101 protein-coding genes and 4 pseudogenes (2 of these 105 cut by a window edge) are annotated in these 114,769 nt (G+C 62.6%); 66 read left to right on the top strand and 39 right to left on the bottom strand.

Going from position 1 to position 114,769, the window contains the following annotated elements:
- The 9 genes from ACZ1JY_RS19100 to ACZ1JY_RS19060 all read left to right on the top strand — a co-directional run.
- Positions 1 to 119, top strand: the end of a protein-coding gene (locus ACZ1JY_RS19100) for a hypothetical protein (protein WP_168904972.1). The gene continues 454 nt to the left of window position 1, outside the view; only the last 119 of its 573 coding nucleotides appear in the window; the start codon falls outside the window, past its left edge; it ends in the stop codon at positions 117 to 119.
- Complete coding sequence (gene cobO / locus ACZ1JY_RS19095) at positions 116 to 715, top strand: cob(I)yrinic acid a,c-diamide adenosyltransferase (protein WP_465131169.1); 600 nt, start codon at positions 116 to 118, stop codon at positions 713 to 715. Before ACZ1JY_RS19100 ends, cobO begins: the two co-directional genes overlap by 4 nt.
- Entirely contained in the window at positions 712 to 2,022 is a 1,311-nt protein-coding gene (locus ACZ1JY_RS19090) for a cobyrinate a,c-diamide synthase (protein WP_465131168.1), read from the top strand. The genes cobO and ACZ1JY_RS19090 overlap by 4 nt, the downstream gene beginning before the upstream one ends.
- Before the next feature lie 186 nt (positions 2,023 to 2,208).
- Positions 2,209 to 3,099 carry a LysR family transcriptional regulator gene (locus ACZ1JY_RS19085; RefSeq protein WP_465131167.1) on the top strand — a complete coding sequence of 297 codons (891 nt, stop codon included), beginning with the start codon at positions 2,209 to 2,211 and terminating at the stop codon, positions 3,097 to 3,099.
- A gap of 92 nt (positions 3,100 to 3,191) precedes the next feature.
- Complete coding sequence (locus tag ACZ1JY_RS19080) at positions 3,192 to 4,505, top strand: citrate:proton symporter (protein WP_168904976.1); 1,314 nt, start codon at positions 3,192 to 3,194, stop codon at positions 4,503 to 4,505.
- On the top strand, positions 4,502 to 5,845 hold the full coding sequence (locus ACZ1JY_RS19075; protein ID WP_465131166.1) for an acyclic terpene utilization AtuA family protein: 1,344 nt from the start codon (positions 4,502 to 4,504) through the stop codon (positions 5,843 to 5,845). Before ACZ1JY_RS19080 ends, ACZ1JY_RS19075 begins: the two co-directional genes overlap by 4 nt.
- A 1-nt stretch (position 5,846) precedes the next feature.
- Positions 5,847 to 6,155 (top strand): AtuA-related protein, encoded by a 309-nt coding sequence (locus ACZ1JY_RS19070; protein ID WP_118075734.1) that lies wholly within the window; start codon positions 5,847 to 5,849, stop codon positions 6,153 to 6,155.
- A 2-nt stretch (positions 6,156 to 6,157) separates the two neighbouring features.
- Positions 6,158 to 8,140 (top strand): alpha/beta hydrolase domain-containing protein, encoded by a 1,983-nt coding sequence (locus ACZ1JY_RS19065; protein ID WP_465131165.1) that lies wholly within the window; start codon positions 6,158 to 6,160, stop codon positions 8,138 to 8,140.
- A 194-nt stretch (positions 8,141 to 8,334) separates the two neighbouring features.
- On the top strand, positions 8,335 to 11,154 hold the full coding sequence (locus ACZ1JY_RS19060; protein WP_465131164.1) for a TonB-dependent receptor plug domain-containing protein: 2,820 nt from the start codon (positions 8,335 to 8,337) through the stop codon (positions 11,152 to 11,154).
- 281 nt (positions 11,155 to 11,435) lie between these two features.
- Here the strand turns inward: ACZ1JY_RS19060 and ACZ1JY_RS19055 are convergent, their stop codons facing one another.
- Genes ACZ1JY_RS19055 through ACZ1JY_RS19040 form a run of 4 tightly spaced genes read right to left on the bottom strand, consistent with a single transcriptional unit; the run spans position 11,436 to position 16,222 of the window.
- Complete coding sequence (locus tag ACZ1JY_RS19055) at positions 11,436 to 13,817, bottom strand: xanthine dehydrogenase family protein molybdopterin-binding subunit (RefSeq protein WP_465131163.1); 2,382 nt, start codon at positions 13,815 to 13,817, stop codon at positions 11,436 to 11,438.
- A complete protein-coding gene (locus tag ACZ1JY_RS19050; protein ID WP_465131162.1) occupies positions 13,814 to 14,332 on the bottom strand; it encodes a (2Fe-2S)-binding protein in 519 nt (172 codons plus the stop codon). Before ACZ1JY_RS19050 ends, ACZ1JY_RS19055 begins: the two co-directional genes overlap by 4 nt.
- A 42-nt stretch (positions 14,333 to 14,374) precedes the next feature.
- Positions 14,375 to 15,370: an aldo/keto reductase gene (locus ACZ1JY_RS19045; protein ID WP_465131161.1), complete on the bottom strand. Its 996-nt coding sequence runs from the start codon at positions 15,368 to 15,370 to the stop codon at positions 14,375 to 14,377.
- Between the two features lie 24 nt (positions 15,371 to 15,394).
- Positions 15,395 to 16,222, bottom strand: a complete 828-nt coding sequence (locus ACZ1JY_RS19040; protein WP_465131160.1) for an SDR family oxidoreductase — start codon at positions 16,220 to 16,222, stop codon at positions 15,395 to 15,397.
- Positions 16,223 to 16,364: 142 nt separating this feature from the next.
- On the opposite strand from ACZ1JY_RS19040, the gene ACZ1JY_RS19035 reads away from it, so the two are divergent.
- On the top strand, positions 16,365 to 17,306 hold the full coding sequence (locus ACZ1JY_RS19035; RefSeq protein WP_465131159.1) for a LysR family transcriptional regulator: 942 nt from the start codon (positions 16,365 to 16,367) through the stop codon (positions 17,304 to 17,306).
- Between the two features lie 466 nt (positions 17,307 to 17,772).
- Here ACZ1JY_RS19035 and ACZ1JY_RS19030 read toward each other — a convergent pair.
- The 7 genes and pseudogenes from ACZ1JY_RS19030 to ACZ1JY_RS19000 form a co-directional block, all read right to left on the bottom strand.
- Positions 17,773 to 18,291: pseudogene (locus ACZ1JY_RS19030) on the bottom strand (IS110 family RNA-guided transposase); the annotation flags it as partial.
- A 128-nt stretch (positions 18,292 to 18,419) separates the two neighbouring features.
- Positions 18,420 to 19,074 (bottom strand): annotated as a pseudogene (locus ACZ1JY_RS19025) (transposase); the annotation flags it as partial.
- A gap of 425 nt (positions 19,075 to 19,499) precedes the next feature.
- Positions 19,500 to 20,789 carry a hypothetical protein gene (locus ACZ1JY_RS19020; RefSeq protein ID WP_465131158.1) on the bottom strand — a complete coding sequence of 430 codons (1,290 nt, stop codon included), beginning with the start codon at positions 20,787 to 20,789 and terminating at the stop codon, positions 19,500 to 19,502.
- 328 nt (positions 20,790 to 21,117) lie between these two features.
- Positions 21,118 to 22,146, bottom strand: coding sequence for a TniB family NTP-binding protein (locus ACZ1JY_RS19015; protein ID WP_118074952.1), 1,029 nt, complete (start codon positions 22,144 to 22,146; stop codon positions 21,118 to 21,120).
- A gap of 5 nt (positions 22,147 to 22,151) precedes the next feature.
- Entirely contained in the window at positions 22,152 to 24,365 is a 2,214-nt protein-coding gene (locus ACZ1JY_RS19010) for a hypothetical protein (RefSeq protein WP_465131157.1), read from the bottom strand.
- Complete coding sequence (locus tag ACZ1JY_RS19005; RefSeq protein ID WP_465131156.1) at positions 24,365 to 25,306, bottom strand: hypothetical protein; 942 nt, start codon at positions 25,304 to 25,306, stop codon at positions 24,365 to 24,367. The genes ACZ1JY_RS19010 and ACZ1JY_RS19005 overlap by 1 nt, the downstream gene beginning before the upstream one ends.
- 16 nt (positions 25,307 to 25,322) lie before the next feature.
- A complete protein-coding gene (locus tag ACZ1JY_RS19000) occupies positions 25,323 to 25,754 on the bottom strand; it encodes a hypothetical protein (protein ID WP_465131155.1) in 432 nt (143 codons plus the stop codon).
- Between the two features lie 133 nt (positions 25,755 to 25,887).
- Between ACZ1JY_RS19000 and ACZ1JY_RS18995 the strand changes: the two genes are divergently transcribed.
- Positions 25,888 to 27,114, top strand: a complete 1,227-nt coding sequence (locus ACZ1JY_RS18995) for a hypothetical protein (RefSeq protein ID WP_465131154.1) — start codon at positions 25,888 to 25,890, stop codon at positions 27,112 to 27,114.
- Positions 27,115 to 27,180: 66 nt separating this feature from the next.
- On the opposite strand, the gene ACZ1JY_RS18990 is transcribed toward ACZ1JY_RS18995, so the two are convergent.
- The gene (locus tag ACZ1JY_RS18990; protein WP_465131153.1) at positions 27,181 to 28,233 is read right to left on the bottom strand and encodes a hypothetical protein; all 1,053 of its coding nucleotides are present in this window, start codon (positions 28,231 to 28,233) and stop codon (positions 27,181 to 27,183) included.
- A 468-nt stretch (positions 28,234 to 28,701) separates the two neighbouring features.
- Between ACZ1JY_RS18990 and ACZ1JY_RS18985 the strand changes: the two genes are divergently transcribed.
- Together ACZ1JY_RS18985 and ACZ1JY_RS18980 are read left to right on the top strand one after the other, a co-directional pair.
- Positions 28,702 to 29,277, top strand: coding sequence for a hypothetical protein (locus tag ACZ1JY_RS18985; RefSeq protein ID WP_240946917.1), 576 nt, complete (start codon positions 28,702 to 28,704; stop codon positions 29,275 to 29,277).
- Positions 29,278 to 29,315: 38 nt separating this feature from the next.
- On the top strand, positions 29,316 to 31,085 hold the full coding sequence (locus ACZ1JY_RS18980; protein WP_118074945.1) for an SLC13 family permease: 1,770 nt from the start codon (positions 29,316 to 29,318) through the stop codon (positions 31,083 to 31,085).
- Positions 31,086 to 31,144: 59 nt separating this feature from the next.
- Here the strand turns inward: ACZ1JY_RS18980 and ACZ1JY_RS18975 are convergent, their stop codons facing one another.
- Entirely contained in the window at positions 31,145 to 31,396 is a 252-nt protein-coding gene (locus tag ACZ1JY_RS18975; protein ID WP_118074944.1) for a hypothetical protein, read from the bottom strand.
- 429 nt (positions 31,397 to 31,825) lie between these two features.
- Here ACZ1JY_RS18975 and ACZ1JY_RS18970 point away from each other — a divergent pair, with 429 nt between their 5' ends.
- The 10 genes from ACZ1JY_RS18970 to cobA all read left to right on the top strand — a co-directional run bounded on the left by ACZ1JY_RS18970 (position 31,826) and on the right by cobA (position 45,634).
- Complete coding sequence (locus tag ACZ1JY_RS18970; protein ID WP_465131152.1) at positions 31,826 to 32,404, top strand: ANTAR domain-containing response regulator; 579 nt, start codon at positions 31,826 to 31,828, stop codon at positions 32,402 to 32,404.
- Positions 32,404 to 33,624, top strand: coding sequence for an ABC transporter substrate-binding protein (locus tag ACZ1JY_RS18965; RefSeq protein WP_465131151.1), 1,221 nt, complete (start codon positions 32,404 to 32,406; stop codon positions 33,622 to 33,624). The genes ACZ1JY_RS18970 and ACZ1JY_RS18965 overlap by 1 nt, the downstream gene beginning before the upstream one ends.
- Before the next feature lie 218 nt (positions 33,625 to 33,842).
- Entirely contained in the window at positions 33,843 to 35,249 is a 1,407-nt protein-coding gene (locus ACZ1JY_RS18960) for a CmpA/NrtA family ABC transporter substrate-binding protein (protein ID WP_465131150.1), read from the top strand.
- A gap of 70 nt (positions 35,250 to 35,319) precedes the next feature.
- Positions 35,320 to 36,288, top strand: coding sequence for an ABC transporter permease (locus tag ACZ1JY_RS18955; protein WP_465131572.1), 969 nt, complete (start codon positions 35,320 to 35,322; stop codon positions 36,286 to 36,288).
- A 12-nt stretch (positions 36,289 to 36,300) separates the two neighbouring features.
- Positions 36,301 to 37,980 (top strand): ABC transporter ATP-binding protein, encoded by a 1,680-nt coding sequence (locus tag ACZ1JY_RS18950; RefSeq protein ID WP_465131149.1) that lies wholly within the window; start codon positions 36,301 to 36,303, stop codon positions 37,978 to 37,980.
- A gap of 61 nt (positions 37,981 to 38,041) precedes the next feature.
- Positions 38,042 to 39,301 carry an alginate export family protein gene (locus ACZ1JY_RS18945; RefSeq protein WP_465131148.1) on the top strand — a complete coding sequence of 420 codons (1,260 nt, stop codon included), beginning with the start codon at positions 38,042 to 38,044 and terminating at the stop codon, positions 39,299 to 39,301.
- Positions 39,302 to 39,535: 234 nt separating this feature from the next.
- Complete coding sequence (nirB, locus tag ACZ1JY_RS18940; RefSeq protein ID WP_465131571.1) at positions 39,536 to 42,016, top strand: nitrite reductase large subunit NirB; 2,481 nt, start codon at positions 39,536 to 39,538, stop codon at positions 42,014 to 42,016.
- Entirely contained in the window at positions 42,013 to 42,354 is a 342-nt protein-coding gene (gene nirD / locus ACZ1JY_RS18935; RefSeq protein WP_465131147.1) for a nitrite reductase small subunit NirD, read from the top strand. Before nirB ends, nirD begins: the two co-directional genes overlap by 4 nt.
- The gene (locus ACZ1JY_RS18930) at positions 42,351 to 44,861 is read left to right on the top strand and encodes a nitrate reductase (protein WP_465131146.1); all 2,511 of its coding nucleotides are present in this window, start codon (positions 42,351 to 42,353) and stop codon (positions 44,859 to 44,861) included. The genes nirD and ACZ1JY_RS18930 overlap by 4 nt, the downstream gene beginning before the upstream one ends.
- Complete coding sequence (gene cobA, locus ACZ1JY_RS18925) at positions 44,858 to 45,634, top strand: uroporphyrinogen-III C-methyltransferase (protein WP_465131145.1); 777 nt, start codon at positions 44,858 to 44,860, stop codon at positions 45,632 to 45,634. The genes ACZ1JY_RS18930 and cobA overlap by 4 nt, the downstream gene beginning before the upstream one ends.
- Here the strand turns inward: cobA and ACZ1JY_RS18920 are convergent, their stop codons facing one another.
- Positions 45,635 to 46,819 carry an acyl-CoA dehydrogenase gene (locus tag ACZ1JY_RS18920; RefSeq protein WP_465131144.1) on the bottom strand — a complete coding sequence of 395 codons (1,185 nt, stop codon included), beginning with the start codon at positions 46,817 to 46,819 and terminating at the stop codon, positions 45,635 to 45,637.
- A 154-nt stretch (positions 46,820 to 46,973) separates the two neighbouring features.
- Between ACZ1JY_RS18920 and ACZ1JY_RS18915 the strand changes: the two genes are divergently transcribed.
- The 3 genes from ACZ1JY_RS18915 to ACZ1JY_RS18905 all read left to right on the top strand — a co-directional run bounded on the left by ACZ1JY_RS18915 (position 46,974) and on the right by ACZ1JY_RS18905 (position 50,409).
- Entirely contained in the window at positions 46,974 to 48,158 is a 1,185-nt protein-coding gene (locus ACZ1JY_RS18915; protein WP_465131143.1) for an aminotransferase, read from the top strand.
- A gap of 194 nt (positions 48,159 to 48,352) precedes the next feature.
- Positions 48,353 to 49,336: a Rieske 2Fe-2S domain-containing protein gene (locus ACZ1JY_RS18910; protein WP_465131142.1), complete on the top strand. Its 984-nt coding sequence runs from the start codon at positions 48,353 to 48,355 to the stop codon at positions 49,334 to 49,336.
- Positions 49,333 to 50,409, top strand: coding sequence for an amidohydrolase family protein (locus ACZ1JY_RS18905; RefSeq protein WP_465131141.1), 1,077 nt, complete (start codon positions 49,333 to 49,335; stop codon positions 50,407 to 50,409). The genes ACZ1JY_RS18910 and ACZ1JY_RS18905 overlap by 4 nt, the downstream gene beginning before the upstream one ends.
- Here the strand turns inward: ACZ1JY_RS18905 and ACZ1JY_RS18900 are convergent.
- Entirely contained in the window at positions 50,394 to 51,302 is a 909-nt protein-coding gene (locus ACZ1JY_RS18900; RefSeq protein ID WP_118074935.1) for a LysR family transcriptional regulator, read from the bottom strand. The two genes, ACZ1JY_RS18905 and ACZ1JY_RS18900, sit on opposite strands and share 16 nt — an antisense overlap.
- 109 nt (positions 51,303 to 51,411) lie before the next feature.
- Here ACZ1JY_RS18900 and ACZ1JY_RS18895 point away from each other — a divergent pair, with 109 nt between their 5' ends.
- Together ACZ1JY_RS18895 and ACZ1JY_RS18890 are read left to right on the top strand one after the other, a co-directional pair.
- A complete protein-coding gene (locus tag ACZ1JY_RS18895; protein ID WP_168905611.1) occupies positions 51,412 to 52,350 on the top strand; it encodes a VOC family protein in 939 nt (312 codons plus the stop codon).
- Between the two features lie 43 nt (positions 52,351 to 52,393).
- The gene (locus ACZ1JY_RS18890) at positions 52,394 to 53,473 is read left to right on the top strand and encodes a fumarylacetoacetate hydrolase family protein (RefSeq protein ID WP_465131140.1); all 1,080 of its coding nucleotides are present in this window, start codon (positions 52,394 to 52,396) and stop codon (positions 53,471 to 53,473) included.
- Between the two features lie 480 nt (positions 53,474 to 53,953).
- Here ACZ1JY_RS18890 and ACZ1JY_RS18885 read toward each other — a convergent pair whose 3' ends face one another.
- The 13 genes from ACZ1JY_RS18885 to ACZ1JY_RS18825 all read right to left on the bottom strand — a co-directional run bounded on the left by ACZ1JY_RS18885 (position 53,954) and on the right by ACZ1JY_RS18825 (position 67,531).
- The gene (locus tag ACZ1JY_RS18885) at positions 53,954 to 56,398 is read right to left on the bottom strand and encodes a TonB-dependent receptor (RefSeq protein WP_465131139.1); all 2,445 of its coding nucleotides are present in this window, start codon (positions 56,396 to 56,398) and stop codon (positions 53,954 to 53,956) included.
- Positions 56,399 to 56,522: 124 nt separating this feature from the next.
- On the bottom strand, positions 56,523 to 57,119 hold the full coding sequence (locus ACZ1JY_RS18880; RefSeq protein WP_465131138.1) for a cytochrome b: 597 nt from the start codon (positions 57,117 to 57,119) through the stop codon (positions 56,523 to 56,525).
- Positions 57,116 to 58,195, bottom strand: coding sequence for a fumarylacetoacetate hydrolase family protein (locus ACZ1JY_RS18875; protein WP_465131137.1), 1,080 nt, complete (start codon positions 58,193 to 58,195; stop codon positions 57,116 to 57,118). Before ACZ1JY_RS18875 ends, ACZ1JY_RS18880 begins: the two co-directional genes overlap by 4 nt.
- 220 nt (positions 58,196 to 58,415) lie before the next feature.
- Positions 58,416 to 59,621 (bottom strand): 3-oxoadipyl-CoA thiolase, encoded by a 1,206-nt coding sequence (pcaF, locus tag ACZ1JY_RS18870; RefSeq protein WP_465131136.1) that lies wholly within the window; start codon positions 59,619 to 59,621, stop codon positions 58,416 to 58,418.
- Positions 59,618 to 60,256: a 3-oxoacid CoA-transferase subunit B gene (locus tag ACZ1JY_RS18865; protein WP_465131135.1), complete on the bottom strand. Its 639-nt coding sequence runs from the start codon at positions 60,254 to 60,256 to the stop codon at positions 59,618 to 59,620. The genes pcaF and ACZ1JY_RS18865 overlap by 4 nt, the downstream gene beginning before the upstream one ends.
- The gene (locus ACZ1JY_RS18860) at positions 60,253 to 60,969 is read right to left on the bottom strand and encodes a CoA transferase subunit A (RefSeq protein WP_465131134.1); all 717 of its coding nucleotides are present in this window, start codon (positions 60,967 to 60,969) and stop codon (positions 60,253 to 60,255) included. Before ACZ1JY_RS18860 ends, ACZ1JY_RS18865 begins: the two co-directional genes overlap by 4 nt.
- Positions 60,970 to 61,184: 215 nt before the next feature.
- On the bottom strand, positions 61,185 to 61,838 hold the full coding sequence (locus ACZ1JY_RS18855) for an aspartate/glutamate racemase family protein (RefSeq protein WP_465131133.1): 654 nt from the start codon (positions 61,836 to 61,838) through the stop codon (positions 61,185 to 61,187).
- A gap of 10 nt (positions 61,839 to 61,848) precedes the next feature.
- On the bottom strand, positions 61,849 to 62,964 hold the full coding sequence (locus tag ACZ1JY_RS18850; RefSeq protein WP_465131132.1) for an FAD-dependent oxidoreductase: 1,116 nt from the start codon (positions 62,962 to 62,964) through the stop codon (positions 61,849 to 61,851).
- Positions 62,964 to 63,782 (bottom strand): alpha/beta fold hydrolase, encoded by an 819-nt coding sequence (locus ACZ1JY_RS18845; RefSeq protein ID WP_465131131.1) that lies wholly within the window; start codon positions 63,780 to 63,782, stop codon positions 62,964 to 62,966. Before ACZ1JY_RS18845 ends, ACZ1JY_RS18850 begins: the two co-directional genes overlap by 1 nt.
- On the bottom strand, positions 63,779 to 64,597 hold the full coding sequence (locus ACZ1JY_RS18840; protein ID WP_465131130.1) for a DODA-type extradiol aromatic ring-opening family dioxygenase: 819 nt from the start codon (positions 64,595 to 64,597) through the stop codon (positions 63,779 to 63,781). The genes ACZ1JY_RS18845 and ACZ1JY_RS18840 overlap by 4 nt, the downstream gene beginning before the upstream one ends.
- Entirely contained in the window at positions 64,590 to 64,898 is a 309-nt protein-coding gene (locus ACZ1JY_RS18835; RefSeq protein ID WP_465131129.1) for a hypothetical protein, read from the bottom strand. The genes ACZ1JY_RS18840 and ACZ1JY_RS18835 overlap by 8 nt, the downstream gene beginning before the upstream one ends.
- Entirely contained in the window at positions 64,895 to 66,049 is a 1,155-nt protein-coding gene (locus tag ACZ1JY_RS18830) for an alpha/beta hydrolase family protein (RefSeq protein ID WP_465131128.1), read from the bottom strand. The genes ACZ1JY_RS18835 and ACZ1JY_RS18830 overlap by 4 nt, the downstream gene beginning before the upstream one ends.
- 63 nt (positions 66,050 to 66,112) lie before the next feature.
- A complete protein-coding gene (locus tag ACZ1JY_RS18825; RefSeq protein WP_465131127.1) occupies positions 66,113 to 67,531 on the bottom strand; it encodes an amidohydrolase family protein in 1,419 nt (472 codons plus the stop codon).
- Positions 67,532 to 67,741: 210 nt separating this feature from the next.
- Here ACZ1JY_RS18825 and ACZ1JY_RS18820 point away from each other — a divergent pair, with 210 nt between their 5' ends.
- The 10 genes from ACZ1JY_RS18820 to ACZ1JY_RS18775 all read left to right on the top strand — a co-directional run bounded on the left by ACZ1JY_RS18820 (position 67,742) and on the right by ACZ1JY_RS18775 (position 76,774).
- Entirely contained in the window at positions 67,742 to 68,380 is a 639-nt protein-coding gene (locus ACZ1JY_RS18820; RefSeq protein ID WP_465131126.1) for a TetR/AcrR family transcriptional regulator, read from the top strand.
- Between the two features lie 234 nt (positions 68,381 to 68,614).
- Positions 68,615 to 69,166, top strand: coding sequence for a cupin domain-containing protein (locus ACZ1JY_RS18815; RefSeq protein WP_465131125.1), 552 nt, complete (start codon positions 68,615 to 68,617; stop codon positions 69,164 to 69,166).
- Between the two features lie 50 nt (positions 69,167 to 69,216).
- Positions 69,217 to 70,269, top strand: coding sequence for a Rieske 2Fe-2S domain-containing protein (locus ACZ1JY_RS18810; protein WP_465131124.1), 1,053 nt, complete (start codon positions 69,217 to 69,219; stop codon positions 70,267 to 70,269).
- Positions 70,270 to 70,421: 152 nt separating this feature from the next.
- A complete protein-coding gene (locus tag ACZ1JY_RS18805; RefSeq protein ID WP_465131123.1) occupies positions 70,422 to 71,324 on the top strand; it encodes a helix-turn-helix domain-containing protein in 903 nt (300 codons plus the stop codon).
- A gap of 133 nt (positions 71,325 to 71,457) precedes the next feature.
- Positions 71,458 to 71,970, top strand: a complete 513-nt coding sequence (locus ACZ1JY_RS18800) for a cupin domain-containing protein (protein WP_465131122.1) — start codon at positions 71,458 to 71,460, stop codon at positions 71,968 to 71,970.
- A 22-nt stretch (positions 71,971 to 71,992) separates the two neighbouring features.
- On the top strand, positions 71,993 to 73,015 hold the full coding sequence (locus ACZ1JY_RS18795; RefSeq protein WP_465131121.1) for a hydroxyquinol 1,2-dioxygenase: 1,023 nt from the start codon (positions 71,993 to 71,995) through the stop codon (positions 73,013 to 73,015).
- Positions 73,016 to 73,038: 23 nt separating this feature from the next.
- Complete coding sequence (locus tag ACZ1JY_RS18790; RefSeq protein WP_465131570.1) at positions 73,039 to 74,493, top strand: aldehyde dehydrogenase family protein; 1,455 nt, start codon at positions 73,039 to 73,041, stop codon at positions 74,491 to 74,493.
- Complete coding sequence (locus ACZ1JY_RS18785; protein ID WP_465131569.1) at positions 74,493 to 75,557, top strand: maleylacetate reductase; 1,065 nt, start codon at positions 74,493 to 74,495, stop codon at positions 75,555 to 75,557. The genes ACZ1JY_RS18790 and ACZ1JY_RS18785 overlap by 1 nt, the downstream gene beginning before the upstream one ends.
- A 2-nt stretch (positions 75,558 to 75,559) precedes the next feature.
- A complete protein-coding gene (locus ACZ1JY_RS18780) occupies positions 75,560 to 76,390 on the top strand; it encodes a dioxygenase family protein (RefSeq protein ID WP_465131120.1) in 831 nt (276 codons plus the stop codon).
- A gap of 3 nt (positions 76,391 to 76,393) precedes the next feature.
- The gene (locus ACZ1JY_RS18775; RefSeq protein ID WP_465131119.1) at positions 76,394 to 76,774 is read left to right on the top strand and encodes a Rieske (2Fe-2S) protein; all 381 of its coding nucleotides are present in this window, start codon (positions 76,394 to 76,396) and stop codon (positions 76,772 to 76,774) included.
- A 26-nt stretch (positions 76,775 to 76,800) separates the two neighbouring features.
- Here the strand turns inward: ACZ1JY_RS18775 and ACZ1JY_RS18770 are convergent, their stop codons facing one another.
- Positions 76,801 to 77,640, bottom strand: coding sequence for an EthD domain-containing protein (locus ACZ1JY_RS18770; RefSeq protein WP_465131118.1), 840 nt, complete (start codon positions 77,638 to 77,640; stop codon positions 76,801 to 76,803).
- A 121-nt stretch (positions 77,641 to 77,761) separates the two neighbouring features.
- Here ACZ1JY_RS18770 and ACZ1JY_RS18765 point away from each other — a divergent pair.
- From ACZ1JY_RS18765 to ACZ1JY_RS18720, 10 genes and pseudogenes are all read left to right on the top strand, one after another.
- Positions 77,762 to 78,789, top strand: a pseudogene (locus ACZ1JY_RS18765) (Rieske 2Fe-2S domain-containing protein).
- 59 nt (positions 78,790 to 78,848) lie between these two features.
- A complete protein-coding gene (locus tag ACZ1JY_RS18760) occupies positions 78,849 to 79,004 on the top strand; it encodes a hypothetical protein (RefSeq protein ID WP_465131117.1) in 156 nt (51 codons plus the stop codon).
- A 71-nt stretch (positions 79,005 to 79,075) separates the two neighbouring features.
- On the top strand, positions 79,076 to 80,077 hold the full coding sequence (locus ACZ1JY_RS18755; protein WP_465131116.1) for a VOC family protein: 1,002 nt from the start codon (positions 79,076 to 79,078) through the stop codon (positions 80,075 to 80,077).
- A 24-nt stretch (positions 80,078 to 80,101) separates the two neighbouring features.
- Entirely contained in the window at positions 80,102 to 81,223 is a 1,122-nt protein-coding gene (locus ACZ1JY_RS18750) for an FAD-dependent monooxygenase (protein ID WP_465131115.1), read from the top strand.
- 30 nt (positions 81,224 to 81,253) lie between these two features.
- Positions 81,254 to 82,171 (top strand): NAD-dependent epimerase/dehydratase family protein, encoded by a 918-nt coding sequence (locus ACZ1JY_RS18745; RefSeq protein WP_465131114.1) that lies wholly within the window; start codon positions 81,254 to 81,256, stop codon positions 82,169 to 82,171.
- Positions 82,172 to 82,211: 40 nt separating this feature from the next.
- Complete coding sequence (locus tag ACZ1JY_RS18740) at positions 82,212 to 83,180, top strand: LysR family transcriptional regulator (protein ID WP_465131113.1); 969 nt, start codon at positions 82,212 to 82,214, stop codon at positions 83,178 to 83,180.
- Between the two features lie 167 nt (positions 83,181 to 83,347).
- Positions 83,348 to 84,343, top strand: coding sequence for an ornithine cyclodeaminase family protein (locus ACZ1JY_RS18735; protein ID WP_465131112.1), 996 nt, complete (start codon positions 83,348 to 83,350; stop codon positions 84,341 to 84,343).
- A 4-nt stretch (positions 84,344 to 84,347) separates the two neighbouring features.
- Entirely contained in the window at positions 84,348 to 85,358 is a 1,011-nt protein-coding gene (locus ACZ1JY_RS18730) for a dihydrodipicolinate synthase family protein (RefSeq protein ID WP_465131111.1), read from the top strand.
- 11 nt (positions 85,359 to 85,369) lie between these two features.
- A complete protein-coding gene (locus ACZ1JY_RS18725) occupies positions 85,370 to 86,839 on the top strand; it encodes an NAD-dependent succinate-semialdehyde dehydrogenase (protein ID WP_465131110.1) in 1,470 nt (489 codons plus the stop codon).
- 74 nt (positions 86,840 to 86,913) lie between these two features.
- A complete protein-coding gene (locus tag ACZ1JY_RS18720) occupies positions 86,914 to 87,570 on the top strand; it encodes a FadR/GntR family transcriptional regulator (RefSeq protein ID WP_465131109.1) in 657 nt (218 codons plus the stop codon).
- Positions 87,571 to 87,912: 342 nt separating this feature from the next.
- Here ACZ1JY_RS18720 and ACZ1JY_RS18715 read toward each other — a convergent pair whose 3' ends face one another.
- The 5 genes from ACZ1JY_RS18715 to hisD all read right to left on the bottom strand — a co-directional run bounded on the left by ACZ1JY_RS18715 (position 87,913) and on the right by hisD (position 93,588).
- Positions 87,913 to 89,052, bottom strand: a complete 1,140-nt coding sequence (locus tag ACZ1JY_RS18715) for an FAD-dependent monooxygenase (RefSeq protein WP_465131108.1) — start codon at positions 89,050 to 89,052, stop codon at positions 87,913 to 87,915.
- 61 nt (positions 89,053 to 89,113) lie between these two features.
- Complete coding sequence (locus ACZ1JY_RS18710; protein WP_465131107.1) at positions 89,114 to 90,277, bottom strand: alpha/beta hydrolase; 1,164 nt, start codon at positions 90,275 to 90,277, stop codon at positions 89,114 to 89,116.
- Positions 90,278 to 90,291: 14 nt separating this feature from the next.
- Positions 90,292 to 91,494: a cytochrome P450 gene (locus ACZ1JY_RS18705; RefSeq protein ID WP_465131106.1), complete on the bottom strand. Its 1,203-nt coding sequence runs from the start codon at positions 91,492 to 91,494 to the stop codon at positions 90,292 to 90,294.
- A gap of 7 nt (positions 91,495 to 91,501) precedes the next feature.
- Positions 91,502 to 92,257, bottom strand: a complete 756-nt coding sequence (locus ACZ1JY_RS18700; RefSeq protein ID WP_465131105.1) for an SDR family NAD(P)-dependent oxidoreductase — start codon at positions 92,255 to 92,257, stop codon at positions 91,502 to 91,504.
- Positions 92,257 to 93,588 (bottom strand): histidinol dehydrogenase, encoded by a 1,332-nt coding sequence (hisD, locus tag ACZ1JY_RS18695; RefSeq protein ID WP_465131104.1) that lies wholly within the window; start codon positions 93,586 to 93,588, stop codon positions 92,257 to 92,259. The genes ACZ1JY_RS18700 and hisD overlap by 1 nt, the downstream gene beginning before the upstream one ends.
- A gap of 162 nt (positions 93,589 to 93,750) precedes the next feature.
- On the opposite strand from hisD, the gene ACZ1JY_RS18690 reads away from it, so the two are divergent.
- The 6 genes from ACZ1JY_RS18690 to ACZ1JY_RS18665 all read left to right on the top strand — a co-directional run bounded on the left by ACZ1JY_RS18690 (position 93,751) and on the right by ACZ1JY_RS18665 (position 99,949).
- On the top strand, positions 93,751 to 94,449 hold the full coding sequence (locus tag ACZ1JY_RS18690) for an EthD domain-containing protein (RefSeq protein WP_465131103.1): 699 nt from the start codon (positions 93,751 to 93,753) through the stop codon (positions 94,447 to 94,449).
- 20 nt (positions 94,450 to 94,469) lie between these two features.
- Positions 94,470 to 94,979 (top strand): cupin domain-containing protein, encoded by a 510-nt coding sequence (locus ACZ1JY_RS18685; protein WP_465131102.1) that lies wholly within the window; start codon positions 94,470 to 94,472, stop codon positions 94,977 to 94,979.
- A complete protein-coding gene (locus tag ACZ1JY_RS18680) occupies positions 94,976 to 95,734 on the top strand; it encodes an SDR family NAD(P)-dependent oxidoreductase (RefSeq protein WP_465131101.1) in 759 nt (252 codons plus the stop codon). Before ACZ1JY_RS18685 ends, ACZ1JY_RS18680 begins: the two co-directional genes overlap by 4 nt.
- Positions 95,735 to 96,135: 401 nt before the next feature.
- A complete protein-coding gene (locus tag ACZ1JY_RS18675) occupies positions 96,136 to 97,350 on the top strand; it encodes a tyrosine-type recombinase/integrase (RefSeq protein ID WP_010890944.1) in 1,215 nt (404 codons plus the stop codon).
- Positions 97,341 to 99,473, top strand: coding sequence for a tyrosine-type recombinase/integrase (locus ACZ1JY_RS18670; protein WP_010890943.1), 2,133 nt, complete (start codon positions 97,341 to 97,343; stop codon positions 99,471 to 99,473). Before ACZ1JY_RS18675 ends, ACZ1JY_RS18670 begins: the two co-directional genes overlap by 10 nt.
- Positions 99,470 to 99,949, top strand: coding sequence for a hypothetical protein (locus ACZ1JY_RS18665; RefSeq protein WP_011445585.1), 480 nt, complete (start codon positions 99,470 to 99,472; stop codon positions 99,947 to 99,949). Before ACZ1JY_RS18670 ends, ACZ1JY_RS18665 begins: the two co-directional genes overlap by 4 nt.
- A 251-nt stretch (positions 99,950 to 100,200) precedes the next feature.
- On the opposite strand, the pseudogene ACZ1JY_RS18660 reads toward ACZ1JY_RS18665, so the two are convergent.
- The 5 genes and pseudogenes from ACZ1JY_RS18660 to ACZ1JY_RS18640 all read right to left on the bottom strand — a co-directional run.
- Positions 100,201 to 100,425, bottom strand: a pseudogene (locus ACZ1JY_RS18660) (IS3 family transposase); the annotation flags it as partial.
- A 70-nt stretch (positions 100,426 to 100,495) separates the two neighbouring features.
- The gene (locus ACZ1JY_RS18655; protein ID WP_465131100.1) at positions 100,496 to 100,672 is read right to left on the bottom strand and encodes a hypothetical protein; all 177 of its coding nucleotides are present in this window, start codon (positions 100,670 to 100,672) and stop codon (positions 100,496 to 100,498) included.
- An 80-nt stretch (positions 100,673 to 100,752) separates the two neighbouring features.
- Positions 100,753 to 101,742 carry a 3-keto-disaccharide hydrolase gene (locus ACZ1JY_RS18650; protein WP_465131099.1) on the bottom strand — a complete coding sequence of 330 codons (990 nt, stop codon included), beginning with the start codon at positions 101,740 to 101,742 and terminating at the stop codon, positions 100,753 to 100,755.
- Between the two features lie 28 nt (positions 101,743 to 101,770).
- Positions 101,771 to 102,946 (bottom strand): Gfo/Idh/MocA family protein, encoded by a 1,176-nt coding sequence (locus ACZ1JY_RS18645; RefSeq protein WP_465131098.1) that lies wholly within the window; start codon positions 102,944 to 102,946, stop codon positions 101,771 to 101,773.
- Between the two features lie 89 nt (positions 102,947 to 103,035).
- Positions 103,036 to 103,917, bottom strand: a complete 882-nt coding sequence (locus tag ACZ1JY_RS18640; protein ID WP_465131097.1) for an aldose epimerase family protein — start codon at positions 103,915 to 103,917, stop codon at positions 103,036 to 103,038.
- A 179-nt stretch (positions 103,918 to 104,096) separates the two neighbouring features.
- Here ACZ1JY_RS18640 and ACZ1JY_RS18635 point away from each other — a divergent pair, with 179 nt between their 5' ends.
- The 12 genes from ACZ1JY_RS18635 to ACZ1JY_RS18580 form a co-directional block, all read left to right on the top strand.
- Positions 104,097 to 104,699: a TetR/AcrR family transcriptional regulator gene (locus tag ACZ1JY_RS18635; protein WP_465131096.1), complete on the top strand. Its 603-nt coding sequence runs from the start codon at positions 104,097 to 104,099 to the stop codon at positions 104,697 to 104,699.
- Between the two features lie 170 nt (positions 104,700 to 104,869).
- Positions 104,870 to 107,125 carry a TonB-dependent receptor gene (locus ACZ1JY_RS18630; RefSeq protein ID WP_465131095.1) on the top strand — a complete coding sequence of 752 codons (2,256 nt, stop codon included), beginning with the start codon at positions 104,870 to 104,872 and terminating at the stop codon, positions 107,123 to 107,125.
- Positions 107,126 to 107,193: 68 nt separating this feature from the next.
- Complete coding sequence (locus ACZ1JY_RS18625) at positions 107,194 to 108,102, top strand: sugar phosphate isomerase/epimerase family protein (protein ID WP_465131094.1); 909 nt, start codon at positions 107,194 to 107,196, stop codon at positions 108,100 to 108,102.
- A 34-nt stretch (positions 108,103 to 108,136) separates the two neighbouring features.
- Positions 108,137 to 108,541: a C-glycoside deglycosidase beta subunit domain-containing protein gene (locus ACZ1JY_RS18620; protein ID WP_118075510.1), complete on the top strand. Its 405-nt coding sequence runs from the start codon at positions 108,137 to 108,139 to the stop codon at positions 108,539 to 108,541.
- A 36-nt stretch (positions 108,542 to 108,577) separates the two neighbouring features.
- A complete protein-coding gene (locus tag ACZ1JY_RS18615; RefSeq protein ID WP_465131093.1) occupies positions 108,578 to 109,402 on the top strand; it encodes a phytanoyl-CoA dioxygenase family protein in 825 nt (274 codons plus the stop codon).
- Between the two features lie 161 nt (positions 109,403 to 109,563).
- Positions 109,564 to 110,559: an SPFH domain-containing protein gene (locus ACZ1JY_RS18610; protein ID WP_465131092.1), complete on the top strand. Its 996-nt coding sequence runs from the start codon at positions 109,564 to 109,566 to the stop codon at positions 110,557 to 110,559.
- A gap of 32 nt (positions 110,560 to 110,591) precedes the next feature.
- Positions 110,592 to 111,251, top strand: a complete 660-nt coding sequence (locus tag ACZ1JY_RS18605; protein WP_465131091.1) for a DUF4178 domain-containing protein — start codon at positions 110,592 to 110,594, stop codon at positions 111,249 to 111,251.
- Complete coding sequence (locus tag ACZ1JY_RS18600) at positions 111,248 to 112,510, top strand: DUF4178 domain-containing protein (protein ID WP_465131090.1); 1,263 nt, start codon at positions 111,248 to 111,250, stop codon at positions 112,508 to 112,510. The genes ACZ1JY_RS18605 and ACZ1JY_RS18600 overlap by 4 nt, the downstream gene beginning before the upstream one ends.
- A complete protein-coding gene (locus tag ACZ1JY_RS18595) occupies positions 112,507 to 112,653 on the top strand; it encodes a hypothetical protein (protein ID WP_168905075.1) in 147 nt (48 codons plus the stop codon). Before ACZ1JY_RS18600 ends, ACZ1JY_RS18595 begins: the two co-directional genes overlap by 4 nt.
- A 26-nt stretch (positions 112,654 to 112,679) precedes the next feature.
- The gene (locus ACZ1JY_RS18590; RefSeq protein WP_118075499.1) at positions 112,680 to 112,889 is read left to right on the top strand and encodes a DUF350 domain-containing protein; all 210 of its coding nucleotides are present in this window, start codon (positions 112,680 to 112,682) and stop codon (positions 112,887 to 112,889) included.
- Positions 112,882 to 114,432, top strand: a complete 1,551-nt coding sequence (locus ACZ1JY_RS18585) for a polyamine aminopropyltransferase (protein ID WP_465131089.1) — start codon at positions 112,882 to 112,884, stop codon at positions 114,430 to 114,432. The genes ACZ1JY_RS18590 and ACZ1JY_RS18585 overlap by 8 nt, the downstream gene beginning before the upstream one ends.
- Positions 114,422 to 114,769, top strand: the beginning of a protein-coding gene (locus ACZ1JY_RS18580; protein WP_465131088.1) for an FAD-dependent oxidoreductase. It continues 1,269 nt past the right edge of the window; the window shows 348 of its 1,617 coding nt (coding positions 1-348); the start codon lies at positions 114,422 to 114,424; its stop codon lies beyond the right edge, outside the window. Before ACZ1JY_RS18585 ends, ACZ1JY_RS18580 begins: the two co-directional genes overlap by 11 nt.

Below are 114,769 nucleotides of genomic sequence, written 5' to 3'. Positions count from 1 at the left end.
TCGCTCGCTATTTCCCACCGACCCTTGCGGCCACTCTGCTGTGGACCGCAACTGCAGCAGGCATCTATGCCTTGCTGGTCGCCGCGCGCCCCTCGCTTGCCTCACGAGCAGAGCAATGAGCGAAACCCCAGAGGCGCACCGCGAGCGCGCCCGCAAGCACAAGGCGGTGGTCGATGCCAAGATCGCCGCCGCCACGCGCGACAAAGGCCTGCTGCTGGTTCTCACCGGCAACGGCAAGGGCAAGTCCTCCAGCGCCTTTGGCATGGTGGCGCGGACGCTCGGCTACGGTCGCAAAGCGGCGGTGTTCCAGTTCATCAAGGGTGCGGACAACGTCGGTGAACGCGCCTTCTTCGCCTCGCACCCCGATGTGATCTGGGAGAAGTGCGGCGAGGGTTTCACTTGGGAAACGCAGGATCGGACACGTGACATTGCCGCTGCGAGGGCGGGCTGGGAAAAGGCCAAAGCTGCGCTGGCCGAACCTGACATCAGCCTCGTCGTGCTCGATGAATTGACCTACCTCATCACCTACCGCTATCTCGCGCTCGATGAGATCATGCCCGCGATCGAGGCGCGACCGGCGATGCAGCACGTGGTCATCACCGGTCGTGCCGCAGACGATGCGCTGATTGCCGCCGCCGACACCGTGAGCGCGATCCGCGATGTGAAGCATGCCTTCCGTGACGGCGTGCGCGCCCAAGAAGGGATCGATCGGTGACGACCGCATCTTGCCGAGCGTTGCTGGTCAGCGCGCCGGCTTCGGGGCAGGGCAAGACGACGGTCACGGCCGCTCTTGCCCGCCGCCACGTGCAGGCAGGGCGGCGGGTCCGCGTGTTCAAATGCGGCCCTGACTTCCTGGATCCGATGATCCTCGAACGCGCCTGCGGTGCACCGGTCTACCAGCTGGATCTCTTCATGGTGGGCGAGGCGCAATGTCGCCGTCTGCTGCATGAGGCTGCCCGCGAAGCAGACCTGATCCTTGTCGAAGGCGTCATGGGCTTGTTTGATGGCGATCCTTCCGCTGCGGACCTGGCCGTACGCTTTGGCCTGCCGGTGCTGGCGGTCATCGACGGTAGCGCCATGGCACAGACCTTCGGAGCGCTGGCGCATGGTCTTGCCACTTATCGCGATGACATCCGCGTGGTTGCAGCGCTGGCCAATCGCGTTGGCAGCGAGCGCCACGCCGCGATGCTGCGCGAAAGCCTACCGCCGGGAATGCGCTGGCTCGGTTCCATGCCCCCAAGCCCGGATGTGGCCTTGCCCGAACGGCACCTTGGTCTGGTACAGGAGGGAGAAGTGGGCGATATCGACTGCCGGATCGATGCAGCCGCAGCTTGCCTTGGTGATGATGCTCTATGGCTGCCTAAACCGGTGGCCTTCGCCACGGAGGTGACAGCGAGCGTGCCACCGCTGCTGGCGGGCTTGCGCATCGTCATAGCCCGCGATGCGGCTTTTGCCTTCATCTATCCCGCCAATGTCGCGTGCCTTGAAGAGATGGGCGCGCAGGTGCTGTTCTTCTCGCCCATGGCCGATCAATCTCTTCCTGAATGTGATGCGCTATGGCTTCCTGGCGGCTATCCCGAACTTCATCTTGCAGAACTGTCGCAAAACCATTCGATGATTGCCGCGATCCGTGCGCATCATCGGGCGGGCAAACCGATTTTGGCGGAATGCGGCGGTATGCTTTACTGCCTTGATGAGCTCGATGACGGTAAAGGTCACAGCGCGCCGATGCTGAAGCTGATGCCTGGTAAGGGTATCATGCAAGGCCGTCTTGCGGCCCTCGGCTTGCAATCCGTCGAGTTGAATGGCGGCATATTGCGAGGCCACACGTTCCACTATTCTCGGCTCGAAACGACGGTCCGGCGCTATTGCGGCGCACAAGGCACGAAGGGCGCTGAGGGGGAAGCAATCTACCACTGTGGCAGCCTCTGGGCCAGTTACGTACACCTCTATTTTCAGTCCGCCATGTCGGCCGCCGCTTCAATCTTCCGGCCTCGCACAGCCGACGCGACCGGGTCGTGAACTGATTAACAGATGGCAGGAGCTGATGAAGCCATCATCAGCCTCGAACGTCCGCTGTGAAAGGCGGTTCACGCACTTAATCTGCAATAGAAAGTTGCAGATTGCCAGTGTGTGCCTGTTGGACTAGCTCGATGTCAGACTGACTAGCTGAGCCAATCGGAGAGGTTCTTGGCCCGCGCCCCGAGCATGACAAGTCTGAGGCTGTTTCTGCAGGTGGCAAGGACTTGCAGCTTCAGCGAGACGGCGCGCGCCGCCAATTTGTCGCAACCAGCGCTAAGCCGCACTATCAAGCTTCTTGAGGAAGATCTCGGCGTTCGACTGTTCGACCGCAATTCACGCAACGTCATGCTGACCACGGCCGGTGCGGCGCTGGTGCCGATTGTCGAGCGACTGACCGCCGACTTTGACCTCGCCTTCCGCGAGCTCGACCAGACGTTCAGTGGCGAGCGCGGCCGGGTGGTGGTGGGGGCGCTGCCATCCATCGCTGCCGATTTCCTGCCGCGGGCGATTGCCCGCTTCCTTGCCGAGCGCAGGCAAGTGGAAGTCATCGTGCGTGAAAACCTCAGCGGGGGATTGCTGCAGAACCTGCAGGACCGTTCGATCGACCTTTCGATTACCATTCCGCCGGGCGGCACTGCGCCGATCCGGTTCGAGCCGATGTTCGAAGACGATTACCTGCTGGTCTGCCGCCCGGAAGATCTCGAACTGATACCCGATCCCGCTCCCTGGCGGGTGTTCGAGCAGTTTCCTTTCATCGCGATGGAACCGCGCAGCAGTGTGCGGATGATGACCGAAAGCGTTTTCGCCGCCGCCGGCATTCGTACCGACGCACGCTTCGAATGCGTGCAACTGGCGACGGTAGGCGGTCTGATTGGCGAAGGACTCGGCATTTCGCTCCTGCCCCGCTCCACTTTGCCGCTGATGGCGATCGGCAAGCAGATTGCGTGGCGAAAGACCGAAGCGCCTGTGGCGTCGCGCACGATCGGCATGTGCACGCTGGCAGACCGGACTCTTGCCCCGGCAGCGGAGGCATTTCGGCAGCTCGTCCTGGCCATGGCGGTCGATACAAAATTCTGATCAATCGATCAGGTAACTCTAATTGTTGGATTGATGCTCTTGCGGCATGAATGGCGCCCAAGGACGTTTCAGCCGCAGGAGAGGGAATTCGGATGCTGGTCGTGGTTGCGGTGGCAACGCTGCTGCTTTTGCTTGCCGCGATTCTTTCGAACCGGGTCTCCCCGCTCGTCGCCCTGATCCTGATCCCGGCGCTGGCCACGCTGCTGCTGGGACAGGCGGTGGAAATGCCCGCTTACATTATCAAGGGCATCGGGCAGATTGCGCCGATTGCCGGAATGTTCGTCTTCGCCATCCTGTTCTTCGGCATCATGACCGACGTCGGGCTGCTGGCTCCTCTGGTGAGCGGCATCCTCAAACTGGTCGGGCGCAAGCCATCGCGCATTACCCTTGGAACGGCTGCGCTGGCACTGCTGATCCACCTCGATGGTTCGGGCGCGGTGTGCTTTCTGGTGACAATCCCTGCGTTGCGTCCGCTCTATGACGAACTGGGCATGGACCGCCGGGTACTGGCTTGCACCGCTTCGATGGCAGCTGGCGTGAACTTCCTGCCGTGGACCGGCCCCACCGCCCGCGCGGCGGCATCGCTCAAGCTTTCTGTCAGCGAGATCTTCACGCCGCTGATCGGCGTGCAACTCGTCGGTCTCGGCTTCGTCTTCGCAGCGTCATGGTATCTTGGCCATCGTGAGGAGAAGCGGCTTGGGCTGGGGCATGAGCAGACCTCGGGAGCCGGTCTGAGCGCTTCGGCTGTGGCAGTTGCGGCAGGGCACGGCAGTGACCCTGGCAGCCTGCGCCCCAGCCTGTTCCCGCTCAACCTTGCTCTCACGCTGGCAGTAGTTGCGCTGATGGTCAGCGGGATTGCCGAACCGGTGGTCGTGTTCATGCTGGGCACGGCGCTCGCGCTGGCGATCAATTACCCCGCACCCGCACAACAGCGCGCCCGGATCGAGGCGCATGCTCCGGCAGCGATGCTGATGGTCGGCGTGCTGCTGGCAGCGGGTGCATTTACCGGCATCTTCAATGGCACCGGCATGATCAAGGCGCTCGCCAGCGCCAGCGTCGGGCTGGTGCCAGATGCCTTCGGGCAGCACATCCCGCTGTTTCTGGCGAGCGTGGCGATGCCGCTGAGCCTCGTGTTCGATCCTGACAGCTTCTACTTCGGCGTCCTGCCGGTGATCGCGGAAGTGGCCGGGCACTATGGCGTCGCGCCGGTCAAGGTTGCGCAGGCGGCCCTGCTCGGACAGATGACCACCGGCTTCCCGGTAAGCCCGCTTACTCCGGCAACCTTCTTGGTGGCGGGCCTGAGCGGCATCGAGCTTGGCGCACACCAACGCTTTTCCATTCCCTGGCTGTTTGGTGCCTCGCTGGTGATGACTGGCTCAGCCGTCCTTTTCGGAGTTCTTGCATGAGTCACCGGCGCATCCGCATCGGGGCAGGAGCCGGGTTTTCGGGCGATCGCATCGAACCTGCGATCGACCTGCTGGAGCATGGCGAGCTGGACTATCTGGCGTTCGAGTGCCTGGCCGAGCGCACCATCGGCCTTGCTCAGGCCGCGCGCCAGATCAATCCCGATGGCGGTTATGACCCGCTGCTCGACGCGCGGCTTCGCGCGGCCCTGCCGGTGGCGCGGCGCAATGGCGTTCGCCTGATCAGCAACATGGGAGCGGCAAACCCCCTTGCCGCCGCCCGCGCGACGACCCGCATCGCCCGCGAACTTGGCCTCACCGGCTATCGCACCGCCGCGGTCTTGGGCGACGACGTGCTCGATCTGATCATGGCCCGCGATTTTCCGCTGATCGATCGCGAAGGAACGAGCCGCGATCTTGGCAGCAGCGTTGTCTCGGCCAATGCCTATCTGGGTGTGGCAGGCATCGTCGAGGCGCTGTCACTCGGGGCGGACTGCGTGCTTACCGGGCGAGTCTGCGATCCGGCGCTGTTCCTCGCCCCTCTGGTCCATGCGTTCGGCTGGTTGCCGGACGATTGGGACCGGTTGGGACAAGGCACGGCCATCGGCCATCTGCTCGAATGCGCCGGCCAGTTGTGCGGCGGCTACTTTGCCGATCCGGGCGTGAAGGACGTGCCAGACCTTGCACGACTGGGCTTTCCCTATGCCGATGTGGCGGCCGATGGCAGCGCCGTGTTCGGCAAGCTGGAAAGCGCAGGTGGCCTGATCAATGCGGCAACTTGCAAGGAGCAGTTGCTCTACGAAATTCTCGATCCCGCCGCCTATCTGCAGGCCGACGTTGTTGCCGACTTTACCGGTATCAGCATTGCCGAACCTGCTCCCGATCAGGTGAAGGTAAGCGGCGCTACCGGGCGGCAGCGGCCCGACACGCTCAAGGTCTCGATCTGCTACGAAGACGGCTTCATCGGCGAGGGGCAGATTTCCTATGCCGGTCCGGGCGCTGCTGAGCGCGGGCAATTGGCGACGGCCATCGTGCGCGAACGGCTGCGCATGAAAGGAATGGACACCTCTCAGGTACAGTTCGATCTGATCGGCATCGATGCGGTTGATCGGCGCGAAGCCTGCCCGGCGCATCACCCGCGCGAGGTGCGGGTGCGCATTGCCGGGCGCAGCGATACCCAGGACGGCGCCGAAGCCATCGGGGCTGAAGTCGAGGCGCTCTACACCAACGGGCCAATGGGGGGCGGCGGCGTCAGCCGCGCGACGCGCAAGGTGCTTGCCGTCGCATCGACGCTGATCGACCGCAACCTTGCAGATCCGCGCGTTGAAATCGAGGTGGCGTAAGATGATCCTTCGCGACATTGCCCACGTGCGCACCGGCGACAAGGGCGACACTTCCCAGATTGCCGTGTTCGCCCATAGGGCAACGGACTACGCGCTGCTGGTGCAGGCGGTGACGGCAGAGCGCATCGCCCGGCACCTCCCGAACCTTGCCTGCAAACGCATCGTGCGCTTCGAACTGCCCGGCCTGCACGCGCTCAACTTCGTGCTCGAAGGCGCGCTGGCTGGTGGCGTTACCCGCTCGCTCGCACTTGATCCGCACGGCAAGACGCTGGGCGCGCAGTTGCTCGATATGTCTGTTGAGGATCTGTGATGATGAACCGCAAGCGCAGCCTTGTCCTCGCCGGACTTTCCAGCCTCGCGCTGATCCAGCCCGCCACCATCGCCGCGAAGGTGGACCGCGTGGTGGTGGAAACAGTCACCCCGGCCGAACCGGTGGCAGGCACACCGGCCTACGAGATCGTATCTGGCAATTTCGCCGGAACGCTCGATCCGCACCTGCCTGGCAATGCCGTGATCACCGACATTGCCCAGGTCCCCCGCAATTCGCAGGGGATGGTGGAGTACAGCGCCACGTTCAAGCTTGCCCGCCCGATCGACAGAGCGAAGGCAAGTGGCGTCCTGTTCTATGACGTGCCGAACCGCGGCAACTTCCTGATCGGGCCGGATCCGGACGGACATGTGCGCCTCGTCAGTGGCTGGCAGGGCGATCTGCCCAAGGATGCGGGGCTGCAGACCGTGACTGTGCCCGTTGCCAGAGGGAAAGGCGGAAGGCCGCTGACCGGGCCCGTGCTTGTGCGCTTTCAGGATGTGCCATCGGGAACGCGCAGCGCGGCCATCACCGGCAGTATTGGCCGTCCCACGGCTCGCCCGCAGCCGGTTTCGCTCGATACGCGCAAGGCGAGACTGTTCTACCAGACCGCGGGGAGCGAGACGCGCCATCCAGTAGCCGCCCGCGACTTTGCCTTTGCCGACTGTTCGACAAAGGCATTTCCCGGCACGCCCGACCCGTCGAGCCTGTGCCTGCGCGGTGGTTTTGACGCGGCGCGGACCTATACGCTGGTCTATACCGGCAAGGATCCGCTGGTGCTGGGCATCGGCTTTGCCGCCACGCGCGATCTGGTTGCGCATCTGCGGCGCAGCCCGGACGATGTCGCCGGTGCAATCCGCTGGACGGTGGCAAGCGGCACCTCGCAATCGGGGAACTTCCTCAAGAGCTTCGTCAATCTCGGCTTCAATGCCGATGAGGCCGGACGCATCGTGTTTGACGGGATCAATCCCAACATCGCGGCCCGGCAGGTTCCACTGAACCTGCGCTTCGGCGTTCCGGGTGGTGCCGCCCGTGCCTTCGAACCGGGTAGCGAAGGCACGCTGTGGTGGTCGCCCTACAACGACCGGGTGCGCGGGCTTGGCACAACCAGCCTGCTCGATCGCTGCGCGCTGTCGAACACCTGTCCCAAGGTCATCGAGACGTTCGGCTCTGCCGAGTTCTGGGGCCTGCGCATGGCACCAGGGCTGATCGGCACCGATGCCGCCGGCGATGTGCCGCTTCCGGCCAACGTGCGCCGCTACTACTTCCCGAGCGTCACCCACGGCGGATCGTGGACGGGCGGGTTCAAACCCGCCGGCGATGGCGCGGTGCCGGGCTGCAAGCTTCCCGGCAATCCCAATCCTTCGCTGGAGAGCCTGCACGCCGCGCAAGCGATGCTGGTTGATTGGGTGCGCAGCGGCACTGCGCCAAAGCCCAGCGCCTACCCCACTCTTGCCGGGGGCGAGCTTGTGCCGGCAACCGCCGAGGCGATGGGATGGCGTGGCGTTCCGGGCACGCCCGATCCGGCACGAATGCTCAACCGCATGCCCGACTACCGCTTTGGCAAGGCCTTCCGCGCGCGCGACGTCAGCGGATCGCTTTCCACGTTGCCGCCGGAACAGCGCGGCACGATCCCGCAACTGGTGCCGCGCGTGAATGACGATGGCAACGAGACGGCGGGCATTCCCTCGGTCCAGTTGCAGGTTCCGCTTGGCACGTACCTGGGCTGGAACGAGACGACGACCGGCTTCGATGCCGGAAGCGGTTGCAGCTTCATCGGCGGGTTCGTGCCCTTTGCGAAGACCCGGGCGGAGCGCCTGAAGGCGGGCGATACGCGAGCCTCGCTCGAAGAGCGCTATGGCAATCGCGATGGTTTTCTCGCCAGCGTCCGCGCCGCCGTTGCGCGGCAGCAGGCCGCAGGCTGGCTCCTGCCAAGAGACGCCGAGCGCCTGCTCCGCCAGGCCGAAGAGAGCGAAGTTCTGCGCTGACAGGTATTGATGCAAATTCCTGATCAATCGATCAGAAACTTATATTTCCTTGCTTGAACAAGCTGAGGCAAGGTCAAAATCGAGGATTGCATGAGGGGATAGCCCGACGCTGGTGCCGCAACGGTGCCTGTCAGGTTGCGAGCGACGCTGCTCGCAGCACCACCCTTCAGGCAAGTTTGAATGGGAGGGTGAAAATGTCCACGTCATCACATGCCGGCTTGCGACTTGCCGGAATTTCCGCGCTAGCGCTGATCGCCGCTTCGGCCGCGCCGGCTTTTGCGCAAAGCGCAGACCAGCCCGCTGCTGGAGAACCTGCCGCCGATGCACCGCAGAAGAGCGAAGAGATCGTCGTCACCGGCACGTACCTCGGCAACATCCGCCAGGAAGATCGCGCCTCCCCCGTGCTCGCCGTCGATGCAAAGGCGCTGCAGCGCACCGGCGTAACCTCGCTCGGCGATCTCACCCGCTTCATCCCGCAGAACGTCGGCAGCGCGGGCGGGATGCAGGATCTGGCCAAGGGTGGTGCAGACACCCGCGATACGCGCTCGGTCAACCTGCGCGGCCTTGGCAGCGGTTCCACGCTGGTCCTGCTCAACAATCGCCGCGTGACCCCGCAGGGCGGCGACGATTTCGTCAACCTCAACAGCCTCACGCCAGACATCGCGATCAACCGCGTCGAGACCGTGCTTGACGGCGCTTCCTCCACCTACGGTGCCGATGCGGTCGCGGGCGTGTTCAACGTCATCACCAACACCAAATTCGAAGGCGCGAAGATCACGGCGCAATACACCGGGATCGACAAATCGCATTCGTGGAACGTGCAGGCGATGGTCGGCATCGGCAACGACACGTTCCATTCGGTCACTTCGGCAAGTTATCGTTTTACCGACAACCTGCAGAACGATGACCGCGAAATCACCAATTTCTTCAACCCATCGGGCGCAGGCTTTCCCGGCCGCTTCACCTTGCTGGGGCGTCCGACCGCGGCTGGTGGCGGCAATCTCGTGATCAACGGCAACGACTATACCGCACTGTTCGACACAAAGGCGGTTGGCGGTCGCCTGACGGTCGTCGATCCAAACTGTGGCAAGGCCGGAACAAACAGCGTCTACGTCCCCGCGACTGGCGCTACTTTCGGTCTTGGCAATTGCGCCTATAATTTCCAGCCGAAGAATCCGATCCGCCCGGAATCGCGCAGCATCAACGTCCACAACGATACGACGATCGAGATTGCGCCCGATCAGACGGTCTTCGCGGAGATCAGCTATTACCATCAGGATTCCAAGCGCTACGGCGTGCCGTCCTATGCCCAGAATGCAGGCAATGCGACGATGCCGGCAAGCAACCCCTACAACCCGTTCGGCGTAGGCGCAGTGTTCTTCGGTCGCGCTATCGGCGAGGAAGGGTTCCCCGGCGGCTACGATTACCGCGTCATGCGCGATACCGTGGACCAGCAGCACTATGTGGTCGGTGCTCGCGGCAAGCTGCTGGCCGACTGGAGGTATACGGCCAACGTGTCCTACTCCGCATCGCACACCATTGCGCGCGACAAGGACACTGACATGAACCTGTTCCAGGCCGCGCTGAATGGTTTCGGCGGCCCGAACTGCAACTACCTGTTCAACGGGGCGGGTGCCGGGGCCGTGGCCGGCAAGGGCAACTGCCTCTACTACGGCCCGCTGCAGTCCGATCTTTCGAAGTTGGACCCATCGCTGATCCACAATCTGCAGACCGACGTCTACTTTGATTACAAGCGCGAGTACTACCTTGCCGAAGCAGTTGTTAACGGCACTCTCGCCACTATCAACGGGCATGACCTCGCCGTTGCCGTCGGCGGCCAGTACCGCCGCGAGAAGTCCTCGTCGCACTATTCGGATCTGCTGCTCAACGGCTTTGCAGGGTTTCTCGGCAAGCGCCTGAACACCAATTTCACCCGCACGGTGAAGAGCGCCTTCGTCGAAGCCAACTACGAAGTGCTCGACGGTCTCAACGTCAACGCTGCAGCGCGCTACGAAGATTACGGCGGCTTCAACACGACAACGCCCAAGGCTGCAGTGAACTGGCGCGTGATTGATCAGCTCAGCTTGCGCGGCTCGATCAGCCGGGCTTTCCAGGCACCAACCATCGCCAACGGCTCGACCGCTTTGATCTCGACCGGCGTCGGTAGCGTGACCGATCCGACCAAGACCCCGGTCGACACCACGTTCCGCACGATCCAGACTTTCGGCAATCCCAACCTCAAGCCGCAGACTGCCGACGTCTTCAACATCGGCGCGACTGTGCTGCCCATGTCACGGGCGCGGCTCTCGCTCGATTACTGGCACTACAAGTATAACAACCAGATCCAGTTGCAGAGCGCGCAGGCCGTGGTGAACGCAAGCCCGAACGGTGCAGCTGTGATCCGCGATTCCAGCGGCAACATCCAGGCCGTGCAGGTGACCTCGTTCAACGCACCGAGCGGCACGGCCACGTCCGGTCTCGACTTTGCAGCCTCGATCGGGTTTGATCTTGGCCCGGTGGCCGTCACATTGCGTGACAACCTTACCTATCTGCTGAAGTACGACATCGACATCGGCTCGACCACGCCGGGCGCCAAGTCCATCGTCTACAACGGGGTCGGGTTCCGCAACCAGTTCGTCCAGTCGCCACTCTCGGCTGCGGCCGCACCACGCTGGCGCAGTGTGGCCGGGCTTGACCTCGAATATGGCCGTCACACGCTATCGGGTACTTGGCGCTATACCTCGGGCGTGGTTGACGATCAGGCAATTGCCCTCAACACCTCGGGAAGCGGTTCGGTCATACCCGCCACAGCCACGACGAAAATTAAGGCGTTCTCGGTGTTCGACCTGCAGTATGGCTTGCGCTTTGGTGTTGACGATCGCTTCGACCTGACCGTCGGCGTGATCAATGTGTTCAATACCGCACCGGGCTTTGCCCGCTTCAACGGCTACCTGCCCTCGATCGCCGATCCATTCGGCCGTCAGGTCTACGCCCGGGTCGGTGCCCGCTTCTAAACTGGTTTCCGAGGGGCAGGCTTTTCCCGCTTGTCCCTCGGGAAATTTCTCAAAATCATGTCTCGCTGGCGATCCGCAGGTGATGAACCAACGACACGAATCGATCACGACAAACTGCTGATCGAATGTCCGGAATGAGAGCGACAACTGCCACGCCTCTGTCTCCATTTGCACCTGCGGCAGCTTCCTAACCCAAAGCACTCAGCCAGCAATGCCGAAAGTAATCCGACGACGTTCGGACTCCTGATCAAAGGCATTGTGCATCGCCATTTCCCGAACAGTTAAGCAGCATGCACCATTGCTACCCGCACATGCTCGGGCTTTAGAGGCATCTGTCGTATCGGCTTCCCGGTTGCGTCCATGACCGCTGCGGCGATGGCGGGCGAGGCGAGAGCGTTGGCACTCTCGGAGCCTTGGCCGTAGGTGCCGACGCTGGAATTGTCGGTGATCACAACCTGCAGTTCCGGCATCTCAGCCATGGTGAGGATGGGGTAGCCAGACCAGTCCGTTGCTGTCACCGCGCCCTTATCGAAGCTCAATTCCTCATGTAGAGCCTGGCTTACACCCATCAGGCACCCAGCCTGGATCTGTCGGCGCAGCTGGAGCGGGTTGATCACGATGCCCACGTCGGCAACGATCGTCATGCGCTCGACCCTGACTTCGCCGCTTGCGGGAATGACCGTCACCTGTGCAGCGCAGGCCCAGTAGCCGTTGTCGCGCAGCATGATTGAAACGCCTTGCCCCCTGACCGGATCGCTGCCCTGGCTTCTGGCCTGCGGTGAGGGCGATGGGCGGTTCTCCCACTTCGCTTCGGTGCGCAACCGCTCAAGGATGGCCACGAAGCGCGGGTCGCTGACATGGTCGAGCCTGAACTGCAGCGGGTCCTTGCCTGCCAGCATCGCCGCTTCACTGATCGCAATCTCGCGCGGGCAATTCTGCTGGAATTGAATGGGGGTGCGCATGGAATGGCTGCGCAAGCCCACCATGCTGCTGGCTCCGGTCTGGCCGGGATGCGCGCCTCCCTTGGCTTGTTCGTGCACTGCAGGCACTGCGCCGTAGACCCAAGTGTCGTTGACGGTCAGGACCGTGCTCTGGAAGCCGTAAGTCGTGTCAGACGAGGGTGCGGGGATAACCGGCATGCCTGCCAGCAACGCGCCGACCAGGCGATCGTCCTGCATCCCTGGCCCTGTGTGCGATGCTTCATAGGCAGAGATCTTTCCGGCATCATCAAGAGCGATGCGGATGTCCGAGATCATCGCCGGCGATTGCGTCGACCACTGCATGTCGTCGGCACGCATCCATTGCACACGCACTGGTCGCCGCAATTCGAGCGAGAGAAGGACCGCCTCGTCCTCGCTTCCGGCGCTTCCGCCGTTGGAGCGGCCATAGTGCCCAGCGCCGGGATAGGTTCGCACCACCACCTTGTCTTCGTCGCAACCCAGCATCAGCGCGATCATCCGCCGCAAATGCTGAGGATTCTGGCTATGCGTGTGAAGCCATACCCAGCCGTCCTCGCGATAGTCGGCGAGGCTGACCATCGGGCTGATCGGGGCATGTTTCTGGTATGGCATCAGATAGCTGGCCCGAAGCTCACGCGTCGTCTTGACCGACGAAGCCTCGCCTCTGTTCGCCCGACCCTCGCGGGCTGGCGTGGGGTCTTCAGCCGCCAGCGTTCGCAGATGCTCGGCCAATCGATCGCTGCCGTGTAGTCCTTCCCACTTTGACCATTCGCAACCGTCGGCGACCGACTGTGCAGCCTGAACCGCCTCCCATTCATCCGGAGATACGACGGCAAGCAGGTTGCCGATCCTTACCAGTCGTGCGCCGGGGAACTGTTTGCCATCCAGCTTGCCCGGCGCAATCAGCGTCGATCCCAGCGTTGCCGGATGGATCGTGCGTGCATGAAGCATTCCAGGCAGTGTCACGTCGCCCACCCATACGGTCTTGCCAGTAACCTTGGGCGCTATCGAAGGGTTGAGCACCGGCTTGCCGATAATGGTGTAGTCCTTCACCGGCTTCAGGGGCGGATCGGCATCCACGCGCAGCCCCATCGGCATGGTCAGGTCACCGGCAAGCGGGATGACCAGATGCAGGTCTTCGCCTGCCAGAAGTTCGCCATAGCTTATGGCTTTCGTTGCGCCGGAGATTACGCCTTCGCGAACCGATAGGTTGGCGCGCGGCACCGCGAGCCGCCTGGCCGCCAACTCAAGCGAAGCCTCACGCATCAATGCTGCGACCTTGCGCAGGTTCTGACCGTAGCGAAGCAGGCCGAAGGTGCCGCCGCCGTCAGGCGTGCGATCGGTGTCGCCAGAGACCACTTCGGCCATGGCCTCCAGCGGGACGCACAGTTCCTCGGCCACGATCTGGCGATAGGCGGTGTAGATCGTGCTTTGCCCAAAGTCACACTTGCCGGTGCGCAGCAGGACGGTGTTGTCGGCGCGGATTTCGATCCAGCCCTGAACAGTGGCTGCTGAGCGCGTCTGCGTGCGGGTCAGAGCGCCTGCCGCCTGTGCCATGGCACCTCGGCCCGTCATGGCGAACATAGCAGCCAGCGCGCCTCCTGCAGCCAGGACGCCCCGCCGGCTCACGCCGGTCAGCCGGGCACCGTGCACGCTCATGTCGTAGACGATGGTGGTTGAGAACTTGCCTGGTGCTTCGGTCATTCCGCTGCTCCTTGCGCCATGAGCTGCGCAGCGCGACGAGCGCCTTCAAGTATCGCGGCATAACTGCCGCAGCGGCACAGGTGCGGTGACGGTCCTGACGTGGTGAGAGCGTCGCGAATGTCCTGATCCGACGGCTTGGGATTGGCCTCAAGCAGTTCGGTGACCTTGATCATCATGCCGAACTGGCAGATCCCGCACTGGGGCACCTGTTCGTCGATCCACGCTTGCTGCACTGGATGAAGCGTGTCTGCGGACAATTTCCCCTTCTGGCTGGCCCAGCGTTGGGGAAGGCCATCGACGGTGGTCACCGGTTTGCCTTCCAGCGCCGAGATAGGGGTCACGCACGCGCGCACCTCCTCGTCGCCCAGCAGAACTGAACAGGCGCCGCACTGGGCAAGTCCGCATCCAAATTTGACCCCCATGACGCCCAGTTCATTGCGCAGGACGTAGAGGAGCGGGGTGTCAGGCGATGCCTTGACCTTTCGCTGCTGACCGTTGACCATGATGGTGTTCATGTCGCCACTGCCTTTCCAATTGCCTGCCAGAATCAGAGCCTGTCAAAGACCAGTCGCTGCCTCACCAGCAGGAGTGTAGCGCGCTCCTTCCACGCTTACGGTCGCCAGGAGCGCTTCAATCTCGACAAGATCCTGAGCCGAGAGGGCGATGTCTGCTGCGCCAAGATTTTCCTCGAGCCGATGCAGCTTGGTAGTGCCAGGGATCGGCACGATGAAGGGCGCTTTGGCCAAGAGCCATGCGAGCGCGATCTGCGCAGGGGTCGCGCCACGGTCAGCCGCGATTGACTTCACAAGGTCTAGCAGCTTGAGGTTGTGGGCGAAGGCTTCTGCCTGAAAGCGCGGCAGGGTGCCGCGGAAGTCACCTTCAGCCACCTGCTCGGCGCTGGCGATACCGCCAGCAAGGAAGCCTTTGCCGAGCGGCGAATAGGGCACAAGGCCGATGCCGAGTTCACGGCAGGCGTCGAGAATACCGTTTGTCTCCACCTGCCGCGTCCACAACGAGTATTCGTTCTGCAGCGCCGCCACGGGCTGCACCGCATGGGCGCGCCGCACTGTGGCTGCGCCCGGCTCCGACATGCCGAAGTGCTTTACCTTGCCCTCGGCGATCAGGTCTCGCACGGTGCCCGCAACATCCTCGATTGGCACCTTGGGATCGACGCGGTGCTGGTAGAACAGATCGATCGCATCGACACGCAACCGCTTGAGCGAGGCATCGCAGACGCGGCGGATCTGTTCGGGGTGGCTGTCCACGCCGCGGATTGCGCCACTTTCAGGATCGATATTGAAGCCGAACTTTGTTGCGATCACGACCTCGTCGCGGAACGGTTCAAGGGCTTCGCCGACCATGTCCTCGTTGGTCCATGCTCCGTAGACTTCGGCAGTGTCGAAGAACGTGACGCCGCGTTCGAAGGCTGCGCGGATCATGGCAATGCCATCAGCGCGTGACAGCTTGCTGCTGTAGCCGAAGTCTATGCCCATGCAGCCATAGCCAAGGGCAGAAACGGACAGTCCGGATTGGCCCAGAGTGCGATTATGCATTGGTCAACTCCTTGAGAAAGAGGTTCAGCCGGGCAGCCGGATCTTGCCCGCAAACATCGCGGCGATGACGCCGCCATCGATCAGCAGGTCGATCCCGGTCACGAAGCCGGCCTCCGGTCCAAGCAGCCATGCGCAGGCGAGCGCGATCTCTTCAGGCGGCGCCATCCGCCTTGCAGGCGACGCATCGACCATCGCCCGGTAGCCATCGCCGATTGAGGAGGCGAGTTCGTGGCGTGCAAGCGGAGTCACGACTATGCCGGGACTGATCGCATTGACCCGCGCGCCCCGGCTGCCCCATGACAAAGCCGCCGCCCGCACCCGTAGCGCGTTGGCCCGCTTGGCCAGGCAATAGGCGACCATCGAATCCGGCACGGATTCACGCCCGAGGAACGGCAAGGCAAGCAGTTCATCAGCGGGCGTGAAGGCCAGCGCCTGTTCCTGATCAGCTGGAAGCTGGGGCAGCATGTGGCCCGCCATGCTCGAAATGATCAAGCCCGCCCCGCCGGGTGCAATCACGCTTTCGAACACCTCGAACACCAGCGCCGAGCCATAAAGATCGACTTCAAGCACCCGCTCGGGTCCAGCCATGTTGGGTGATACACCAGCGGTGTTGACGACCTGAACGACCGTGCCCAAGGCGGCCGCACGCGTAGCCAGCGCTTCGACAGACTGGCGCATGGTGGTGTCTACCGGCTGCGTTTGCAACTGATAGCCGGCATCGGTCAGGCGCTGTGCGGCGGCTTCAAGGACAGCAGCGTTGCAATCTGCCATCAGCAGCCTGCGGCCGAACCCCTGCCTGCGTGCGATTGCCTCGCCGATACCGCCCGCGCCGATGATAACTACAACGTCCATGGGTCACTCTTCCTGCTCGAGACCGGCATTCTTCTGCCCTGCTTGCCGCCAGCAGCATTGCATCTTGAAGAGGAGCATAGACCAAGTGATTATTGCCGATTAGACATGTCTTTTTGCATGAACCTATATCGAAACGAGATAAATGATGCGCGATGAGCTGGGCGATCTGTCGACGTTTCTGATCGTCGCCGAGGAGCGCAGCTTCACCCGTGCGGCGGCGAGACTGGGAACGTCGCAATCGGCAATCAGCAATGCCGTGCGCCGACTGGAAGCTCATCTCGATATCAAGTTGCTTGCGCGCACAACGCGCAGCGTGAGCCCCACCGAAGCCGGGGAGCAATTGCTTTCAACCCTGCGGCCAGCACTCAGTGACATTCGGCAGCAGCTCGCCTCGCTCGCCCAGCTACGCGAGCGCCCCTCCGGCACTGTGCGCATCACCACAAGCCGCCATGCCGCGCAAACAGTCCTGTGGCCTGCGGTCGATGCGGTGCTGGCCCGCTATTCCGAGATCCAGATCGAGCTGTCGATCGATGGTGCTTTGACCAACATCGTGGCTGACAGGTTCGATGCGGGTGTGCGCTTGGGCGAGAGCCTCGAGAAAGACATGATCGCGGTGCGCATAGGCCCTGACTTGCGCATGGCTGTGGTTGGATCACCCGACTACCTTGCAAAGCACGCGCCGCCTCAAACTCCACGTGACCTGATAGCGCACCGCTGCATCAACCTGCGCATGGCGACACGTGGCAATCTCTATGCGTGGGAGTTCGAAAAGTCGGGGCAGACGCTGAACGTGCGCGTGGAGGGGGCAATGATTGTCAACGACAGCGCTCTGGCTATCGAGGCGGCACTGGCTGGTCATGGCCTCGCCTGTGTGATCGAAGATGACGACCTGCGCGCACACCTTGCATCTGGGCGACTGGTGCGCTTGCTTGCAGACTGGTGCCCGCCTTTTGCCGGCCATCACCTGTATTATCCTGATCGGCGCAATCTCTCGCCTGCGTTTCGCGTGCTGCTGGAGGAGTTGCGTGCGAGGGCTCGGCAAGAAGGCTCGCAGCGTCGCGAGCAAACAAGGACGCGTATGTAAAAGATGGGCCAAGTGATGCCACATTCGCCAAGTTTCGCCCTTGGCTATTTTGCTAATGAGAAGCTCAACGGAATGACAGGTGGGCTTGGATCACGTTAATCGAGTGAAGCGTTACAAACGTGAATGAACGACCGCTCTCGACCCCATGCTTCGGCCCGCTGAACGTCGCTTTTCAAGGCGGCACTGGCCGCAACAATTAGCCATTGCACAAAAACGTATGGCCCGCCCCGCTTGCAAGTAGGATTCTGAGAAGCTCTGATCAGTCTGCGTCAACGTATACGGTCTCATGGGCGAACCGCCCATGGCCAAGATGGATATCCGCACGTCTGGTGCCGCAATAAACGGTTCGGCAACGGGGTGCCATTTTTTGGCCGGGCTTTCCAGACGCCGATCGACTGTCAGGCCATTTCCTCGATCTTTCCTGCAAACATCATTGGTCGAGGCGCGGCGCGTGCGGCCGAGCTGGTTATGCCGCGACTGGGTAGCCGCGCTCAAATGTTGCCTCCTTGCGCAGCGCTGCCCATGCGATCCTCGCCAACTTGTTCGCCAGCGCGACGACGATCGCATTGCGGTGGACACCTCGCTCGATCATGCCGGTCAACCAGCGGCCCAGTGAGGTCTCGCTTCGGGCTAGCGATGGCAAGGCTGCCCGGGCACCGTGGATGAGCAGGGTTCGCAAGTAAGTGTTACCCCGCTTGGATATGCCAAGCAGCCGTGGCTTGCCCCCGGTGGTATGTTGACGTGGAACCAGGCCGAGCCATGCACCCAGATCCCGGGCTTTGGCGAAACTGCTGGCATTACCCACCGCGGCGATAAGGGCTGTTGCGTTCAGCACGCCAACGCCGGGGATGGAGGTGAGGCGCCATGCAGCAGCATCATTGCGCGCCCGTTCGACGAACTCCCCGTTCAGACCCTCGATCCTGGCATCGAGTTCTCGCCATTCTGCACGCAGTTCGCCTATCAGCTGGACACCCGCAAAAACCTGGTAGTTCGAGGCGGATTGGTCCGAGGAAGGGTGGTCCTTGTGTGTTTCGGCTTTAGCGCCCCGCCGTTCGTTTGTTTCCGGCTATAATTCGGGCTGTTTGCCCCGGTTCTTCGGGATACCAGGCAGAGTCATCCCATGCTTTCGCGGCGCTCGTGGAAGATCAGCCTGTTGAAGTTATAGGCCAGATTGCAAAGGGTGAGCTTCGCTTCGGCACGGGCCAGGCCGATGGTGCGGATGAACAGTCCGAAGCGGTTCTTCTGATGCGCGAAGACATGCTCGACATGGGCCCGGATCGAAGACTTTGCGGCGTTGGCCCGGGCGATTGCCTTTGGCATGGGCTTGCCCTTGGGTTTGCGCCGGTGAATTCGAGATGTGAGCATCCGATCCGATAGCCACTTCTCGTTGCGCATTGAGCGATAGGCGCTGTCTGCCCAGACCTCGGAGCCGGTGTTATCAATGCTCACGACGTGACGAAGCAGCCTCCCATCGGCGGCCGAGGCAGACGTCACCGCCATCTCCCGGATGAAGCCGAAACGCAGGTCTATGCTGATATGTGACTTTGTAGCCGAAGACCGGCAGGGCAATCATGGGCAACGGTGTGCCATCATCGCGGTGGCGCACCTTGACGCCGATCTTGATTGTCCAGCGTGCATCGGTGTCTTTCTGCGCCGCCTTGTTCGGCTCGTTCGGCCAGATTTCCTCTGCGCTCTTGCCCGACTTGATCGCCTCGCGTTCGCCCTCGGTATTTCGTTGCTTGGGCGCTGGCACCAGCGAGGCATCTAAGTTACCAAATCGTGGCCACAACGCGACAGGCGGCCGGTCGAGCGATGGTTTGGTTGGTATTGTTGTGTGGGGATCTCCCGATCCAACATGCGCCCATCTACCGTTGACATGAGTACAGGACATCAAAGGAGCTTTGCCGGACCAGGAGGGTCCTCAGCCAAGCTTGGCAAGATGCCTTTATCGATCAGCGTTTTGCGGCACCAGCCTGTTCCCACGCGAGGGATGCGAAACTTTGGCAGAATATCGCCCAGCAGCTTGGCATGCAAATCGAGGTGCTTGGTTATTTCCGTCGGCCAGACTGCCTGACGTGCAATAGACAGCACCTCTTCGAAATCAGCTGTCTTAGCGTTGCCGTTCTGAGTAAATGTGATTCCAAAGTCATGTTCGACCGGCGCGAAGTAGCGAGGTGTGAGATTGAGAATTTCTCATGCGTCTATCTTTGAAACCACTGTGGCTCGCGGTAAATTTGGCCTGAGCACCTCGTCCGAGACAGGGTCAAACCTTAACATATCTTCGGGTTGGACAAGGAGATGCGTGGGTCCGACTTCTCCACTACCACTTAACCAAAAACGCATCTCACCATCGAGCAGCGCACGATAGATGGCGGCCCATGGCTTGCGGCGACCACCAATCCTTTTGGCAGCGGACAACAAAGTAGTGCAGCCTGCTGGTGGTCTTGTGGCGCCTGCGGCGGTCTGCACGCGGGCTTTGAAGTCCATTACGCTTGAACTGCGGATCGCGACCTTGGGGCGAACTGTGCGCACGGCAGGGTGATCCTCCCAGACCAGTAGGCCTGCATTGAGGAGTGCCTCGATTGCATAATGCGGCAGTTTGATCTGCCATGACGTTGCTTCAATCTCGGCGAGGCCTACAAAGTGCTGGGCAAGTTCATCGATTTGGCCGCCGTCATAAGCGCCCAAGTGGCGCATACGCTTGGTGAGGCTCTGCACGCGCAGTTCAGGCCACGCATGGAGCTTCAAGCGCTTCTCCGGTGGCATCTGCAGCACGCGTTCTACATCTCGTTCGGTATAGCGGCGCGAAAATGGACCGGCCTGCCCCTCGGGTGCGGTTTCGCCTTGCGCAGCAGGGTCGGTGATTGCAGCAAGTGGCCCAGAAGCGAGTGTATCCGACACCTTGCGAGTCGCTCGCCAGAGCTTCTGGATTCGAGTTGGATCCTTGGAGTGCTCGTGGAGCGCGCGCTGAAAGCTGGACTGGAAGGAGTCGGGCCAGTCTGCGAGATACTCGACACCGCAGCAGATCACCTGCGCGGCCTTGAGGCTCGACGTGTTGAGAGAAAGGTTAGTAACTCGGATGGGTGGCTCGTCGAGAAACAGGCAACCGATGTCCATCACCAATTCGATGAGTTGGTTTGTCGGCAATTTTGCGAGGTCCGGCGAGGCTAGCTGAGCGCGAGCACGACTTGCTGTCGGCTTATGCAGCGATACAAGTGCTGCAAATCGCCTGTAGTTCTCGGCAAGCTCACCCGGTAAGGCTGGCTCTGAAGAGGGCGGAACCCGTACACCGCAGAATTCACAAGAGCCGATTCCGGCAGCGGCTTTCCAACCTAGCGTGTTGTCGCAGCTTGGGCAGGTGTTTACAACAAGCTCAAGCGTTTGCGGGCAATACTGCAGAAGCACATTGAACCAGTCGAGACGATGATACTCGGCCTGCAACAAGGCCTTGGGGGCGATGCGGCGCGTGTTATAGTCAAGCATCCTGCCCGAGATTATGTGGTTTTCTCCGAACTCAACCGCAATCTTGCGAAAGCCGACGGCGTCAGTAATGCCGCGCCCTGCGCGCCCGACAAGCTCGGCCGGGTCACAACGGATCACATGGGCTATGCGCGCGAGCTCCGATGGCGTTGCGTGCTGCAGCGTTGCGGGTCGGAATGCCTTGACTTCGGCCGCATCGAGGACCGCCTGAGTCTGAAGAGCACGTGTTGATCGGCCGCGCGCGCGATAGCACCGATGATGGACTCGTCTTCATACAAATCCAACGCAAAGCGCAGTTGCTTGGCCTCGTGGGGATGATCGTCTACGTTCATTACTGCACCGAAAAAGGATCGTGGTGGACCCAGCCAAGGATCATGGCGTAATCGCGCACCGCATTGGAAAGGTCGAAAGGTTCGATAGAAAGCGCGCCCCTTTCGAGGGCTGCCGGCAAGGCAACCTGGACGAGCCGGGCGACCCGCCCAACATGCCCTCCGGACGCGGTAATCAGTCCCTCAAGCACGTCATCATCGTCAAAGCCTGACGAGAAGGTTGTCAGACCGGCCGCCTGGATCTGTTGATCTAGTGAGGTGCAGAATTCCTTGAACAGCTTCCGATCGTTGCGGTTGTTGTCGTTAAGTGGATGCAGTTCCAGGGGCCTGAGCAAGCGAGCCGCAAACTGGGGATTGCGCAGGAAGAAGTCGGTTGAGGTTTCATCGCCGATGAAAACCAGGGGTACCACCGAGCGATCGAGGAATGCCTGTAGCTTCTTGGTCACTTCCGATGCATCCGCGCCTCCGCGATGGAGGTGCTGGACTTCATCGATGACGATGCATTCCACACCGAGAAGCTTCACCCACCTGCCGATGCGATGCTCCAGCTCCTTGATGTTGTCTTTGCGTCCGCGTTTTTCGCCCTCCCGGTTGAAGGCCGATTGAGGGCGAAAGCCTTCCTCGTCGGCGAAAGCGTCGTCCATCTGGATGAGGATCTGTTGATAAAGCATCTTGAGGGTCATGCGGCGGTCCATTGTCACATGCAGGACCCTGAAGCGGTTTACAGGCCGGTTTGCGGCGCGATCCTCTTCTGCAAGCTCAAAGCGCAGGCGTTCGATGGTCGCACTTTTGCCAGCCTGAGACATCTGGCTGAGGCGACGGCCTGTAAGTGGCAATCCCTTGTGCGCCTGACACACCTCCATGTATCGCCTGATTTGGGCCAGGATCGCACGCTGAGGTGGATGGTCGACCCAGATCGTGCCGACCTTGATGTCAGCTTCCCTGACCCGGCGCAGCGAGTTTTGATCGTTCGGATCGGGACTGCGACGACCGGTTTTTGGTCTCGGCTGCTTTCCAAGTGGGTCAACCACGTGGCTTAGTCCTCGTCACGGTCGCTGTCGGCGTCCAGATCTTCATCGGCGTCGTCGAAGTCCCAGCGGCTCGCGGTTTGAGGCGCTTCGGGATTGCCAAGGCCAACATCGTCAAGAATGGCTGGCAGCGGGTCTGAGCGCTGATCGAGCGGTTCCATGTCATTGGCGTCAAGCGATGTGGCCTGGCCCTGTGACGGCGGCGTCGGCTCGTCCTGGCGGTTCTGGCCTCCGATTTCGGTAGGCGTATACAGTTCAGGCACTTGGCCAAAGTTCGGGTTGGTCGCCAGTTTGCCCGCCAGGCGCCGCTCTTCTGCTTCCATCAGGGCTGTCGGTTCATCGCGCTTGCGGAAAGGAAGTTCCGCAAGGTTCTTCGCCCGATTGCTGAGATGGATCATCTTCAGGCGCCTCCGGTCGCGATCGCTTTTTGCGCCAGTCCCGCCTTGCTTGAGGTACTTCTTGTACAGGTTGTGTTCCCACCGGGAGAGACCTCCGGTGTAACCCGGGTCAACCGAGTAGAGCCTGTGGTAATCACGATTTTCCGGGTCGTAAACCTCGATGAAATCGATGTTGTCATCCCAGGTCCGAATGGAAACCTCGAGCTTGGACCGCCGCTTCAAGCGATCAGCAAGGGCCATGTTGCGAGCATTTGTGCTCAGCATCTTGGTAACGCCTTCCCGATTCCAGCGATACTTGATGCCGTCGTAAGTCACGCCTTCCTTGGTCAGGACGCACTTCTTGGCAGGGGTGCTGGAAAGCGCTCGCCAGACTTCACCCGGGTCGGCAAGACGGGGGCCGTGGTTGCGAATGTAGGCTGCCATGATGTCGTTGGGTGAACGGCGGCCCAGACTATCCTTGGGCTTCGAGTTCCACTCCCGACGCAGCTGCTCTACCTCATAGGCATACTGAGCCCTGGTCATCTGCGTGTCCTTGATCGGATTATAGCCGAGATAGGCCTTGTCGAAGGGGCCGAGGATCTGCCCTGGCCGCTCACGCATTGCGGCCTTCACAAAATTGTGAAAATTCTCAAGGCGAGCCTTCGCATTCGGATGATACGCTTCGGCCAACTCGACGCTGGAGCTGATGTTGACGAGGTTGGGAATCATTGCGGGACGGATCAGGGTCTTGTCCCGGTCAATCATGATGTCCGCAGGCAAGCCGTAGAAGAGCAGCGCTTCAGGGTTTTCCTCAAGTTCCTCGGGCGTCAAGGTGGGCGGGGTCATGATGCTACGAAGTGCCTGCAGCCCCATTTCCGGACGGAAGGGCCCGGCAAATGGCGTGAACGGGAAGATGAACTGGGAAAAGCAGTCCATGGCCATCACGCCCTTGAGCTTTGACGCCGGGATCTCGAATTCGCTCGAGTAGAACAACGAGTGTTCGTATTCGGTGCCGTCCATGTAGATCCGCTCCATTGGCATGGTCACGTCGACAGTTTCGCCGGAGGCCAGGAACTTCTTGTCAGCCGCGATCCGGCCATACCTTGAGGCAAAAGTGGAATAACACTCCAAAGACAGGACACGCTCGCGGACGCACTCGTAGGAAGGCTCCTGGTTGCCAATAGATGGAATGCCCATTTCGCGCAGGCGGTCCCAGTCGCGCCCGACTAGGGTGGCGACGTCGTCTATGCTGGCAACTGGCATGAAGTCCTTGGTGGGGCGCCAGTAATGCATCGCCCACTTATGCACGATGCGGTCGACGACATCGGGCAACTGGCTCTGGCCCTTTTCGCGGCCGGCACAGTTGACCAGCGCCCCGATGCGCCTGCCGTTGTCGTCCAGGCGCTTGACCCAGCGCAGCAGTGAACTCGTGGCGGGCTTGGGCGAGGGGCCGTCATGGGTGGCAATCCAGTTCCGGATTGCAGTAGGATTGCGCTTGATCCTGTCGGTGATGACCCGATCCGCCCAATCAAAGCGCCAGCCAGTCTTGCTGTCGATATCGAGGCAGGCGGAACGGTCGAGACCGAGATAGCGCTCGCCCCGAATGAAAAGCGCCTCATTGTACTGGGGGTCGACAAGCTTTCCGGAGGCAAACTGAGTGATGACCCATGCCACAGTTGGCAAGCGCCACCCATCCGGGCCGTCACACGGCACCTTGAGGAGTTCCTCATCCCCATCAGCGTAGCGAAACTTAAGTATGTCGTCGCCGATCTCGCCAAGAAAGCGAATCTTCCTGTCGCCGAAGAGGAGGACGGTGTCAGTGGGGAGAAGAAATGGGAGAGCCATCAGTGGAGCCTCCTTGAAGTGGTGTCAGGAACATGCCGGGCAAGAAACGAACGCAGTGCGCCCGGTTTCGCCGGCCGGGGGACCGAGACGGGAGTGTCTGGCATGAGCGGCGGTGTGGGCACAAAGGTGACGTGCCGCTTATGCAGCATCGCTGCGAGCTTGTGCTCGCCCAGGACTGGGCCACTGCCGATAGCATCGAGCACTGTGGAAAGCGGGGTTTGGCCGCCGCTGCAATGGATAGCCCGCTGGGCACGCGAGATCTCGTCCTCGGTGATAGTCGTACGGCGATGGTCGAACAACTTCTTCACTGCGCGCTTTTCGATCATGCTGGGAATGCCACCGGCTTCCCTGCGTTCGAAGCACACATTGACAGTGGCCAGATACGCTTCAGCGTAAGCAAAGCGCGCTGCCAGGCGTGGCTCCATAAAATAGCTGCGCTCCGCCTTGTCCTCGCCAACGATGACAGCGCCATCGTCCTTCTCGATTGCATAATCGAAGGTCATGGACAGCGTACGGCCAGCAAGATCTGTCCATGACAGTGTCAGCGGTTGGTACTGCAAATCGACAACCGACGGATCGACTTCATGAAGCCGATAGCCAAATGCCTCGTGATGGCTCTCGAAGTACTGCTGCCGACCAGCCTTTTTGCTGAACGATGCGAACGAAGGGCTGAACGATGCGTAGCGAAAGTTGATGCGCACCTGGCCAAGGTCAGAAGCTGCGGTCAACCTCGGGTTGAAACGCCTGGAGCTTTCGAAGTCATCAAGCTGGCGTGGATCAATAGTCTTGCGCCTTGGCGCCCACAACGGCTTGTGTGCGGGCCTGAATGGCAAGCATTCATCGGGGTGAGGGAGGCGACGCGGTGCCGGGGAATCTGCACGCGTGGTTTCGCGCCCCTTGGCTAATGGCGCGGCATCATTGCCGCTTGGATGATCGGACATCGGGTTGCTCCATGTCCTAGTGAATTGTCGCTGTGCTCGGGCAAGCCGAGAGTCCAGGGTGCTGGGGCAACGGTCCCGGGCAGTTCCACGGAGCAGCGGAAGGTGCATCCGGAGGTGTCGGAACGATCTTTCCAAGGAAGTAGAGACGATCGATCTCGAGGACCTGCATTCCGCGCAATGGGAGATCCTGACGCCCAGAAGTTTCGGTTGCCTGCAGGCGCACAAGCAGGACGTCAAAGAACGGATCTTCGTAAGAGAGAAGCAGTGCATCCCGCTTGTAGCAGCCACGGCCATCGAGGGTGAAGGAACGTCCGTTGATGATCTGCCGAGTGACGGACGCGAGGTCATCATGACGACAAGATGCATCTGCATGGTGCCAGTCGCCGATCAGCGCCGCCAGCCTGTTAGATGTCGAACCTACGCGCCCCATGTTGCTCATCTTGCTCATGTGTTCACTCCCTGTCGTCTCTGATTGAACGTTCTGCTCAATTTATAGTAGACATCACATCGGCGGGAAAGTGAAAATTTCAAGAGGCTGCAAGGGGGTGGACGAAACTTTATTTTGAATGCAAAGCGGCCGTATGGTTGAAGCCAGGGATCCATTGCGATCTGGGCGGTATGCAAAGCTAATCCAGTTGGTTTGGCCGGGGGGCATTCCCGCTCGAGAAGGAGCGTTTCTGCGTTCATTAAGTCCAGATGATCTGGAGGTGGTCGCGCGCCGATTGAACGCAGTCTGGCGAGCTGAACAGGGTGAGCAGCCACTTGAGTGGCTCGCGCAATTCGCGGGCGTCAGCCGCGCAAGGTTTTACGTGCTGCGAAAAGCTTGGGCCAAAGGCGATTTGCCCGCACTTTTGCGACAGCAAACCCGAAAGCCGTCGGCAAAGGTGGAGAAAAGCCCCCTCATTGAGGCTTCTATTCAATATTTACGAGACAACGGACCGAATGAACGCAATCGAGCGATCGCCCGTACCCTGATCGCCGACGGCGTGCTTGGTGAGCCGGAGGAAGAGCCCTCTGTCACTCAGATCCAGAAGCTCGATCGCTATATCCGTGTTGCCAGGCGCTTAATGCAAACCGACGCGGATTTCTTGATGACGCATTACGGTCGTGGCTTGCTCATTGACGTGGTCGGAACGGACATCGTTCTCGACCTTGAGGAACCCCGGCCCGCAGTAATCGCATTGATCATCGAGACGGCAAGTGGCGTTGTTCTTGGCGCCGGGATAGGCCCGTCAGAAGATCAGTTTTTGATCCAGACTGATGCGGTCAAACAGGCACTGAAATTTGTCAGCTTTTACCGCTACGACCGTAAATTGTGGGATGGCGATAAGCCAGAGTTATACTGGGCTGTCACTCCGACGATCGAGCTCGGCTATAGTGTCGAAGTCTTAAAACGTGTTTCGGGAAAAGTTGCGATTACCAATTCGGGCGGATACGCACGTGGGCTACAGGCTGACCAATTGCTGGGTTCGAAGCTTGGGCGCGTCAACTTGGCTCCGCGACGGTTGAATGACCGACCAGCAGGCGGGAAGATTTTGCCGGGCAATACGATGCAAATCGATCGTGCCGCAGCGTTGCTTGATTCCGCTGTTGCCGAGCATAACCGCGAGCGCTTGTCCGTGCTTTTCCAAGTTGAAGATAGCCGTGACATCGGACTTACTCATGAAGGATCGATGGTGTGGGTGCTGAAGACGGTTTATAATGAGATAATAGACGCCCCAGATTTCAGATCAAAATATGGTGTATGGCAAGCACTACATCATCCGCACGAATACATGGCGGTCGATAAAGATGGCCATCTGCTATGAAATCATAGCTGGCAATTGATTACCATGGGTGGTTTAGTGGGTGAACTTAGCCTGTCAGCATTCTATCTATGCCGAGTGCAAGTTATCTCTACGTCTTTTATCTGGCTGTGTTCGAACGTTGTTTAGCGCAATTTCCAGACTTTGGCGCAGCTGCATAGACAACGTGGAGAGAGTTTCACTAGGTTCGACAGGTAGACGCGCAGCTACAAACGAATGGATTTGCTCCGACGGGATGCCCAAGCTTTTCGACTTAACTCGGCCTCTTTCACTAAGTGCTTTGCGAGGAAGAAGGGAAAGGCCGTTGCATCGATCACTTTTCAGCCAACGGACCAGCATACCATGTTCCAGCCGTCCAACAGGACGCTCGATCACAAGTTGTCCGCATTGGCGCAGAGCCTCCCTAAGCTGCGCAGCAGGTTCCTGAACTGTCACAGGTATGCCGTAGCGTAGCGCGCTGCTCGATGGTGGTTCCAGTTCTGAAGAGCGTTTGAGCGCGTCCAGCATAGCTCCAGCCATCGCTGCTTCATCGGGAAGGCCTCGCGATAGGTGAATGCCGACGACAGCTTTGCATCGGACGTCAATCAAGAACGTAAAAAGTGGCATCTGCACAACGCCATCTGCGAAATCTACTGGTACGTCGATCACCGCGTGATCGAAGATCAGATCGAAATTCTCGGAGAATGCGGATGGTAACGGGCGCTCCAGATCTCGGCCAATGCGCTTACGAAGCGCCCAGACAGGCGGGAGAACAAGTTGTTTTCCGGCAGCTTCTATCTGGATCAAGTTGACCAGGCTGCGGACCGGCATTGAGCGGTTCTGGGCGATGATCGGATCGATGAAGTCCAACTGCTCTCTAGTCATCTGCACGCGGTGCGGCCGCGGGTTACCTTTGGGTGCCAAAGTGACAGGATCGTTAGTCTGCTGCCATTTCGTGACCAGCTTGTAGAATTGGGCAACCTTCAGGCTAAGGTCAGTTGCATGCCGCTCGGCTTCCTTGCGACCGGGATTAGCGCTGAACTGCTCGACGGCCTCGATACGCTTGAGGACGATGTCACGCACAAATGGAGATACGAACGAGAGATCAACATTCTCACTCACTACAATTTCCTCAAAAGTCATAATCTTGAAATTTGCTCACAAAGAACCTTCCTCAGATGTCCTGCTGAGATGGTCGGATATCTTCTCGGAAGCTTCGGACCAGAGCGGCTCTGCTGCTCGCACCATGTGCGACCGCGAGCCTGCTTGCCGGAGATCGAGGCTCAAGCGCCGGATTGTGAGCGCATGGGCTTAGAGACGGTGTGCGAGTGCCTAGGAGTTAATGCCCTGTTTTATAACGGAAGAATTCTCCCGCTTGGGCGCGAAGCGTTCACAATCTCATTTCAAGGTTGTGTGAATCTCAATCTCAGGTTGTGCCAGCGAGTGCCTAGAGGTCTATGCCGACATGACGGGCGCGCTGAAGCCAAAGGTTAGCTTGTGACACTTTGCCTTCGGGTAAAGTGTCACACGGGACAAATGTTGGAATTCGGCAGCGCCAGACTCCGCCGGGGATTCACAGGAGTCATGTTATGTGCTTTGTTGAATCCCTGAATGTTCCAGACTGCCATCCTCCCCGGCCCGTCTTCCCATGGCGCGATGTCTTCCCTGCTGAACTGCCTTTCGCAGGCCAGTTCGAGGCCACGCTATGCGTTCATGGTGCTGAGCCTGATCGCCGAGGTTGCCGACGAGAAGGGTGAGGCAGGGCCCTTCGTCCGGCGCGGCCGGCAGGCTTTCACCTTACGCGACTGGTTGTGCGACAGCCTTGCCCCGATGGGTGCGCGCGATCCTCGCCGTGTGGCGCTGACCGAACGGGTGCGCTCTGACCTGATCCTCGAGGACCGCATGCCCGAAGACCTGGAACACGCGGCGCAAGTAATCGAGGATGAAGTTCGAGCGCGCGTTCGGGCTTCGGGCAAGAGCAACCTCAGCCGCGCGGTTTCGGAACTGGTCGGTGCGGGCCTGCTGCGCCGCTATTACAAGGGCTATGCCATCGACCACGAAAACCGCGGCGGGCAGCGCCACGCCGTCTATGTGCTGCAGGGGAAGGCGCGCTGCCTGCTGCCGCAAGTCCGCCCCGTGCCAGCCCAGCGGCGCAGCGGAGCGGTTCAGGGCGAGCTGCGATTCTGATCTGGAACCTGAATATCGGTTAAGCGTTGGGTACAGCAATGACGCAGCCCCAATGGCTTTCACTGGCCACCCTTGGCGGGATGATGGCCCTGTTTCTGTGGGGACGCTTCCGATACGACGTTACCGCGGTGATCGCGCTGCTGTTTGCGGTGGCGATCGGCGTGGTATCACCGGATGCGGCGTTTACCGGTTTTTCCGATGACATCGTGGTGATTGTCGGCTCGGCGCTGGTCCTATCGGCCGCAGTGCAGCGATCGGGCATGATCGAGCGATTGTTGCAATCGCTGGCACAGCGCATTCGCAAGCCGCAGCGGCAGATGCTGGTGCTTTCGGCGGCGGTGGGACTGTCATCGGGCTTCATCAAGAACGTCGGCGCGCTGGCCATGCTGATGCCGGGGGCCGTGCAGATGGCCCGTCGCAACAAGGCATCGCCGTCGCTCTATCTCATGCCGATGGCCTTTGCCTCGCTGCTGGGCGGACTGACCACGCTTATCGGCACATCGCCGAACATCATCGTCAGCCGCGTGCGCGAGGAGATGACGGGCGAGCCTTTCCGCATGTTCGACTACCTGCCGACCGGCATCGCGCTCCTGGCGGTTGGCCTGATATTCCTTTCGGTGGGCTGGCGCTTGCTGCCCACAGACCGGCATGCGGCGCAGGGCATGTCGGAAGCGATCAACATCTCTGCCTATGTCATCGAGGCTACGGTCACCACGGGATCGCCTGTCGCGGGCTTGACCGTTTCCGAATTTGTCGAGCGGCACGAGGGCGAGGTCGAAGTTGCCGGCCTGCTGCGCGGCGACATGCGCGGCGAGGTTTCGCCGGATACGCATATCGGTGAAGGCGATGTCCTGATCCTCAGCGGCGAGCCCAACCTGCTCGAACAGGTCATCGGCGCCGACCGACTGACGCTTGCGGGTGACGACGAAGATGGAGATGGCCGCAAACCGGATGGCATCGGTGTAATCGAGGCCGTCGTTCATGCCGATTCCGGACTCATCGGGCGCACTGCCGGGCGTTTGCAGATGCGCGAACGGCTGGGCATCAACTTGCTGGCCATCTCGCGCGAGGGTGAGACTATCGCCAACAAGCCCGGCAATACCGTGCTGCAGGCGGGTGATGTGATCGTTCTGCAGGGGCCGCTCGATACCTTGCCGGCGCGCCTTGCCGAAATGGGTGCGCTGCCGCTGGCTGAGCGCAAGATCGGGCTTGGGTCAAAGCGTACCCGGTGGTTGCCACTGGCAATCCTGGCCGCAGCCATGGTTGCGGCAGGGACCGGCTTCGTGCCGGCCGCGCTGGCGTTCTTTGCCGCTGCGGGGCTGACCGTGATCACCGGCGCGCTGCCTGCGGACGAGGCGTACAAGGCCATCGAATGGCCGATCCTCATCATGCTGGCCGCGCTGATTCCGGTCAGCGCATCGCTGCAAACGACCGGGGCTTCCGATGTGATTGCCACGTTGCTTGCCGATTTTGCCGTGAAGCTTCCTGCATGGGGCGCGGTTGCGCTGATCTTGGTTGCGGCCATGGCAGTGACGCCATTCCTCAACAATGCCGCGACGGTGCTGGTCATGGCCCCGATTGCCGGGGTATTCGCCCAGCAGCTCCACTACCGCCCCGAGGCTTTCCTGATCGCGACTGCGGTGGGCGCAGGCTGCGATTTCCTCACGCCCATCGGACACCAGTGCAATACGCTGGTGCTGGGGCCGGGGGGATACAGGTTTGGCGACTATGCCCGGCTTGGCGCGCCGCTATCGCTGCTGGTGGTGCTGATCGGCACGCCGCTGATCCTGTGGTTCTGGCCATTATAGCTCGATAAGGCCCCCGCCAGACCGGGCGGGGGCCTCTTTTCGGCTTCGGTTGGTGGTGTTCAGGCAGCGCCTCCGCTCTTGTAGCGGTTGAAGGCAGCATTCTCGCTTGCCCGGTCACGGGCGCGGGAGAGGCCGGGCGTGTCGGGGAAACCCTTCTTCGGGCCGACGTCGGTTCTCAATTGCGGCTTGGCGGCGGTGCTGGCGTAGACCTTGCCATTGTCTGGCCGTGTGCCGGCAAATGCCGGCGCCGCCAGCAGCAATGCTCCTGCGCCAGCGGTCAGGATCGTGGATATTGTTCCGGTCTTTCGCATGTCGACCTCCTTAGACTTCCGTCCTTGCGTGGACTTGGTACAGCGAGAGCCGACGGCGGCCGCGACACCTGCGGCAACCGGACGATGCGTGTCCTGTAGTGATGACTCTCGCTCGCCCTGGCAGCGTTTCTGCCTGGGGCGAGTGAACGGTCGAGCCTTGGCGATTAATGCCTAATTAATTGTTTTTACGAACCTTTCACCTCGTCGCGCCCTTGGTTCGCGTCGGCATTCCTCCAGCGTTGTGCGGTGCAACATAGGCGACGGATCGTGTCAAAAGACATAGCCGACATGGTGCATCTGAGGAACGTTCTGGGCGATTACGCACGGCATGTGCGCGCTCGATTCGGAGACCGGCCTTGGGCCGACGAGGTTCGCGCCGTTCCAGAAATGCCTTGAAACTGCGCTGCCCTCCGCGCACTAGGCGTGGCCATGCGGATTGCCATCGTTGATGAAAGTGCCAGCCGTGCCGCGGTGATCCGCGAAGGGCTGGCCACGCTGGAAGACTGCGAGATCTTCGTGGTGACCGAGCGGCGCGGGCTGGTGGCCAGCATCGGCGAGATCGCGCCCGACATCGTGCTGATGGACCTAGGCAATCCCTCGCGCGACGTGCTGGAGGAATACTTCGCGGTCAGCCGCGTGCTTGGCCGCCCCATCGCGATGTTTGTCGATGAAAGCGACGAGGAATCGATCGCGGCCTCGGTCGATGCCGGGGTTTCGTCTTATGTCGTTGATGGCCTGGCACCGCACCGCATCAGGCCGATCCTCGATCTTGCCGTGCGCCGCTTCAACGCCTTTGCCCGGCTGGAGGCTGACCTGGCTGAAGCCAAGGGCAAGCTGGCCGAGCGCGAAGTGGTCGACAAGGCCAAGCGCATCCTGATGGACAACCGCGGCTTTTCCGAACCGCAGGCCTATTCCGAACTGCGCAAGACGGCGATGAATCAGGGCAAGCGCATTGCCGACATTGCCGAAGCGGTGGTTACGGCACACCAGCTGATGGGAGGGAAGTGATGGCATCCGCAGCCGCATCGGGTGAATTGACCATCGGCTTCCTGCCGCTGGTGGACGCCTGCCTGCCGATCCTCGCGCGTGAGCATGGCTTTGCCGAGGCGGAAGGCCTGTCGCTGCGGCTGGTGCGCGACATGAGCTGGGCGACGGTGCTTGACCGGCTGCTCTATGGCCACAGCGACGCCGCGCACATGGTTGCCCCGCTGGCAATCGCGGCCACGCTTGGGCGCGGGCGGCCGGCTCAGCCGCTGTCTGTGCCCTTTGTGCTGGGGCTGAACGGCAATGCTATCACGATGCGGCCCGATCTGGCCAAAGCGGTGAACCCCGGCGGAGGGCTGGGTGACCCGGCAACCGTGGGCGCGGCGTTGAAAGCGCATGTTGCGGCAACGGGGTGCAAGCTGCGCTTTGGCGTGGTGCATCGCTATTCCAGCCACAACTACATGCTGCGCTACTGGCTGGCGGCCTGCGGCGTGCAACCTGACGTGGACGTTGAAATCACCACTGTCGCCCCGCCGTTCTGCGCAGACGCGCTGGAGCATGGCGAGGTCGACGCGATCTGCGTGGGCGAGCCGTGGAACAGCGTGGCCGTGGAACGCGGCGCCGGGGAGATCGTGCTGGTCACGGCGCAGATCTGGCGGCGCGGCGTGGAGAAGGTCCTGGCCTTCCGTGAGCGGGTGATGGACGAGCGCCGCAGCGAGGCGGAGGCACTGGTCCGCGCCCTGCGCAAGGCGGGCGAGCACTTTGTCGATCCGGCGAACCTTGAATGCAACGCGGCGATTCTGGCACGGCCCGAGTACCTCGATGGTGATGCCACGCTGATCGGCCGCGCGATTTCCGACCGGCTGCTTCTGGCACAGGGGGGTGAGGTGCTGCATTACCCCGACTTCATGTTTCAGCATCGCGAGGCGGCGAACTTCCCGTGGGTCAGCCAGGCGGAATGGCTCTACAGCCAGATGGTGCGGTGGGACGGACTGGCCTTCGATCCGGCTGATGCGGCCAAGGCGGCGCGCGTATTCCGTCCGGATGTATATCGCAGCGCACTACTGGGTACGGGTGAGCCCTTGCCGGGGGCTAGCTCAAAGGTTGAAGGCAGCCTGCACAAGCCCACTTCGGTGAGCATGCAGCAAGGCATTATAACACTGGAAAACAACAGCTTCTTTGATGGAAAGCCATTCGATCCGGAACTGCTGGAATCCTACATCGAAAGCCAGCATCGGAGTTAAAGTTTCGCTGCGGTGCAAAAAAGGCTTGCCCAAGAGCAGGCGAATCACATAGCTTTGCATCTAGGCCGAAACGGTGCTGCCCAAGGACGGGCGGCGGTGATCCGGACGGCCTTAAGGTTTTCATCGCGTGGCAACGTCGCCGCCCAGACCTCCCTCATCGGGATGCGTTCGGGCGGCTTTTTCGTGTTTGCCACGCCGCTTCTGAGGGGTGGTTTAATATGGTCGGACTGGGCAGGTTCAATCGGCGGGGCATGATCGCGGCGCTGTTGGCGGGCGTGGCCGTGGCAAGCTGCGGCAAGGGGAGCGATACCGCGCAAAAGCCTGCGGCATCGGCCAACGGCGTCGAAAAGCCGGTGCTCAAGCTCGGCTTCATCAAGCTGACCGACATAGCCCCGCTGGTGGTTGCGCAGGAAAAGGGCTTCTTCCGCGAGGAAGGCCTTACCGTGACGCTGGAGCCGCAGGCCAACTGGAAGGTGCTGCTCGATGGCGTGACCGGTGGGCAGCTTGACGGTGCGCACATGCTGGCTGGACAGGTGCTGGCATCGGGCGCCGGGATCGGCAGCAAGGTGCTGCTGGTCACGCCGTTCTCGCTCGACATCAACGGCAAGGGCGTGACGGTTTCCAACCAGGTGTGGGACATGATCTCGCCCAGCCTGCCCAAGGGGCCGGACGGCAAGGTGCAGATGCCGATTTCCGCCTCGGCGCTGGCCCCGGTCGTCGCCAAGTTCAAGGCCGAGGGCAAGCCCTTCAAGATGGGCATGGTCTTCCCGGTTTCGACCCACAACTACATCCTGCGCTACTGGCTGGCCGCAGGCGGTCTGAACCCCGGCTTCTACCTGCCGGGCGATACTGCCGGCGTGACCGGCGCCGACGTGCAGCTTTCGGTCACCCCGCCGCCACAGATGCCCGCCACGATGGAAGCGGGCACGATCAACGGCTATTCGGTGGGTGAGCCGTGGAACCAGGCCTCGGTTGCCAAGAAGATCGGCGTGCCGATCATCGTCGATCCCGATATCGCGGGCACCACCGGTGACAAGGTGTTCGGCCTGACCGCAGACTTCGCCAAGAAGAACCCCAACACCGTCAAGGCGCTGACCCGTGCGCTGATCCGCGCTTCGATGTGGCTCGATGCCGAAGGTGGCAAGAACCGGCCCGAGGCGGTCAAGATGCTCGCCAGTCCGAAGTATGTCGGCGCCGACGAGAAGGTCTTGATGGCCTCGATGACGGGCAAGTTCACCTTCGGTGCAGGCGACACGCGCGAAACGCCCGAGTTCAACCTCTTCTTCGATCAACAGGCCAGCTATCCGTTCTATTCGGATGGCATCTGGTACCTCACGCAGATGCGTCGCTGGGGGCAGATCGCCGAGGACAAGGGTGATCAGTGGTATCTGGATACGGTCAAGTCGGTCTATCGCCCGGACATCTATGAGGAAGCGGCCAAGTCGCTCGTTGCCGAGGGCAAGGCCAGCGCCGACCAGTTCCCCGCCACCGACGGCTTCCGCGTCTATGCCCGCAAGGCTATCGACGGCGTGCCCTTCGATGCCAAGAAACCCGCAGCCTATGTCGCCAGCTTCTCGATCGGTCTGAAGGCCGGGCAGAAGGTGACCCCGGCAGGCGTGAAGTAACCCAGGAGCACTTACGATGAACGCGGTCGCATTGCGCAAGGACGAATTCGTCGGCACCGAAGCGGAAGTGATGGAGGGGGGCGCTGCCCTCCTCCCGCAAACGGCACCGGAGACCACTGTGGAAGTTGCTGCGAAGCCGGAAAAGGCGCTGCCGTTCGGGATTAAGATTCCCTCGGGCCGCGCCGCGCTCGATGCGCTCTGGCCTCCACTGGCGGGGATCGGCGGCTTCCTCGCGCTTTGGGCGCTGCTGGCGCCGCTGGTACAGACATCGCTCGGTACGCTCCCTGGGCCGGGCGATGTCTGGTCGGCGTTCGGGGGCCTGCTCGACGAAGCCGCCGCCTCGCGCGTAGCCGCCGCCGAAGCCGTGGCCGCGGGCTATGCCTATACCGGCCCGCCGACCTTCATCGACCAGATCTTCACCAGCCTCGAGACGGTGGCGGCAGGCTTTGTGCTGGCGACGTTGTTCGCCGTGCCGCTCGGCCTTGTCGCGGGAATGTCGAAGCGGGTCAACGCCGCGATCAATCCGCTGGTGCAGGTGATGCGCCCGGTCAGCCCGCTGGCGTGGCTGCCGATCGTGACAATGGTGGTCTCGGCATCGGTCACCAGCGACGATCCGACGCTGGCCAAGAGCTTCATCATTTCGGCCGTGGTGGTCATGCTGTGCTCGCTCTGGCCGACGCTGATCAATACCGCCATCGGCACGGCCAGCATCGACAAGGACCTGATCGCGGTGGGCCGCGTGCTGCGCCTCGGCTGGTTTGCCAAGCTCACCCGCCTCGTCCTGCCCTCGTCGCTGCCCTATATCTTCACCGGCATGCGCCTGTCGCTTGGCACGGGCTGGATGGTGCTGATCGCGGCGGAAATGCTCGCTCAGAACCCCGGTCTCGGCAAGTTTGTGTGGGACGAGTTCCAGAACGGTTCGGAAAAGTCGCTCGCCCGCATCATGGTTGCTGTGGTGGTGATCGGCCTGATCGGCTTCGGCCTCGACCGGGTGATGATGGCGCTGCAGTCCTTCGTCAGCCGCAACCGCACCGTCTGAGGAGCTTGTCCGATGGCTACGATCCTTTCTCTGAAAGATCTCCGCAAGTCCTTTGAGGGCAAGTCCGGCGGCGTGACCGAAGTCCTCGGCGGCATCGAACTCGATGTCGACGAAGGCGAGTTCATCGCCATCCTCGGTTTCTCCGGGGCGGGCAAGACGACGCTGATCTCCGCGATTGCGGGCCTGGTCGAACCCGATGCGGGCGAGATCCTGCTCCATGGACAGGCGATCGACGGGCCAGACAAGGATCGCGGCCTCGTTTTCCAGTCCTACTCGCTGTTCCCCTGGCTCACGGTTGAACAGAACGTGGCGCTGGCCGTGGACTCGGTCCACAAGGATCGCAGCAAGGAGCAGCGCGCGGCGCTCGTGAAGCAGAAGGTCGAACTGGTCGGCCTCGGCCATGCCATGGACCGCAAGCCCGCACAGCTTTCGGGCGGAATGCGCCAGCGCGTCTCGGTCGCCCGCGCGCTGGCGATGGAGCCGGAAATCCTGCTGCTGGACGAACCGCTCTCGGCGCTCGATGCCCTCACCCGCGCGAAGCTGCAGGATGAGATCGACCGTATCCGCGAGGAAGAGAAGCGCACGATCATCCTCGTCACCAACGACGTCGACGAGGCACTGCTGCTGGCGGACCGGGTGGCGGTACTGACGCCTGCTCCGGCCGCACGGATCGGCCGCATCTTCCCGGTCACGCTGCTGCGCCCGCGCGATCGCGAGGCGGTGAACGACAGCGTCGAATTCCAGAAGCTGCGCACCGAGATCGTCAATTACCTTGGCGGTCTGGCAGGCGAGAAGGCCGCGCAAGGCAGCGATTATGGGCACCTGCCCAATGTCACCCCGCTTGACCTTGCGCCTCCGCCCAAGGCCTATCAGGACGCGGCGAAGAAGGGTGCGACCAGGCGCTACATGGAGTTCTGGAAACTCCACAAGGTCTACCCGACGCCAAAGGGGCCGCTCACCGTGGTCGAGGATTTCAACCTGATGATGGACAAGGGCGAGTTCATCTCGCTGATCGGCCATTCGGGTTGCGGCAAGTCCACCGTGCTGACCATGGCGGCCGGGCTGAACGAGATCAGCAAGGGCGGCATAATCCTCGACAACCGCGAGATCGACGTGGCGGGGCCGGACAAGGCAGTCGTGTTCCAGGCGCCGAGCCTGATGCCGTGGCTGACCGCGCGGCAGAACGTGGCGCTGGGGGTGGAGCGGGTCTATCCGCACGCTACACGTTCGGAACGGCGCGAGATCATCGACTATTACCTTGATCGCGTCGGCCTTGCCAATGCCAAGGACAAGATGGCGGCGGAGATGTCCAACGGCATGCGCCAGCGTGTCGGCATTGCCCGCGCCTTCGCCCTGTCCCCGCGCCTGCTGCTGCTCGACGAGCCCTTCGGCATGCTCGACAGCCTGACCCGCTGGGACCTGCAGGACGTGCTGGTCGAAGTGTGGAACCGCACCAAGGTGACGGCGATCATGGTCACGCACGATGTCGACGAGGCGATCCTGCTGGCAGACCGTGTGGTGATGATGACCAATGGGCCCAACGCTACCATCGGCAAGGTCCTCAAGGTCGATCTGCCGCGCCCGCGCGATCGCAAGGCGCTGCTCAAGCACCCGGACTTTTACGCCTACCGCCAGGAAGTGCTGCGCTTCCTTGCGGAATACGATCACGGGCCAAAGGTCCACGCCGCCTGAGGCGCGGCTGATTTCGAGAGGATGCCTGAACGGCCTTCTTTGAGGGGTTCAGGAGGGAAACATGAAAAAGACTGCATTCGCGGCGACGCTGTTCGCGTCGTCGATGGCCTTCGCGCATCCGGCGTTCGCTGGAGCTAAGCCCGCGTTCGGCGATCCGGTGCCGGTGGGGGAGGGGCTGACGCTCGACCCGATTATCGATGCGCGCATTCGCTACGAGGGTGTGGACCAGCCGACGGTCGACGCCGATGCGCTGACCGTGCGCCTGCGCACCGGTGTCGAGCTGAAGCACGCGCCATCACACCTTTCCGTCCTGGTCGAGGCCGAAGGCACGCTCGGTCTGAACAACGAATACAATGCCTTCCCGTTTGCCCTGCCCGGCAGTGCGCAGCGGCGCCCGCAGTATGCCGTGGTCGCCGATGGCGAGAGCATCGACCTCAACCGCGCGCAGATCATGTACAAGGTGAAGGACTTTGCGCTGACTGTGGGCCGCCAGCGCATCAACCTCGATGACCAGCGCTTCGTCGGCTCGGTTGCCTGGCGGCAGAACGAGCAGACCTTCGATGCGGTGCGCGCCGAAGCCACGCTTGGCCCGGTCAGCCTCGATGCGACTTATGCGATCCAGCAGGATTCGATCTTCGGATCCGAAGCCGGGCCGCGCCGCGCGATGGACGGGGACTTCGTGTTCGTGCAGGCGGGCGTGAAGGCCGGCCCCCTGCAGGTGAAGGGCTTTTCCTATATCCTCGATTACGATGAAGCCTTCGCCTTCGCCAACTCCTCGCAGACATATGGCGGGCGCATCTCCGGCACCGTCCCGCTGTCGAAAGCGGTCAAGCTCAACGTGCTGGCGAGCTATGCGCGGCAGATGGACATTGGCCGCAACCCGGTGAATTATGAGGCTGATTTCATGGTCGGCGAGCTGGGGTTGGCGTACCAGGGCTTCACCCTGACCGGCGGCTACGAGAAGCTGGGCGCGGACAAGTCCGCCGGCAAGGCATTCCAGACGCCACTCGCCACGCTGCACAAGTTCAACGGCTGGGCCGACCTGTTCCTGACCACGCCGGGCAATGGTCTTGAGGACACTTACCTCACGCTGGCCAAGGTCTTCCCCAAGGTGAAGGCCGTGCAGGGCCTCAACGCCAACGTCACATATCACGAGTTTCACAGCGACATCGGCAACGTGAAATTCGGCACCGAATGGGACGCGAGCCTGGGCTTCAGGACGAAAAAGGTCGGCTGGCTGGTCAAGTATGCCAACTACAATGCCGACAAGTTCGGCGTGGATCGGCAGATTCTGTGGTTGCAGGCCGAGGTGGCGTTCTAACACTGGCGTGCTGCACTGCAAAATAACCCTTGCAGTGCAGCCCCCGAATCGGTTAGCAAAGTGAACGAAGGCCGATGCGCCGCCCAAGGAAGGGCGGACCAGCGCAGGGCCTAAAAGATCAACATCGCGTGGCAACGTCGCCGCCCAAACCTCCCAATCGGGATGTGTTCGGGCGGCTTTTTTGTGTTCACGCGTCTGACAAGGAACGTTTGTGTGAACGCCCCTGCTACCCTGATGGAAAAGGACCGGACTGCGCCCGTGAAGGAGCGGCTGGTGGTGATTGGCAACGGCATGGCCGGGTGCCGCGCCGTCGAGGAGATCCTTGCCCGCGATCCTGCGCGCTTCGACGTGACGATCTTCGGCGCGGAACCGCGGGTGAACTACAACCGCATCATGCTCTCGCCGGTCCTCGCGGGTGAAAAGGCGTTCGAGGACATCGTCATCAATGGTGACGACTGGTATGCCGACAACGGCATCGCGCTGGTCTCCGGCGATCCGGTCGTCTCGATCGACCGCGCAACACAGACGGTCGTGGCCAAGTCCGGCCGGGTCGAACCCTACGACCGGCTTTTGATCGCCACCGGCTCCGATCCGTTCATCATCCCGGTGCCCGGCAAGGATCTGGCAGGTGTGGTCACGTTCCGCGACCTGGATGACGTCGACAAGATGTTGGCTGCCGCCGAAAGGGGCGGTTCGGCCGTGGTGATCGGCGGTGGCCTGCTCGGGCTGGAGGCAGCGCATGGCCTTTCGCTGCGCGGCATGAAGGTCACCGTCGTTCACTTGATGCCGACGCTGATGGAGCGCCAGCTTGATGAAGCGGCCGGTTACCTGCTCAAGACCGAGCTGGAACGCCGCGGCCAGACCATCGTGACCGGTGGCGATACCGCCGAGATCATCGGCCGGGAGGGCCATGTTGCCGGGGTGAAGCTCAAGGACGGGCGCGAGTTTGCGGCTGACATCGTGGTCATGGCCGTCGGCATCCGTCCGGCGACCGGCCTCGCCAAGGCAGCGGGCCTGAATGTCGAGCGCGGCGTGGTGGTTGACGACCACATGATCACCAGCGACCCCGCGATCATGGCGGTGGGCGAATGCGTGCAGCACCGCGGCGCTTGCTATGGCCTGGTCGCGCCGCTGTGGGACATGTGCCGCGCGCTGGCCGATGCGGCTTGCGCGAACCCTTCGGGATACGAAGGCTCGGTAACCTCGACCAAGCTCAAGGTTTCTGGAATCGACCTGTTTTCTGCAGGCGATTTCTCGGGCGGGGACGGCGCTGAGGACATCGTCATGCGCGATGCCGCGCGCGGGCTCTACAAGCGCGTTGTCGTGAAGGACAACAAGCTGGTCGGCGCGGTGCTTTATGGCGATACCTCCGATGGCAACTGGTACTTCGACCTGCTGAAGAAGGGCGAGGATATTTCCGATATCCGCGAGGCGCTGATCTTCGGTCAGGCCTTTTCCAGCGGAGGCGCCCCGCTGGACCCTAATGCCGCCGTTGCAGCCCTTTCGGACGACGCAGAAATCTGCGGCTGCAACGGCGTTTCCAAGGGCAAGGTCATCGAGACCATCAACGCAGGCGCGTGCAGCCTCGATGCCGTGCGCAGCACCTGCAAGGCTTCGGCCTCTTGCGGGTCCTGCACGGGCCTCGTCGAAAGCCTGCTAGAGGTGACTCTGGGCGGCGAGGTGCAGTCTGGCCCGAAGACGCTGTGCAAGTGCACCAGCTTCAGCCACGACGATGTGCGCCGCCTGATCCTTGAGAAGAACCTGCGCGCGATCCCGCAGGTGATGCAGGAGCTGCACTGGACCACGCCCGATGGCTGCTCCTCGTGCCGCCCGGCGCTGAATTACTACCTGCTCTGCGCCTGGCCGGGCGAATACGAGGACGACCAGAAGAGCCGCTTCGTCAACGAACGCCTCCACGCCAATATCCAGAAGGACGGCACCTATTCGGTCGTCCCGCGCATGTGGGGTGGCCTCACCAACCCGCGCGAGTTGCGCGCGATTGCCGATGTGGTGGAAAAGTACAACGCGCCGATGGTCAAGGTCACCGGCGGCCAGCGGCTCGACATCTTCGGGATCAGGAAAGAGGATTTGCCCGCCGTCTGGGCCGATCTCAATGCCGCCGGGATGGTCTCGGGCCACGCCTATGGCAAGTCCCTGCGCACGGTGAAGACTTGCGTCGGCAGCGAATGGTGTCGCTTCGGCACGCAGGATTCCACCGGCCTCGGCGTAAAGCTGGAGCGCATGACCTGGGGTTCGTGGATGCCGCACAAGTTCAAGATCGCCGTATCCGGCTGTCCGCGCAATTGCGCCGAGGCCACGATCAAGGACTTCGGCGTGGTCTGCGTCGACTCAGGCTACGAACTCCACATAGGCGGCAATGGCGGGATCAAGGTCCGCGCCACCGACCTGCTGTGCAAGGTGGCGACCGAGGCCGAGGCGATGGATGTCTGCGCCGCCTTCATCCAGCTCTACCGCGAACAGGCGCACTACCTTGAACGCACTGCGCCGTGGATCGAGCGGGTCGGCCTCGATCATGTCAAGGCGGGCCTGTTCGACGATCCGGACAGCGTCAAGCGCCTCGCCGCGCGGTTCCGCTATTCGCAGACTTTCTGTCAGGACGACCCTTGGGCCGAGCGCGTGGCGGGCAAGGACGCCGACCTGCACCAGCACCTTGCCGAAGTGCGCCCCCTTTCGATCACGGAGTTCGCAGCATGATCGGCGAATGGCTCGACATCGGTCACGTTGACCAGATCACCCCCGGCACCGCACGCACGCTGCCGGTGGTGGGATCGGACGAGATTGCGGTGTTCCGCACGCTCAAGAACGAGTTCTACGCGCTGGTGAACAAGTGCCCGCACAAGCAGGGGCCGCTGTCACAGGGCATCGTCCACGGCAATGTCGTCACCTGCCCGCTGCACAACTGGAACATCTCGCTCAAGACGGGCGAGGCGCTAGGCGATGACGAGGGTTGCGTCCCCACCATCCCGATGAAGGTCGATGCCGGGCGCATGTACCTGCTGCGCTCGGCCGTGGTCGGGAAGCGCGCCGCTTGAAGCAGGTTCGCACCACCTGCGCCTATTGCGGCGTCGGCTGCGGCATTCGCGCCGAGGTGACGGGGGAGCGCGCGGTCACGATCAAGGGCGACCGCGAGCATCCCGCCAACTTCGGCAGGCTCTGTTCCAAGGGCACGCATCTGGGCGAGACGGTTGGGCTGGAAGGGCGCCTGCTACATCCGATGATCGGCAATGCCCGCGCCGGGTGGGACGAAGCGCTCCACCAAGTTGCCGCCAGGATGCGCGATTGCATCGAACGCCATGGGCCTGACAGCGTGGCGCTTTACGTCTCCGGCCAGCTGCTGACCGAGGACTACTATGTCGCAAACAAGCTGATGAAGGGCTTCGTCGGCAGCGCCAACATCGACACCAACAGCCGCCTGTGCATGGCCAGCGCCGTCGCCGCGCACAACCGCGCCTTCGGCGAGGACGTGGTGCCGGTCACCTACGACGATCTCGACGAAGCGGACCTGATCCTGCTTGTCGGCTCGAACACGGCATGGTGCCACCCGGTGATCTGGCAGCGGATCGAAGCCGCGCGCGAGGCACGGGGCACGAAGATCGTCGTGATCGATCCGCGCCGCACCGAAACCGCAGAACAGGCCGATCTTCACGTGCCGGTTCAGCCGGATGGCGACGTAGCGCTGTTCAACGCGTTGCTCGCGGAGATGGATCGGCGCGGCCTTGCCGATCCGGTCCCGGCCATGGGCGACCATGGCGTCCCGCCCGAAACCTTCAACGCACTGGCCGATCTTGTCGCCGCGCACCCGCGCATGGTCACGGTGTTCTCGATGGGCGCAAACCAGTCGGTTGCCGGGACCGACAAGGGCAACGCGATCATCAACCTGCACCTCGCCTTGGGCCGGATCAATGCGCCGGGCATGGGGCCGTTCTCGATGACAGGGCAGCCCAACGCCATGGGCGGGCGCGAGGTGGGCGGGCTGGCCAATATGCTGGCCTGCCATCTCGGCTTTTCCGAAAACGAACTGTCCGATGCCGCCGCGTTCTGGCAGGCCCCGAACATGTGCAGCGGCCCCGGGCTCAAGGCCGTCGACCTTTTCCGCGCCGTGCACGATGGCCGCGTCAAGTTCCTGTGGGTGATGGCCACTAATCCCGCCGTTTCGATGCCCGATGCCGGCTTCGTGCGCGAAGCCTTGGCCAAGTGCGAGACGCTGGTCGTATCGGACGTGATCGCCGATACAGATACGGCACGGCTCGCCCACATCCGCCTGCCCGCGCTGGCCTGGAGCGAGAAGGATGGCACCGTCACCAATTCCGAACGCCGCGTAAGCCGCCAGCGCGCTCTGTTTGCCGCGCCGGGTGAGGCGAGGGCCGATTGGGCGATCATTGCCGACGTTGCCCAGGCCATGGGCTTTGCTGGATTTGCCTGGCCCAACGCCTCCGCCGTGTTCCGCGAATACGCCGCGATGACTGCGCTTTCGGTAAAGCACGGCAAGGTTCTCGACCTGACTGCGCATGCCGGGATTGCCGACGCAGACTATGAAGCGCTTGAGCCGTTCATCTGGGGCGGACGCCATCCGCTGCAGGGCCGCGAGATGAAAGTCGTGCCGGTAGAGCCGCGCACTCGCGCCGCTGATCCCCGGTTCCCGCTGCGCCTCAACACCGGGCGCTATCGCGACCAGTGGCACACGATGACGCGCACCGGGCTTTCGCCGACGCTGGCCCAGCACCGCCGCGAACCGCTGCTGGAAGTGCATCCTGCCGATGCTGCTGCGGCAGGCATTGCCGATGGCGCGCTTGCCCGCGTGGTCTCGGCATCGGGCAGTTCGGTGTTCCGCGTGGGCGTGACCGATGCGCAGGGTCGGGGCCAGATCTTCGTGCCGATGCACTGGACCGATGCCATGGCCAGCGGCGGGCGCGGCAACCTCCTTCCGGATCAATCGGTCGATCCGGTGTCGGGCCAGCCTGGCTTCAAGAACAATGCCTGCCGGATCGAACCGGTCAGCAGCGAATGGCGCGGATTTCTCGTCCGCCGTGAACCGATCGCGCCCGAAGGCCTTGTTTGGTGGAGCCGATCGGCGATCGCTGGCGGTTGGCTCTATGAGCTTGCCGGCAATGGCGCTGTCGATGCCGATGCCCTGTTGCCCGCCGGCAATCGCAGCGAGGCGGTCGATCTGGCGCGGGGCATGCGCCGTCTTGCCGTGGTCGATAGCAGCGGCGCGATGGCCGGAGCGCTGTTCATCACCCGCACCGGGCAATTGCCGCCGCGTGAGTGGATCGCGGCGCAATTGGGTTCGAGCGGTGCTCTCCTGCCCGAACTGCTGGCCGCGCGGCCCAGCGCTCCTGCGCCGCATCGCGGGCCGGTGGTCTGCGTCTGCCACGGCATCGGCGCCAACCAGATTCTTGCCCATGCCGAGCAGGGCGCGGGGACCGTGGCGGAAGTGGGCAGGGCGTGTGGCGCGGGGACCAATTGCGGTTCGTGCCGCCCGGCGATTGCCCGGCTGCTGCGCGAATGGAACGAGACATGCGAAGAGGCTGCGCAATGAACGACTTTCCGCAGGGCATGGTCTGGCTGGTCGGGGCAGGGCCGGGAGATCCGGAATTGCTGACCCGCAAGGCGGAGCGGCTGATTGCATCGGCCAGTGTAATCTTCCACGATGCGCTGGTTGCCCCCGGCGTTCTGGCGCTGGCCGCGCCGAGGGCAAGGCTGGTCCATGTTGGCAAGCGTTCCGGGCGGCATTCCAAGGCGCAGGAGACGATCGACAGCCTCATTGTTGAAGCTGCGCTGGCGGGGCATCGCGTGGTGCGTCTAAAGGGTGGAGACCCTGCGATCTTCGGCCGCGCCACCGAAGAGCTGGACGCCTGCCGAGCGGCAGGCGTGGCGGTGCGGATCTGTCCCGGCGTGACAGCCGCCAGCGGCGCCGCAGCCAGCCTCGGCGCCTCGCTCACCCTGCGCGGCCTCGCTCGCAAGCTGACCTTCGTGACGGCGCATGTCCGTGTGGGCGAAACGCTCTCGCTCGATTGGGCATCGCTGGCCGATCCCGATGCGACGCTGGCCGTCTACATGGGCAAGTCCTCGGCATGCGCGGTGTCACGAGGACTGATCGAGGCCGGGCTTTCCGGCGATACACCGGTTGCATTGGTTGAGGCGGCCAGCCTGCCTGAAGAGCGCCAGTTCCACACGCGGCTCGATCTGCTGCCGCTGGTAGCGCGCACGGCGCTTGGCGATGGCCCCGCGCTGCTGCTGATCGGTCAGGCCATGGCGCGGCGCGATGGCGTGACCGCCACAAGCAGCGCCGCGTTCACCGTCAACTCATGATCAGAACGCAGCGATGCCGGTGATGGCGCGGCCGAGGATCAGCGCGTGGACATCGTGCGTGCCCTCGTAGGTATTGACCGTCTCGAGGTTCACCATGTGGCGGATCACCTGATATTCGCCGGAAATGCCATTCCCGCCGTGCATGTCGCGCGCCATGCGAGCAATGTCGAGCGCCTTGCCGACGTTGTTGCGCTTGACGATGGAGATCATTTCGGGAGCAAACTTGCCGGTGTCCATCAGGCGGCCGACTTGCAGCGAGGCGTGAAGGCCCAGCGTGATTTCCGTCAGCATGTCGGCCAGCTTCTTCTGGTAAAGCTGCGTACCCGCCAGCGGGCGGCCGAACTGATGGCGATCAAGCCCGTATTGCCGCGCCGCGTGGTAGCAGAACTCCGCCGCGCCCAGCGCGCCCCATGAGATGCCATAGCGCGCACGGTTGAGGCAGCCGAACGGTCCTTTCAGGCCCTGCACGTTGGGCAGCAGCGCCTCTTCGGGGACGAAGACATCGTCCATCACGATCATCCCCGTGATCGAGGCGCGCAAGCTGACCTTGTTCTCGATCTTCGGCGCGGACAGGCCTTTCATGCCCTTTTCCAGCACGAAGCCGCGGATGCCGCCGCCATGCGCCTCGCTCTTGGCCCAGACGACGAAGACATCGGCAATCGGTGCGTTGGAAATCCAGGTCTTTGCGCCATTCAGAACATAGCCGCCATCGACCTCCCGGGCTACCGTGCGCATCCCGCCCGGGTCAGACCCCGCGTCAGGCTCGGTCAGGCCGAAGCAGCCGATCCATTCGCCGGTGGCCAGCTTTGGCAGATACTTGCGCCGTTGGTCCTCCGAGCCGTACTCGAAGATCGGAAACATCACGAGGCTGGACTGCACGCTCATCATCGAGCGGTAGCCGGAATCGATCCGCTCCACCTCGCGCGCGACGAGGCCATAGGACACATAACCGGCGTTGGCGCAGCCGTAGTCCTCGGGCAGGGTCACGCCAAGCAGGCCCTGGTTGCCCATCTCGCGGAAAATCTCGGGATCGGTATGCTCGTTGGCGAAAGCATCGATGACGCGCGGGGCAAGGCGGTCTTGCGCGAAGCTGCGTGCGGCATCGCGGATCATCCGTTCATCGTCGGTCAGCAGGCTGTCCAGCCCCAATGCATCTTCCCAATCGAACGGTACCATGCCTGCCATTGCGTGCTCTCCGAATGCGCTCTGCCCGAATGGGCTTTGTGGCGCGGGTGATTGCACCTGAAATCAGTTCACTTCAACCACCCAAATGTCCACGCGTCGCGGATTGTCAGGAGCCATTGCAAGCAGGGCTCGCTGCTGGCTAGGCTGGTAGGCGATGACCGAACCGCAATCGCACCTGCACCCGATCTATGCCGAAATGCCGGTGACCATCTTCGAGCATATGTCCGGCCTTGCCCGCGATCTGGGCGCGATCAATCTGGGGCAGGGGTTTCCCGACGGGCCTCCGCCGGCCGAGTTGCTGCGCGCATTGTCCCATGCCTCGCTGGAGAAATCGCATCAGTATCCGCCAATGGCCGGGCTGCCTGAACTGCGCAAGGCGGTGGCAGCCTTCTATGCGCGCACGCAAGGCCTTGATCTTGCGCCGGAAAGCGTCGTGGTGACTTCAGGCGCGACCGAGGCGGTGGCTTCGGCCATCCTGGCGGTGGTTGCGCCCGGTGACGAGGTTCTGCTGTTCGCGCCCGCCTATGATGCCTATGCGCCGCTGGTCCGCCGCGCAGGGGGCACGCCGGTGTTTGTCGCGCTCAAGCCGCCAGTCTGGGCGTTCGACGCCGCCACGATCGCCGCGGCGATCACGCCCCGGACGCGGGCGATTGTCCTCAACGATCCGCTCAACCCCACCGGAACGGTGGCGTCACCCGCTGACCTTGCCATGCTGGCGGGCCTGTGCGTCGCGCATGATCTTTTCGCGATCTGCGACGAGGTCTGGGAGAACGTGCGCTTCGATGGCCGGGCGCATGCGTCGCTTTTGGCCCAGCCGGGCATGGTACAGCGGGCGGTGAAGATCGGCTCTGCGGGCAAGATCTTTGGCGCAACCGGGTGGAAGGTAGGCTGGATCGTGGGCTCCCGAGAAGTCGCCGCGGTGGTCGGCCGCGCGCATCAGTTCCTGACTTTCACCACTCCGCCGATGCTGCAATGGGCCGTGGCCGAAGCGCTTTCCGATCCGGCGATCGCACAGGGCTGCCTTGCGCAATGGTCGGTCACGCGAGACCGGCTGATCGCAGGATTGAAGCAGCAGGGTTTCTGCGTGCTGGACAACGTGGCGACGTGGTTCACCTGCATCGACTTGCCTGCTTCCGGCATTGCGCTGGATGACCGGACATTCAGCGAAAGGGCCGTGCGCGAAGCGGGCGTTGCCTCGATCCCCATCTCGGCGCTGTGGGAAGGTGAAGGACGGCCCGATCACATCGTCAGGCTGTGCCATTGCAAGAACGCGGCGATGCTCGACGATGCGGTGGATCGGCTCGGGCGGTGGCGGACGGAATTGCGTCAGGCCTCATAACCATGAATCCGCAGGGCGTTTGCAATTCTCCATAAGCGAGAGTGATGGTTTAGAACTGACATATTGATTATTCGGAGGGCAGAGCTTCAGCTAGATCATTCGGGGAAAGTGGAGAGAGACCTCGGATGTACCCGTTCAATAGTGATCGCAAGTTCGTTCAAAATCGTTGGTACATTGCCGCATTTTCACACGAAGTGGGGCGTGAGCCAATCGGCCGCACGATTCTGGACGTGCCGCTGGTGCTTTATCGCACCGAGGCTGGCGCGCCGGTTGCGATGTACGGCGTCTGCCCGCATCGCTATTTCCCGCTTGCCAAAGGGCGGGTCGAAGGAGACGCCGTCGTCTGCGGCTATCACGGTTTTCGGTTCGAGGCTGACGGCAAATGCAGCGCGATTCCCTCACAGGGGACCTCGGCCGGCTTTTGCCAGCCGACCTATCCGGTGGTGGAGCGTGGCCCGCTGTGCTGGATCTGGATGGGTGACCGGGATCTCCTCGACCCTGATCTGATCCCGCCATACGAGGATTTCGGTCTGGGCCAGGAGGGCTGGCATTTCAGTTCGGCCAACCATTTCGTGGTAAAGGGCCGGGCGCAATTGCTGATCGACAACCTGATGGACCTTACTCATCTGCCCTACCTGCACTGGCACATCCCCGGCGGTGATGCGATGAAGTCCATGCCGATGCGCGAGGAGGAGCGCGAGCGCAGCTACCGCCTGATCCGCACCGGCAAGCTGCCGTGGAGTTCCTTCAATGACGACATGTGGGGCGCGGAAAACCGCTACGAAGGACTGGCCGACTGGGAGTCCGTCACCGATTTCTACGGTCCCGAACTGATCCGCACGAACATGCCGCTGTTCACCGCCGTGCCCGGCCACGATACTGTCCCGCCGGAACTGGGCCATCTGCACATCCTGCATGGCATGACGCCCGAAACCGCGAACTCGACGCATTACTTCGGCTTCGCCACGCGCAATTTCCGGCTTGGCGATGCAAAGCTCGATGCGTTCCAGCTGGAATCCGACAGCCGCATCCGCCAGCAGGACATCGAGGCGATCGAAGCGATCGAGCCTGTGGCCGAAACGGCCTGCCAGATCCAGCGTGAACTGCTGGTCAAGGCTGACGGCCCGGCAGTCAAGGTGCGGCGGCGGATCGAGCAGATGCTTGAGGCCGAAGCATGAGCGCGACAGACCGGCTGACCACGTGCGGGCCGGAGCGCGCGCCGATCCCAGTCAGCCAGCGCGGCAGGCATCTGGTGGTCGATCTGCACTGCCACCTGAACGTCGCGGTGGCCGAGGCCTTCGTGCGCGGGCAGGTGAGCGACGTGCCCGATCCGATGGCCTTCATGTCACCCGCATCCCGCGCCACCAACGCGCAGATGTTTGCCACGGTCGGGCGAAAGCTCAACGGGGTGGACGAACGCCTTGCCGACATGGATCGGCTGGGGGTCGACGTTCAGGCGATCAGCCCTTCGCCGGGGCAATACTATTACTGGGCACCGCCTGAAGTGGGCCGTGAGGCCGCGCGACTGGTGAACGATGGCGTGGCCGAGGCCGCGGCAAAGCATCCCGACAGGCTGGTCGGAATGGGCACCGTGCCGCTGCAGGATGTCGCGATGGCGGTGGCCGAACTGCGCCGCTGCGTGAACGAGCTCGGCTTGCGCGGCGTGGAGATCGGGTCGAACGTGGCAGGGCGCGAACTGGCCGACGATGCGTTTCGGCCCTTCTTCGCGGCGGCCGAGGAGCTGGGCGTGCTTGTCTTCCTCCATCCGCTGGGCTTCACCCACGGGGCGCGGCTGGTCGAACATTACCTCGATAACATCATCGGCAACCCGCTCGAATCCTCGATCGCATTGAGCCACCTGATTTTCGGCGGCGTGCTAGAGGCACACTCAGGGCTCAAGCTGTGCGTGGCGCATGGTGGGGGGTACTTGCCAGCCTACTGGGGCCGGATGGACCACGCATTCCGTGCGCGCGAGGACTGCCGCCAACATATCAGCCGCGAGCCGTCCTCCTACCTGCGGCAAGTGTGGCTCGACACGCTCGTGTTCGACCGGGCGCAGCTGGACAGTCTGGTCGCCACGCATGGCGTCGATCGTCTATGCATGGGTACGGACTATCCTTTCGACATGGCCGAGCCCGACCCCCTGGCGTTCCACGACCACTTGCCTGAACCGGTAAAGGCCCGAATCCTTGGGTTGAACGCGGCGGAACTGCTGGGCCTCAAGTCCTGCGGGTGTCAGGCCGCGGGTTGACCCGCAATCTGGGCTGACAGGAGACCGAGCAACCAATGCACCCCGGTGTCGCTTTCGCGCACCTTGTGCCACTGCGCCACTTCGACGACCTCGGGGAAGGGGGCCCAGGTTTCGTGGATGCGGATCGGGTTGTGCTGGGCGAGATGCTCGGCATAGGCGCGGTGCATCGTAGCCAGGCGCTTGGTTCCGACCACGGCCCGGCATAGATCGGCAAATCCGGGGAGCAGCACTTCGATGCGACGATCGCGCCCGAAAGTGGCGATGTGGCTATCGGTCACGGACGGGCGGCGATCAGGGCCGAAAGTGGACACGGCATGGCCGGCACCGAAGAACACGTCCTCGGTGATGGCGCCATAGCCCGCGCCTTCCCAGCTGATGATGACGTCGGTGTCGCGCCACAGTTCGCGCGTGGGATAGCGCGCGTTGGCATAGGGCATGACGGTGAGGCACAGGTCGACTTCGGCGCGCTCCAGCCGCTCACCGGCGGAACTGCTGGGCGGGATGATTTCGAACGTGACGCCCGGGGCACTGGCCGAACACTTCGCGATCGCATCGGCCAGGACGATGGTGAACGCATAGTCCGATGCGATGATCAGGAAGTGGCGGGAAGACGTTGCCGGATCGAACGTTCCGGCGCGCGTAATCTCGCCCCTGATCTGCAGGAGCGCTCGTTTGACCGGACCACTGAGGGCTTCGGCCTTGGGCGTCGGCTGCATCCGGCGGCCTTGCAGGACCAGCAGATCGTCCTGAAAGTAATCGCGCAAGCGGTTGAGCGCACCGGTCACGGCAGGCTGCGTCAGGTGCAGCCGACGCGCTGCGTTCGAGACGTTCCGCTCTTCGATCAGCGCCTCGAGCGCCACCAGCAGATTAAGGTCAAGGCCGTCGAACCGCATTCCCACGACTTATCAGCAGTACTGATAAGTCGCAACGTACATATTCGATTGGACGTTAGCGGCGACAGGTCCGAAAGTCTGCATGATGCGAATTGGGAGTTGATTTGAAATGAAGTTGCGCAATCTGCACCATGTCTCTTTCGAAGTGAGGGACATGGCCGCGACCGAGCGGTTTGCACAGGACTTTGGCCTAATCACGGTTGAAAAGAACAGCGAGCGGCTGGTGATGGCAACCGCTGGCGCCGACGCATTCGCTTTCGTCGCATTCCCGGCAGAGACCCCGCGTTTCATCGGCTTTGCCTTTGAAGTGGATTCCGAGGCCGATCTGGAAGAAGCGGTGGCCCGGCATGGCGCAACGGCGGTAGCCGAGATCGACCTGCCAGGGGGCGGACGGTTTGTTTCCATGACCGATCCGAACGGCTTTCGCGTGGATCTGGTGCATGGCACCGGCAGCAAGGAGCCGGGCGAGCCATATCCCGGTTGGGAAATGAATTCGCCGCTTGGCTATCCTCGCGTCGGGCGGTTCGAGCCGAAGCGCCCGATGGCCCCGGCCAAGCTGTTCCGACTTGGTCACCTTGGCCTGTTCGTGCCCGACTTCAAGGCCTCGCTGCCTTGGTATCAGGAGGTGCTCGGCCTGATCCCCAGCGATGTCTATCACGTGCCCGGAATGCCGCAGGTTCAGATCATCGGCTTCTGCCGTCTGGATCGCGGCGACGAACTGGTCGATCACCACGTTGTCGCCCTGATGCAAAGCCGCGACGGCGTGGCAGGTTGCCATCACATCAGCTTCGAGGCGCAAGACTTTGAAGCCCAATTCATGGCGCACCGCTACCTTGAATCAAAGGGGTACGGCTTGATCTGGGGAGTTGGCCGCCATCCCCATGGCAGCCACGTTTTTGATGTCTGGCGCGATCCCGATGGCAACCGGTTCGAAACCTTCACCGACACCGACCGCCTCAACCGCGCTCATGGCACGCGCATCCACGACATCCACGACGTGGAAATGGATGTGTGGAGCTCCGAACCGCCGGACCGGTATTTCTCCTGAGCATCCTCAGCCCATCACGATCCAACATTTCTGGGAGAGTAATTTGAGCGACCACAGTTTTATCAAGCCGCTGCCCGCGGCCCCCGAACCCGATGGCATCGACCCCATGACCGGGCTCGTTTCGGGTTCTTTCGGGATCGGCACCTTCAGCGTCGATGGGCAATCGCCCTTCCCCGGCGTGGTAGTGCCAGGCGGCGCCGTCTTCAGCCTGGGTGACGAGTATCGCGATACCCACGCCGTCTTTGCGGATTGGGCGCGCGCCTCGAACCTCGCCAATGATGTGGCGGCCCGTCAGGACCGCTCCGCGCTTGATTACAGCGCGGTGCATATCCATGCCGTGCTCGAACACCCCAACATGCTCTGCGCCGGGTCCAACTACCGCCAGCACGTGGCGGAGATGATGACGTTCAACAAGTTCAACCAGGACAAGCGTCTGCCTGGCGAAAGCGACGAGCAGTTCTTCCAGCGCAACCTGGCGGAGATGGATCGCCGCGCGCGCGAGGGGATGCCGTTCTTCTGGACCGGTCTGCACTCCTCGCTGTGCGGACCGAACGACGACGTGCCACTGCCCCTGATCGGCGAACACCCGGACTGGGAGCTGGAGTTCGGCGCCATCGTTGGCAGCACGGGGCGCTACGTTCGTCCGGACGAGGCGGGCGACCTGATCGCGGCCTATGTCATGGTCAATGATCTTGGCACGGTTGACGAGTTTCGCCGAGCCGACGTGCGGTTCCAGTACGATTGGGTGAGCAAGCACCAGCCCAACTTCAAGCCGTTCGGGCCCTTCGCCGTGCCCAAGGAATTCGTTGATCGGTCCAAGGTGCAGATCCGGCTCAAGGTCAACGGCGAGCTTCGTCAGGATTGGCCGATCTCGGACATGATCTTCCAGCCCGAGCAGATCCTCTCCTACGCCTCGGAGCGCATCCGTCTGGTGCCGGGTGACCTGCTGATCACCGGATCGCCTCCCGGCAATGGCGCCATGTGGGGCAATGCCTGGCTCAAGCCGGGCGACGTGATGGAGAGCGAGATCACCTATCTCGGCCGACAGAAGAACCGCGTCGTTGCCGAGGAAACCGGCGGCCGGACGCCGACCTACGGTCCGTTCATCACCGAATGGGCATAAGCCACCAGTTCGACGGCGAACTGACACACTCAAGCCTGCGAGCCGCGAGGTTCGCAGGCTTTTGCTTGTGGCAACAACGCTGACGGCCGTGGCCTGCCGCCACGTTCCAGCGTTCATGACGGCACTAGGGTCAGGACCTATTGCTCACGCCTTCGAGGTTTGAGGCAAAATGGCCCAGCGTAAGGCGGATGGGCGCGGGAATAGTGGTTCTATTTATAGCCCATCCAACGCAGCGATGGGCCATTTGGTCAAATCCCTGCGGGACGCCGGAATGGCTTCCATCTCGAACGGAAATCCGCTTGGAAAGGCGATCAGCCTTCCCGGCGCGCATTTCCGCCCGATATGTACGCCATTCCGGCGCCTCGAAGGTGTGAGTAATGGGTCCTGACCCTAGCCAGACGAACAACGGCCCGGTAGCATTGCTACCGGGCCGTTGCAGCAAGCGCGGCTAGACGCTTGCCCCCCCTCAAATGTGCTGCATCAGAACGAGGCTGCAGCTCGCACGCCGTAAGTGCGGGGCGCGGTGTAGTTGGTGACAACCACGTTGCCGGTGGTCCCTGCAAAGTTCGACAGCGACGGGATCAGGCGGTTGCCGATGTTCTGGATGTAACCGGTGATTGACCATTTCCCCGTGCTGGGACCGAACCGCAGCGATGCGTCGGCGCTGAAGTCCGATCCCGAATTCTGGAACGACAGGTACTCGAAGGCAATCACGCGGTTCGAACGGTAACGTCCGTCGACGGTGGCAACCAGTTCATACTCGCCGAGTGGCACGGTCTGCTCGATGCCCGCATTGAACGCCAGCTTCGGCGAATTGAAGCCGGGCTGGCCGGAGCAATTGACCGCCCACACATCGCTGCGCGCACCGGTCGTCGATCCGGGGATCGGAGCGGTGGTTGCGGTGGTGGGGCAGCCGACCGGCGGCGGCAGCGCGTTGGCGCCTGCGTTGCGGATTGTGTTGTAGGTGAAGTCCAGCAGCTTGTTGTCGAGCCATTGGACCGAGCCGCGCAGCAGGGTGGTCTGCGTTGCCTTGACCTGCAGATCGACGTCGATCCCCTGGATGCGGGACTTGCCGATGTTCTCGGTGAAGAACGAGTTGCCGCCACCCGCATCGACGCCGAAGTGCGCAACCTGCTGGTCGGTATAGTTCCAGCGGAACGCCTCGATGTTCAGCTGCACCCGGTTGTCGAAGAACCGGTTCTTCATGCCCACGGTCCAAGCGGTGATGAATTCCGGCTCGTAGCTTTCGCGGCCCAGCGTGAAGTTGAACCCGCCCGAGCGGAAACCGGTTTCGTAGCTGGCATAGAACAGCGATTGCGGCGCAACATCGTACTCCACGGCAGCGCGCCAGGTGGTGCGATTGCGATCGAGCGACTTGTTGACCGGAACCGGCACGAAGAGCAGCCGGTTTCCGTTGGTGCCGTAAGCGACGCCGTTTGCGGGGCCCGGCAGAGTTGGCAGGGTGATCTTCTGTGCGAGTTCCGCGAAAGTGAGGGCGACAGGCACGGAAGGACCACCGATGCAGGTCGGTGCTGCGCAGATCTGGATCAGGTTGCGGCCGTCACCTGCGAAGCTCTTCTTGTCGTTGGTGTAACGGATGCCACCGACGACACGAAGCTGTTCCGTAGCATTGAACGTGAGACGCCCGTAGACCGCGCTCGACTTGTTCTTGCTCTTGAACTTCTGGAACGAGTTGACGGTGTACTGGCTGTAGTTCTGCGAGCCGCTGACGTTTTCGTCGAAGTAGAATGCGCCAAGCTGCCAGTCGATCGGACCGATGCGCTTGCCAGCAATGCGGGCTTCGAACGAGAACTGTTCGGACTTCTCGTTCACGAAACCGCCGCGGAAGGCCGGGCCGTTGAACAGGTAATTGGCCTTGGCATTGCGATACGCCGGGATGACGGTGATGTCACCGATGCCGGTTTCCCAGTTAACTTCGGCGCTGGCCCCATAGTAATCGTTGTCCATGAACGGCGTGGCGAGCGGGCCGGGATTGATGCGCGGACCACCGAGGACGATACTCCCGAAGTACGCCGCATTGCTGGGCGAAAGCAGACCCGAACGGGGATCCAGTCCGGTGGGCACGATGGTGTAGTTCGCAGGCGATGTGGCCGTGGCGGGCGTTCCTGGCGTCACGTTGACACGGTGGGTTATGGTCCCGCCCGGACCCTTGCCGCCGACGTGGGTGTAATCGCCCATCACGCGGACCGTGAGGTTCGGCGTCAGGTTGCTCAGCATCTGGACGCGCAGGGCATGGCCCTTTTCGTCCATCGTGCCATCGTCGTTGAAGCCATCGCGATCCAGCACTTTCCCGCTGATGCGCAGTGCGCCGTCTTCACCCATCGGGGCGTTGATGTAGGCTTCGCCGTCGAACGCGTTGTAGTTGCCATAGCCAACCGAAACACGGCCTGCCCACGTACCTGGTACCGGCTTGGCCGTCAGCACGTTGATCGCGCCGCCGGTCGCGTTGCGGCCATAGAGCGTGCCCTGCGGACCCTTGAGCACTTCGATCCGTTCAAGATCATAGAAGGCGCCGATGGTCGAACCGGGACGGCCATAATAAACGCCGTCGACATTGAAGGCGATCGCCGGATCGGTGTAGCCATTGTTGGTGAAATTGCCGACGCCACGGATGAAGTAGCTGGCCGTGACGCCGCCGCCACGTGCAATGTAGAGCGACGGCACGGCCGTGTTCAGCGCCGAGGACGTGGCGACGCCGGCGTTTTCCAGCTGCTGGGTCGAGATGACGTTGAGTGCAACTGCGGCGCGCTGCGAAGATTCCGTGCGGTGCTGCGCGGTGACGACGATTTCTTCAAGGCCGATGGCGGGCTGGTCTTCGGCTTGCGCGGTTTGCGCCATTGCGGGCATGGCTGCGGTCAGCGCGGCAGCCGTGATACTGGTAGCAGTCAGCAGTCTGTGTTTCATGGTTTTCCTCCCCAAGTGAACGAGTTGGTCCCGCCCCGATGCTTGTCCTGCACAGTTTCTGCTTGGTCAGACTGTGCGTCAAATAGATAGAACAGGGGCGACGTATCAGTTTGGTCAATGACTCCTACTGAACTGATGGCGCGTGATTTTCTGGCCGCCGACGTGGCAGGACACGCGTGATGAGATTGTCCCGAAGGACGAACTGGTGGTGCAAGGCAGCGGCGACATGACCGGCGACCAGCACCGTCATGAAGATTGCCAGCACTTCGTGCGCGCTATGAGCGAGCATGGCGCGTGGCAGGCTGGCCGTGACTGGCAGAAACGGCACGTCGACAAAGCCGAGGCTGATCGGATGGCGCTTGGGAAAGCTTGACGTGACGATCCAACCGGTCAGCGGCAAGGCGATCATCAGGCCATAGAGCAGGCCTTGCACCAGTCCGACAGCGCGCCTTTGCCAGGCCGAGACGAAATCGAGCGGAGGCGGCCTGTGGGCGAAGCGCCACGCAAGGCGTAGGTGGCTCAGCGCGAAGACGAGAATGCCTGTCACCTTGTGCAGGTTCATCAGGACGTCTTCGAATGCGAACTCGAAGTTGCCGCAGATGTAGCCCACAGCAAGATTGGCGATGATCATGACCGCGATCGCCCAATGCAGGGCGATCGCGGTGCGCGTATAATGCCGCGCTGGCAGCGCCTTGACTGTGGGAGCCGCCGCCGTGGTCATGCGGGCCACTCGGCAATGAACGGGCCGTAGGTCAGCGTCCCGTCTGTCTCTTCGGCGACGACCTTGTTGGTCTGGCGGCCAAGGTAGGTGATTTCGCTTTCGAGCACGTCGCCGGGCCGCATCCAGCGTCCATTGTGCATCGCGCCGTTGCCTGGAGGTGAGCCGGTGAGCAGGAAGTCACCAGGCATCAGGCGCACGCGCTCCGAAGCGTAGGAAAGCACTTGTTCCGGGGTGAAGATCATGTCGGTCACCGGCCAGTCCTGCATGACGGCGCCATTCAGCTTCATGCGGATCTGCATGCGCGACCGGTCGACGAACTGCTTGGGGACGATGAACGGGCCTGCCGGCTTGAAGTTCGGCTGGTGCTTGCTGACCCAGTCATGGCCCCAGCGCACATCGGCGCGACGGAATTCGTCGACTGTACCGAGGTCGTTGACCATCACGTAGCCTGCGATCAGCTGATCGGCGTCTTCCGGTTTCACGTACCGACCGGTTCGGGCGACAACTGCCGCCAGCTCAAGCTCCCAGTCATGGTGTTCGCCAACCAGGGGCAGGGGAATATCGGCGTTTGCTCCTGCCAGCGAACTGTGGAGGCCGGTCCAGAAGAAGGGCATGCCCTCGCGCGCACGGCGGTCAACTTCCTCGAGGTTGCGCAGGAAAAAGGATTCGTCGCTTTCACCAGGCAGGCGCTTGTCCTGGTTGAATTTGTTGTAGGTCATCATCTCGGCGACATGCTGCCGGTAATTCGACCCGGTACAGAGCATGTTCGGGCGCGAAACGGGGGGCAGGCACTCGACGTCACCGAGGCTCAGATCTGTGCCGCTGTCCTTGGCCGAAATGTCGGCGAGGAGGTCCAGCGCGCGGTCCCAATCCTCGAACAGGGCAAGGGTGTCGGTGTAATGTGCGGACAGGTCGTACAAGCCGCCCGCAGCCTGGACGAGGCCGGGGAAGGTTCGTTCATTGGCGCGATAGGTGCCGATGCCGAAGCTGCCGTCGATCAGGCCCGTGGCGGGGTTGATGTCTTCAGGCTGCGGTGCCGGCTTTGGCTGCAGATCATGCAAGGTGGACTTGGACATCACTTTCCCTTCCGATTTCAGTTGGAGACCAGGGGCTGGCAGCGCCGGGTGGCGGGCGACGCTACGGCGCGATCAGGTCTGCGGCGGAAATGGCGCAACTCCATGTATCCGTCCAATCGAAAGAAGGGGTATCTCTTATCACTCATACTTATAACTTCGGCACCGCTGGTGGACGCCGGTTTTCGCGCATCATCGGCGATCACGAACCCAGTCTCGGCCATCACACACGCTCCAGGATCATGGCGATGCCTTGTCCGACGCCGACGCACATCATGGCCAGCGCATAGCGGCCCTGCGTCGCCTGCAGTTCCTCAACCGCCGTCTGCACCAGCCTTGCGCCGGACATGCCAAGCGGATGGCCAAGGGCAATCGCGCCGCCGTTGGGATTGACGCGCGGGTCGAACGGATCAGTGCCGAGTTCGCGCAAGACCGGGATGGCTTGCGCGGCGAAGGCTTCGTTCAGTTCGATCACGTCCATCTGCGCCATGGTCAGCTCGGTTCGGGCGAGCAGGCGGCGGGCAGCGTCGACCGGGCCGATCCCCATCACGCGCGGAGCAACGCCTGCCGAAGCCATGCCGACGATGCGGGCGCGCGGCGTGAGGCAGTGGGCTTGCGCCGCCGCCTCGCTCGCCACGAGCATCGCCGCGGCACCGTCGTTGAGCCCGGAAGCATTGCCTGCCGTGACCGTGCCTTGCGCGTGGACCACCGGGCGCAAGGCAGCGAGGGCTGCAAGCGTGGTCGCGCGCGGGTGTTCGTCCTGCGCGAACAAGCGCGTCTCGCCCTTGGCCGCCGGAACGCTGACCGGAACGATCTCGCGGGCAAGGCGCCCGCCGGCCTGCGCCGCTGTCGTCTTCTCCTGGCTGGCCAGCGCAAAGCGGTCCTGTTCCTCGCGGCTGACCTGCCATTGCGCGGCGACGTTCTCCGCCGTTTGCGGCATGGTATCCACGCCGTAAGCCGCCTTCATCGCCGGATTAATGAAGCGCCAGCCAAGCGTGGTGTCCTCAATCTTCTGGTCGCGCCCGAAGGCGCCGCCCGCCTTGCCGAGCACATAGGGCGCCCGCGTCATGCTTTCCGCGCCGCCCGCAACCAGAACTTGCGCATCGCCGCTGCGGATTGCCTGTGCGGCGATGCCGACCGCATTCATGCCCGAACCGCACAGGCGGTTGATCGTCGCGCCCGGCACGGTCTCGGGCAGTCCCGCCAGCAGCGCGGCCATGCGCGCGAGGTTGCGATTGTCCTCGCCCGCCTGGTTGGCGCAGCCCAGCAGCACGTCATCGAGCGCGGCCCAGTCTACTTGTGGGTTGCGCTCCATCAACGCGCGCAAGGGAAGGGCGGCCAGATCATCGGCGCGAATGGCCGAAAGGCTGCCGTTCAGCCGGCCGATCGGCGTGCGCACCGCATCGCAGACGAACGCCTCGATCGTCATGCCGCAACCTGCAGCGGCGTGCCGGTGCGGGCGACGATCTCATCCACGCTGACGCCGGGCGCACATTCCACCAGTCGCAGGCCTGCGCCCTTGTCCACCGCGATCACGCCAAGGTCGGTCACGATCAGATCGACGACGCCGCGCCCGGTCAGTGGCAGGGTGCAGCGCTCGAGGATCTTGGGGCTGCCATCCTTGGCGCAATGGTCCATGACGACGATGATGCGCTTGACCCCGGCGACAAGGTCCATCGCCCCGCCCATGCCCTTCACCATCTTGCCGGGGATCGTCCAGTTGGCGAGATCGCCATTGGCGGCAACTTCCATCGCGCCCAGCACCGCCATGTCGATATGGCCGCCGCGGATCATCGCAAAGCTGTCGGCGCTGGAAAAGAAGCTGCTGTCGGGCAGGGCCGTGACGGTCTGCTTGCCGGCGTTGATCAGGTCGGGGTCGGCCTCGCCTTCGTACGGGAAGGGGCCGATGCCCAGCATCCCGTTCTCCGATTGCAGGGTGACATTGATGCCCGGCGGCACATGGTTGGCCACCAGCGTCGGGATGCCGATGCCAAGGTTCACGTAATAGCCATCGCGCAACTCCTGCGCGGCGCGGGCGGCCATGTCGTCGCGGCTCCAGCTCATCGTGCGGCCTCCGTGCGCGGGCGGGTGGTCAGCTTCTCGATGCGCTTTTCGTTGATGGTCGAAAGCACGATGCGGTCGACATAGATCCCAGGGGTATGGATGCAGTCGGGATCGAAGGTACCTGCGGGCACGATCTCCTCCACTTCCACCACAGTGATCTTCGCCGCCGTGGCCATGACCGGGTTGAAATTGCGCGCGGTGCGGCGGAACATGAGATTGCCCGAAGGATCGGCGCGCCACGCCTTGATGATCGCAAGGTCCGCGCGCAGCCAGGTCTCGCGCACGTATTCCTCGCCTTCGAACATCTCCGTCGGCTTGCCGTCGGCCACCACGGTGCCAACGCCGGTGCGGGTGTAGAACGCCGGGATGCCCGCGCCGCCTGCACGAATACGCTCGGCCAGCGTGCCTTGCGGGTTGAGCTCAAGGTCAAGCTCGCCGGAAAGGTACTGCTCCTCGAACAGCTTGTTGTCGCCCACATAGGACGCGATCATCCGCCTGATCTGGCGCGTCTTGAGCAGCATCCACAGGCCGAACCCGTCAGCCCCGGCATTGTTGGAAATGACCGTCAGGCCGCTCACCCCGGCATCACGGATCTCAGGGATAAGGCTCTCGGGATTGCCCGACAGGCCAAAGCCGCCAGACATGATCGTCATGCCATCGAACAGCACGCCTTCAAGCGCCGCGCGGGGATCGGGATGAATCTTGGACGACATGAAAACCTTCGACCTGACAGCCCTGCAAGAGAGTACGCGGCCTCCACCCGACCTGAGGCCGAGCGAATTGCGATTGCGAGCTTGGGGGTTAGGTCGCTGAATTTCTCACGGCGGTCCTGCATAAAGCCGAAGCGATTTTTGCATGAACGAGGCCAAGAGCGGATCGTCTGTGCAGCGGACCGTGCGGGACCGGATCCTGTCCGGTCCTGACCATGTCACCTGACCAGCGCGGCGCGGATGGCTTCCACCGCGCAGTCGGGCGTAACCAGGACGGGTTTGCCCGAACGGCGCTCCACCTCAAACCGGGCGCGGGCAAGACTGAACTGGGAAAGGGCGATTACTGCGCAGTCGGCGCCTTGGGCGGCGACCACTTCACCGGCCAGCCGGTCATGCTCGGCGCCGTTGCCGGCCTGCGCTGCGGCGAGCGCTCCGGGAACGTGGATCAGGGTGAGGTCGGCGCCTTCAGGGAATTCGGGCGGCATCGACTGAAGCGTGGGTTCGAACGTGGCGACAAGGCCGATCCGTCCTCCGTTCGCCAGTTCTACGGCGCGTTCGATCATGGCACTGTTGGGCTTGTGGACCGGGATATCGAGGTCTGCCGCAACCGCATCGATCGCCGGGCCGAACGCCGAGCAGGTGAACAGGATCGCCTCAGCCCCGGCCTGATGGCGGGCATAGCGGCCAAGGGTCAGGAACCGGTTGATCATTGCATCGGTCAGCTCGCCGTCCCGCGCGCGGTCGGCAGAGAGGCTGTCATCTAGGAGGTTGATCCGGAAGGCTTCGGGCCAGAGGCGGGCGAAAGCCTCGTTGATCGGGGCGATCGACAGTTCGAGGGCGTGGATCAGGGCTATGCGGCGCTGGGTGGTCATGGGAGTGTGATCACAGGGGCTGGGCGAGCAGGTCAAGCGTCTGGCCGATCAGCGCGGTCTGTTCCTCGGGCGGGCGCCCGGCCTGTTCGCGGCGGCCGATCTCGAGCGAGTTTTCAACCACGGCGCGGCAGCGGTGCCAGCGGCGGTCCGTATAGGTGCGGAACATGGCTTCGATATCGTCCCCGCCACGGCTCAGTTCCTCGGCCAGCACGACAGCGTCTTCCACGGCCATGCCTGCGCCCGAGGCGAGGTGCGGGGTGGTGGGATGAGCGGCATCGCCGACGAGGAGCACGCGCCCGGAATGCCACGGCGGCGGGAGCAGGAAGGCTTCGAGCGGGCGGACGACGATGGGCGAGTTTTCGTTCAGCCCTTCGCGCAGTTCGGCAAGCGGACCGCCATAGTCGGACAGCATCCGGTGCATGTAGGTGTAGAGCTCGGCGTCCGGGATGATCTCGCGCTTGGCCACGGTTTCGAGCAGGAACAGGTAGACGTGAGTCGCCGATACCGGGCTGAGCCCGACCTTGTAGGGGCCGCCGAGGAAATAGTGCCGTCCGTGGATGCCCGCGGGGCGCGGGGCGAAGAGGCGCCAGATCATCTGGCCGGTATATTCGGGTGCGGGCGCATCCGGCATGATCAGGCGGCGCACGCGCGAAAACAGTCCGTCGGCGCCGATGAGGAGATCGTAGGTGCCGCTCGATCCGTCGGAGAATCCAGCGAGAACCTTGTCGCCCTCCTCCTCCAGCCGGTCCACCGTGATGCCAAGGCGCGGCTCGATGCCGATGGCACGGACCCGGCCAGACAGGACGCGGTGCAGATCAGGGCGCATAATTCCGCCGCTGCCGGGGATGCTCTCATCATCCAGAGCCGGATCGGGCACGTGATTGAGCGCGGTGCCATCGGCGGCGCAGATCTGGATGCCATCACCGCCGAAGCCGGTTGCCATCAATTCATCGAGAATGCCGAGGCGGGAGAAAGCACGCCAGGTGGGTCGGGTGATGGTAATTCCCGCGCCATAGACGCGCCACTGGGGATCGTTGTCGATCAGGTCCACCTCGGCGCCGATTTTCTTCAGTGCGATTGAGCAGGACATCCCGGCGATACCGCCGCCGACGATCAGGACACGCATCAGTAGTTCGCTCCAGAATGGGTGGGAGGTCCGCTCAGTCCGTCGACGAATGCGGCCAGCAGGCGGGTGTACGTTTCGCTGTGTTCGATGTTGACGAGGTGGGCGCCGGGGAGAACCTGATAGCGCGCGCCCGGAATGGCCGCGGCAATGGTGGCGACCGTTTCGGCCGGGGCGGCAGTATCGCCCTCTCCGGCAAGGACCAGAGTGGGCACGGTGATGGTGGGGAGCAGGGCGCGGTTGTCGAGCGCGGCAATCGCGCGGGCGGCCTGGCAATAGCCTTCGACGGTAGTATCGGCGACAAGCTGGCCGATCCGGGCCACGGCCTCGGCGATAGCCTGATCCGCGTTGGCGAGGAATTCAGGGGTGAACCAGCGTGACAGGGTTGGCCCGACCTGGCTGGCCATGCCTTCTGCCTCTGCCGCAGCGATGCGATCCTGCCATGCCGCGACGACGGGCGGGGGAGCATAGGCAACGCCGTTGGACAGGACGAGGCCTGCAACCCGGTCAGGATAGCGAGCGCCGATCTGCTGGGCGATCATGCTGCCGAACGAAAGGCCGACATAGACCGCAGGTTCGGCGCAGAGGGGGGCAAGGGCATCGGCCACCGCATCGGCAAAGTCAGCCATCGAGGGCTGTCCTGCCAGCGCGGGGCTTTGCCCGTGGCCCGGCAGATCCACCGCGATGACGCGAAAGCGGCGGGACAGCGCGGCGATCTGTGGCTCCCACATCGCACTGCTGGTGGCGATGGCGTGGAGCAGGACCAGCACCGGCGCATCGGCTGGGCCGCTGTCCGTCAGGTGAAGCGAGCCGCCGGTCATGCCATCCACCGTCCAAGGCCGATGCCGGTGTACCAGTCCGTCACCGGGGCATAGTGATCGAGCGTGAAGCCGCGGCAATCGGCGATTCCGTGGGCGACCAGCCAGTTGCGGATTTCCTCCGCGCCGTTGCCGGCTTCGTTCACGTGATCCTGCGACCAGACGGCGAGCGGCTCTGCCTCGCCCTGCCCGAGGAGCTTGAGGAAGGTGCGGTCGAACTCTTCGTTGATCGCGCCCATGCGCGGGGTGCCGACATCGTGGCTGAGCCCGCCGGTGGCAAGAACGACGACGCGGGCCGGGCTCTCCCATGACAGGATCGCCTCGCGCACGGCGCGGCCGATGGCGATGCAGCGCGCCATCAGCGGCAGCGGCGGCTGCACGCAATTGACCAGCAGCGGAACGCAGGGGAATTGTCCGCTGATTCCCGCAAGTTCGAGCGGGGTGATCATGCCGTGGTCAAGCGTCAGGTCCATCGACAGGGCCGGTTCGAACCCGTTGGCGAACAGGCTGCCAAGGAGGTGCGCGGCAAAGGCAGGATTGCCCGTGATCTCGCGCTTTTCCACCTTCAGCCAGTCTTCCACCGGGCTGGAGAAGCTGTCACCAAGGCCGAGGCAGAAGGCGGGCACATGGTCGAAGAAGTTATGCAGGTGATCGTCCGAGATCAGCAGCATGACATCGGGCCTGATCGCGGCGATCTCCTCGCCCAGCGCCTTGAATGCGGTGAACACGCCGTGGCTGAGGTCCTTGGGTGGGTTGCCGGGCAGGTTGGTCATCACCGGGGTGTGACTGACGGCGAAGATTCCGGCGATTTCAGCCATGGTTCACGTCCTCGGCAACGGCGCGCAGGGCGGCGAGATAGTCTGGTTCGGGGATGCGCAACTGCAGGCAATAGGCGCGCAGCAGGTAGGGGTTGGCGCCGAGGAGATAGAGCTTGCCTATGTCGGTCCCGGCAAAGGCCTGAACCGTTTCGGGGGCCATGCCCGGATAATCGGCCAGGTAGGCCGCCGGATCGGCGAAATAGCGCTTTTCCTCCGCCCGGTCGTGCTGCACGCGGAACAGGACGCGGTTGATCCGGTGCGCCTCGGGCGAGGGGATCAGTTCGACCCAGTTGCGGTTCACAGCCCGGCCTCCTTCGCCACCTGCTTGCACAGCCAGTCCATGATGGTCGGCAGGGTCTTGGGCGTCAGGCCCATGTGCCCGCCCGGGAACATGCGCACCGCCTTGGGTTCGCCATGATCGAGCAGAAGGTCGATATCGGCGACCGGGCATTGCTGGTCGAACCGGCCATTGACCAGCAGCAGCGGGGCATTGGGCTGATCGAGCAGGCCCTGATCGAGCAGCGAGAGCCTCTCGAAAAACTGGGCATATTCCTCGTCGGTCTGGGCGCCCAGCATCAGCATGCGGGTTTCGACCAGCTCCATCAGGTAGCTTTCGGGATGGCGCGAGGCGAGGATCCAGTCACGCTGGAACATGTAGTGCGCCCCGCCGCCCCAGTTCACCGCAGCGGCGATCCGGTCCTTGTGGAGATAGGCAAGGCGCGTGGCCCAATAGCCGCCGAACGAACGGCCAAGGCAGCCGGGGCGGCTGGGGGCGAGGTCGGTCTGTGCCGCGATCCAGTCAAGCACGGGGACGAACTGGCGTTCGGCATCGGGCACGCCGCGCACAGGGGATTCGCCGGTGCCCGGGCCGTCCATGGCGATGGTGGCAAAGCCGCGGGCAAGGGCGAGCTCGCAGGCGGCGGTCATCTGTTCCTTCCACGCATCGACGCCGCCCCACATGACGATCACCGGCGGGCGCTCGACCCCGGCGGGGCGGCGATAGAGGAACGACACTTCCTTGCCTTCGCCCTCGCGCCCGGCGAAGGGCACGGTGATCTTGGTCACCGGATTTTCGAACAGGGCGCCCGCCTTGAGATAGGCTTCGCGTTCGCGCACGTGGCAGGCCATCTTGTCGGGATGGTTGGGGCAGGGGAAGCGGCCAAGGAAGAAGAAGCCGTGGGCGCGCATATAGTGTTTGCGTGCAGCATCAAGATCGCCAGCGGCCTCTGCCGCCTCGGCCTGTCCCCAAGCTGCTTCGCCCGCCGGGCGCCATGCCGCCGCCCAGTTGACCGGGTCCAGCCCTTCAAGCTCGTTCACCACGCTGGCGGTGTCTTCCAGCGAGAGGTTGTTCATCGGGTGGATCTTCTTGGCCGTGCGGTCCAGCATCCATTCCTTGGCCTCGGCCAGGGTGCGGGGCCGTTCGCGCGGGGGCGTGGGAGCGGTGTCGGTCATGGCAGTTCCTTGCAAATGATGGGCCCGCTCCGGGCGGGCGAATCTCGGTAAGTGCGGGCGCGATCAGGCTGCAGCAGCGGCCTTGGCGGCGGCGACGAGGCGGCGGTGCGATCCGGCGGCGGCGCCGGCCACTTCGCGGGCGTTGACCCCGACGAGCTTGCCGTCGCGCTTCAGGATCTTGCCGTCGACCATCACCGTGTCGACGTTTGCCACCTGGCCGTGCTGGACCAGCTGAAAGGCGGCGTCGCTTTCCTCCACCGGGAGCATGTTGATGTCGTCAGTGCGCACCATGATGAGGTCGGCGCGCTTGCCCGGGGTGAGGGTGCCGGTCACCCCGCCAAGGCCGAGCACATGGGCGCCGTTCGCCGTGGCAAGTTCGAGCATCTGGTCCGGCATCAGCAGGCCGTTGGTGTGGTCGTTCGGGTCACCGGGCGTGAACACGATCTGTTCGAAGCTGGCGCCGTCCTTCTTGGCGATGCGGCCCGAATTCATGATCGTGCGCATCGAGCCGAAGGGGTCGACGCTGGTCTGGCAGGTGACGTCCACGCTCATCCCGATGTCGCGAAAAGCGACCCCGTTTTTGAGGAACTGGAGGATCGGAGGCAGGCCCGCGCCGATCAGCGGATCGGTGCTGGGGCAGAGCCCGATCTTGACCCCGCGCGCAGCGAGCAGTTGCATGAATTCGGCCGGGGTGCCGGGGCCGTGCGTAAAGATGAAATCGGGGCCGAGCAGGTCGAGCACGCCCGCGAGATTGGCATGGGGCGCCACGGTCTTGAGGCCCGCAGCGCGCGAGGCGAGGACTTCCTCGCGGAAGGTGTCGGCATCGTGGCAGACCACACCGAGGTCGATCAGGCCATCGCCGTTTTCATCGAGCCAAGCCCGGGCGGCGGCGATATCGTCGGCGCCGATCGGCTTGCGGTTCGGCCCGCCAAGCCGTCCCAGGCCGAGCCGGGCGCGAATCCCGCTGTCGGCAAGGGCGCGGGCCTCGGCAATGTCGTCCTCGTGCCCGCGCAGAGCATTTGCCCAGTCGTGGCAGGTGGTGACGCCTGCATTGATCGCCTCTGTCGCGGCATAGCGGACCGCGTTGTAGTGATCCTCGGCGGTGTAGAGCGGGGCGAGGCGGTGGAGAGCGAAATAGCCCGGCGCATCGTGGGCAAGGCCGCGCCAGATCGAGTTCCACATGTGCCAGTGGACTTCGACGAAGCCGGGCATGACGATCATGTTGCGGGCATCGATCACTTCGGCGCCTGACGCGGGCAGGTTTTCACCCACGGCTTCGATCACGCCGCCATCGACCAGCACGTCGCAGATGTCAGGCGCGCTGACCGCGGCGTCCATGGTCAGCACCCTGCCGCCGCGCAGCAGGTACCGGCCGCGTCCGATCTGATGAACGCCGTTCAGTTCCACGCAATCCTCCATATCCACGCGCGCCGCGCCGAACGGGCCGCCCAGTTCGCTCCGTGATCCACCATGTGCGGCCAAGGGTCCTGCACAAATCCAACGTGTGTCTGCACGTAGTCACAGCGCGGATTGCGTGACGCCCCCGTCAGGGTGGTCATGCGTCGAGGGTCAAGCGGGGCGTATCCGGCCAGCGCTTAGGTCAATCGTACAGTTTTTGCCGCTGCCCGTTTGACGACAGGCACTGCAGTCTGCCATCCAGCGGTGGCATGAACACAGGTTGGAGGTGCTGCCGTGGCACTGGCGGAAAGCAAGAGTTCCAGAACGAGGCGCCGTATTCTCGATGCGGCGGAGGTGGAATTTGCCGCCCATGGTTTTGATGGCGTGTCGATGCGGCAGATCGCCGATGGCTCGGCACAGGCCTTGGGGGTGGTTACCTATCACTTCACTTCGAAGGAAGCGCTGTTTGAAGAGGTGGTCGTCCGTCGCGCTCAGGAAATCAACAGTTTGCGGCACGCCGCACTTGCCTCGCTGGACGACCCCACGCTCGAGAAGGTCATTGATGCCTTTCTCGGTCCCTTTCTCGACAGGATGAAGAATGGCGGTGAAGGGTGGACTGCCTATGCGCAATTGCTTGCCCAGATCAGCCATCAGGCGCGGTGGTCGGGTCTGCTTTCGCGCCTCTTCGGCGAAACCGTCAGGCGGTTCATTCGCGCCATGCGTGATGCGGAAAAAGGGCTGTCACTCGAAGATGCGCAGCACGGCTATGTCCATCTAGTAGCGGTCATGGTTGGCATGTTTGCTTCAACCCGCTTGATTGACAGACTGTCTCCAACCGGGGGCCCGGACAGTCTTGCCCGGCAGTACGAGGCTTCGATCACGTTCGTCGCGCATGGCATTCGCGGGCTGAAGCAAGTCTCCGAAGCTGCCTGATTACCTTTTAGTACGAACGACCGAAAAATGTTGACGCCGCGTTGGGTCGGATACATCATGGAAATGCCGACCGCGATTCATCTTCGAACTTGTCGCGGTTTTCGTACGCTTCATCGATTCTGCACCGCTGTGCCCTTGATGGCCAAGGCCGCCTCGATCGGTTCGTGAGTTGCAGTGGCATGGAGAGCAACTGCTGGAGTGGCTTGCTGCTGCCCGGCGTCGGGGGAGGATTTCATGAAGACAGCGCCATTCAAGCGTATCGTGACCGGGCACAATGCTGCGGGCAAGGCCATCATCGCAGAAGACGGCCCGCCGCCCCGGGTCATCGACACAGGCGAGACGATGCCGCTGGTTTATGAGCTCTGGAGCACCCGCGAAACCCCGGCCCGCGTTTCGCGCCTGATGCAGGAGCCAGCCGAATCGCCCTCGCTGCCCCCGCCCCCTGGTGGCACGCGGGCACGGATCATCGACTTTCCGCCCGATAGCCGGGCGGCCGATGCCACTCGCGACGACATCCGCAATCACTTCGAGGCCATGGGCGGCCATGGGATCATGGACGAATCCGACGCCCCGCACAAACTCATGCACCGGACGCAGTCAGTCGACATCGCCATTGTTCTTGAAGGCGAGATCTATTGCATAGTCGATGAGGGCGAGAGCCTGGCCAAGGCCGGCGATGTCATCGTGCAGTGCGGCACCAACCACGCCTGGTCAAACCGGACTGACAAGATCTGCCGAATGGCGTTCTTCATGATCGACGGCACGTTCGACGCGGATATTGCCTGAGGCTATCTGCAGTAGCCCATGGCGCCGTTCCGACTTGACGAGACGCGAGCATGTCAGAAGCAGCATCAGCCAAATTCGTCCGCAATGCCTGGTACGTTGCCGCAACCGTCGAAGAACTCGATGCAGCTCCGGTTACGCGGCGCATCCTGGGGCTTCCGATCTTTCTCTATCGGAATGCAGGCCGGCGTGCCATCGCCATGCTGGACCGTTGCCCGCACCGGCGCTTCCCGATGTCGCAGGGGATCATGGAGCCGGACGGTGTGCGTTGTGGGTACCATGGCCTGAAATTTGCCCATGATGGCCGCTGCACTGATGTCCCTGCGCAGCCCGACCGTTGCGCATCGTTGAGCATTCGCACTTTCGAGACGGTGGAATTCGCAGACTGGATCTGGGTGTGGACGGGCGATGAACCTTCGGCAGGGCGTTTGCCGCCGCAGGCTCCGGAGTTCGTGGAGACCGGCCAATGGCGCAGGCGGCAGATCTGCGCCCATCACGTCAAGGCACGGGCCTCGCTGTTTCACGACAATCTGCTCGATCTGAGTCACCTGACGTTCCTGCATGCCGGGAACATCGGGGGGAGCAACGTTGCAACCACGCGGCCGGACATGACCGTCACGGACTTCGGCCTTTCGGTAAGGCGGTCTGTACTCGATCCCGAGATGTGGCGACTGCCGCTGGGCAAGGCGCTGGGTATTTCCGGTACGGTGGTCCGGGTGCTGCATCAGCAGTTCTACATCCCCAACCTGCACATTACCGGCTCGGCCTTTTTCGAGGCAACGGACACTGGTGAGGCTGGCGCGGAAATCGGAAGCTTCCGCGTGCTTCACGCACTAACGCCCGAGACCGAGACGACGATGCACTATTTTCAGGCCTACCAGCGCAATTTCCTGATCGACGACGCGGCTACCGACGCGATGATGGAAAAGGTGCTGAACCTGCCGATACCCGAGGATGTCTTTGCGACAGAGACGATCGAGCGTGAACTCGCCCTCGCCAGCGCTGGTCTCGAGGCCGAACAGCACATCATTTCGGACGTCGTGGGCTTGCGTGGTCGGGCTCTCATGGCTCGTGCCCTGGAGGCGGAACGGCCGTCACCGTCCTGAGACCTGCGGCATGGCAGGCCTTGCAATGCCGGCCAGCCATGCCCCTCCATGCATATTTGTACAACCGTACGAATCATGATAAGGCCGCAATGGCAAGAAGCTGGAAAACAGCGGTGCGGGGAGATGGCAATGGTATCCGTGGAGCGTGACGCGTGACTTTGCGCACTGGCGATGGCCTCACCGTGGCTCATACCCATGGAATCCTGGGCCGCCATCCGCACAGCATCAAGCATTCCAGCGACCGTCTGGGCTGGCGCAGGATGTACGCGTCCCAGCAGAGCGAGCGGCCTTACCAGGACAGTTTTGTCGCCAACGACCTTCACCTGCTGGTGCTGCATCTTGGCGGACCGGTGAAGATTGAGCGCAGCCTTGGCGGTGTGCACCACGCCGCCAATATTCAGCCAGGCGGCATGTTCTATCTGCCTGCAGCCATGGATTTCAGCGTGGCTTTGCATTCACCGCTCGAAACTCTTCACATCTATCTGAAGACCGAGCTTCTAGTGGCAGCTGCGCGCGAGCTTTGCGCCGGAGACCCGGAGAAGGTCGAGTTCATTCCGCGTCTGGGGCGCCGGGATACGACAGTCGAACACCTCGGCAGCATGGTGCGGACCATGATCAAGGATGGGCAGACAGACATGTTTGCCGATGCTGCCGCGCTGATGCTCGCCTCTCATCTTGTGCGTGAGCATTCAACCGCGCGGCCTTGCGAAATCGTAGTAGCTGGCGGCCTCAATCCCCGGCAGGTCAAGGCGGTGAGAGATCTGGTCGAGGACCGTATGGAGGACAGCCTTTCGGTGGAGGACCTTGCAGCGGCGGCATCGCTGAGCCCGATCCACTTCGCACGGCAATTCAAGAAGTCCACCGGGCAATCGCCACATCAGTTCCTGATCGATGCCCGTCTCAATCGCGCAGCGGACCTTTTGCGAAGTGACCTGTCGATTGCGGAGATTGCCTACCGCTGCGGGTTTGCGCATCAGGAACATATGACGCGCCTGTTCAGCCAGAAGCGCGGCGTAACTCCGGGCGCCTATCGCAAGGCACTGACATCCAGATAAGCCTGTCGCCCATTTGAAGCGGAGCGCACGCTGTGCCCCGCTTTGAAAATGCCAAAACTCGTTGCGTTTATGCAGGAATAGCCAGCCCGCTACTGGCAGTCATCTCCGCGCCACATCATGACGGAGAGGGCATATGGCGACAACGCCAACGAAGTTTGGGTCGCTTGAAGATTTCAGCAAGGGGCGGGTGGAGATCATCAACGATGATCCCCGCAATTACGTTTTTTCCAATGTGTTCGAGGTCGCCAAGGTATCCGCGCCATATGAGCGCGTGGCGGTTGGCCAGAATCTCGAATACGTCATCGAGGCGGCGCGGGCCGAAGGGCAATCGCCGTGGTTCAGCTGCGCGCACGATGAATTTGCACTGTGCATGGACGGCGAAATCGAAGTTCACTTCGTAAAGCTGCCCGAACCTGCCGCAGTCGTCGATCCAACCTCCGAGGGCGCGGTGCGCCTTGCAGATGAGCAGGTCAGTGGCGAGCCGATGGGGCGCGTGGTGCTGCGTCGGGGGCATATGGCGATGCTTCCGTTCGGATCGGCCTATCGGTTTCAGGCCAACCGCACAGGGGTGGTGCTGTTCCAGACGATCGTCGGCGATGTCACCGTGATGAAGTGGGCTGACATCTGCCAGACCGAACCGGCTTGAAGATCCCAAAGGAGTTACCGACATGGCCATGAGCGAAGCTCTTCTTGCCACGCCTGGGCAGGGCAATGCCTGCACAGACACCGAAATCTTCGCCGCCAGCAACGAGACAGGCTATCGCTCGTTCCGCGCGGGCACCTTCACCTTTGTCCGCGATGAATACTTTGCCCGGCTGGACTGGCCCGGTGGATCGCACATCATGCCGATCGACGTGTTCCTGCGCGCCCTGATGCGCGACGTTGCATGGGGCTTCTTCTACGGCGTGGTGAACTTCGATTCCGTGTTCGGCACGATCAATCACTATGGCGAAGTGACGATGTTTGCTGGCCGCTTCAACGATTCCTATCGCGAAGCTGGCCGCGACCACGAAGAGCGGTTCCGGTCGGACGCCCTGATGGGCCTGTTCAAGGCCATGCTGGAGGACTGGACCAACGCGGGCTTCGATCCCTTTGCCGCGCCGATGGAGACCGGCGAGCCGTGGGGCCGCAAGCATGGCGACAACTTGGTGGCGATCGAGCGCCAGCGCGTTACCGCGCGCCGCATGGTCGGCCTGCCCGGCGATACTCCGCTGCGCACTGATGAAGCCGGCTTCCCGGTCAACCGCCAGTTCGCTGACGTGGCTCAGGACGAGCCTCTGGTCGAGGCGCGCCCCGGCTTCGAAGGTGAGGTCAGTGCGTTCAACCTGTTCGCCTATCTCTCCCGCTCGGACGTGACCTGGAATCCCAGTGTCTGCTCGGTCGTCGGCGACAGCCTGTTCTGCCCGACATCGGAGGAGTTCATCCTTCCGGTCGAGCATGGCAACGACCGTTGCGAATGGTTCCTGCAGCTTTCCGACGAGATTACCTGGGACGTGAAGGACAAGGAAACCGGCCGTCCGCGGGCAAGGGTGATCGCCAAGGCCGGTGACATCTGCTGCATGCCTGCCGACATCCGCCATCAAGGCTATTCGACCAAGCGTTCGATGCTGCTGGTGTGGGAGAACGGTTCGCCCAAGATTCCGCAGATGATCGCCGATGGCACCGCGCCCGTCGTCTCCGTAACATTCTGACAGGCGTGAACATGATGGCGGGAATCCAGACCGAACTGCTGATCGGGGGGAAGTGGGTCGAAGGGGTGGATGGCGGTCGGATCGCGGTCGAGAACCCCTTTGACGGCTCCATCCTCGCCCATGTGGCAGAAGCGACTGCGGCGGACGTGGATCTTGCGGTGGAGGCCGCGCAAGCCGCATTCCCTGCATGGCGCGCGCTGCCGGCGCATGAGCGCGGCCGCCTGCTGCTGAAGCTTGCCGATCGGATCGAGGCGGATACCGAGTATCTGGCGCGACTGGAAGCGCAGGATACCGGCCACCCCATCCGCGATTGCCTTGCGCTAGACGTTCCGCGCACAGTGCTGTGCTTTCGCTACTTCGGCGGCATGGCCGACAAGCTGGAAGGGGCGGTCATCCCGGTCGACGCGGGTTTCCTCAACTATGTCGAGCGCGAACCGATCGGCGTGGTGGGGGCCATTGTCCCGTGGAACTTTCCGCTGATGTTCACCAGCTGGAAGCTTGGTCCTGCGCTGGCAGCGGGCAATACCGTGGTGATCAAGCCTTCGGAAATTACCCCGCTGTCCACTCTGCGCATCGGCGAGCTGGCGCAGGAGGTCGGCTTTCCGGCGGGCGTGATCAATATTGTGACTGGCTATGGTCACACGGCGGGGCAGCGGATTGCCGATCATCCTGGCATTGGCAAGGTGGCTTTCACCGGATCAACTGCGACAGGTCGGCGGATCGTTCAGGCTTCGGCCGGCAATCTCAAGAAGGTGCAGCTGGAACTGGGCGGGAAGGGGCCGAACATCGTGTTCCCGGACGCGAACCTGCCCGCCGCCGTGGGTGGCTCGGCCTTTGGCATCTTCCACAATCAGGGCCAGGCCTGCATCGCAGCATCCCGGATGATCCTGCACGAAGACATCGCCGACGAATTTCTTGAGCGGTTTGTCGGGCTTGCCAAGTCAATCAAGCTGGGCGACCCGCTTGACCCCACCACCGAAATGGGTCCGCTGACCTCGCGCCTGCATCAGCAGCGCGTGCTCGATTTTGCCGGGGTGGCGAAGGAGCAGGGCGGGACCATCCTGTGTGGCGGCAAGCAGCCGGACGATCTTGGCGGGTGCTTTGTCGAACCGACTGTGGTGCGCGCCGCACCGCATCACCGCGTGGCGCAGGAGGAGGTCTTCGGTCCGTTTGCGACCGTTCTCACCTTCCGCACGGACGAGGAAGCGCTCGAAATTGCCAATGGCACCGCCTACGGGCTGGGCGCCGGGCTGTGGACGCAGGACATCACTCGTGCCCACCGCTTTGCCAAGCAGATCCACGCCGGGATGGTATGGATCAACTGCTACAAGCGGGTGCACCCTGGCTCGCCCTTCGGTGGCGTCGGCCAGTCCGGCTATGGCCGCGAAATGGGCTTCGAGGCCATGCGCGAATATACCCAACCGAAGTCGGTTTGGGTCAACGTCGATGCGGCAATACCGCCGTTCTACAGGCGCTGATTGTGAAGGCTTTCGTTCACAATGCCATGGCCGCGCACGTGCGGTTTGGCAGCGGGACCATATCTGCCTTGCCGGAAGTCCTCGAACGGCTGGGGTGTTCCCGGCCGTTTGCCCTCACCACGCCAAGGCAGGGGGCAGAGCTTGGCGTGGTTCTTGGCCCGATGGCGAGTGTCCTGGTCGGATCGTTCGACCGGGCGGAAATGCACACGCCGGTGCCGGTCACGCTCGAAGCCTTGGCGGCAGTAGAGCGTGAGGGTGCGGATTGCTTGGTTGCCATTGGCGGTGGATCGGCAGTTGGCCTTGGCAAGGCGATTGCACTGCGCACCGGGCTGAAACAGATCGCCGTGCCGACGACTTATGCCGGTTCTGAGATGACGCCGGTCCTGGGGCAGACCGAGAACGGGCGCAAAACGACATTGAGTGACCCGCGCGTGCAGCCGGCGGCCGTGATCTATGACGTTGACCTGTCGCTTTCCATGCCGGTTCTCACCTCGGCGGCAAGCGGCATCAACGCGATGGCCCATGCGGTCGAAGGACTTTATGCACGCGACGGCAATCCGCTGACCCGGATGATGTCAGAGGAAGCAATCCGCGTCTTGTTTGCCGCCTTGCCAAAGATCAAGGCGAACCCTGGGGACCGCGAAGCTCGGGGTGAAGCGCTTTACGGCGCGTGGCTTGCAGGGATGGTGCTGGCATCGTCAGGGATGGCGATCCATCACAAGCTTTGCCACACGTTGGGCGGGACCTTTGCGCTACCCCACGCCGAGACGCACGCGTTGGTGCTGCCCTATGCGCTCGCCTACAATTCGGGTTACGTGCCCGAAACCATGTCTGCGTTGCGCCGGTCGATGGGAGTGGCTGATCCGGTTCGGGCCTTGTGGGACTTCAGCCGGGGCCTTGGCCTGCCGCAATCGCTGGCGGAACTCGGCATGGGGCAGGACGGCATCGCGACTGCAACGCAACTGGCGCTGCAGAGCGCCTACTGGAACCCGCGTCCGCTGTTCGAAGAGCCGCTGCGCGATCTCATCGCGCGTGCCTGGGCCGGTTTGCCGCCCGAGGATTGACGATGAACGGAATCGTGCGCCAACCGCTGGAAGAACAGGTAGCGGCGAGCCTTGAGATCTGCGCAAATCCACGCCTTCGGCAAGTTCTGGGGGCGGTCGTGAGCCATCTCCATCAGGCGATCAGTGAAGTAGGCCTCACCGAGGCGGAATGGGCTGAGGCCATTCGTTTCCTGACCGAAACCGGCCAGATGTGCGTCGGCGGACGGCAGGAGTTCATCCTGCTATCGGACGTCCTTGGCATTTCGATGCTGGTCGACAAACTGAACCACCCTGCTGACGATCCGCACCTGAGTGAAAGCACCGTGCTTGGGCCGTTCTACACCGGAGAGCAGCCGATTTTACCGGATGGCGCGTCGATCCTGAAGCGTGACGAGCCGGCATGCCCGGCGCTGTTCGTGGCGGGATGGGTGCGGGATCGCGCAGGCAAGCCCGTCAGCGATGCCCTTGTCGAGGTGTGGCAGACGGCGCCGAACGGGCTTTACGACGTGCAGGATCCCGACCAACCACAGGGCCATTTGCGTGCCTCGTTCCGCACCGACAAGCACGGTCGCTACAGCTTCGAAACGGTCCTGCCGGTCAGTTACTCCATCCCCACCGATGGGCCGGTCGGCGCGCTGCTGGGCGCATTGGCGCGCTCTCCCTGGCGCCCCGCGCACGTCCACTTCCGAGTGTCCGCGGCAGGCTGCCGGACGCTGGTGACGCATCTGTTCATTGCCGGTGATCGCCATCTCGAAAATGACGCAGTGTTTGGCGTGAAGCCGAGCCTGATCGTTACGCCGGAAGCTGACCAAACAGGCCGTCTCGCCATCGCGGCCAACTTCGCGCTGGCCTGATCCTTGTCCAGCGCCTGGCAGGTACGCCCGAACGCGCCGCAGCGTGGCACATTCCTGACCACCCTGGCTGCGCTCGACGCTGCTGGTGACGGCGCCGCGATCGAGCTGCGATTTGGGCAAGGCCGGATGGCCTTTTCGATGATCGTCGTAAATTGCGCGGATGGTCCCCGCGCTTACGTCAACCTGTGCCCGCACTATTCGATGCCGCTTGATGCGGGGACTGGCAGGTTCGTCAATGCAGACGGGCTGGTGGAATGCCTGCAGCACTTTGCACTGTTCCGGGCCGAGGATGGCGCCTGCGTGGCCGGGGCGTGCGAAGGCGCAAGCCTCGATCCCATTCCGCTTCAATGCGATGCGGAGGGCCGGGTGTTCATCGGCGGATGACTTGTTCGGTCAGCGATGACCCTGATTTACACTGACAGGATCTCCACTTCGCGCGTGAACAGGAAGTAGCTGTAGTCGCGGTGAAAAAGGCCACTGTTCAGCACCGTTCTTTCGTAAGTGCGGAATCCCGCCAGTTCCGACTCCGGCACCCAGATGCTCACGATCAACGCAAGCGGGGGCTGGTCTCCGCCGCCGAAATGGGCAGCCATGGCGCCATCACTATCCGCCCCTCTCGTTTCTGACTTCACGAGACCGCAGATTGCAGAAGCGAACCGGGGCGCTGCTTCGACGGCTTCCTCATGCACCGCCTGCCATCCCCCTTGGGCGTCTCTGGCAGAGATATCGGCAGCGCAAACGAGAAACATCATGATCTTCACGCCGGCCGGCTTTGGTGAAATCAACGTGGTTTCCATGGTCAGCGCGGTCTGGTTTGTCGGCAGCTCGGCAAAATGCTTCCCATCGGGCGCAATGACCGTCTGGTTGTACTCTGCAGCAAAGGTCTCTGCCATTGCCTGGGGACTTTCGAAGTACAACTCTGTCACGCTGTCGCGGTGGAAGACGCCGACGTGGTCAGGGCGGTCGCCCGAGCCATAGGCGCCATCGAAGGCATGGTTCTGCACATAACGCGACAACTTGAGCGGGTTATCGGTCGCCAGCTTGCCGTGAACATTGACGATGTAATCAAGATATTCGGAGTGCGTCATGCCGGGTTTCCGGCGAACTGCTGCGACAATCTTTAGCATCTGACCTCTTCCCTCAGCGCGCTGGCTGCAATCCCCAGCACCTTCATCGCCGGTGAGGGCAAGCTTGGATATGTCGGCGCTTTGAGTAAAGATGTTTGTAGCAATGGCATGCATCAATGTCATCAATATTACGAAATGATCCAACCCATCGATCTCATCAATACGACGCCATGTGATTCATTCGTTTTTCTGTGGCGAGCGCTGGCGCTATTTCCTCCGACATCCAAGGGCACAAAGCCCGGCCATGCGGGAGGGAAAGATGCTGATACCCAGGCGATGCTGGTATGTCGCGTGCTTTGCCGATGAAGTTGTGATCGATCGCCCGCTGGCGAGGGTCCTATGCGGCGTCCCCATGCTGATCTATCGCGATGGCGAAGGAAGCCTGTCGGCCATTGTCGATGCCTGCCCTCATCGTTCTGCGCCCCTGTCTGTCGGGATATTCAAGGACGGAACGGTTACCTGCCGGTATCACGGACTTGCCTTCGGCAAGAATGGCGCATGTGTCGGCAATCCGCATGGTCCGGTGGTATCAGCCTTGAATCCGCGGTCCTGGCCAGTTGCAGAGCGCCATGGCTTCATCTGGGTATGGCCGGGTGAGCAGGAGCGGGCCGACCCTGCGCTCATCCCTGATCTTTCGATCATTAACCGAGTTCCCGAGACGGCCAAGTTCCGCGGCTATCTTCCGACAGCTGCAAACTATCAGCTTTGCACCGATAATATTCTCGACCTGTCCCACACCGATTACTTGCATCCCGACACTTTGGGAGGTGGAGGGCTCACGCGGGCAAAGCCGCAAGTCAGCATCGATGGTGACAGGCTCACTGTGCGCTGGGAGAATCCCGGTGAACCGGCGCCACCTGCGCTGGATCGGGAGTTGCAGGTCCCAGGCGGGCTTTCGGACACCGTGACCGAGGTGGTTTGGCATGCGCCCGCAGTGATGGAACTTTCCATAGTTATTCAGTCGGTAAGCCCGCAGGGCGGCAGGATCAGCCAGACCACGATGCATATAATGACTCCGGAGACGGAAATGTCAACGCACTACTTCGTGCTCGCACCCGTGACTTCCGGCCAGATGACGCCGCCTACAACGCGGAACTCTGCAAGTTCGTGAACGGCATCTTTGCCAACGAAGACAAGCCGATGCTCGAAGCGCAGCAGCAGCGGATGGGGACGCCGGACTTGTGGGCGATCAATCCCGTCATCCTTCCGATCGATCGAGCCTCGGTTCAGTGCCGCCGCATCGTTGAGCGGTTGATCGCTGCGGGTGAGTAGGCGGTTTACAGCGCTGCTTCGTGCACTGCGAAATTCCATGAGATAGGGAGGCGGAAACCATGAAGCCTATGGTTTTTTGCGGCGTACCCGCGCTTTCAGTTTTGATGGTGCCTCAAGCTGCTCTGGCCCAGTACAACGACACTGTCGGCGGGGTGATCGCCAGCGTTTATGCGCCGCCGCGCACCTATGGCGTCCGCGCCTCGGTGATGTTGTGAAACTGACGTTCTGAAACTGACTGGCCGGGGAAGGGCGGTCCTTCCCCAGACAACCTTGCGAGTAATCACACATGGCAATTCTGGGCATCGAGTCGGTCATCTTCGGGGTTGAGGATCTTGAGACCTGCACCCGCTTCTGGGATGATTTTGGCCTTTTTCCGGTCCGCCGCGACGCGCGGGAGAGCGTGTTCGAGGTGGCGACCGGTTCGCGCGTGGTGGTGCGCCTGCGCGGCGATACCGGGGTTGACGACTGGTACGACTGGAACGGCGTCAAGGAAGTGATCTGGGGCGTCGATACCGCAGAAAACCTCGATGCGCTGGTGGCGGACCTTTCGCGTGACCGTGAAGTGCGCCGGGATGCCGATGGCACGGCCCATACCAAGAGCGACGATGGCATGCCGTTCGGCCTGCGCGTCTGGGCCAAGCGCCCGGTCGTCTCGCAACCCGACCCGGTCAATGCGCCCGGCGCGATCAACCGGTTGAACCTGCACCGCAAATGGCGCCGCCGCGCCCTGCCCAAGACGATCAACCACGTCGTGTTCTTTGCGGACGACTATGTGAAGAGCTTCGAATTCTATCGCGACCGGCTGGGCTTCCGCCTGACCGACCATTCGATGGGGCTGGGCGCCTTCGCCCGCGCCAACGGCACGAACGAGCATCATTCGATCTTCTGGGTCAACAACGACCTGCCGGTGGCCCCCGATGCGCAGGGCTTCATGCACCTGGCCTTCGGCGTCGAGGATATCGACGAGCTGATGCTGGGCGCCAACATCATGGAAGCGCGCGGCTGGACCAACCAGACCATGAACACGCAAGGGATGCTGTCCCGCCACCGCGTGTCTTCGGCGCTGTACTATTACATCGACAATCCGAACGGCGGCGAGGCCGAGTATCACGCCGATACGGATTACCTGGATGACAACTGGGTGCCGCGCGCGTGGGACTGGAAGTTCGGTTCGCTCCTCTGGGCCAGCCGCACGCCGAGCTTCTTCGTGCCGGATACCGGGGACTGGGCGGTGACCTTCGATCCCGATGGCAAGTCGCTCGACGCCTATCGCAAGACTCCGGCCTGATCGGCCCTGCCCAAGGACACCATCATGCCCAAGGACCTGAAGACCCTTGTCGTCGGTGGCGGCGTCGGCGGCATGGCGACGGCCATTGCCTTTGCCCAGCGCGGGGTCGTGGTCGACCTTGTCGATATCGATCCGCACTGGAAGGTGCTGGGCGCGGGGATCACCATTACCGGGCCGACCCTGCGGGCGTTCAAGGCGCTGGATCTGCTGGACGAGGTGAGCGCGGTTGCCGCCTTTTCGAAGAAGATCGGGCTCTATACGCAAGGGGGCGACCTGATCGCGGAACATGCGATGCCGCCGCTTGCCGCCGACCTTCCGGCGGCGGGCGGGATCCTGCGCCCGGCGCTGCACAAGATCATGTCGAGCCGCACCACTGCGCTTGGCACCAACGTTCGGCTGGGGGTGACGGTCAAATCCTTCACGCAGGATGCAGACGGCGTGGACGTGATCTTCACCGATGGCAGCGAAGGGCGCTTTGACCTGGTGGTCGGCGCGGACGGGGCATTTTCGGCCATCCGCGGCATGCTGTTCCCCGATGCACCGCGGCCGCAGTTCACCGGGCAGGGATGCTGGCGGGTGCTGGCCGACCGGCCGGAATGGCTGGACAGCGGGCGCATGTACTATGGCCCGGATCGCAAGGCGGGGGTTACCCCCTGTTCGGCGGACAAGATGTACCTGTTCTGCAATACGACCATGCCCGGAAACCCGCGCATTGACGATGCCGGGGGGATCGAGATGTTGCGCGAGATACTGGCCGATTTCGGCGGGGTGATCGCCATGGTGCGGGACGAATTAGGGCCGGACAGCGCGTTCAACTACCGCCCGCTGGAAGCCATGCTGCTTTCGCGTCCGTGGGCGGTGAACCGGGTTGGCCTGATCGGCGATGCCGCCCATGCGACCACGCCGCACCTTGCTTCGGGCGCGGGCCTGGCGGTGGAGGACGGGCTGGTTCTGGCGCAGGAAATGCTGGCCGCCGACAGTGTCCCGGCAGGCTGGCAGGCGTTCGAGGAGCGCCGCTGGGAGCGGGGACGGCTGGTGGTGGAAACCAGCGTCCAGCTGGGCCAGATGGAGGTTGACCGCGCCCCTTCGGAGGATCAGACCCGCGTGTTCGGAGCAGCAGTCGCTGCCTTGGCAGAGCCGATCTGAGCGAAGTGAATGGGCTTTGAGGGAGATGGCATGAAGGTTCTCGTCACCGGGGCAGGTGGGTTCGTCGGTCGCGAGCTGTTCGGGCAATTGCTGGATTCCGGCGCCTCGGTCATCGCCATCGACAGCGTAGCGGCCGGCATTCCGGCAGGCGCCGAGGTGCTGGCAGGCGATCTTGCCGATCCGGCCCTGCGCGCGGCGGCCCTTGCGGGGCGGCCCGATGCAGTAATCCATCTTGCCACGGTGCCGGGCGGCGCGGCAGAGGCCAATCCCGCAGCATCGCGCCGGATCAATATCGATGCGATGTACGACCTGCTGCTGGAAGCGGGCGCGATGGGCAATCGCCCGCGCTTTGTCTTTGCCAGTTCCATCGCGGTCTATGGCGATCCCCTGCCCGATCATGTCGACGATGCGACACCGCTGGTGCCCAAGATGATCTATGGCGGGCACAAGGCGATGATGGAGCATGCCGTCGCCATGTTCAGCGAGCGCGGTCTGATCGATGGGGTCTCGGTCCGCCTGCCGGGGATCCTGGCGCGCCCAGCGGGCGACATCACGATGAAGTCTGCCTTCATGAGCAACCTGTTTCATGCGTTGAAGGCGGGGCGCGAATTCGTCTGTCCGGTCTCGGCCGGCGCGACGATGTGGGTCCAGTCAGTCACCTGCTGCGCCGGCAATTTCGTGCGCGGGCTAACGCTCGATGCTGCAGTCCTGCCGCCGACGCGCGCAGTGCTCTTGCCCGCGCTGCGGGTCACGATGGCTGAACTAGTCGCCGGCATCGCGCGGAATTGCGGCGTGTCGGCGGGACTGGTCCGCTACGAGCCGGACGCAGGGCTGGAACAGGCGTTCGGACGCCAGCCACCCCTGTCCACTTCGGCGGCGGACCGGGCCGGGTTCGTGCACGACGGAACCTTGGACAAGCTAGTCAGCAGGGCGCTTGCCAAGCTCTGAATAGTTAAACAAACTTGGCCGGGGTGTTGGGAGAGCGATAATGCGGTTCGAGCGGCTTGACCTGAACCTGTTGGTTGCACTCGACGTATTGCTGACCGAACGGAGCGTAACCCTGGCAGCGGAACGCCTGTGCCTTTCGCAATCCGCCGCATCGAGCGCATTGGCGCGCCTGAGGGATTACTTCGGCGACGAACTGATGGTGGTCCGCGGTCGCCAGATGACCCTGACCATCCGGGGGGAAGAGCTGCGTGAGCCAGTTCGGGCCGTGTTGGAGCAAATCCGCAATACGATCACTGTCTCCCCGAAGTTCGATCCTCTCACATCAGACCGGCAGATCCGGATCATCGCATCCGACTATGTCACACAGGTCCTGCTGAGCGACGTCATGCGCGATCTTGAGACGTCGGCACCCAACATGCGCGTGGACATCCTGCCGCTCCATGACGCGCCGCATGAGAGCATCGAGCGGCAGCAAGCAGATCTGCTGATTTCGCCAGACTATGCACTGAGCCCGGATCATCCCAGTTGCGTCCTCTTCGAGGACGACCATGTGCTGATTGGCTGGGACCAGAACCCGTTCATGCATGGAGAGATTACCCGCCAATCCTATTTCGAAGTCGGCCACGTGGTCGCCCGTTTCGGCCGAATGCGCGTGCCCGCATTCGAGGACCGCTTCATGTCGCGAATGAAGCAGCCCCGTCGCGTTGAAATGGTAGCGCCCAGCTTCCTCTTGCTTCCGGGCCTGGTGGTCGGCACGCAACGCGTGGCCACGATGTTGCGCCGACTGGCCAACCAGATGGCCCGAAGCGAACCAATCACGATACGTGAGCTTCCCTTTGCGATGCCACCAATCCGGGAAATGGTGCAGTGGAATGTCGCAAACAGCAATGACTCGGCTTTGAACTGGTTGCTGGAACAGATCCGGCTGATGGCCTCGCGCGAGCCGGAAGCAGGCGGCAACGTCCTGCCCTTCGGGACGGCGAGCGCCGAACTTCGCCGCCAACGCTGATCTTTCCGAGTTATTATCATCACGCTGGGGTTTGCGTTGTGCGCAATTCATCGGCTGCTGCTTTGAAATCGATTAATATACACATTGACACGAATCAAACTCAAAAATAACGCACCTTGCATGCACCGGCGGTAAGCAGCTGGTAGTGACTCGCAGGAGTGTGGCGTGTGAGCCAGAAGACCTTGATCCTTTCCGACTCCGACGTGCGCACGGCCTTTGACTGGTCCTCTGCTATCGTCGCCCTGCGCGATGCCTATGCGGTAGAGGTAAGCGACGCTCAGTTTCCGCCGCGCTCCATGGCGCGGGGGCAGGGGGTCTGGCTGCGCACCCTTTCGGGCGTGATGCCGGGGCAGAAATACCTTGGCGCCAAGATGATCGCGGCATCGCCGCGCAATGCCTGTGCGTCCTATCTGGTGCCGCTGTTCGACGGGGCGACCATGGCGCTGGAGGCGCTGATGGATGCGGCCTCGATCACCGGCCTCAGGACCGCGGCGACCTCTGCATTGGCGGCGCGGCAACTGCTTCTGGCGGCAGAGCCGCGCGTGGCCGTGATCGGTTCGGGTTTCGAGGCGCGGACCCATCTTGAGGCGCTGGCCCAGTCCGGTCCGATCGACGCGGTGGAGGTGTTCAGCCCGCGCGAGACGAGCCGCGCCGCGTTCTGCGCCGCCATGGCGGAAAAGGGCATTGCCGTGACCCAGGCGGAAAGCGCCGAGGCAGCCGTGGCCAACGCCGACCTTGTCATCTGCGCGGCCCGTTCACGCGATGAAAGTCCCACCCTGCGCGGCGCATGGCTGCGCCCCGGGATGACTGTGGTCTCGATCGGATCGACCCTGCCCGAACAGCGCGAGCTTGACCCGGAAGCCATTGCTCGGGCCGACCTGATCGTGGCCGACATGATCGAGGAAGTGGCCCACGATACGGGCGACATGATCGCGGCGACCGCGGCGGGCGTTCCTTTCGATGACAAGCTTGCCAGCCTGTCCGCCGTGGTTTCGGGTGCCCATCCGGGCCGCACCTCGCCCGACCAGATCATGCTCTACAAGTCGGTCGGAGCCGCGATCCAGGACCTTACCGTTGCCGCCTTGTGCATGGAACGGGCGCGGGAACTTGGCATCGGCACGGAAATCCCGGCTCCCATCCAACCCGTTGACAAGGGGAAGTAAGCCAATGCCCAGCTATACCAAGAGCGAAGCCCGCGCCTGGGCGCGCGAGAAGATGCATGGCGTTGCCAATGTCATCGTGCCGACGATGACCAACGACTTTGCCGCCCTCAACGAAAAGGCGGCGCGGCACGACATCCGCACCACCATCGAACATGGTTTCGTCGGCACCTTGGCCTGTTCGGAAGTGGCCGTGACCATGGCCGAATACCAGCGCTTTGTCGAAGTTATGGTGGAAGAGGCGGCAGGGCGGATTTTCGTTGTCCATCATGCCGTCTTCAACACGCTGGAAGAAAACATCGCAGCGGCCAAGCTGGCCGAGGCGGCAGGGGTAGAGCTGGTCCTGCTGGGCTATCCGCCCTACTTCTTCCCCAAGTCGCTGGACGATATCTACGCCTATACCAAGGCGTTCTGCGATGCGACGAACCTTGCGGTCATGCTGTTCCCGATCCCGACCTGGGGCTTCTCCCGCCTCAGCCCGACCGACATGCCGATCGAACTGCTGCGCCGTCTGGTCGACGATTGCCCCAACGTGGTTTCGATCAAGGCTGAAGGCGGAGCGCCGTTCATCATGGGTGCGATCGAGGCGCACCGCGAATTTGCCGATGAAGTGGTGATCTCCTACCCGCTGGAACACGAATTCGTGCCCTTGGCACAGTTGATCGACGTGCCGTTCTGCGGGACCAATTTCTCGGCCTATTTCGGGCCGTGGCTACCTCGCGTGTTCAATCTGATCCGCGAAAAGCGCTTTGCCGAAGCGACGGCCGAGTTCCACCGGGTAGACCCGGCGCGCCGCGCCTTTGCAAGCGTGCCGCAGGCAGGCAATGGCCTGATCAACCGGATGATGTGGAAGTACGAGGCCTGGCTTCAGGGCTATAACGGTGGACCGCTGCGTCATCCGACGGCGCGGGTCTATCAGCGTGACATGACCGCACTTCGCCGGGGGCAGGAAGCGGCCGGGCTCAATCCGACGAGCGATCCCGACGAATTGTTCTTCATTGGCCGAAACCCCTGCTGAAAGCCGACGCCATGGAACAGATCACCACGCTCTCGCTCAAGGACCCATCGCTGCTTCGGCAGGCGATGCTGATTGATGGGCAATGGGTTGCCGCCGACAACAGCGCGACCTTCGAGGTGCGCAATCCGGCAACCGGGGCGCTGATCGCGCGCGTGCCCAAGGGCGGGGCGGATGAAACACGCCGCGCCATTGCCGCTGCCGCTGCCGCGCTTCCGGCGTGGAAGAGCCTGCTGGCCAAGGAGCGCAGCGTGATCCTGCGCCGGTTCCATGAACTGATGATCGAGAATATCGACGATCTTGCCCTGATCATCACCTCGGAACAGGGCAAGCCGCTGGCCGAGGGCAAGGGCGAAGTGCTCTATGCTGCGAGCTTCATCGAATGGTTCGCCGAAGAGGCGAAGCGCACCAATGGCGCGATCATTCCGCAGAACTTGCACGGCCGTCGCATTCTGGTGCAGAAGGTGCCGGTAGGCGTATTCGCCGCGATCACGCCATGGAACTTCCCCGCCGCAATGCTGACTCGCAAAGCCGGGCCGGGCTGGGCCGCAGGCTGCACCGGGGTGATCAAGCCCGCCAGCCAGACCCCGCTGACCACGCTGGCTCTGGCCATGCTGGCCGAACGCGCCGGCCTGCCCAAGGGCGTGTGCAACGTGGTGACGGGCTCGGCCGGGGCCATCGGAGGCGAGATCACCGCCAACCCCATCGTCCGCAAGCTGTCCTTCACCGGATCGACCGAGATCGGCGGCTTGCTGCTGGAACAGTGCGCCGCCACGATCAAGCGCACCTCCATGGAACTGGGCGGCAACGCGCCGTTCATCGTGTTCGACGATGCGGACCTCGATGTCGCGGTAAAGGCGGCGCTGGTTGCCAAGTACCGCAACAGCGGACAGTCCTGTGTGGGCGCGAACCGCTTTCTGGTCCAGTCCGGCGTGCATGACGAATTCGCCCGGCGGCTGGCTGAGGAAACGACCAGGCTCAAGGTGGACGAAGGCACCCAGCCCGGTGCCGTGATCGGCCCGCTGATCGATGCGGCGGCTGTGGCCAAGGTTGAGGAACACATCGCCGATGCGGTTGCCCGTGGAGCCAGCGTGGTGGCGGGCGGAAAGCGGCATCAACTGGGCGGCAATTTCTTCGAGCCCACGGTCCTCACCAATGTGCCGCATGACGCGCAGATCTTTGGCGAGGAGACCTTTGGCCCGGTCGCTCCGGTGTTCCGGTTCGAAACCGAGGAGGAGGCGATCCGCCTTGCCAACGACACCCCGTTCGGCCTTGCCGCCTACGTCTGCGCGCGCGATGCGGCACGTATCTTCCGAGTGGTCGACGGGCTGGAATTCGGCATGGTGGGAGTCAACGAAGGCCTGATCTCCACGGAAGTTGCGCCGTTTGGCGGAGTCAAAGCCTCTGGCCTTGGCCGCGAAGGCGCGCAGGTCGGGATCGAGGAATACCTCGAGACCAAGTATGTGGCGTTGGGCGGTATCTGACCGGCGCAACAACCCATTGATTGGCTGCCACGCATGTCGCATTGGTCAGGCGTGGAAGCGAGGGGAATTTCTCGGTGATCGAAGAGGATCTGGGGCGACTGAAGGTCTTGCTCGACCAGACGGTGGAGCGGGGCGAGGATCGCCTGCCGCCCGAACCGAAGCTGAGCGAGGAACTTGGTGTCTCGCGCGGGCGTTTGCGAACCTTGCTGAAGCGGCTCGAAAGCGAAGGCGCGATCTGGCGTCATGTCGGCAAGGGCACCTTCGTCGGCCCGCGCAAGCTGGTAGACAGCAATCCTGTCGCGGCCTCTTTCAGCGTCGACGATATCCTGCAAGCCCGCACCGCTCTCGAACCCCAACTGGCAGCACTTGCAGCTATCCACTGCACGCCGGATGACGTGGCGGAGATGGACGCCTGCCTCGCGGAGATGAAGCTGGCGCCATCGATGCTGCACTGGAAGCGACTGGACGAGCGGCTGCACCGGGCGATCGCCCAGGCGACCCACAACAACATGCTGCTGACTCTCTACGATACGCTGCGCAGCCAGATGAAGGTGACGCTCGACAGCCGCATCGATCAGGTCTTCGGATCAGAGCCCGGGCCAAAGGAAGACACCGATGGCGAACATGCCGAGGTGGTCGAGGCCATCCGTCGCCACGACCCGGGCGCAGCCGAGCGCATGATGCGCGAACACCTTTTCAAGCTGCGCGGCAAGCTGTTCGGCTTGCGCTGAGCGTGCGATCAAACGCGGCAACAGCCGTCGGAGATGAATGCCTTACTTTCCCGGAGCAGTAATGCCGTTGGGATCCCGGGCGCGTCTGCTGCAACCTTTGCCTCCTACCCGTAGAGCGCGGCCTGCACCAACCGCGCGGGTCTGGCTGCTCACAGAGGAAGTAACCCCCCCAGTGCCGGCAGGGCGAACAACGCCATGGCGCGCCCTGTGCCTATCATCCCTCGTCTCCCGCTCGGTTCTGCTCATTGTGGGAGGAGGCTAGACCGGCGCGATCAGCCGCCAAGGGCTTGATGTGGTTGATGAAGCTGATTGCGGCTTTGGCCGGAACGACGCCAACTGGCGCTAAAATGGCTGGTTGAGGCGTTGCAGCGCACCTTCCAGCATTTCTGCGTGGATTCTGGGATCGCCGTTCGCGAGCTGCAGCTTGCCGACCGCAACGCTGGTCTCGATCACATCGCGGCAACGGTCGAAGCGGCGTTCCTGGTAGGCTGCAAGCGCAGCAGGGACGTCATCGGTCCGGGCCAGTTCTTCGGCCAGGACTAGGCCGCTTTCCACGGCCATCCCCGCGCCTGAGGCCAGATGGGGCGTGGTTGCGTGTACGGCGTCACCGAGAAGGACTATGCGGCCATTGAACCAGTCCTGCGGTTGCAGGATCGCCGCAAGCGGGCGGTAGTTGATCCAGTCTTCCCGCGTCATGTTGTCGCGAATCCAGCCGGCGCTTCCTCCAAAATCGCGCAACAGTTCCTTGAGCGTATCGAAGAGTTCGATCTCGTCCATGTGCCGTTCGCGTTCCACGTGCGGCGTCAGCATCCACATGTAGACGGTATCCGGACCGCAAGCGGTGATCCCGGCGGGATTGGCATGCCCGAGGAAGAATTCTCCGGCATCGAGGCCCGGAGGCTTGCGGATCGAGATGCGCCAGCACGCTTGCCCGGTCGGGAGCGCCGGTCCCATATGCGGGAAGGCGAGCTCGCGCACGGTGGAGAACACGCTGTCGGCCCCTACCACCAGATCGTAGTGGTTGGTGGCGCCGTCCGAGAAGCAGACTTCGACCCCGCGTTCGCTGTTCTCGAGCGCCGTGACCGTCAGGCCGAGGCGTACCGGGATGCCGAGTTCGCGCACCCGCTCCTGCATGATGCGATGCAGCACCGGGCGCATGATGCCACCCGTGGCGGGAAGGCCCTCTTCGATGATGGGCTCGTCCAGATCGAGCATATGCGTGCCGTCGAAGCGGAACAGCCGGGTCTTGCTGGTGATCGCGCCGTGCTGCTTGATCTTTTCGAGCAGGCCCAGCCGACGGTAGGCGCGCAAGGTCGGGCCGGTAATGGTGATTCCTGCGCCGTAAACGCGCCATTCCGGGTCGAGGTCGATCAGGTCGACCTTCACGCCCCTTTCTGCAAGGCTTATTGCGCTTGCCATGCCGCCAATTCCCCCGCCCACGACAAGTGCCGTGGTGATGCTGCTTATGCTTTGTTCGGTCATGGACGTCGGCATGGGCCAGTTACCCTTGATGTAGAAAACTCGAGAAATGGAATAGCGGCCTTCACGCTTGGCTCTCGGCCAGCTCTGCAAAAGTCTGCGCGCACCAGTCCGCGATGTAGTCGCGCATTCCGGTGCCGTTGTCGGCTCCGCAGTGCTCGACCTCGAAATCGGCCTTGGTGAAGATGCGCAAGGTCCGCTTCGGGCTGTTCACCGCCTGGTCGTAGCTCCTCTGTGCGTTGAAGGCGGGGATCTGACGATCGTTCTCGCCGTGGGTAATCAGGAACGGTACCCGGATCTTCTCGATCTGTCCGTCGAGGGTGATCTGGTCGGCATAGTCGAGAAAGGCTTGCTGGCTGTCGATGCCAAAGACCCACATGACGTGGTCCCAATAGTGTGGGACTGGGTTCTCGCCCTCATTGGCAACCCGCTCGCGCTGGCGCTGGCCCCAGACATGGTTGGCGCCCATCACCGCGCACAGGGCATAGCGCGGATCGTTGGCGGCGATGCGCGGTGCGTGATAGCCACCAAATGACAGGCCAAAGATGCCGATCTGCGAATGGACCACGTCGCTGCGCGTCAGCAGATAGTCGAAAGCCGGGCTGCCCCAGCGTTCCGCATCGAACACCGCCGGCAGGTTGCGCTTGCGGATCGCCTCGCCGGTGCCCGGCTGGTCGAGCAACAGGGTGTTCATCCCCCGCTCGAGATTCACAGCGCCATGCCCTGCCATGGCGACTTGTTCCTTCATGGAATCGAGGCCGTTGACGGAGACCAGCGTGGGGCGCGGTGTCCCGCTGCCATCGTGTATGAAAAGCGCGGGGTAGCTCGATCCCTCATAGGGGATTTCGACCCGGTCAACGTGGAGACCCCGCAGGGCGCAGCCCTTGTGATAGAGTTCGAGACCCCGGTCATAGGCAACCCAGCGCGGCGCATAGTCCCGGCTTTGCAGGCGTTCGGCGCCGAGATAGTAACCCGAGGCGCGCAGGTACTTTGTCCCGGCTGAAAGCAGGAAGCCCTCGTCCTCATCGGCTTTGGCATTGCGGGCAACCTGATCGGCCACGGCGATCCAGCTGTCGAACAACTGCGCCGACCCTGCATCCGCTCCGGCCTTGGCAGCTTCGCGCACCGGGCGGCAGACCTCGTCGAGTTCGCCGTGGTTACCGCCCGCTATCAACGCGAGATTTATACCGAGGTTCCACACGTAGTTTCCGGGAAAGGGTTCGAACATGGCAGCAGTATCTTTCAGGCAGGGATCAGTTCGATCGGAAGTTCGCCGATCGCGTGGAGAGTGTTGTTAAGGCGGCGGCGGACAGGTCCAGTCGCTCGGATTTCACCAACGTTCGCAAGAAGAGCATTGGTGACCGCTTCGGCCTCCATCCGCGCGACCATCTGGCCAAGACACTGGTGGATGCCGAAGCCAAAGCCGACATGGCCACTGGCCACGCGGGTAATCTCGAACCTGTCGGCATCTTCCCACTTGCGTGGGTCGCGGTTGGCTGCGGCGAGGAAGAGCAGAACCTTCTGGCCTTCCGGAATAATGTGCCCCCCGATTGAGACGTCTCGCGAGGTTGTTCGGAAGAAGGTCTGCACCGTTCCGCCCCAGCGCAGCGATTCCTCGACAGCCTTCTTCACCAGCTTAGGGTCTGCCCGCAGCTTCGCCCACTGACCGGGAAATTCAGCGAAGGCATGGAGCAGCGTAGCGATGCCGTTGACGGTGGTATCTACCCCGGCGGTCAGGAAAGACCGCACCAAGCGCTCGGCTTCATCGTGGCTGCACTCGCCCCGATCAGCCGCTTCGTAAACCTGCATGCCCCATCCGCCCGGCCTGAGCAGCTCGCGCTTGCAACTTTGCGCAACCCACTCGGTCGCGTCACGCGCCGCAGCCATCGTCTCGGCAAGCAGGGCATTGCGAGGCCCGAATGCATTGAACGCTACAGTGGCATAAGGAATCAGATTTTCGCGTCCCTCTTCACGCAATCCGATGAGATCGGGAAACACCGAGAGGGGGAAGGCTTCGGCCAGCGCGGGGATGGCATCGAAGGAGCCAATCCCTGCCAGCTGACTGACCAACGCGTCGGCCTTGGCCTGCCATCGCGGCATGACTTCGCGGAGCGCACGCAGCGAGGCCACGCGGTTCATCAGCCCACGCGTGCGATCGTGCAGCGGAGGATCAGCCTCGAGCAGCAGCGAGGGCGGACGCCACGGCGTTTCCTTGAGAAAGTCAGTCTGACCCACGCCCCTGCCGGAAATGAAGGCCTCCCAGTCCTTCAGTGCGGCCTGTACTTCGGCATGACGAGCCATGGCGAAACAGCCGATCTTGGGCAGGAAAACGACTGGCCCGGCATCGCGCAGCACAGGGTGGGCGCTGAAGGGATCGGCAAGAAACGCCGGGTCAAACGGGTCCAATTCGAGGGTCGGCAAGTTTGCCGAAGCAATGGTTGTCATCGGGGTTCTACTCAGCGGTCCAGCCGCCGTCGACGACGATGCTTGAACCGGTCATAAGAGAGGAGCCATCGCAGGCAAGGAACAGTATCGCGCCCATCAGGTCTTCTGGCGTTCCGATACGGCCAAGCTTGATCTTCTGCAGAACGCTGGCCTTGAAGGCCGCGTCTTCGAACATCGGTTGGGTCAGAGGCGTTTCGATGAACGTTGGCGCGATGGTGTTCGAGCGTATTCCGTGCGGGGCAAGATCAAGCGCGAAAGCCTTGTTCATGCCCTCCAGTGCCCACTTGCTGGCGCAATAGAGGCTGCGGTTAGGACCACCAACGTGGCCCATCTGGCTACCCATGTGGATCAGCGAGCCTTGGGTGCCGGTCTCGATCATCCGTCGTGCGCAGGCCTTTGCCACGAAAAATGCAGCTTTCAGATTGAGATCCAGAACGGCATCGTAATCGGCTTCGGTTACGTCCCACATCGGCTTGGGGCGATTGGTCCCGGCATTGTTGACCAGGACATGGAACGGCTCGCGTCCGGCAAAGAAGGCGGACACCGCAGCCGTGTCGGACACGTCGAGCGTTGCCGCTAGCGCGCCGTTGCCAATGGCTGCTGCCGCCTGCTCGATCTCGGCAGAGGAGCGTGCGACAAGCACGACTGCAGCACCAGCGTCTGCCAGCGCGGCTGCAGCGGCGAGGCCGATGCCACGGCCGGCACCGGTCACAATGGCACGCTTGCCATCGAGCCGGAAGGACGGCGTGCGCGGCAGGTTCATCACGCCCGCGTCAATTCGCTGGGTTCTGCCTGCCCGGCATAGGGCACATTGCGGCCACCGAACCGGCGCAACCGGACGTTGGCCTGCTCGCCGTGACCGGCAAAGCCTTCCAATGCGCAGAGACGGCTGCAGTATTCGCCAACCAGCGTCGATGCCTCGTCGGTCAGGACCTTCTGGTAGGTGCAGGTCTTGAGGAACTTGCCGACCCACAGTCCGCCGGTATAGCGCGCCGCTTTCTTGGTAGGCAGTGTGTGATTGGTGCCGATCGCCTTGTCGCCATAGGCCACATTGGTCCGGCTCCCAAGGAACAAGGCTCCGTAATTGGTCATGTTCTTCAGAAAATAATCGGGATCGGCGGTCATCACCTGCACGTGCTCGCTGGCAATTTCGTCAGCGATGCGCACCATTTCCTCGTAGCTCTCTGCCACGATCACTTCGCCATAGGTCTCCCACGCCTTGCTGGCATGATCGGCGGTCGGCAGCACCTTCAGCAACCGCTCTATCTCGGCCATCGTCTCGCGCGCCAGTTTCTCCGAATTTGTCAGCAGCACGCCGGGGCTGTCCGGACCGTGCTCGACCTGTCCCAGGATGTCCGTGGCGGCCAGTTCCGGATCGCAGCCCACTTCGTCGGCAATGATCAGGGTTTCGGTAGGGCCAGCGAAAAGGTCGATCCCCACCCGGCCGAACAACTGGCGCTTGGCCTCTGCCACGAACGCGTTGCCGGGGCCAACGAGGATGTCGACCGGATCGATGCTCTGCGTGCCAATGGCCATCGCGCCGATTGCCTGGATGCCGCCCAGCGCGTAGATCGCATCGGCCCCGGCCATGGCCTGCGCTGCAACGATGGCCCGCGCAGGCTTGCCTTGGAACGGCGGAGCGCAAGTGACAACGCGCGGCACGCCCGCAACCTTGGCCGTGATCACGCTCATGTGCGCAGAGGCCAGCAGCGGATACTTGCCGCCAGGCACATAGCACCCCGCTGCCTGTATCGGCACGTTCTTGTGGCCGAGGATGACACCAGGCAGCGTCTCAACCTCGACATCCTGCATGCTGGCACGCTGGATCTGTGCGAAGTTGCGGACCTGTGCCTGCGCAAACTCGATGTCCTTGCGCTCCTGCGCGGTCAGGCTGTCGACCGCCGCATCGATTTCGGGCTGCGACAGGCGATAGTCTTCACGGTCCCAGCCATCGAACTTGATGGACATCTCGCGCACGGCGTCGTCCCCGCGCTGTTCGATGTCGGCAAGGGCCGCCTCGACAATGTCCCGGATCTTGCGATCGCTTTGCGCTTTGACGTCAGCAGCAGCGCCGCGCTTGAGCCAGATGGCCATGGTTCTCCCCGCAGATTTATTGGCAATTTTCTTGCCATTGCCGCAGCGGATCGCGGGCGACCAACGCATTGTATCGATGCCAAGCTATCGACCGAATGCCTTTGTCGGGTATGGTGAGGCCGTCTATCTGCTGGCTGAAACGGCTATCGGGAGACAAGGCTTATGGGCACGGAGGCGCTCCCTTCGGCGCGATCGACCACGAAGTCGGACGTGGCTGAAGCTGGACCGGCGTCAGGTCCGATCAAGCTGATGATCCTGCCGCGCACGCTTTCCGGCTTGGGCCGTGCCGGCCTGCGGCGTCATCTTGCGACCGTTCACGGACCGATGGTGATGGCGGAACCAGCGGTTTCCAGCGGCTTTCGTGGCTATATCCACCATTACGCCATCGCTTGCCCCGTGCAACCGGCACTGGAGGATCGCGATGCGGTCACGGTCATCCGGTTCGATACGCTGGCAGACATGATCGCCTCGAAAGCCAGCAATGCCTATCGCGAACGCATCGGTCCGGACGAAGACAACTTCCGTGAAATCGAAGGATCAGTGGCGATGTTCGCGCAGGAACGCGTGATTGCGTCGGGTGCAGACGATGCACCGCGCAAGCTGTTCGTGTTTCGCACGGGCAGTTGTGACGATCTGGACCAGTGTGCCGCCGCGTTGTCGGCGATCAGCATCGTGCCCGGGGTACAGGGCGTGATCACCAACCTCACGCAGGTGATCGAAGGGCAATGGAGCTTTGGGCGGATCGACGAGATCGGCCTTGGACGCGACGCAGACATACCCACGCTGGCAACAGCTCTCCTTGCCTTGGGCACTGCGGGCGAGGCCGGCTTTCTCCTAACCGAGCCCTTGCGCTTCATCTGATCTTACTGGAGCATATCCCGATGCAGCTTTCCGATTCCGGCCTTCCTCCCGTTCAGCGCGTTGTCACCGGCCATGATGAAAACGGCCGCGCCGTGTTCAAGTCCGAGGATGTGACACCGACGAAGATGATCCCCTCGGGCGACGCCTCGTTCCTGCTGATCTGGACCACGGCAACGGTCCCGGCCGACAACAACGATGAGACAGACGGTCGCCACCGTGAAGCAGGACTGACCCTGGAAGGCGGCTCGGTCATTCGCGTGGTAGACATGCTGCCGGGCAAGGAAAGCCCGATGCACCGGACCAACTCGATCGACTACGGCATCGTGCTCGAAGGCGAGGTCGAACTCGAACTGGACGATGGTGCCAAGCGCACGGTAGGGCAGGGCGGCATCATCATCCAGCGCGGCACCAATCACCTATGGCGCAATACGAGCGACAAGCCCTGCCGGATCGCCTTCATACTGATAGAGGCGCCTGCCTACCTGCATAACGGGCAATCCCTGCCCGAGGACAGGCCCGAGCACAAGTGAGCGGACTGTTCGACCTCGCTGGAAAGTCGGCCATCGTCACCGGGTCGACGCGCGGCATAGGCAAGGCAATTGCCGAGGCGTTGATCGCGCAAGGCGCTCGCGTCGTCATTTCCAGCGAGAACGGTGATGACACGGCCAGGGTCTCGGCGGAACTGGGAATGCCGGGCCTTGCCTGCGACGTGACGGACGACGCCGCGCAGGCAGCTCTGGTAGATTGCGCGGTGCGGGAATTTGGCGGGTTGGACATCCTCGTCTGCAACGCCGGCATCACCGGCAAGGCGGGGTCCTTCGCCGAAATCGACATGGAGGATTACGCCCGCGTCATGGCGATCAACCTGCGCAGTCAGGTCGTCCTGAGCAACCTTGCCCTGCCGCGCATCGCTGAGCGTGGTGGCGGCACGGCCATTCTAGTTGCCAGCCTTTCGAGCCTGCGCGGCAACGGCAGGATCAATGCCTATGCCCTGGCCAAGGCTGGCGTTGCGCAACTTGCCCGCAATCTCGCGGTGGAGTGGGGCCCGCACAATGTCCGGGTCAACGCAATATCGCCGGGCTTCATCGCCACTGAACTTTCGCAGCCGCTGCTGCACGACGCCGCATTCATGGCTCGCCGCATGGCGATGACGCCACTGCGGCGGCCCGGCACTCCGGCGGAAGTGGCTGGCACGGTGGCATTTCTGGCATCACCGGCAGGCGCGTTCGTCACCGGTCAGAACCTTGTCGTGGATGGTGGCACGCTGATCACTGACGGGACCTGATGCTGAGGGAGACCAGGCCGCTTGGATTGCCCCGGCTTTGCCCATCCTTTTAATGTCACGGACACGCTTTGCCGAGGCTTTTGGTCGCACCACCGGCACCACGCCCTTCCGAGCGCATACTAGTTACCCAGACGTTCAGATGGCCGAGGTGGATGAGCGGGCATGCCATGGCTCATCGCCACCCCCGTCATAAGCGCCATCCCCAAGTGCAGAGGATAACCATGCCACAGCAGCCCGCGAGCGCCCATGAGGATCGGATATCTCCAATTTGCGCTTTCAATCACCAAGGTGGGTAATATAAATTATGTAAATACCGATACCATAACTGTCCATGTAAACTGTGTCCAGTGTGATGGCGAAAGGCTTGCAGTCACGGGGGTCTTTCAACAGTATCAGCGACCGTGTCCACTCCGTTCGCTACGACGCCCTGGCAGGCTGCGCGCATCGAAATGCCCGGCGGTCGCCGGTCGTGGACGGTATTGGATGATGACGGCGATGTCGTCGAGTGCCTTCGTCACTGGATCGTCCATCTCGAACAGACCCATGCGTCACCAAACACGATCCGCGCTTATGTTCGCCACGTTGTGGACTTCGCTAGCTTCCTCGGCGCAAACGGCGCCGGCATCCATGAAGCCACGGTTGCGCTGTATGACAGCTTCCTTGCCTGGCGGCTTGCCCGCCGAAAGGATGCGCTGCCAAGTCCTCGGCTGATCCTGCTACGCAAGCAGGAAACGCGGATTCTGGCACCATCGACGCGCAACCAGATCCAGCTCGCGGTCAAATCGTTCTACCGCTTTTACAACGGCACTGACGACTTCGCGGTCGATACGACCGAGGTCACAAAGGCCTATGACGGCCACCGGATCTACAAGCCGTTCCTTGAGCATATCAGCCAGCGACGGACGACACGGCGCAAAGACCGTTATCTCTCGGGCGATCCCGGCCGGGTCCAGCAGCAGGTGCTCAAGAAGCGGCTGACGCCGAGCGAGGTTCTGCGGCTGATCGAGGCCTGCGGGCTCGCGCGCGACGCCTTCCTGGTCGTGCTGCTCTACAACACCGGCCTTAGGATCGGTGAAGCGCTGGGCCTGCGCCATGTCGATATCGATCTCGCCGAAAAGGTCATCTGGGTCGTTCCGCGCGAAGACAATGCCAATGAGGCCCGTGCGAAATCGGGCCGGACGCGCGGTGTGCCGGTGCACGACTACGTGCTCAACATGTACGTCGATTACATCACCAGCGACGAATATCTGCCAGCCTTCGAGTCCGGCGCCGAGTACGTCTTCACCAATGTCAAAGCCGGCGTCATCGGGCACGCCATGAGCCTGTCCTACGCGCAGAAGCTCGCGGGCCTGCTGGAGCAGCGCACCCATATCGCCTTCAGCTGGCACATGTTCCGCCACAGCCATGCATCCGAGGCGATCGCGGCGGGATACAGCCTGCTCGAAGTGGCCGACCGGCTCGGGCATGCCAGCCCGCAAACGACAGCGGCGTTCTATCAGCACCTGTTCGCCTCGGAAATCCGCAGGCTTTACCTCACAGGACCCGACGAGGTGCATGAAAGGCTTGAGAAACTTCGCGAGGCTGAGCTGCTCGGAAAGGATCTGCGATGGGCCTGACGCCGCTGGCGCTCGTCGGCGGCACGCCGCACGATACCGATCGCTACAACAACTGGCTTGAGGGGCGCCTCGCGGAGATATCCCCCCTCCTCGTCGCCAATCCCATTTGGTCGGACGCCATGATGGGTGAGGTGTTCGGCCATCCCTGGCTGAGCCAGACATACGCAAGCTTGCCGCTTCAGGCTGCGGTTCCGGTACTCACCAACGAGATCAAGGCTTACCTGGCGGTATCCGTTCTCGACGATCGCAAGGCGGACGCCCACTGGTTCCAGCGCCGGATCCCGGTGATCCGCTATCTGGTAGAGGAAGGCGCGGACCTGCTTGGTCACTTTGAGGCGGGCTGCCTTGCCGACATCCCTCACCCCGGCTTCGCGCCATCAGATGACGAGGGTGCGCGCAAACGGAACCACCACAACGATGCAGTGCTGGAGTGCTACGCCGCCTGGTATGGCGCGAATTATGGACGGCGCAGGCAAAGCCAGACCCGCCAGTGGATCCGGGGCGGCAAGATCGTCACCAGCGAGTTCCGCTCACCGGAAGTGCAGCTGTTCGGTGATATCCATCGCTTCGCGATCATCAACCGGGCGCAGATGGCACCGATGCATGACCGCGACATCATCCTGCTCAACGATCTCTACAGCGAGGAGGACACACGCTTCCGCGATCGGCAACGGCGAAGCGACACCTATATCAACTTCCTGAACTTCGAGCCGTGGCTGCGCCCGCTGATGCGCGGCTTCCTGCTCGACAAGGTCGCACATGGGGAATTTGCGCCAAGAACGGTGATCGCGATGCGATCTCGGTTACGGCTGTTTGCGCAGTTCCTCCACGAAGAATCCGTCGCTGGTCCTGCGAAGATCAACGAACTAACGATGGAGCGCTATCTTGCATGGGGAAACGCGCGCAATGCCGCCGGCAAGAACTGGTACACCGACATCGTCCAACTGATGCGGGCAGCACCGGTGCTACTGCCGGGGGAATGGCCGCGGATCGCGCTCGACAAGCGCGCGGCGCGGCGCATCCGTTACAAGCAGGCACCGGATGACCCGCGCAACCGGCTCTACGCTTCGCGAGAGGGCGCCAACCGGGCGGCGCCTCCTGAGGCCTTGGCCGCGATGATGGCCAGGCTCGATGAACTGCCTGCCCCTATCCCGGTAATCTTCATGATCGGGATCACCACCGGTGCGCGAGCCGAAGACCTGCATGCCTTGCTCTTCGACTGCCTGCGGCCCGATCCGCACGACAAGCGGTTCATGCTGTTCACGTTCTGGCAGAACAAGGTCAGCCGCTGGAACACCAAGCCCTTGCTGGCGACCGATCCCGCGCACCGGGCCATGATCGAGTTGATCGAAGCCCAGCAGGATCGCGTCCGGCAGCGTTACGGGCGCGCCACGAAATACCTGTTCCCCGTCTTTTACGGCAAGCGGGAATCGTTCCTCGGCTACAACTGGACCTTGCAGGAGCTCAGGATGCTGTGCCTCAGGCACGGGATCGTCGATGGCGAAGGCAAGCCGTTCGACTTCTCATGGCATCCGTTGCGCCACCATCGAGGGACACAAATGGCGGCCGAAGGCCACGACATCCTGAGCATCATGTTCGAGCTCGGCCATGCCTCGCCGGATATGGCGTCGATGTACGTCAACAAGCGTCTCGATCTCAAGAAGAACGCCTTGCTGCGAAAGGGTGGCGGCCAGTTCTTCACAATCGCGGGCAAGGTCGACGAAGCGGTCGGCGATCTCCTGCTGCGCAAGGAAACCATGCTGGCCACGCGGGTCTGCGGCGGCGCCTGCACGCTGCCAGGGCAACTCGGCGAATGGTGCGAGCACGCCCACGCCTGCCTGACCTGCCGGTTCTTCCGCGCCGATGGCGGCGACGTGGAGCACTTCCGCTGTGAACGGGCCGGACTTTACGCCGCGATCGAAGGGCTCGAGCAGGAAGCGCAGAACTACGAGGAAGGCGGACAGACCCGCATGGCCGACATCACGCGCAAGCGCCTGCAACGCAATAAGGATGCGGTCCACAACACCGACACCATCATCCGCTCCATCGAGGAGCACGGCCTCTACAAGGGTGAAAAGCAGCGCTACAGGCCGGCCACTGCTCGAGAGGAAGCGACGTCATGACCATGGGACCGGATCTGCGGATCGCAACACTCAACGATGCCCGCAGCCGTCGTAGCGCAGAGAAGCGCGCTGCAGTCGAGGATGCGATCATGCGGCTGCGCGACACCAGGCAGGCTGTGACGTTCGTCTCGGTGGCACGTGAAGCAAAGGTCAGCCGCCAGTACCTCTACAACAACTTCGCCGACGAGATCGGCGAGGAACGCGTCGAAACCCGCGCGGAAACCGAGGTGATAGACGGCAAGAAGGTCCCGCTGCGAACGCCCGAGGAATATCGGCACATCGAAGCGGCACTCCGCAACAAGATCGAGCGCCTTGAGACCGAGCTCCGGGATGCCCGTGCCGAAAGGGCTAAGGCGGACCGAACGGCCGAGCGTGAGCGCGGTAAGGCGGAACACTGGCGTCAGCTCTACACGGCTGTCCTAGCTCGCGTATCACCGGGACAGTCGCCCGAGCCGCTGCCCTCCTCTGAAGACTGAACCGTCACGCTGCGATCGGGTTACGATCAAGCGAGTAGGAAGTGAGCCGCCTACGGCGTCTTGCACTTCCAACTCCCTTGATCGTCCAAATTATGAGCGAAACACAATGGACAGGTTTATCGCCTGCAAACCATTGAAACTAGGACACAAGACACGAATTGGTGTTGATATATGTTAAATAGGGATCGTTGTCAGCACGGCTATCCTCGCTCAGCCTGAAACATCTCCATGGAATCGAACTGCCGGGCTCACTTGCGCGTTTTGCCGGTCCGTCGCCGTAGGCGCTCGCCCTTGAGCGAGGATAGGAAGCTCTCGGCAACCGCGTTGTCATGGGAGTTGCCACATCGGCTCGTCGAGTGCTCAAGGTTGTGAGCCCGGATGAAGGCTGCCCATTCTATGCTTGTGAACTGCGAGGCGTGTTCCGAGCGGATCAGCACCCGCTGCTTCGGCTTGCGTCGCCATACTGCCATGAGCAGCTTAACAGATGGCTGAAGTTGGGCTTCCCTTTCGTCAACCCCAGCGCGAGCTCCACCTCCCCTTCAGGAGTCACGAGCGGCAGATGGATTGGTGCATCTTCTGGCCGAGCGCTGTAGCCAAGGTGACGATCTTGCAATCGTCGACGAGAACCTGAGAGCGCAGGCGCATCGAATGCAACGCTGGGATGGCCTCACTGAGGTACCGCATCACGACGGCACTGTTAGACGTGACGGGCTCAGGCTGCATGGAGCTCCCCGAAATCAAGCAGTTCCTGCTCGCCATTACCCGCCCCTATACTTTGTCCGTCCCGGTGCCAGCTTTCGCGATCAGCCCTGCTTTCGCTCGGTTATGGTGGGCAGGTGTCGGATCGGCTCGATGGTGATCGCGCGGAAGTAGGTTTCGGCGCCTTCCGACTGGAGCTGGATCCTGCCAGCGGTCAGCGGTATGGTGCGGCCCTTGGCGTCCTTGGTGGTGAGGTTGGCCGCGGCCATCACCGGCACGCCGTTCACAACGTGGATCGACGTGTTCCCGAAGACATAAAGATCAAGCGAATTCCACTCGCCCAGAGGTTTCTCTGCGTCAGCGCCGGCATCGACGTTCCATGTCGGAAACGTCAGCCGCGATGGCAGGCCGCCTTTGAAGTAACGGCGACTCGGATAGGGAATTGAGGGATCATTGGCGACAGGAACGGTGGCGCCAACCCGCCAGTCGACTGTCTCGAACGAAGGCTTGCCCTTGGAATCGCCCACCGTCAGAAGCATGCCGACGGAGTGCGGCACCACCTCGAACTCGATCGCGCTCATCCATGTGCCGAAGAACGCACCATACGCGCCATGCGAATGATACAGTACCCCATTGTTGCGCGGCATCGGCGTCCATGTATTGGTACCCCACTTGTATTCCACGTGAAGGTGGTAGTTGCTGTAGGACCGTTTTGTCAGCAGCCCTCCGAACAGTTTGCCGCTGGAATAGATCGCAGGTGCGCCATCCTGCTCGACCACCTTGAATACACCGTAAGTGTCATGATTGAGGCCGATCGGCGCGCCGCTCGGCGTGCCATACGTGGTGGCAGGTACGGTGTAACCGAGCCAGCTGTCCCATCCGGACAGGTCTCGGCCGTTGAACAGCTTTGTCGGTGCCGCGCGATTGCGCGGCAGGTTCGTCAGCACGAGATCCTGCCTGCGATAGGTCGGGTCGTTGGCAATCGCCGCCTTCTGTTCGGGCGTCGAGCCATCCGGCGGACCATCGGCGGCAAAAGCGCAGACGGGCGCGAGGAGAGCAAGGCTTGCGGCAATCATGTTGCGGGTTGAGGACACGTCGGAAAACTCCGTTGAATGAGGAATGTCAGTGCGCCGATGCGTTATCGACGAGATCGAAGGGCGATGCCGTCAGCGCGATCAGCGCAGCGTCCGCCACCGGATCGATCGTCGCGGGACGCTCGCAGGTGGATTGAAGCTCGACCACAGTGCGCGAGGTCGCTGATCTGACGATGGCCTCCATCACTTCTACCGAGTGGACGATGAACTCGCCCCCGGTGCGGTGTCTGCTGCCGGTGCGGATCGCGAGCGCAAGATCGACCAGCCCGGCACCGCGATAATCGGCCACTACCCGCCCGGTGTGGTCATGGCGGTTTGGCGTGGCAAAGCCCTGGTCGGCGGTAGGAAGGTCTGTGCGTGGCTGCGGCGGTGCAGTCACCGCCGGTTGGCCACCGAAGAACATCGGGTCGGCCATCGCCAGTATTCCGTCGGAACCGAACAGTTCGCCCGGCCGCAGCGTGGGCACCACAACGTCGAGCGAGATGATGAAGCTGACCGACGCTTCGGCAAATTCAAGCACCGTGTTGAACGTGGTGTCGACCGTCACCGGGAAGCGCGTGCCCTGCCGGGGGCCGCGCAGGATCGTTCGCTCCGCTCTGCCCGCGCCCGAAACCGAAAACACCCGCTTTACCGGCCCCAGCAGGTTGATCCACATCGTCGTGTAATAAGGTCCCGCATCGAACGGCGGCTCGCCGCCCGGACGATAGAACGCCTCGGGGCCCGGGTGGAATAGCTCAAGTCCCGGCAGTCCAAGGAACGAAGAGCCGAATACCGGCTTGCCGATGGCCCCTGTATCGAGCGCCCTGCGCGCAGCCTGGTGTGCGCTGCCATAGAACGTATCGGGCGCCGAGCCGATCAGTAGGCCGCGGCTCTCGGCAAGGTCAGCCAACTGGCGCGCCGTCTCATGCGACAGGGCAAAGGGCTTTTCGGAATAGATATGCTTGCCCGCCTCCAAAGCGGCTTCATTGATCGCCTCATGCGCCACACCTGGAGTAAGGTTGACGACCAGTTCGATCGTATCGTCGGCAAGTAGCTCGTCGACCGTGGCCGCGCGTGCGCCGAACCGGGCAGCAGTTTGCGCAATGGCCTGCGGCGTTCGCGTGGCGATGGCACGCAGGTCAAGGGCCGGCGAACGAGCAATTGCATTGAGATAGACTGGGCTGATGTCTCCCGCGCCTACAAGCCCGATCCTGACAGGTTGCATCCATCCCTCCGTCGCAGCAGGGCACTCTCGCCCGTGACGCTGCAGACAATTGACTATCTAATCGATGATTAGATCGTCCCGCGCCAAAGTCAATCGATGCCGAACAGGCTATTTTGCGCGCGGATCAGCAAGCTGGCTGCCAGCGTCTCGCCCTCAGCCAGCCACGTCATGCGTCCGGGGGTGCGATTGATGGCATCAGTTGGATGGGTCAGAGGCTCGATGCAGAAGAATTCCGCGTCTTGTGCGACATACACCCCGGTACAGGACAGTGCCGGGCACGGTGTCATCTCGATCAGCAGATCGTCTGCTGGCCGCAGGACCGTTAGCTGGCCTTGGCGCCCCTCCTGAATCGTATCGACCATGCGCGTCGTGACGGGTGCGCCTTTCCACCAGTCCACGGCGTCGCCTGCATCCACAAGCGTGAGTGGCAGTCCGTCTGGCGCAGTCCGCCATTCGTAGCGGTGCAAGCCACGGAAAACGGTGCTGCCATCGCCTGGGAAATAGGGATGAAATCCGAGTCCCGCTGGCATTCGTCCTGGGCCGAGATTGGTCACCTCCAGTCGCATCATTACGCCTTTGGCTCCCAACTCCAATGTCTGTTCAGCGCGATAGTGCCATGGCCATTCGCCATCGGAATAGCCATGGACCATCCGAATCGACGACATGTCGTGATCGATCACCTGCCACGGCCGCACCCAGCCATAGCCGTGCAATGCGTGGGGATGGTAGGCATCGGGAAAGTTGGATGACAGGCGATAGCTGACGCCGGCGACTTCAAATCGGCTGTCTGCGATGCGGTTGCAAAAAGGCACGATGGGAAAGCAGGCGGCGTCAAGGATGTGGTCGGTCCGTGCGGTACGAAGCACCGGCGAACCCTGCCAGAAAAGGCCACGCAGCGAACCGCCTACGCCTGGCGCAATCGCTACTTCGTAATCCCAGGCGGAAATCGTCCATTTCTCATGACACTGCATCACCGCCTTTGATCACTGATCAGATTTGCAGGCAAGTCGCTTGCGAGCAGCCGAGCTGACACCTGCCCCCTCAGCCCTACTTGGCAAGCACCTGCGCTTTCCGGCTGGCCAGCTGGCGGTTTGCTGTTAGGGAAGCTATCCGATAGCTCGCAAGCCTGTCCGGTCGCCCGAGAGATTTTATGCCCGCTAAGAAGCCGTATCACCGCGAAAACCTGCGCCGCGACCTGCTCGATGCGGGGCGTGAATATGTACGGCAACACGGGCACCACGGACTGTCCATCCGCACGCTTGCCCAACAGGTCGGCGTTTCGCCAGGGGCTCCCTACCATCATTTCCCCGACCGCCGCTCGCTCCTGTTGGCGCTTGCCATTGAAGGCTTCGAGGAAATGCTCGACGGGGCCGAGCAAGTCCGGCGCAGCACGGTTACCCCAGAGCAGAAGCTCATTCGCATGGGCCTCCTGTTCATCCGCTTTGCTGAAAACAACCCGTTCCTGCTCGACCTCATGTACGAAAGTGAGCTGACCTCGCCGGTGCTCGACACCAAGCTGCTGGAATACCAGCTCCAAGGCCACTTCAACTTGCGGGACCATCTCCGCGCAGCAATCCCGGGCATCTCCGACGACGAGGCAGATTTGCGCGTGATCGCCTTCTGGTCGGCGATCTATGGCTTTTCTTCGATGCGCAAGAAGGGCGTGATCCGGCCTAGCCAGAGCATTGTGCCCACTGTCGATATCGCAGAGGCCATCGTCGCCCGCGCCACACTCGCCGCTCTGGCAGAGTGATCCCCGGTACTGCTGCGGCGACTATCACGGCCTCGTGCCCGCGTCAGCATCTCCACGCCTGATCAGAGCACTGATTAGATTAACGCTTGACGCTGGGTTGGTGCAAATCTAATCACCGATCAAATATCGGGCCTTCGGGACACCGATAACTATGATCGGGAGGGAACGCCATGAGAACTGCTGCCATTCTGCTTGTAACATCTGCCCTTGCGCTGCGCTCGCCGGCCCTTGCACAAGCCACCCAAGAACCCCAAGATACAAGCCAAGCCGATGCGGCAGAAGCCTCCGAGCGCGGCGTGGGCGATATCATCGTAACCGCCAATCGCATCGAGACTTCGGCCCAGGACACGCCGATCGCGCTCAACGTCTATACGGGCGCGGACCTGGCCGATAGCGGGATCAATTCAGTGCGGGACCTCTCCGCGATCGACCCCAGCCTCAACGTCTCGAGTTCGAACAGCTCCGCCTACATCGCCGTGCGCGGTATTGCCTCGACCGACGTGACGGAACTGGGCGACCCATCGGTACCGGTTGCGCGCGACGGCTTTTTCACCAACCGCGCCTATTCGATCAACACGTCGATGTACGACGTGGCCCGCGTTGAAGTGCTGAAGGGGCCGCAGGGCACGCTGCATGGCCGCAACTCGACCGGCGGTCTGGTCAGCATCATCACAAACCGGCCCAAGTTCAAGAACGAGGTCTCGGCCTCGTTCGAATACGGCAACTACGACACGACCAACGCCGACGCTGCCGTCAACCTTGCCCTGTCCGAGAGCTTCGCGCTGCGCGCCTCGGGCACTTTCCTCAAGCACGACGGCTACCGTCGCCAGGTCGGCGTGATGAAGTCGGCTGACAACGAGGACTTCAAGTCCGGTCGTATCCAGGCTCGCTTCGCCAAGGATGGCTTGGATCTGTGGGTATCTTACCAGCGAGATGATCGCGATACCGATGGCGAGGCGGTCCTCAAGAACACATTGGGCGCGCCGCAGCCCAGCTTCGATCCGCTGCCTGCGTTCCGCAGCGATTCTCCGACACGCACTGTGCTCAAGGGCGAACGCATCCGTTGGGAAGCCAGCTACAGCGGCCTCGGCAATATCAACCTGATCTACTCGGGCGGGTGGGACAAGCAGCAGTTCGACTTGACGCTCGACGCTACTGGTCCGAACTATCCGGCCAACCGCCAGTATCTCAACACCCAGGCGCCGACGACCTGGAACCACGAAGTTCGCATCAGCAACGAGAAGACCGGCAAGCTCTTCATCCAAGCCGGATACTTCCGCTTCACCGAAGACAACGCGCTTGCCGCCGGGCTCTACAACCGCGAGATGACCGGCCTGTTCGCGCCGGGCGGCCCGCTGTCGTTCGCGCCCAATGCCGACCAGTCGTTTCGCTATGGCATCGCCTTCGACTTTGCGGTCAAGACCAAGTCCGACGCGATCTTCGCGCAGGCCGATTATGACCTGACCGAACAACTCCAGCTCTCGGCCGGCGCCCGCTACACGTGGGACAACAAGTCTCGCACCGGCAATTCGGTGCTGGTCCTGCCCGCGCTGGCATTCCCGCTATGCGGCAACGGCTTCCCGGCGCCCGGCACCTGCCCGCCGTTCCCGATCGTCAATTCCGGCAATGGCGAGACCAAGGAAAGCAAGCCGACTTGGCATCTCGGTCTCAATTGGCGGCCAGAATCGGGGCGCCTCATCTATGCCAAGTACGATCGCGGCTACAAGTCGGGCGGCTTCAACTCGAACGGCTCGGTCGCTGCCACGCCCTATGGCGCGGAGCAGGTAGACGCCTTCGAAATCGGCACGAAGAACACGTTGATGGGCAATGCCCTGCAGCTCAACTTCGCCGCCTTCTACTTCAATTACAAGGGCTACCAGGCTCAGCAAAGCACCTGCCCGACATGCTCGACCGGCGTGTTCAACGTCGGCAGCGCCCGCGTGCTTGGCCTGGAAGGCCAGCTCAACGCCCGCGTTGCCGAGAACACGAAGCTCTACCTCAACAGCACCCTGCTCGACACGAAGTTCGGCGACAACATCATCGTCACCAACGGCAACAACCAGAACGTCGACATCAGCAAGAACCAGCTGCCCAACGCCCCGCATTTCACCGCCTCGATGGGCTTCGAACAGGGCGTGCCGCTGGGCGATCACCTGCTGTCGTTCCGCGCTGACGGCAAGTACTCGTCGAGCTTCTACTTCTCGGCCTTCAACCTGCAGCAGATCCGCTCGCCGTCCTACTTCCTCGGCAACCTCTCGGCCGCGATCGAGCCGAACGGGGGTGGCTGGAAGCTGCAGGCCTATGTCCGCAACGTCTTCAACAAGAACGTGCTGTCCTTCGCCGAGCAGAACTTCAACGGCTTCAGCGACAACTATCAGTTCCAGCCACCGCGCACCTACGGCGTGCGGGCGAGCGTGAACTTCTGATCTGACAATTGCATTCGGCATGAGGCGAGGTCCGGTGGGCTTCGTCTCCGGCCTTCCAGGAGCAAGACATGCCCGGTTCGTTCAAATACGGTGTTTCAACTTACAGCTACGTCGATGACTACGGCTCGGTCATGACGCTCGAAGACGCGTTCGACCATATCGCGGATACCGGCGCCACCGGCATCGAGATTCTGGGCGAGGGCCAGATCGAGGGCTATCCCCACCCTTCCAGCCAGTTTCTCGATCGCTGGTTTGGCCTGCTGGACAAGTACAAGCTTGAACCGACCAACATGTGCTCGTGGGTCGACATGCGCATTACTCTCCAGCGCAACCTCACCGTCGAGGAAGGCGCTGCAGAGCTGGAGCGCGACCTGCGCCTTGCCCACCAGCTGGGCTTCAAGTTCCTGCGGCCGAAGTTCGGTGTGCTTTCGCACGACCTGATCCCCGAACCGCAGTGGGAAGCCTACACCGAGCGCAACCTCGATCTTGCCCACAAGCTCGGCGTGGTCATCTGCCCGGAAATCCACGCGCCCACGCCGATCAAGCATGAAGTCGTCGATGGTTACATCAACTTCATCGAGCGCACCGGCACGAAGAACTTCGGCCTGATGATCGACACCGGCATCTTCCAGGACCGGCCGCTGACGCACTGGGGCTCGCACCAGATCAACGAGGAAGCGCGCAAGCACATGGAGTTCCTCAACGGCATCAAGGTTCCGCCCGAACACTTCCTCGATATCGCCAAATACGTGGTATTCATCCAGGCAAAGTTCCACGACATCGACGAGAACCTCGAGGACCAGAACATCCCGTGGAAGCCGGTGATCTCGGCCATCAAGCGCTCGGGCTACTCCGGCTATCTTTCCAGCGAATACGAAGGTTGGCGCGCGCCGTGGCGTTCGATTGATCAGGTTCGCCGACAGCACGTGCTGCTGCGCAAGCTCGAGCGGGAGTTCGACGAAGGCAAGTTCGCCTGATCCCGTTTCGCACATAGAATTCCCGGAGAACACCATGCTCGAACATCAGCTCATCCAGAGCACCGGATTCCGCAATTTCGGACCCGTGGGCGCGCGCGAAGGCTTCGCCATCCGCATCCGCATCCCCAACTACCACGGCACCCGCCTGTCGCAGCTCGATGGCTTCGACGTGACGGTCGATGGCGTTTTCTACGATCACGAAATCAACCGTTTCGGCATCCGTGATGAAGTCTACACCATGGCCGAAATGCGTGAGGAAATTACCGCGCGCTGGGGCTTGACCGAATGGGGCGAAATCCTTGTCGACAAGCCCGGCGGCCTTGAACCGGGCGTCCACAAGATCGAGGTCGTCGCCCGCATTCGCTATTCCTACTTCCCGCCCGATGTGCACATCTTCCCGATGCATGCCGAACGCTATGGCACCATCTGCATCGCCTGACCCTGCTCCATCTGATCTCACGAAAGTATCCGCAAAATGACCCAGCAATACGGCCGTCAAGGCGATGAATACATCCTCACGCCAGAGGAGATCGCCCAGTACCATCGCGAAGGCTACATCACCTTGCGCGGCGTGATGACGGAGGAGGAGCTTGCACCGCTGGAAGCCGAGTTCGATCGCTTCATCCGCGGCGAAGTCGGCGGCATGGGCAAGGATTTCTGTGACATGTCCGGGCCATATGACCGTGAGTTCGAGAACTTCAGCCTCGTGAATGCCGTGCTGCCGCGTCACTACGAGCCAACCCTGCGGGACAACCTTTACGAACGGCGCGCAGCCTCGATATCGCGCCAATTGCTCGGGGAGAGCGCAACCCTCGATTACGACCAGTTCCTTGCAAAGCGCCCCGCAAAGCCCGACGCCGTGTTCACGATGCACCAGGACCTGGGATACTGGCCGACCGGCACGCCCGAGCCGCTGACTGCCACCTGCAGCCTCGCGCTTGACGACGCCGATCTGGAAAACGGATGCCTGAAGGTGGTGCCGGGCTCGCAAAAGCAGGGCCTCCGCCCGCACCGTCCGCTAATGGGTGAGGATCGCAGCAAGTCGCACATTCTCAGCGTTGAACTGACCGATGCTGATACTGTGGTCGACCTTCCACTGAAGCGGGGTGACATTACCGTGCATGACGAACTGATCGTTCACGGCTCAGGCGGGAACACGTCGCCGGACCGCTGGCGCCGCACCTATATCGTCGCTTTCCGCTCGAAAGCCTGTGTCGACTTCGAACGCTCGATCGGCTTCACGCATTCGCACAACGATACCATCACCTGGGAAACCCATCTGGGCGCGCTTACCGCGTGAAGATCGCGCCCAGGCTATCGCCTGGGTGCCGGTCACTTGGGGGCTAAACGCCGTTGATTGACCAATAACGTTGGCAGACGTTTTCCGCATGCGCACTTGCTTAGCGGCAGTCACAAGTTAGGCTGCCGGAAACAGTCCCTTGTTTTCGTAAGGCGCCAGTGATGTTCGATTTTATCCGCAAGCAGTTTGTCGATGTCATCGAATGGCTGGAGCAGCCCGGCGAATTGGCCTGGCGCGTGCCCTTTGCCGATCGCGAAATTCAGCACGGCGCGCAGTTGACAGTGCGCGAAGGTCAGGTCGCGGCCTTTGTCAATGAAGGCCGCGTGGCGGACTACTTCGGGCCGGGCCTCCATACGCTTGAGACCGCCAACCTGCCCTTGTTGTCCAATCTGATGAACTGGGACAAGGCCTTCAAGTCGCCGTTCAAATCTGACGTCGTGTTCCTCTCTCTGAAAGAGCAGCATGGCCTGAAGTGGGGGACAGCCCAGCCCGTCACCGTGCGCGATGCTGAATTCGGCGCGCTGCGCCTGCGTGCCTTCGGCTCCTATTCCTTCCGCGTAAACGAAGTTGCGCCCTTCGTCTCGCGCGTGATGGGGACGCTGGCTGGCGTCGCGGTGCCCTCGCTCGAACCGCAATTGCGCGCCGCGATCCAGACCGCGATGGCCACGGCCCTTGGCGGCAGCGGGATTGCCTTCCTCGATCTGGCGGCAAACCAGCAGGCGCTTTCGGACCGGATCAAGCTTGAGGTCGACAAGGCCTTTGCGCAGTGGGGGCTGACCTGCCTTTCGTTCTATGTCGAAAGCGTTTCCCTGCCCGATGAAGTGCAGGCTCACCTCGACAAGGCGAGCTCCATGCGCGTGCTCGGCGATCTTGGCAGTTACACCCGCTTCCAGGCAGCCGAAGCCATCGAGGATGCCGCCAACCAGGACGGTGGCGGCGTAGCCGGTATCGGCGCCGGGGTTGCTGCTGCCACGGCTTTGGGTGGCGCGATGGCCCAGGGACTGGGCCAGGCAGCGGTCCCCGCGCCTTCTCCCGCTGCCACCGAGGAAGATCCCCTCGCCACGATCGAGAAACTCCACAGGCTCGTGACCCTGGGCGCATTGAGCCAGCAGGAGTTCGATGCCAAGAAGGCCGAGCTGCTCGCGCGAATCCGCTGATTGCGCGTTCGCATTGGGGGAAGCGGGACGTGATGAATTGCCCTTCGTGCGGAGCGCAAGTGCCGGTACGAGGCGCCTCCCTTCCTTATGCCACGTGTCCCTACTGCCAGACACTGATCCTGCGCCACGGGCTCGATATTGAGGACGTGGGCAAAGTTGCGGTCCTGCCGTTCGATGTTTCGCCCATCCAGCTTGGCACCACGCTGATGGCCGATGGGCGCAGCATGGTCGTGGTCGGGCGGGTGCGCTGGGCCTGGGCCGGCGGCTCGTGGAACGAATGGCTGGCCATGGCCGATAGCGGCGCGCAGTACTGGCTGGCGGAGGCCGCCGGCATGTTCATGCTGACAGCCGAATGGCCGCAATTGCTCGACCGCACAGAAGTCCGCGCCTTTGCGGAAGGCGGCACCTTCACGCCGGGGGACGTGATCGAAGTCGATGGACGCCAGTTGTTTGCAAGTGACGTCAAGCAAATCGAATGCCTTGGCAGCGAGGGTGATCTGCCGATCCGCACGCAGATCGGCATGAAGATGACCAGCGTGGACTTCCGCTCGGCCAGTGGCGAGGTGCTTTCTCTTCAGCGCGACGACCGCGCGACGACGGCGTGGTTCGGCGACAGTTGGGATCTGGTCACCCTCAAGCCCGGAAACCTGCGTCAGATCGAGGGCTGGACCGTTCCCGGAGAGCTGCAGTGACTGCGGGCACTTCGGGCGGCAATGCGGTCACTTGCCCCGCCTGCGGCGGCACGATCGAATTGCGCGCCGCGGGATTTACGGTCAACCTCGCCTGCCAGCATTGCGGTTCGCTGCTCGACGTATCGCGCCCCGAAGTGGCGCTGATCCGCAAGTACAAGCGCGCCAACGAAAACTTTGCACTGGAGCTGGGCAAGCGTGGCACGCTGTTCGGGCAGGAGTGGGAGGTGGTCGGTGCGCTGCGCCGCAAGGACCAGATCACGATCTGGCAGGAGTTCCTGCTGTTCAACCCCTACCTCGGCTATCGCTGGCTGGTGGCCTGCGATGGCGAATGGCAATTCGGCACGATGCTGGCCGATCGGCCTCAAGGCCCTCGAGACAGGGTCTATTGGCGAAGCACGCCATTCACTCGACTGGGGCGAGACCAGACAACCTCGACCACCGCAGTTGCAGGCGAATTCTACTGGCGAGTGAAGGCAGGCGACACGGCCAACGCAACGCTGTTCCAATCAGGCGACACGATGCTTTCGCGTGAGGTTTCGGCTGGCGAGGAGAACTGGACGCAACTTGTGCCGGTTCCGGAAGCCGATGTCGAAAACGCCTTCGGCCTGAAGCGTCGCAGCCTGCCCCGGCGCAAGATGGCAAGAGGACCGATGTTGTTCCGGCCCGCGATCGGCATGGAGCGGGACGATCTTGGCAACATGTTCAAGCTTGCTCTCGCCGTCTCGATCTTTGCCGCAATCGCCATGGCCGTGATCGCAGGGCCGAGCACGAGTGCAAGTACATTGATCCAGGTTCCGGTCGGCGGCCAGATTGCGCCGGTCAAGGTCGGCACGATCACCGTGCGCAGGCCATGGCAGTTCGTCACCATCGAAGCGGACGCCAATCGTTTCGAGAACCGCTGGGTCGATCTCGAATACAACCTGGTTGATCGTTCGAGCGAGCAGTCGATCGATGCGTTCGGTCTGGTCGAACACTATGCCGGAACCGATTCAGACGGTGCGTGGAGCGAAGGCAGCCGCTCTGACGATACCATGTTCGGCCACGTGCCGCGCGGCACCTACGATGTCTATGTCAGCGGATCGGCGCACGGCTGGCCAGTCGACCCGTACACCATTGATGGATGGGGATCGGTCGAGACAATCAATCTTTCGATCGAGGCCAGCACCGGCGCGATGTCGTGGGGCATGTGGTGGACGCTGGTCATCGCACTGTTCGCCTGGCCGCTGACCGTGCTGTGGTGGAGATTCCGCGACAGATGACCCGGCGCCTGATCCTCTACGCCCTGTTTTGCCTCGCCTTGCTGGCGGCAGCGTTGTTCGCGGCGTTCAACGCCTGGTCGTTCTACAGCGACGAGGAAGACCGTCCCGTCGCTTCGGGCCACGTCGGCCCAACGCACAAATGATCACCGGATCCTGAAAGGAGCCTGCCATGCTCACCGCGAACACCTTCCTTGCCACGATGCTCTATGCCGGCCTCGGTATCGTCATCTTCATTGTCAGCTTCGTGCTGGTCGACAAGCTGACTCCGGGCGAGCTGTGGCGCGAGATCATCGAGCGCAAGAACATGGCCGTGGCACTGCTTGCCGGAGCGGTTGCCATCGGCATATCCAACATCATCGCCGCCGCCGTGCATGGATGAAGCACCGCTTGCCCAAGGGGATGCCGCGCCGGATGCAGCTCCGGCTTCGCTTGCAATCATCCTGCTGGTTTCGGTCCTGGTCGTTGCCACCTGCGGCCTGATCTACGAACTGCTGGCAGGTACGCTTGCAAGCTATCTGCTCGGCGACAGTGTAACCCAGTTCTCCACTGTCATCGGGACGTACCTGTTTGCGATGGGTGTTGGCAGCTGGCTCTCGCGCCATGTGCGTTCGGCCGAGATGGCGGTGTTCGTCCGGGTGGAAATCCTCATCGCCGCGCTGGGCGGATGGTCTGCTGCCGGTCTTTTCCTGCTGTTCCCGCTGGTGGGAGACTTCCGGGTTGCGCTTTATGCACTGGTGATGGCCATCGGCGTGCTGGTCGGGCTGGAAATTCCGCTGCTGATCCGCATCCTCCGGCACCGGTTCGCCTTCCGAGAACTTGTCTCCAACGTGCTGACTTATGACTATGTCGGCGCGCTGATCGCCTCGCTGTTGTTCCCGCTGGTGCTGGTTCCCAGGCTGGGCATGATACGGACAGGTTTCGTTTTCGGCCTTGCCAACGTCGCGGTTGCCATTGCCTTGCTGATCGCCCTGCGCCGGCAGGAGCGTATCGGGCGCGACATGGCGGTGGCGCTGCTGGTCGCCGCCTCGCTGGTCTGCGGCCTTGCCTTTGCCGATCGGTTGCAACGGTGGAGCGAAGTTGCGTTCTACAACGAACCGGTGGTCTATGCCCGCTCGACACCTTACCAGCGGATCGTGCTGACGCGCCAAAGCGGTGACTTGCGGCTCTATCTCAACGGCAACTTGCAGTTCTCCACGCGCGACGAATATCGTTATCACGAAGCACTCGTGTGGCCGGTTCTGGGCAGGGTTGCCACGCCCCGCCAAGTGCTGATTCTCGGTGGCGGCGATGGCCTTGCCGCGCGAGAGGTGCTGCGCGATGGCCGCGTTGGCCACGTTACGCTGGTCGATCTCGATCCCGAGATGACCCGCCTGTTCCGCGATACGCCACAACTGGCGCAGCTCAATGCCGGGTCGCTGGCCTCTCCCCGGCTCACGATGGTCAATGCCGATGCCTTTCGCTGGGTGCGCGAACAACAGCGCCAGTTCGACGCGATCATCGTCGACTTTCCTGATCCCACCGAGTTTTCGCTGGGCAAACTCTATACCGAGACATTCTATCGCGAGGTTGCCCGCCTGCTCGCCCCCGAAGGCGTGATGACCGTGCAGAGCACTTCGCCGCTGATTGCCCCGCGCTCGTACTGGACCGTGGCCAGCACGCTCGAGGCCGCCGGGCTTAATGTGCGCGGCTATCATGCCTACGTGCCGAGCTTTGGCGAATGGGGCTTCACCATGGCCGCTCATGCCGCTCCATTGGATGTGGTACGCTTGCCGACGAACCTGCGCTTCCTCACAGCGGCCAGCGAACGGGCGATGTTCGATTTCCCGCCCGATATGGCGCGCCGCCCTGCCCCGGTAAACCGGCTCGACAATCAGGCGCTTGTGCGCAGCTTCGCCGAAGAGTGGGGCCGCTATGAAGGCTGAGCCGACCCGGCGGCAAGTGCTTGCTGGCGCTGCGGCAGGAGCGGGGGCGACGGCGCTGCTAGGAGGGTGCGGCGATACCCCCCTGCCCGGTACCCTCTCCGGCGCTGACTGGCAGCGGGGCCACCTCATCCGGGAAGGCAGGTTTCCGGCGCCATCAGGCCCCGTCGAGGAGATCGACATCCTGATTGCGGGCGGCGGCGTTGCGGGCCTTGCCGCCGGCTGGCGCCTGGCCGAGGCCGGCTTCACCCGCTTTGCCCTGTTTGAACTGGAAGACGCGCCCGGCGGCAACGGAAGATCGGGCAGCAACGCCACCAGCGCCTATCCGCTGGGCGCGCAT

The sequence above is a fragment of the Novosphingobium sp. BL-A-41-Hi4B-X5A genome, from assembly GCF_055521705.1.
This window is presented reverse-complemented; position numbering and strand designations above follow the sequence as displayed.

Excerpts from the sequence above, each read along its gene's own strand:
- cobO (WP_465131169.1), top strand. The coding sequence starts at position 116 with ATGAGCGAAACCCCAGAGGCGCACCGCGAGCGCGCCCGCAAGCACAAG.
- ACZ1JY_RS19085 (WP_465131167.1), top strand. The coding sequence starts at position 2,209 with ATGACAAGTCTGAGGCTGTTTCTGCAGGTGGCAAGGACTTGCAGCTTC.
- ACZ1JY_RS19080 (WP_168904976.1), top strand. The coding sequence starts at position 3,192 with ATGCTGGTCGTGGTTGCGGTGGCAACGCTGCTGCTTTTGCTTGCCGCG.
- ACZ1JY_RS19075 (WP_465131166.1), top strand. The coding sequence starts at position 4,502 with ATGAGTCACCGGCGCATCCGCATCGGGGCAGGAGCCGGGTTTTCGGGC.
- ACZ1JY_RS19070 (WP_118075734.1), top strand. The coding sequence starts at position 5,847 with ATGATCCTTCGCGACATTGCCCACGTGCGCACCGGCGACAAGGGCGAC.
- ACZ1JY_RS19065 (WP_465131165.1), top strand. The coding sequence starts at position 6,158 with ATGAACCGCAAGCGCAGCCTTGTCCTCGCCGGACTTTCCAGCCTCGCG.
- ACZ1JY_RS19060 (WP_465131164.1), top strand. The coding sequence starts at position 8,335 with ATGTCCACGTCATCACATGCCGGCTTGCGACTTGCCGGAATTTCCGCG.
- ACZ1JY_RS19055 (WP_465131163.1), bottom strand. The coding sequence starts at position 13,817 with ATGACCGAAGCACCAGGCAAGTTCTCAACCACCATCGTCTACGACATG.
- ACZ1JY_RS19050 (WP_465131162.1), bottom strand. The coding sequence starts at position 14,332 with ATGAACACCATCATGGTCAACGGTCAGCAGCGAAAGGTCAAGGCATCG.
- ACZ1JY_RS19045 (WP_465131161.1), bottom strand. The coding sequence starts at position 15,370 with ATGCATAATCGCACTCTGGGCCAATCCGGACTGTCCGTTTCTGCCCTT.
- ACZ1JY_RS19040 (WP_465131160.1), bottom strand. The coding sequence starts at position 16,222 with ATGGACGTTGTAGTTATCATCGGCGCGGGCGGTATCGGCGAGGCAATC.
- ACZ1JY_RS19035 (WP_465131159.1), top strand. The coding sequence starts at position 16,365 with ATGATGCGCGATGAGCTGGGCGATCTGTCGACGTTTCTGATCGTCGCC.
- ACZ1JY_RS19020 (WP_465131158.1), bottom strand. The coding sequence starts at position 20,789 with ATGCTTGACTATAACACGCGCCGCATCGCCCCCAAGGCCTTGTTGCAG.
- ACZ1JY_RS19010 (WP_465131157.1), bottom strand. The coding sequence starts at position 24,365 with ATGGCTCTCCCATTTCTTCTCCCCACTGACACCGTCCTCCTCTTCGGC.
- ACZ1JY_RS19005 (WP_465131156.1), bottom strand. The coding sequence starts at position 25,306 with ATGTCCGATCATCCAAGCGGCAATGATGCCGCGCCATTAGCCAAGGGG.
- ACZ1JY_RS19000 (WP_465131155.1), bottom strand. The coding sequence starts at position 25,754 with ATGAGCAAGATGAGCAACATGGGGCGCGTAGGTTCGACATCTAACAGG.
- ACZ1JY_RS18995 (WP_465131154.1), top strand. The coding sequence starts at position 25,888 with ATGGTTGAAGCCAGGGATCCATTGCGATCTGGGCGGTATGCAAAGCTA.
- ACZ1JY_RS18990 (WP_465131153.1), bottom strand. The coding sequence starts at position 28,233 with ATGACTTTTGAGGAAATTGTAGTGAGTGAGAATGTTGATCTCTCGTTC.
- ACZ1JY_RS18985 (WP_240946917.1), top strand. The coding sequence starts at position 28,702 with ATGTTCCAGACTGCCATCCTCCCCGGCCCGTCTTCCCATGGCGCGATG.
- ACZ1JY_RS18980 (WP_118074945.1), top strand. The coding sequence starts at position 29,316 with ATGACGCAGCCCCAATGGCTTTCACTGGCCACCCTTGGCGGGATGATG.
- ACZ1JY_RS18975 (WP_118074944.1), bottom strand. The coding sequence starts at position 31,396 with ATGCGAAAGACCGGAACAATATCCACGATCCTGACCGCTGGCGCAGGA.
- ACZ1JY_RS18970 (WP_465131152.1), top strand. The coding sequence starts at position 31,826 with ATGCGGATTGCCATCGTTGATGAAAGTGCCAGCCGTGCCGCGGTGATC.
- ACZ1JY_RS18965 (WP_465131151.1), top strand. The coding sequence starts at position 32,404 with ATGGCATCCGCAGCCGCATCGGGTGAATTGACCATCGGCTTCCTGCCG.
- ACZ1JY_RS18960 (WP_465131150.1), top strand. The coding sequence starts at position 33,843 with ATGGTCGGACTGGGCAGGTTCAATCGGCGGGGCATGATCGCGGCGCTG.
- ACZ1JY_RS18955 (WP_465131572.1), top strand. The coding sequence starts at position 35,320 with ATGGAGGGGGGCGCTGCCCTCCTCCCGCAAACGGCACCGGAGACCACT.
- ACZ1JY_RS18950 (WP_465131149.1), top strand. The coding sequence starts at position 36,301 with ATGGCTACGATCCTTTCTCTGAAAGATCTCCGCAAGTCCTTTGAGGGC.
- ACZ1JY_RS18945 (WP_465131148.1), top strand. The coding sequence starts at position 38,042 with ATGAAAAAGACTGCATTCGCGGCGACGCTGTTCGCGTCGTCGATGGCC.
- nirB (WP_465131571.1), top strand. The coding sequence starts at position 39,536 with ATGGAAAAGGACCGGACTGCGCCCGTGAAGGAGCGGCTGGTGGTGATT.
- nirD (WP_465131147.1), top strand. The coding sequence starts at position 42,013 with ATGATCGGCGAATGGCTCGACATCGGTCACGTTGACCAGATCACCCCC.
- cobA (WP_465131145.1), top strand. The coding sequence starts at position 44,858 with ATGAACGACTTTCCGCAGGGCATGGTCTGGCTGGTCGGGGCAGGGCCG.
- ACZ1JY_RS18920 (WP_465131144.1), bottom strand. The coding sequence starts at position 46,819 with ATGGCAGGCATGGTACCGTTCGATTGGGAAGATGCATTGGGGCTGGAC.
- ACZ1JY_RS18915 (WP_465131143.1), top strand. The coding sequence starts at position 46,974 with ATGACCGAACCGCAATCGCACCTGCACCCGATCTATGCCGAAATGCCG.
- ACZ1JY_RS18905 (WP_465131141.1), top strand. The coding sequence starts at position 49,333 with ATGAGCGCGACAGACCGGCTGACCACGTGCGGGCCGGAGCGCGCGCCG.
- ACZ1JY_RS18900 (WP_118074935.1), bottom strand. The coding sequence starts at position 51,302 with ATGCGGTTCGACGGCCTTGACCTTAATCTGCTGGTGGCGCTCGAGGCG.
- ACZ1JY_RS18895 (WP_168905611.1), top strand. The coding sequence starts at position 51,412 with ATGAAGTTGCGCAATCTGCACCATGTCTCTTTCGAAGTGAGGGACATG.
- ACZ1JY_RS18885 (WP_465131139.1), bottom strand. The coding sequence starts at position 56,398 with ATGAAACACAGACTGCTGACTGCTACCAGTATCACGGCTGCCGCGCTG.
- ACZ1JY_RS18880 (WP_465131138.1), bottom strand. The coding sequence starts at position 57,119 with ATGACCACGGCGGCGGCTCCCACAGTCAAGGCGCTGCCAGCGCGGCAT.
- ACZ1JY_RS18875 (WP_465131137.1), bottom strand. The coding sequence starts at position 58,195 with ATGTCCAAGTCCACCTTGCATGATCTGCAGCCAAAGCCGGCACCGCAG.
- pcaF (WP_465131136.1), bottom strand. The coding sequence starts at position 59,621 with ATGACGATCGAGGCGTTCGTCTGCGATGCGGTGCGCACGCCGATCGGC.
- ACZ1JY_RS18865 (WP_465131135.1), bottom strand. The coding sequence starts at position 60,256 with ATGAGCTGGAGCCGCGACGACATGGCCGCCCGCGCCGCGCAGGAGTTG.
- ACZ1JY_RS18860 (WP_465131134.1), bottom strand. The coding sequence starts at position 60,969 with ATGTCGTCCAAGATTCATCCCGATCCCCGCGCGGCGCTTGAAGGCGTG.
- ACZ1JY_RS18855 (WP_465131133.1), bottom strand. The coding sequence starts at position 61,838 with ATGACCACCCAGCGCCGCATAGCCCTGATCCACGCCCTCGAACTGTCG.
- ACZ1JY_RS18850 (WP_465131132.1), bottom strand. The coding sequence starts at position 62,964 with ATGCGTGTCCTGATCGTCGGCGGCGGTATCGCCGGGATGTCCTGCTCA.
- ACZ1JY_RS18845 (WP_465131131.1), bottom strand. The coding sequence starts at position 63,782 with ATGACCGGCGGCTCGCTTCACCTGACGGACAGCGGCCCAGCCGATGCG.
- ACZ1JY_RS18840 (WP_465131130.1), bottom strand. The coding sequence starts at position 64,597 with ATGGCTGAAATCGCCGGAATCTTCGCCGTCAGTCACACCCCGGTGATG.
- ACZ1JY_RS18830 (WP_465131128.1), bottom strand. The coding sequence starts at position 66,049 with ATGACCGACACCGCTCCCACGCCCCCGCGCGAACGGCCCCGCACCCTG.
- ACZ1JY_RS18815 (WP_465131125.1), top strand. The coding sequence starts at position 68,615 with ATGAAGACAGCGCCATTCAAGCGTATCGTGACCGGGCACAATGCTGCG.
- ACZ1JY_RS18810 (WP_465131124.1), top strand. The coding sequence starts at position 69,217 with ATGTCAGAAGCAGCATCAGCCAAATTCGTCCGCAATGCCTGGTACGTT.
- ACZ1JY_RS18800 (WP_465131122.1), top strand. The coding sequence starts at position 71,458 with ATGGCGACAACGCCAACGAAGTTTGGGTCGCTTGAAGATTTCAGCAAG.
- ACZ1JY_RS18795 (WP_465131121.1), top strand. The coding sequence starts at position 71,993 with ATGGCCATGAGCGAAGCTCTTCTTGCCACGCCTGGGCAGGGCAATGCC.
- ACZ1JY_RS18780 (WP_465131120.1), top strand. The coding sequence starts at position 75,560 with ATGAACGGAATCGTGCGCCAACCGCTGGAAGAACAGGTAGCGGCGAGC.
- ACZ1JY_RS18770 (WP_465131118.1), bottom strand. The coding sequence starts at position 77,640 with ATGACATTGATGCATGCCATTGCTACAAACATCTTTACTCAAAGCGCC.
- ACZ1JY_RS18760 (WP_465131117.1), top strand. The coding sequence starts at position 78,849 with ATGAAGCCTATGGTTTTTTGCGGCGTACCCGCGCTTTCAGTTTTGATG.
- ACZ1JY_RS18755 (WP_465131116.1), top strand. The coding sequence starts at position 79,076 with ATGGCAATTCTGGGCATCGAGTCGGTCATCTTCGGGGTTGAGGATCTT.
- ACZ1JY_RS18750 (WP_465131115.1), top strand. The coding sequence starts at position 80,102 with ATGCCCAAGGACCTGAAGACCCTTGTCGTCGGTGGCGGCGTCGGCGGC.
- ACZ1JY_RS18745 (WP_465131114.1), top strand. The coding sequence starts at position 81,254 with ATGAAGGTTCTCGTCACCGGGGCAGGTGGGTTCGTCGGTCGCGAGCTG.
- ACZ1JY_RS18740 (WP_465131113.1), top strand. The coding sequence starts at position 82,212 with ATGCGGTTCGAGCGGCTTGACCTGAACCTGTTGGTTGCACTCGACGTA.
- ACZ1JY_RS18730 (WP_465131111.1), top strand. The coding sequence starts at position 84,348 with ATGCCCAGCTATACCAAGAGCGAAGCCCGCGCCTGGGCGCGCGAGAAG.
- ACZ1JY_RS18725 (WP_465131110.1), top strand. The coding sequence starts at position 85,370 with ATGGAACAGATCACCACGCTCTCGCTCAAGGACCCATCGCTGCTTCGG.
- ACZ1JY_RS18715 (WP_465131108.1), bottom strand. The coding sequence starts at position 89,052 with ATGACCGAACAAAGCATAAGCAGCATCACCACGGCACTTGTCGTGGGC.
- ACZ1JY_RS18710 (WP_465131107.1), bottom strand. The coding sequence starts at position 90,277 with ATGTTCGAACCCTTTCCCGGAAACTACGTGTGGAACCTCGGTATAAAT.
- ACZ1JY_RS18705 (WP_465131106.1), bottom strand. The coding sequence starts at position 91,494 with ATGACAACCATTGCTTCGGCAAACTTGCCGACCCTCGAATTGGACCCG.
- ACZ1JY_RS18700 (WP_465131105.1), bottom strand. The coding sequence starts at position 92,257 with ATGAACCTGCCGCGCACGCCGTCCTTCCGGCTCGATGGCAAGCGTGCC.
- hisD (WP_465131104.1), bottom strand. The coding sequence starts at position 93,588 with ATGGCCATCTGGCTCAAGCGCGGCGCTGCTGCTGACGTCAAAGCGCAA.
- ACZ1JY_RS18690 (WP_465131103.1), top strand. The coding sequence starts at position 93,751 with ATGGGCACGGAGGCGCTCCCTTCGGCGCGATCGACCACGAAGTCGGAC.
- ACZ1JY_RS18685 (WP_465131102.1), top strand. The coding sequence starts at position 94,470 with ATGCAGCTTTCCGATTCCGGCCTTCCTCCCGTTCAGCGCGTTGTCACC.
- ACZ1JY_RS18670 (WP_010890943.1), top strand. The coding sequence starts at position 97,341 with ATGGGCCTGACGCCGCTGGCGCTCGTCGGCGGCACGCCGCACGATACC.
- ACZ1JY_RS18665 (WP_011445585.1), top strand. The coding sequence starts at position 99,470 with ATGACCATGGGACCGGATCTGCGGATCGCAACACTCAACGATGCCCGC.
- ACZ1JY_RS18655 (WP_465131100.1), bottom strand. The coding sequence starts at position 100,672 with ATGCAGCCTGAGCCCGTCACGTCTAACAGTGCCGTCGTGATGCGGTAC.
- ACZ1JY_RS18645 (WP_465131098.1), bottom strand. The coding sequence starts at position 102,946 with ATGCAACCTGTCAGGATCGGGCTTGTAGGCGCGGGAGACATCAGCCCA.
- ACZ1JY_RS18640 (WP_465131097.1), bottom strand. The coding sequence starts at position 103,917 with ATGCAGTGTCATGAGAAATGGACGATTTCCGCCTGGGATTACGAAGTA.
- ACZ1JY_RS18635 (WP_465131096.1), top strand. The coding sequence starts at position 104,097 with ATGCCCGCTAAGAAGCCGTATCACCGCGAAAACCTGCGCCGCGACCTG.
- ACZ1JY_RS18630 (WP_465131095.1), top strand. The coding sequence starts at position 104,870 with ATGAGAACTGCTGCCATTCTGCTTGTAACATCTGCCCTTGCGCTGCGC.
- ACZ1JY_RS18625 (WP_465131094.1), top strand. The coding sequence starts at position 107,194 with ATGCCCGGTTCGTTCAAATACGGTGTTTCAACTTACAGCTACGTCGAT.
- ACZ1JY_RS18620 (WP_118075510.1), top strand. The coding sequence starts at position 108,137 with ATGCTCGAACATCAGCTCATCCAGAGCACCGGATTCCGCAATTTCGGA.
- ACZ1JY_RS18615 (WP_465131093.1), top strand. The coding sequence starts at position 108,578 with ATGACCCAGCAATACGGCCGTCAAGGCGATGAATACATCCTCACGCCA.
- ACZ1JY_RS18610 (WP_465131092.1), top strand. The coding sequence starts at position 109,564 with ATGTTCGATTTTATCCGCAAGCAGTTTGTCGATGTCATCGAATGGCTG.
- ACZ1JY_RS18605 (WP_465131091.1), top strand. The coding sequence starts at position 110,592 with ATGAATTGCCCTTCGTGCGGAGCGCAAGTGCCGGTACGAGGCGCCTCC.
- ACZ1JY_RS18595 (WP_168905075.1), top strand. The coding sequence starts at position 112,507 with ATGACCCGGCGCCTGATCCTCTACGCCCTGTTTTGCCTCGCCTTGCTG.
- ACZ1JY_RS18590 (WP_118075499.1), top strand. The coding sequence starts at position 112,680 with ATGCTCACCGCGAACACCTTCCTTGCCACGATGCTCTATGCCGGCCTC.
- ACZ1JY_RS18585 (WP_465131089.1), top strand. The coding sequence starts at position 112,882 with ATGGATGAAGCACCGCTTGCCCAAGGGGATGCCGCGCCGGATGCAGCT.